Raw genomic sequence first — 97235 nt, forward strand, 5'->3', positions numbered from 1 at the left:
CCCGCCCCCCCCCCGCCCCCCCCCCCCACCCCCCCCCCCCCCCCCCCCCCCCCCCCCCCCCCCCCCCCCCCGGGGGGGGGCCCCCACAGCACGGGGTCTCGACGGGAACCGGGGGTGTCGGCGAGGTAGGGACGGATGCCGCGCTGCCCGCAGGTGTTACGCGGCGACGGCGGCGAGCGTCGAGATCGCGCTCGTGAAGAAGCCCAGACCGTCGACGCCCGAGCGCATGGCTGCCGCGGTGTCGGGGCCGAAGCCCGGTTCGATCGCGTGCTCGGGATGCGGCATGAGGCCGACCACGTTGCCGGCGGCGTTGGTGAGTCCGGCGATGTCGCGCAGCGACCCGTTCGGGTTCACGCCGGCGTAGCGGAAGGCCACCAGACCCTCGCCCTCGAGCCGGTCGAGTGTGTCGTCCGAGGCGATGTATCCGCCCTCGCCGTTCTTCAGCGGGATGACGATCTCCTGGCCGTCTTCGAAGTCGCTCGTCCACGCCGTGGTGTTGTTCGTCACGATCAGCTTCTGGTCGCGGCGCACGAAGTGCTGGTGGTCGTTGCGGATCAGACCGCCGGGCAGCAGGTGCGCCTCGACCAGCATCTGGAAGCCGTTGCAGATTCCGAGTACGGGCATCCCCTTCGCGGCGGCATCCTTCACCTCGGCCATGATCGGCGACAGTGCGGCGATCGCACCCGAGCGGAGGTAGTCGCCGTAACTGAACCCGCCCGGCAGCACGAGGGCGTCCACGCCGTCGAGGTCGTGTGAGCCGTGCCAGAGAGCGACGGGCTCCGCGCCGGCGACCCGCACGGCGCGCTGCGCGTCGCGATCGTCGAGCGAGCCGGGGAAGGTGATGACGCCGATGCGCACGGTCACGGTGCGACCTCGACGCCTACGACGTCTTCGATCACCGAGTTCGACAGCACGTCCTCGGCGAGGCGACGCGCCTCTGCAAGCACCTCGTCGGTGACCTCGCCGTCGACGGTGAGTTCGAAGCGCTTGCCGATGCGCACCTGCGAGAAGCTCTCGACGCCGAGGCGGGCGAAAGCGCCGGACACGGCCTTCCCCTGCGGGTCGAGAAGTTCGGCCTTGGGCATGACGTCGACGACGATGGTGGGCATACCCTCAATTGTAGGCGATCGCGGCGGGGTGACGATGCCCGAACGGAGGGCTCTGGGCCCCCCGAAGCCGCTCCGTTCGGGCGAGTCGAACAGTCCCCACTCTTCGACCACCCGCAACCGGTGCCGCCGGTGCGGGTCTACCCCCTCAGGTACATAGGCACGATAGTGTCGACGGACACAGACCGCACCGTGGAGAGTGCCCGATGACGGCGCTCTCCAATGCGCTGCGGGTCACCTTCGGGGGGAGGGCAGTCGGTGAAGCTGAGCGAACTGGCGACGCAGAGTGGCACGAGCACGACGACGCTGAAGCACTGGATCAGGGTGGGCATCATGCCCGCAGGGGTGCTGAAGAACGCGACGACCGCGATCTACCAGCAGCGGCACGTGGAGCGGGCGCGGCTGATCATCGTGCTGCGCGACGTGTACGGGGCGTCGACGACCGCGATCAGCGCGCTCACCGGGCTGATCGACGCGGGCGCCCCCACGCTCGACGTCATGAACGCGTGTCAGGCCTTCGCGCTCGGTACGCCCGACGATCTGGCATCCGACCCCGCGTACGCGGCATACCGCGAGCGCACCTATGAGCTGATGCGACGTCGCGACTGGCGCGGGTATCCCGGTGCGGCCGAACGCGGCCTCGCGCATGCGCTCGCGCAGGCGGCGGAGGTCGGGCTCGACTACGACGTGGACACGCTGATGGAGTATGCGGATGCTCTCGAGCCGTTCGCCGAGCGCAACGTGGCGGTGCTCGGACCGGACGGCTCGCCTGACGAGGTCGCGCGACGGATGCTGCTCGCTGTCAACGCCAGGGCGCGGCAGCTGGTGGCGATCAGCAGTCTGGCGCACGCGGCGGCGTCGGTGCGCTCGGCTATCGCGCGCGGCGCGGCTCCGCCCGACCTGGCTGCGCCGCCGGCCGCCCCCGGTGCGTGACCCCGCAGAGTTCGCGGCTGGAGCCTGAGCGCAGCCTCAGGCGGAGCGGAACACGGTGTGCAGGTCGCCGGTCAGCTCGCGGCCGCCCAGGCCGTCGATCTCGAACAGCACGCTGATGCCGGCGACGACGCAGCCCAGCTGCTCGACGAGCCGGCGACCGGCTGCGAGCGTGCCGCCGGTGGCGAGCACGTCATCGATCAGCAGTACGCGGGTGCCGGCGGGCAGGTCGTCGTGCATCTCGATCGTGGCCGTGCCGTACTCCAGGGCGTAGTCGACGGATGCCGCCGGCCGGGGCAGCTTGCCCGCCTTGCGGATCGGCACCAGACCGACGCCGGCGGCGATGGCCGCTGCGCCGGCGAGGAGGAATCCGCGCGCCTCGATGCCAGCGACCACGTCGAAGGTGCCGGTGAACGGCTCGAGCAGTGCCGCGGTCGTGACGCGCAGCGCCTCGGCGTCCGCGAGCAGAGGCGTGATGTCGCGGAAGAGGATGCCGGGCTCGGGGTAGTCGGCGATCTCGCGGATCAGAGACTCGGCGCGCGCCAGTTCGGGATTCACCAGTCAAGGGTATCCGACCGCTGATCCGGACCCGTTCCATGGGAGCGCTCCCATGCATCGGGCAAACAGTGCGAGAATAGGGCGCATGACCCGCTTCTTCCCCGAGAACTTCCTCTTCGGCGCAGCAACCGCCGCCTACCAGATCGAGGGCGCCGCCTTCGAGGACGGCCGCACGGCCTCGATCTGGGACGCGTTCGCGCGAGTGCCCGGCGCCACGGTCGGGGCGGAGAACGGCGACGTCGCCTGCGACCACTACCACCGCTATCGTGACGATGTCGCGCTCATGAAGGAGCTCGGGCTGCAGACCTACCGGTTCTCGACCTCATGGTCGCGGGTGCGTCCCGACGGAGGCCCGGTCAATGCGAAGGGCATCGACTTCTACAGTCGACTCGTCGACGAACTGCTCGACGCCGACATCGTGCCCTGGCTGACCCTGCATCACTGGGACATGCCGCAGGCGCTCGAGGAGCGCGGCGGCTGGACGAGCCGCGAGATCACCGACCGTTTCGTCGAGTACGCGCTGAGCGTGCACGACGCGCTCGGTGACCGGGTGCAGCACTGGACGACGATGAACGAGCCGTGGTGCTCGTCGTTCCTCTCGTACACCGCCGGTGTGCATGCGCCCGGTCGCACCAGCATCCGCGACGGACTGCTCGCCTCTCACCACCTGCTGCTCGCGCACGGCCGCGCGGTGCAGGCGCTGCGCGAGCGCGACGCCGACCTCGACCTCGGCATCACCCTGAACCTCACCGTCGCCGACCCCGCCGACACGACCGACCCCCGCGACGTCGACGCTGCACGCCGCATCGACGGACAGTTCAACCGCTGGTTCCTCGACCCGATCTTCCGCGGCAGCTACCCCGCCGACATCGTGCGCGACCTGCGCGACGTCGACTCCGCGGCGGTTGCGGCCTGGCAGGACGCGGTGCACGACGGCGACCTCGACGTCATCTCCGCCCCACTCGACGCCTTCGGCGTGAACTACTACCACGGTGAGCTGCTCTCGGGGCATCCGCAGCCCGGCGCCGAGGGCGACCCGCACAAGACCGAGGGACTCGACCAGCGCGAGACGGCATCGCCCTTCCCCGCAGACGCCGACATCCACTGGGTCGAGCGCGGTCTGCCGCGCACCGCCATGGGCTGGGAGGTGCAGCCCGATGGCCTCACCCGCCTGCTCGTGCGGGTGGCCGAGGAGTACGCGCCCGGTGTGGCCCTGTACGTCACCGAGAACGGCGCCGCGTACGACGACGAGGTGGATGCCGACGGCAGCGTGAACGACGGCGAGCGCGCCGAGTTCGTGCGCACCCATCTGAGCGCGACGCTGGATGCCATCGACCGGGGCGCCGATGTGCGCGGCTTCTTCTACTGGTCGCTGCTGGACAACTACGAGTGGGCGTGGGGCTACGCCAAGCGGTTCGGCATCGTGCGGGTCGACTACGAGACGCAGGAGCGCACCGTGAAGCAGAGCGGACGCGAATACGCTGGCATCATCGCTGCCCGCGCGATCTGAATCCAACCCGGGAAGAACACCATGCCGCGTTCCACGATCGAAGAGGTCGCCGCTCTGGCGGGTGTCTCACGATCCACCGTCTCGCGCGTGGTCAACGGCTCCACCGCGGTGAGCCCTGAGGCGCTCACAGCCGTGCAGCGGGCCATCGCCCAGCTGAACTACGCACCGAACCGCGCCGCGCGCTCGCTCGCGAGTCGCCAGACCCACGCGATCGGGCTGGTCGTGCCCGAAGACACCACGCGGTTCTTCGGCGACCCGTTCCTGGCATCCGTCGTCGCCGGCATCAGCGCGCGCCTGGCCGACTCCGACTACGTGCTCACGCTGCTCATCGCCAGTGAGGACCCCGGCGGCAAGATGACCCGCTTCGTGCGCAACGGCGGCGTGGATGCGGCCATCATCGTCTCGCACCACGCCAGCGACTCGTTCGTCGACACCATTGCCGAGTCGGTGCCGGTCGTGTTCGGCGGTCGCCCGTCGCGCTCCCACGACGGCGACCACATCGTCGACGTCGACAACGTCGCGGCGGCACGCGCGGCGACCGAGCACCTTCTCGCGCTGGGGCGACGCAGGGTCGCGACGATCACGGGGTCGCTGTCGATGCCGGTCAGCGTCGACCGCCGTGACGGCTTCCTCGCCGCGCTCGCCGACGCCGGGCTCGAACCGGCGGGTGTGGTGGATGGTGACTTCAGCGAGCAGGGTGGGTCGGATGCTGCGCAGCAGCTGCTCGCCCAGGATGAGCATCCCGACGCATTGTTCATCGCCAGCGACCTGATGGCGCGCGGTGCCATGGGCGTGCTGCGCTCCGCAGGGCTGCGCGTGCCCGAGGACGTCGCGGTGATCGGATTCGACGACTCCGCGCTGGCGGCGGCCTACGACCTGACCAGCGTGCGGCAGCCGATGTTCGCACAGGGGGAGCTGCTGGCCGGGATCATCATCGACGTGCTCGCCGGGCGGCAGCCCGAGCGTCTGACGCTCTTGCCGACGGAACTCATCGTGCGCGGTTCGGCGCGCGCGGCCGGCTGACCCGAGCTGACCACGGTCGATCCGCGCTGCTACGGCCCCCGGCCCGCGCGATCCGGGCAGACTGGAGCCATGGCATCCATCGATCTGAACTCCGATCTCGGCGAGAACTCCGCCGAGCGCGTCGTGAGCGACGACGACGCCATGCTCGCGATCGTCAGCAGCGCCAACGTGTCATGCGGCGCCCATGCGGGCACGCCGGAAGGCATCCGCGACACGCTCGCCTCTGCAGTCGCCGCCGGCGTCGTGATCGGCGCGCACCCGTCGTACCCCGACCCCGACAACTTCGGCCGCACGCCGATGCAGCCGTCGCCGTCGGAAATGCAGGCGCAGATCGAGCAGCAGCTCGGCTTCCTCTCCGACCTGGCCGCGAGCGTGGGCGCGCGGGTCGCGTACGTCAAACCGCACGGCGCGCTGTACAACACCATCGCCCGCGATGAGCGGCAGGCCGCAGCCGTGGTCGCCGGGATCAAGGCCGTCGACCCGCGACTGGTGATGCTCGGCCTCGCCGGCGGCGTCGCGCTGGATGTCGCTTCGCGGGCCGGCCTGGCGGTGGCATCCGAGGCCTTCGCCGATCGCGCCTACCTGTCCGACGGCGCCCTCGTGCCCCGCACACGCGATGATGCGGTGCTGCACGACGCCCAGGCGGTCGCCGAGCGGATGCTGCGCTTCGCCGAGACCGGACTGATCCGCGCCATCCACGGCACGGACGTGCGCGTCGACGCGCAGTCGATCTGCGTGCACGGCGACAGTCCGGGAGCGGTGGCGATGGCATCCGAGATCCGACGCCGACTCGAGGCGTCCGGCGTGACGATCGCGCCGTTCGCGACACGGGTGGTCTGATGCGCATTCTCACCGCGTCGGATCGCGCGCTGCTGGTCGAGGCGGCCGATCTCGATGAGGCGATGCGACGGGGCGCCGCCTGGGACGGTCTGCCCGGTGTGATCGAGCGCGTGCCCGGCGCGCGCACGGTGCTGGTGCGGTTCGACCCGCTGCAGGTGACGGCGGCGCAGCTCGCCGAGACGCTGCGGAACACGACGTCGGATGCCCGTGCCGCCGCGCCCCTCGACGAGGTGACCATTCCTGTGCACTACGACGGCGATGACCTCGACGAGGTCGCGAGGCTGCTCGGGGTGTCGGCGGATGAGGTCGTGACCCGACATCTCGCCGCGAACTGGCGTGTGGCCTTCGCCGGCTTCGCCCCTGGGTTCGGCTACCTCATCGGCGATGATCCGCTGTTCGACGTGCCCCGTCGCGCATCGCCGCGCACGCGCGTGCCCGCCGGGGCTGTTGCGCTCGCCGGGAGTTACACCGGGGTGTATCCGCGGCAGAGTCCTGGCGGGTGGCAGCTGATCGGCCGCACGGACGCGGTCATGTGGGACGTGCATCGCGACCCGCCGGCTCTGCTCACCCCCGGCGTGTCCGTGCGCTTCGTGCGGGCCGGACGCGAGACCGCCGCGTGGGAGATCTCAGACGGTTCGCACGTCGCGCGGCGTGTCGAGGCGGGACACGCGGATGCGGCAGCGGATGGTCCGGTGTTTCCGACAGCATCCGACGCGGCCGCGGTCGAGGTCGTGCAGCCCGGCCTGCAGCTGCTGGTGCAGGATCTCGGGCGTCCCGGCTTCGCCGCGCTGGGGGTCTCGGCATCCGGCACCGTCGATCGCACGGCGCTGCGCGACGCGAACCGGGCCGTCGGGAACTCGAGTGCGGCGGCCGCGCTCGAGAGCGTCGGCGCGGTGACCCTGCGCTTCCACAGGGAGGGGGTCGGCGTCGTGACCGGAGCGGTCGGCGAGATGATGATGTCGGATGCCCGTGGCGAGCCCCGTGAGGTCGCACACGGCATCCCGTTCGCGACCCATGACGGCGATGAGCTTCGACTCGGATCGCCGATGAGGGGGCTGCGCTACGTGATCGGGGTGCGCGGTGGCATCCACGCTCCCGCTGAACTCGGCAGCCGGTCATCGGACACGCTGGGCGGGCTGGGGCCCGCCCCGCTCACCCAGGGCGACGTCGTGACGATCGGCACGGATGCGGTCTCTGCGGTGGACGTGTTCCCCTGGCCGCGCGCCCTGCCGGCGTCCGGCGATCTCGTCGATCTCGACATCACCCTCGGACCGCGCGACGACTGGTTCACGTCGGCGGCGCTGCGCGCGCTGACCGCACAGGAGTGGACGGTCACCGCCCAGTCGGACCGCGTCGGCATCCGACTGCGCGGCGATGCGCCGCTGGAACGCGCGGTCGCCGGCGAGTTGCCCAGCGAGGGCGTCGTCACGGGCGCGCTGCAGGTGCCGCCGGACGGGCAGCCGGTGCTGTTCCTGGCCGATCACCCGCTCACCGGTGGATACCCGGTCATCGCGGCGCTCACCGACGCCTGTCTCGACTTGGCCGGGCAGCTGCCGCCCGGCGTCAGAGTGCGGTTCCGGGTGGATTCCGCGGCGGCATCCGAACGCGACTGAGGTTCCGGGGGGAGGGAGCTTTGCTCACCTCCACCCGGGTGCCGCGGAATGGTTCCCCCCGATACCGCGGGCACTCATCGCGGTTGACGCCGAAGGCCGCGAGAGCAATTGATTGATCAAACAATCAATAAGAAACGGTAGCATCTGATCCGGCATGATGGGAACCGCGCTCTGGGGGCGCGAGACCGACGACGGTCGCCGACGAGGGGAAGACGATGGCACGCTCACAGGAGCAGAACCGTGATGCGCGCGAGCGCTCGCAGAAGGCCATCCTGGAGGCGGCCTTCTCAGCTTTCGGCGAGAAGGGCTACCACGAGACCAGCCTGGCCGAGGTGGCACGCCGCGCCGGCGTCGCACAGGGGCTCGTGAGCTACTACTTCGGCGGCAAGGAGCAGCTTGTCGGGGCCGTGCTCGATGCGTACTTCGCCAAGATGACGGCGGTGGACCTCGATGACGACAGCGCCGATGACCGCCTCAGGATGTTGATCGACATGGCGTTGATCGCCGCCGATCAGGGGATGCCCCAGCAGCGCATCGTCCTCGGCCTGTCGATGCTGCCGACGACGCATCGCATGTACGCCGATGCCGAGCAGCGCAACCTCGACGGCGTGCTGGCGGCCGGTGCGGTCATGCAGGACCTGTTCCGCGAACGCGGCGCCGCCGATCCGGGTCTGGAAGAGGTGATGCTGCGCAGCGTGATCGAGGGCGTCATCGTCAAGCGCGCGGTGTACGGCCGCACCTATCCGCTGCACGCCGCCCGAGCCTGGCTGCACCGGATGTACGGTCTCGGCGCTCCCTCCGTGCCGCTGCCTTTCGTGGCATCCGACCTGCCGGAGATCGCGCTGCGCGCGAGCGACGCCTACCCCGACAGCTGAGATTCACGGTCGGTGACGTCCGATTCCAGGGCGTGGAAGACGAGCATCCGCACTGCTGCGTCGATCGTCGCATCCAGCACCTGCGCGGGATCACCGTCAAGCGTCAGCAGGCGATGACCGACGCGGGTGCGCGTCGCCCATCCGACGTAGACGGTGCCGGGGGGATGCTCACCCTCCGCATCCGGACCGCCGACGCCCGTCGTCGACACGGTGAGGTCGGCGTCGAAGAGCTCTCTCGTAGCACGAGCCAGCTGCTCCGCACAGGATGCCGAGCACGGATCCGTGCCCGGCTCCAGCCCGAGGACCCGCTCCTTCACGTCGGTGAGGTAGGCGACGATCCCGCCGCCGAACCACTCGCCCGCCCCCTCGGCGGCGCCGATGGTCTCTGCCAGGGTTCCTGACGTGAGCGATTCCGCCACCGCGATCCGAAGGCCCCGCGCACGGGCGAGGTCGCTGAGCTGGGCTGTGTCATGCATGCTTCGCACACTATTGCCCGTGAGGCGCGGAGGAGCGGGGCTTGACACGGCGCGCCCCGCGGTGACCATGGGATCACCGGGGGCGCGCTGTGGAGGCGTGCGGTCAGGCGGTCAGGCCTGCTCGCGCTCGGCGGGGTCGCCGCCGAGCGGCCCGACGGCCTCGAGCGGCTTCGGGTCGTCGGCGCCGGTCTTGCGCAGGCGCGCGACGAGGTTGCCGAGGTGGTAGATCAGGATCGCGCCGACCGTGGCGAGCACGATGCCGCCGAGCTGGAAGCCCGAGTCGGGGTCGATGATCTGGAACCCGCCGACCGCGACGATCAGGCCGACTGCGGCGGTGTACTGGTTGACCGGACGCGAGAAGTCCACCCTGTTGTCAACCCAGATCTTGATGCCGATCACGCCGATCAGGCCGTACAGGGCGGTGGTCACGCCGCCGAGCACACCGACCGGCACCGAGTTGATGACGGCACCGAACTTCGGCGACATGCTCAGCAGGATCGCGGTGATGCCGGCGACCCAGTAGGCGGCGGTGGAGTAGACGCGGGTGGATGCCATGACGCCGATGTTCTCGCCGTACGTCGTGGTGCCCGAACCGCCGAAGAAGCCGGCCAGCGAGGTCGAGATGCCGTCGGCGAGCAGCGCCTTGCCGGTCTGCTTGTTGATCGCCGGATCCTCCACCATGGTCGCGACGCCGCGCACGTGACCGACGTTCTCGGCGATCAGCACCAGCACGACCGGCAGGAACATCGCCATCGCCGACCAGGTGCCCGAGTTGGCGAAATCGGGGAAGTGGAAGGTGGGCAGACCGACCCAGGCCGCTTCGTTCACCGCCGCGAAGTCGAGCTCGCCGCGGAAGCCCGCGAAGATGTAGCCCGCGATCACTCCGAGGAAGATCGAGATGCGGCCCAGGAACCCGCGGAACACGACAGCGAACAGGATCGTGATCGCCAGGGTGAACGTCGCCGTGATCGGCGCCTGCTCGTAGTTTCCGCGGGCGGCACCGGCGAGGTTGAAGCCGATCAGCGCGACGATCGTTCCGGCGAGCACCGGCGGCAGAAAGCGGTCGACCCACTTCACGCCGGCGATGTGCACCACGAGGCCGATGATGGCCAGCAGCACACCGACGGCGACGATGCCAGCCAGCGCCGAGCCCATCCCCGCGGTGGCGGTCGCGGCCGTCACCGGGGCGATGAACGCGAACGACGAGCCTAGGTAACTGGGCAGCTTGTTGCGGGTGACCAGCAGGAACAGGATCGTTCCGACACCGCTGAAGAGCAGCGTGGTCGGCACCGGGAATCCGGTGAGGATCGGCACGAGGAAGGTGGCACCGAACATGGCGATGACGTGCTGCACGCCGATCGCGATGGTGGCGGGCCAGTTGAGGCGTTCCTCGGGTCGGACGACGGCGTCGGGCGCGACGGTGCGACCGTTGCCGTGGATCTTCCACAGCGGCATGATGGCTCCTCGGAGTCGGGGTCGGGTCCCGAGTCAAGCTCAGGGCTGACGAAACACTATCGGTTCGTCAGGTTCCGGCCCAGACCCCTCGTCGCGCGGTGCCGCGTCGCCTCAGCCGCGCAGGCGCTCGATCAGCTCGCGGTAGCGTCCGGCGGTCATCTCGACGATGTCGGCGGGCAGTGCCGGCGGCTCGCCCTGCTGATCCCAGTGGGCAGCCAGCCAGTCGCGCACGATCTGCTTGTCGAAGCTCGCCATCCGCTCTTCGGGCGTCGTGCCGGATTCCCATGCCGCGGTGTCCCAGTAGCGGGACGAGTCACTGGTGAGGGCCTCGTCGGCCAGGCGGAGGACGCCATCGGCATCCACGCCGAACTCGAACTTGGTGTCGGCGAGGATCAGGCCCTTCGCCTCGGCGATCTCGGATGCCCGCCGGTAGATCGCCAGCGACGTGTCGCGCAGCTGCGCCGCGCGCTCGGCGCCCACGATCTCGACGGTCTTCTCGAAGGTGATGTTCTCGTCGTGCTCGCCCATCGGAGCCTTGTACGCCGGGGTGAACAGCGGCTCCGGCAGGCGGTCGCCGTTCTTCAGACCCGCGGGAAGGGGGATGCCGCAGACCGTGCCGCTCGAGACGTACTCGGCCCATCCCGATCCGGTCAGGTACCCGCGCACGACGCACTCGATCGGCAGCATCTCCAGGGCCATCGCCAGCATGGCGCGCCCGGCGACGGCATCCGGGATCTCGCCTTCGGCGATGTGGTTCGGCACGTCCGAGAGCTCACCGAACCACCACATGCTCAGCGAGGTGAGCAGCTCGCCCTTCTGCGGGATGCCGGGCGAGAGCACGAAATCGAACGCGCTCACCCGGTCGGACGCCACCACGAGGATGCGCGTGTCGGCAGGATCCTCAGAGGCGTACAGGTCGCGGACCTTGCCCGAGTAGATGTGCCGCCAGCCGGGGATGCTCTGTGCTTCACTCACCAGGCCATCATGTCATCCCCGGGCGGCGGCACCCTTCCGGGTGTCAGTGGGCGTTCAGCACGGCCCAGGCGATGAGACTGTCGAGGCGCCGCACGTCGACGCCCTTGGCGAGCTTCACCTTGATGTGTCCTGCCTTCGTCCACAGTTCGAGCTCGGAGTTCCAGTCGAGCGTGCCGGCGTTCTCCGACGACCACATCAGGATCGAGCTGTAGGGCAGCGAGTAGACCTCGACCTTCTTGCCGGTGATGCCCTGCGCGTCACGGACGATCAGTCGCTTGGTCGTGAACGTTGCCGAGTCGCGGAACGTCTTGAACGAGGCAACGGCCTGCTCACCCTGCGCGAGCAGGGCCTGCACGTCGGGCGGAACGGGGATCTCCTGCTGCAGGGTCCAGCTGAGGATGGCTCCGGATTCCATGGGTTCTCTTTCGATCGTGTGGGCGGGTCATTCGTTCAGATGCGCGATGGCATAGTCGGCTTCGGCCGCGGTGAACTTCTCGCCGAACTCGCTGGTGAGCTGCTCGTACAGACCCGCCTTGCTCATGTGCATCATGTCGGAGTACGACTGCGCCTTGTTCAGGGCAGACGTGTACTCGACAGGCACGGCCGGTTCCGCCGGCTCTTCCTCGGCGGTTTCTTCGGGCTCGGCGGTGGTCTCCTGCGCGGCGGGTTCGGATGCTGCTGCACCGGGCCTCTCGTCGGTCTGCGGCGCCTCGACGGGAGCGCTGAGTGCAGGCTTCTCATCCGGTGCGGCGGTGGAACCGCCACCGACGGCACCGCTGATCATCCCGATCACCACTATCGCGCCGGTGACGATCCAGGCGATCTTGCGGTGCTGCGCGTAGCCCGCCAGGCGCATCCCGGCCGCGTCACGCGTGGCGCCGGCGAGCACCATCACGATGTCGACGAGCCCCCAGATGCCGATGCCGCCGAACGTGATGAGCTTGAGGATGCCTGTGCCGATCTTGCCGAGATAGAAGCGGTCGACGCCGAAGAACCCGAGCAGCAGGGCGAAGATCCAGGTGAGGATGAACGACTTGTCGCCTTCGCCGGGCGCTGCGGTGCGCGCCGGCGGGTGTGCGGCGACCGGGCTGGGTGGCAGTGGTGCGGGCGCCATCGGCGACGGTGCGCCGGTCGGGGCCGGGGGCGGGGTGGGGATGCTGTTGTCGAAGGTCATGTCGTGTCCTCGGATGCGGTGGTGCGAAGGGGCGGGTGCCGCCGTCGTCCCCTCATCGTCGCGATCGGCCGTGGGTCACAGGATCCGCCGGGCGGCCCGACCGGCCTCCGCCGTTCGGCGGAGCATGCAGTGGCCGATCGGTGGCATCCGACTGTCGCAGCCGCACCATATGCTCAGGGCGTGGCATCCTCGAACGCACCCGTGGTCCCGCGTCGACCACGCTGGGCCGGCCCTCGCGCGGCCGTGCTGTTCGTCGGCGGGATGCTGTTCGACACCCTCGCGCTCGTGAACGTGCCGGGTGCCGTGATCCTCCCGGCGACGGACGCTGATCCGGTCTCGCTGACGGATCTCGGCACCGGCCTGTTCCTGCTGGTGATCACCCTGTGGGTGAGCGTCTTCTGGAGACGTCGGCTTCCGCTGCTCTCGCTGATCGCCGGCGGCGTGCTGGCGCTCATCGGCATCTCGTACCTGCTGCTGCTGATCGGGGCGATCGCGTGCGTGCGGCGGTGGCCGACGCGGATGATGCTCGTCGGCGGATCGGCCGCGGGCGCAGTGGGTCTGTTCGCGCTCCGCGAGGCCACGACGGCGTGGGGTGCGGCACTGCCGTGGCTGTTCGCATCGGATGCCGGCTCTCAATACGAGCCGGTCTGGATCGCAGCATCCTTCATCTGGGCCGCGGTGTCGCTGGCTGCCGCCGCCGGTGTCGTCAGCGTCTCGCGCACCCGTGCGCGCGCCGAGCGCAGCGACCAGCGCGCAGCGAGCGAGCACCGCCGGGCCGATGCGCTCAATGAGCAGATGGTGCGCCAGGCCGAGCGGGAGCGCATCGCGCGGGATATGCACGACGCACTCGCCCACCGGCTCTCGGTCGTCTCGCTGCACGCCGGAGCGCTCGAGACGGCATCCGGCGGCGGCGGTGACACCGCAGAGATGGCCCGCACGGTGCGTGAGCAGGCGCGAGCCGCGCTGCAGGACATGCGCGGTCTTGTAGGCGAACTGCGCAGTGGCCCGGCGCAGCCGGCATCGGCCCCGGCGACGATGCGGGCGATCGGCGCCCTGCTGGCCGACCTGCGCGCCGCGGGGGTGCCTCTGACGACGTATGTCGTCATCGAGTCGGCTGAGCGCGCCTCGGCCATGCTCGACGGGGCCGTGTACCGGATCGTGCAGGAAGCGCTGACCAATGCGATCAAGCACGCACCGAGCGCCCCGCTCGATCTCTTCCTGCACGCGGACCCGGTCAGCGGGGTGCGTATCCGCGTCGTCAACCCGCTCCGGCCGGGCGGCTCGGTCGTTCCCGGCGGCGGCAATGGGCTGCTGGGAATCCGCGAGCGCGCCGGGGCCCTCGACGGAGAGGTGTGGGCCGGCGCGCACGAGGGTTCGTTCATCGTCGATGTGACGCTGCCATGGCAGGAGCGCGGCTGACCCGAACTCATGGTGACTGCAGGTGCCTGGCGTGTCGCCGGTGCTCAGTAGGCTCGGATCGTGACCCTTGCCGATGCGACTTCTGCCGTCCGCGTGCTGCTCGTGGACGATGAGCCGCTGATCCGCAGCGGATTCCAGTTCATCCTCGCGACGGCGGAGGGCATCGAGGTGGTCGGAGAAGCGGCAGACGGTGCCGCGGCCATCGAGTTCGTGCGCGCTCACCGAGCCGATGTGATTCTGATGGATGTGCGGATGCCCGGTGTCGCCGGGCCCGAGGCGACCGCGGCTATTGTCTCGCAGTCCTCGGCGCGGGTGCTGGCGATGACGAGCATCGATACCGAGGATCAGCTGCTGCGGATGCTGGAGGCGGGCGCGAGCGGCTACCTGCTGAAGGACGAGTCCCCGTCGCGGATCATCGATGCGATCCGGCGCACAGCGATCGGCGACACGGTCGTGTCGAGTGCGAGTGCAGCACAGCTTGTGCAGCGGGTGGTCAGTGATCAGGGCGGTGCGTCCCGTCGTGACGCCGCTGCGCGTGTCGCGACGCTGACCGAACGCGAGCTGGACGTCGCGCGCGGCGTGGCGTCCGGCGCCACGAACGAGGAGATCGGCCTCGGACTGCACATCGCAGCCGGCACCGTGAAGACCCACCTCGAGCAGGTGTTCCACAAGCTCGGGGTGCGTCGGCGCGTGCAGGTCGGTGTCATCCTCGAGCGCGCTGGTCTCGGTCCCGACGACGTGTGAGCGTCCGCGCGGCGCCGTGCGCGCCACTTTCTTGCATCCGCGCCATCGATCGATGTGGCAGGTGCAGGAGTCTGTAGCGGTTGTGGTGGGATGGTCGGATGCCGATCACCCTCGCCTCGCCGTCCACCGACCTCTTCGACTCCTGGGCTGCGACCGTGGCCGAGTTCGGCGGTGTGCACATCGACGGCGCGGGCCTCGACCTCGGAACCGTTCCCGACCGTGACGCGTGCGAGGCCTTCGTCGCGAAGGCCGAGCTCTACGGCCGACCCGGCGCCGAGCTGCCCGACGGGCACGTGCCGTGCGACTACTTCTGGATCGTCGATGACGGCGAGGTCGTCGGATTCATCGCCTTCCGCCGCGCGCTGAACGACTGGCTGCGCACCTACGGCGGTCACATCGGGTACTCCGTGCGGCCGTCGCGACGCCGCGAGGGCATCGCCGGCGCCGCGCTCGGCCTCGTCCTCGAACGCGCGCGCGAACAGGGATACGACCGCGTCATGCTCACCTGTGATGACGACAACGTCGGTTCGGCACGCACCATCGAGGGCGCCGGCGGCGAGCACGTCGACACGATCGACGGATCGGATGCCGGACACGGGGCCATGCGCCAGTACTGGATCACGCTCTAGTCGTTCTTCTCACCGCGCCGGATCGGACGCCGAACCGCCGACTGGGGCAGAGTGGAGCCATGACTCTGCTGCGTCTTGCGAGGCGGTATCCGATCCTCACCGGCGGATTGATCGCCACCCTCGCCGTCATCGTGCTCTCGCTGGCCGCTCTGCACGAGCCGGCGCGCTGGGTGGCGACGATCGTCGTCGTCACGGTGATCGTCTGGACCGCGTGGGGGATGCTGAAAGACATCCTGCGCGGGCACTTCGGCCTCGACGTGCTCGCCCTCATCTCCATGATCGCGACTCTGGTGGTCGGCGAGTACATCGCCTCGCTGGTGATCGTGCTGATGCTGTCGGGCGGGGAGGCGCTGGAGGACTACGCCCAGCGACGGGCGGCGCGCGACCTCACGGCGCTGCTGGACCGTTCGCCACAGATCGCGCATGTGCTGGACGCCGAGCAGTCCGATCCGCGAGATGTCCCGGTGGACGAGGTCGAGCCCGGGATGGAGCTGCTGGTGCGGCCCGCCGAGATCGTGCCCGTCGATGGCGTGCTGCTGAGCACCGAGTCGAGCTTCGATGAGTCCTCGCTCACCGGCGAGAGCGTGCCCGTGTCGCGTCAGGCGGGCGAGGAGGTGCTCTCGGGATCGGTGAACGGCTCCAACGCCGTGCGCATCCGCGCGCTGCGCCGCAGCGGTGACAGCCAGTACCAGCAGATCATCGCGCTCGTGCACGAGGCGCAGCAGAGCAAGGCCCCGACCGTGCGCCTGGCCGACCGCTTCGCCATCCCGTTCACCCTCGTCTCGCTCGCGATCGCCGGCGTCGCCTGGGCGATCGCAGGGGACCCGCTGCGCTTCGCCCAGGTGCTGGTGCTCGCCACTCCGTGTCCCCTGCTGATCGCGGCTCCGGTCGCCTTCCTCGGCGGACTCTCCCGCACGGCCAAGGAGGGCGTGATCGTCAAGGGCGGCGCGGTTCTCGAACAGCTCGCCCGCGTGCGCTCGGTGGCCTTCGACAAGACGGGTACGCTCACGCAGGGCCGCCCCGAGCTCATCGAGGTCCGTCCCGCCGGGGGGATGGATGCCGACGAACTGCTGCGACTGGCAGCATCCGCCGAACAGTACTCCAGCCACGTCCTCGCCGAAGGCGTGCGCAGGGCCGCGGCAGAGCGGGGGCTGGCGCTCGCGCCGGCCGAGCACGCCGAGGAGGTCGCGACCAACGGCGTGACCGCCGTCATCGAGCGGCGCACCGTCGTCGTCGGCAAGCCGGCCTACGTCGCTGCGCTCGCCCCCGACACCGTGCGCACCCCGCTGGTCTCGGGCCAGCTCGCGGCCTACGTCGCCGTCGACGGCCGATTCGCCGGTGCGCTCGTGCTCGCCGATGCCGTGCGCCCCGAGGCCGGTGACGTCGTCGCCGGACTGCGCGAGCACGGCGTCCGGCGCATCGCCATGCTCACCGGCGACGCCGAGGCGACGGCATCCGCGATCGCGGCGCCCCTGGGCGTGACCGAGGTGCACGCCGAACTGCTGCCGGCGCAGAAGGTGGCGCTCGCCGCCGACCTGACGCCACGGCCCATGCTCATGGTCGGCGACGGCGTCAACGACGCACCGGTGCTGGCGGCGGCGGACGTCGGCATCGCGATGGGCGCGCGCGGCTCGACGGCCGCGGGTGAGGCGGCGGATGCCGTCGTGCTGAAGGACTCGCTCATGCCGGTGCTGCGCGCAGCCGAGGTCGGGCGGCACACCCTGAACGTCGCCTACGCGGCGATCTGGATCGGCATCGTCCTCAGCGTCGGACTCATGCTGATCGCCACGACCGGGGTGATCCCGGCCGTCGCCGGAGCGTTCATCCAGGAGTTCGTCGACCTCGCGACGATCCTCTACGCGCTGCGCGCCCTCACCGGACCGAAACGCCGGGCTTCCGTCGCGGTCGCCTCGCCACGCCCAGTCACGGCGCCGTAGGAATCCGGGCGTCGGGTTGCTGTTGTGAGGCCCCGGCGTGCGCGCGCGTCACTGAGAACAGGCTCGTTACTGAGAACAGGATGGTTCCCGAGAAAAGAGCCTGTTCTCGATAACCGTCCTGTTCTGGGTGCGGCGCAGGATGAGGGGCGTCGCAGGGGGCGTCGCAGGGGCGGGTGCGGCGCGGGGTCGGATGCTGTCAGCCGGCGACCCGGGCGGCGATGTCGTGCCGGTAGTGGGCGCCGTCGAGCGCGATGCGGCCGATGGCCTCGTAGGCGCGCGCACGGGCATCCGAGAAATCCGACCCCGTCGCGACCACATTCAGCACCCGACCGCCCGTCGCGATCAGCGACCCGCCGGGGGCGTCGGGCGCGCCGGTCGCGGCGTGCACGATCGAGACGCCGTCGACGGCTGCCGCCTCGGCGAGGCCCTCGATCATGCGGCCGGTCTGTGGCGCCTCGGGGTAGCCCTCGCTGGCGAGCACGACGGTGATGGCGACGTCGTCGGAGAACTCCGGCATCGGCTCGTCCTCGAGGTGCCCGGATGCGGCCGACAGCAGCAGTCGTGACAGCGGGGTGCGCAGCCGGGGCAGCACGACCTGCGTCTCGGGGTCGCCGAAGCGGGCGTTGAACTCGATCACGCGCACGCCGGCCGGGGTGAGGATCAGGCCGGCGTAGAGCAGGCCGATGAAGGGCGTGCCCTCTGCGTCGAGCTGGCGGATCACCGGAAGCGCGACCGTCTCGGTCACCTCGGCGACGAACTGCTCGACACCGCCGAAGTCCTCGGCCAGCCACGGCAGCGGCGAGTACGCGCCCATGCCCCCGGTGTTCGGTCCGCCATCGCCATCCAGTGCGCGCTTGAAGTCCTGAGCGGGGCTGAGCGGACGGACGGTGTCGCCGTCGCTGAGGAAGAACAGCGACACCTCGGGGCCGGTGAGGAACTCTTCCACCAGCACAGGCCCGCTCGGCAGGTACTGCTCGGCATGGGCAAGCGCCTCGGCGCGGTCGGCGGTGACGATCACACCCTTGCCCGCGGCAAGGCCATCCGCCTTGACCACGTGCGGGGCGCCGAACTCGTCGAATGCGGCCTCGACCTCGGCGGCGGATGCTGCCCGCACGGCGCGTCCGGTCGGCACGCCTGCGGCATCCATGATCCGCTTCGCGAACGCCTTCGATCCCTCCAGCTGCGCGGCTGCCTTTCCGGGGCCGAACACCGGGATGCCGCGCTCGCGCAGCGCGTCGGCGACACCGGCGACCAGCGGAGCCTCGGGGCCGACGACGACCAGATCGACACCGCGCTCGTTCGCGAACGACGCGACCGCCGCGCCGTCGAGCATGTCGACGTCGACGATGGTCGCATCCTGGGCGATGCCGGCGTTGCCGGGGGCTGCGAAGATCTCGTGCCCGGCCTCTTCCGACCGCAGCGAGAGGATGATCGCGTGCTCGCGCGCGCCGGAACCGAGGACCAGGATCTTCATGCCGCCAGCCTACCGGCGGGTCCGCGGGAGCATCCGCTGTGTTCCGGTCACGCTTTCGTCCGGTGCCCGTCGCCCAGGTCGCAGTGGATGCCGGAATCTCGCGCGCTTAGCGGCAACCATTGCGACCTGAACGTCGGTGGGTGGCCCGGGCGACCTGAACGTGGGTGGGTGGCTCAGCCGCCGACCTCCGCGGGGGAGACGGGGCGCTCGACCGAGACATCCCAGGGCAGTGCCCAGCCGGTCGCTTCGAACAGCGCGTCGAGGATTCCCGCGGTGAAGCCCCACACGATCGTGCCGCCGATGTCGAACGCCGGCCCGCGGTAGGTCTCGCCGCCGCGCGACAGGGTCGAGGTGTACCGGTTGGCCGGGTCGAGCAGCTGCGCCACCGGCACGCGGAACACATCGACGGTCTCGGCGTGATCCACGGCGGCCACGCGCGACGGACGCCGCCACCAGCCGAGCACCGGTGTCACCAGGAAATTGCTCACGGCCAGCGGAATCGGAGGCAGGGCGCCGAGCACCTCGACGCCGTCGGGGTCGAGTCCGGTCTCCTCCTCGGCCTCGCGCAGTGCGGTCGCGACAGCATCCGCGTCATCGTCGTCCTGCCGACCGCCCGGGAACGACACCTGACCCGGGTGTGACGACAGCGTCGCCGCGCGACGCTGCAGCAGCACGTCGAGATCGGCGGGAACGGTCACGTCGTCACTGCGCGCGGGGATGCTGTCGAGCCGGCCGAACAGCACGAGCACCGATGCCGGCAGCGGATCGACGGCGTCCATCGGGAAGGACGGCAGCCAGTCGGCGCGGCGGGTCACAGCGAGCAGGTCCTCCCTGGCGCTGTGGATCGTCTCGGCTGCGGCTGTCATACCCGTCGAGCCTATGCCCGCACGCGCGGGACGTGCTCAGAACTCCGGAGAAACACCCGCCGTGAGGCCCGAAACCCGGTCTGGCAGCCCGCTGGTCCAGATTTCTCCGGAGTTCTGAGCGGCGTAGCCTTGAGCCATGCCCGCCCGCAGAATCGACGTTGCCGAGGGACGCGCGGCGCTCGCCGCCGTCGCGGCCGGCGACGCCTCCCGTCCGGCTACCGCCACGGGCGTGCGGTACCTGCTGCAGCTGCTCGACGAGAAGGCGCCCGGCAACAGCGTGGAGGTGCGCGTGCCGCCCTTCGGTGCGGTGCAGGTCGTGCAGGGCCCGCGGCACACCCGGGGCACACCGCCGAACGTCGTCGAGATGGACGCGCAGACCTGGATCGCCGTCGCCACCGGTGCGCAACAGTGGTCGGATGCCATCGCCGACGGCCACATCGTGGCCTCGGGCACCCGAGCCGACATCTCAGCGCTGCTGCCGCTGCGGCCCTGACGCTAAGGTCGGCGTATGAAGTGGATCTCGGGCTGCGTGCTCGTCGCCTTCGGCGTGCTGATGCTGGCCGGATGCTCGAGTGCGACTGCCACGTCGGCCGAGGTGCAGCAGTGGATGTCCGATCGGTCGGCTGAGTCGGGCGATTCGCTCGCCAGCATGGCCGGTCTCGCCCTCAAGGCGAGCGACGTCGCCGATCGCACCCTGGACGACCTCGGTGACCAGGTGCGCATCGATTTCGGAGAGCCGGTGCGTATCGCCGATGTCGAGTTCACGTGTTTCGGCGCCGAGGTCATGGACGTCAGCGTGTACGCCGAGTCGGGGTCGGGCGTCGTCGGCACCGGTGCGACCGATGTGCGCTGCGACGATGGCATCATCGGCATCGACACCGGCGTCGACGATCGCGTCAGCGCGCTGGCCGTGGTCGGGATCAGCGAGGCCGGTGCCGGTGCGTGGGCAGTCACGGTCCGCTGAGCCGCCGCTGAACCGTCTGCCCACCGGGGTCCGCTCATAGCCACGCCGTGGGAGAATAGGGGCATGTCCCGCAGCACCACACCCCAGACCGTCGAGGCGACGGTGCGCCCGGTTCCGCGCTACGGCGTGTTCATCGGACTCGGAGTCGTGCTCGGCATCCTCGTCGCGGCGATCCTCACCGCGGTCGGCAGCTACGAGCCGTCGAGGGTGCTCGACGTCGTCTACCCTCCCGGGCAGGTGTTCGGCTTCGCGCTGCTGTGGACCGTGCCGATCGGCATCGCCCTCGGTGGCGGCGTCGCGCTGATCCTCGATCGTCTCGCGCGCAAGCGCGCGCGTGTGGTTCGGGTGCAGCACGAGCGCATCGCCGAAGCGGATGTCGACACCGGCACCTCTGCCTAAGCCAGTTCCCCGATCACGGGACGCATGGCCGCATCGAAGGCGACCACGTCGCGGCGCAGCCCGTCGGTGACGGCAACGCTCAGCGATCCGATCCACCAGATTCCGCGCTGGGTGAACGGCAGCACCTGCACATTGAGCTCGAACGAGTGCGCCCGCCGTCCGACTTCGCGTTCGAACTCGGCGATGGCGCTGGCGTACGCGCGGTAGGCGTTGCCGGAGGAGCTGACCGAGTCGACATAGCGGTTGTGGGCGCTCTGCGCGAAGCGCAGTGCGACGTCGGCGTGGGGTGCGATCGCCTCGCGCAGCTCCTCGGCGCCCGTGGTCGGCAGCGCGACCAGGGTGTCGAAGCCGTCGACGAGGTCGAGCGGCACGTCGGAGCGGTGTGCGCGCGGCTCGACGGTCATGTCCCAGTACTCGCGCCACTGGCTCTCGAGCGCGTCGCTGACGTCGGTGGCGTCGGGTGGGCGCACGTCGAGTCCGCGCAGGCTGGGCAGATCGTCGGGAGATCGGATGCCGATCAGCTGGCGCACCGCGAGGGCGACGAGCACTGAGGTGCCCGAGTCCTCGCGGATGAGCCATTGCGGCTTGTCGACCATGGCCCCATCGTAGGGTCCTCGCGTCGGGTTGTGGGGTTGTCGCGTCAGCGGCGCCGCGCGAGGATGCGGCGACGCAGCCGCTCGCGCCGCCGGGACGGCGGATGGGTGGCATCCACCAGCGCCTGGCGCGCTGCCGCGAGAGTCGGGTAGCTGCCGATGCGACGGCTGTGGCTGTCGTGGACGATGTGGATGCTGCGGTCGACGGTCACGAAACCGGCGAACTCGCCCTGATTGGTCGCGACGAAGACGTCGTGGTCGGCCTGCTGCCAGGCCAGCTCCGTGGAGCCGATGGTCGATTCGCTTTCGGTGGGCGCGCCGGGGCGCGCGGAAGTGTCGGTACTGCTCATGTTTCTTGCTCTTCTCGGGCGGCACGCTGCCGCCCTCATGCGGTCGGACGTCTCAGATTCGCGTCGGTGCGGATCCGGTTGTTCGTGCCCTGACCGGGATGTGCGCTGCGCCGGTGAGATTCGGCGGAACTTCGCGCAACCCATAACTTTAGCAGATCGGTCACGCGACCTGAGCGACACGCGCGGGCCGGTAGGCTGTAGGGGTGGCAGAATCCTCCACCAATCCCTATGCCCAGGCCGGTGTCGACACCGCGGCCGGTGACCTCGCCGTCGAACTCATGAAGGCCTCCGTGCGCGCGACGCACGGCCCCGAGGTGCTCGGCGGAGTCGGCGGTTTCGCCGGCATGTTCGACGCCAGCGCGCTGCTCGGCTATCGGCGCCCGCTGCTGGCATCCAGCACAGACGGCGTCGGCACGAAGGTCGCGATCGCACAGGCCATCGACAAGCACGACACGATCGGGCAGGACCTGGTCGGCATGGTCGTCGACGACATCGTCGTGGTGGGCGCGAAGCCGCTGTTCATGACCGACTACATCGCGTGCGGCAGGGTCGTGCCCGAGCGCATCGCCGACATCGTGCGCGGCATCGCCGAGGCGTGCTCGGCGACGGGCACCGCGCTGGTCGGCGGAGAGACCGCCGAGCACCCCGGCCTGCTCGGCCCGCGCGACTACGATGTGGCGGGAGCGGCGACGGGCGTCGTCGAGGCGGATGCTGTGCTCGGGGCGGATCTGGTGCGTGACGGCGATGCCGTGATCGCGCTCGCCTCCAGTGGTCTGCACTCCAACGGCTACTCGCTCGTGCGTCACATCGTCTCGAACGCCGGCATCGGCTACGGCGACAACGCCGCCGACTTCGGCACCACCTGGGGCGAGGCGCTGCTCGAGCCGACGCGACTGTACACGACGCCGCTGCTGACGCTCATCGATCAGCTGCCGGCGGGCAGCATCCACTCGCTCAGCCATGTCACCGGCGGCGGCATCGCCGCCAACCTCGCCCGTGTGCTGCCGCAGGGCAGCTGGGCCGAGGTCGACCGCTCGACCTGGTCGCCGAGCACCGTCTTCCGGGTGCTGGCCGAGATCGCCGGCACCCCTCTCGTCGACACCGAGGGCACATGGAACCTCGGCATCGGCTTCCTCGCCGTCGTCGAGGCCTCGCAGAAGGATGCTGCCATCGCGCAGATCGAGGCGCAGGGCATTTCCGCGTGGCAGGTCGCGACCGTGCGCACCGGAGCCCGTCCGTCGGGCGACTTCGAAGAGGGCGCCAAGGGCGTCGACGGCGGAGCCGTGCGGCTGGTCGGCACCTACGCGGACAGCGCACGCTGACGCGCACCCCCACTGACAGAACGGATGAAGTAGAACCCCATGTGCGGCATCGTCGGAATGGTCGCAGGCGGCCCCGTCAACCAGGACATCTACGACGCCCTGCTGCTGCTGCAGCACCGCGGTCAGGATGCCACCGGCATCGCCACCGTCGAGTCGAGCGGTGTGATGCACATGGCGAAGGCCGAGGGCATGGTGCGCGAGGCGTTCCGCACCCGCGACATGCGCGCGCTGCTGGGCAACGTCGGCCTCGGCCACGTGCGCTACGCCACGAAGGGCACCGCCTCGAACGAGGAGGAGATGCAGCCGTTCTATGTCAACGCGCCCTACGGCATCGTGCTCATCCACAACGGCAACCTCACCAACACCCGTGAGCTGACCGCCGACATGGCGCATCGCGACCGCCGGCACCTGAACTCGTCCAGCGACACCGAGCTGCTGCTGAACGTGCTCGCCGGCGAGCTGCAGACCTCCACGTCGACGGTCGACCTCGATCCCGACCGCATCTTCGACGCCGTCGAGCGCGCGCACTCCCGCATCGAGGGGGCGTACGCGGTGATCGCGATCATCGCCGGGTACGGTCTGCTCGCGTTCCGCGATCCCTTCGGCATCCGTCCGCTGATCCTGGGGCGTCGCAAGGCGGCCGCGCCCGGTGACGCAGATGAGTGGGTCGTCACCAGCGAATCGCTGGTGCTCGAGAACGCCGACTACGAGATCGTGCGCGAGGTCGAGCCCGGTGAGGCGGTGTTCATCACCAACGACGGCGAACTGCACACGCGCCAGTGCGCCGAGACCACGCAGCTGACGCCGTGCGCCTTCGAGTACGTGTATCTCGCACGCCCCGACAGCGTGATGAACGGCGTCTCGGTGTACGAATCGCGTCTGCGGATGGGCGACAGGCTGGCCGACACGATCGCCAAGCACGTGCCGCTCGATGAGATCGACGTGGTCATGCCGATCCCCGACTCGTCGCGACCGTCGGCCATGGAGGTCGCCCGCAAGCTCGGCAAGGAGTACCGCGAGGGCTTCTACAAGAACCGCTACGTCGGCCGCACCTTCATCATGCCCGGCCAGGCGGTGCGCAAGAAGAGCGTGCGGCAGAAGCTGAACGCCATGTCGACGGAGTTCCGCGGCAAGAACGTGCTGCTGATCGACGACTCGATCGTGCGCGGCACGACCAGCAAGCAGATCATCCAGATGGCGCGGGACGCCGGTGCCAAGTCGGTCATCTTCGCGTCGGCTGCGCCGCCCGTGCGCTATCCGCACGTGTACGGCATCAACATGCCGTCCAAGCACGAGCTGATCGCGCACGGACGCACGATCCCCGAGATCGCGGAAGAGCTCGGCGCCGATCGCATGGTCTATCAGGAGGTCGACGACCTCAAGGCCGCGATCATCGAGGGCTCCGAGCTGACCGATCTCGACATGAGCTGCTTCGACGGCCGGTACATCACCGGCACCGTCACCGACGAGTACCTCGACTGGGTCGAGAAGTCGCAGTCGTCATGACCGGTTCGGGCGCGCGGTGGCGGGGTCGCACGCTCGCGCTGCTGGGCATCCTGCTGTGCGCGTTCTCGCTGCGCTCGGCGGTGGCATCCCTCTCGCCGGTCATCGACCTCATCGGCTACGACTTCACGGTCTCCCCGACCGTGCTCGGCGTGATCGGCACGCTGCCGCCGGCATGCTTCGCGCTGTTCGGTCTGCTCACGCCGCTGCTCGAGCGGCAGCTCGGAATCGAGCGGGTGACGGTGCTGGCGCTTCTGGCGATCGCCGTCGGCCTCGTGTGGCGGGGCCTGGCGGGCGAGTCGATCGGACTGCTGCTCGCGTCGACGCTGATCTTCGCAGGCATCGGCATGGGGAACATCCTGCTGCCGCCCCTGGTCAAGAAGTACTTCCCCGATCGCATCGGGCTGATGATGACGCTGTACACCACGGCGATGGCGTTCTCGACGTTCGTGCCGCCGTTGGTCGCCGTGCCGGTGGCGAATGCCGTCGACTGGCGCTTCTCGCTGGCGATGTGGGGAGTGTTCGCGCTCGCCGGTGCGATCCCGTGGATCCTGATCCTGATCCGGCCCGCAGCCTCCCGGTCATTGAGTGAGCGCGGCGAAGCCGAGCGAGACGAAATGCCGGCCACGGGTGCGCCGGCAGCATCCGACGACGACGCGCTCACCGGCCCCATCCCCACCTCTCCCACGACTCGCCGTCTGTTCGCCCGTCTCGCGCGAATCCCGCTCGTGTGGGCGCTGGCGTTCACGTTCGGCACGTCGTCGACGATGGCGTACGTGTCGTTCGCGTGGCTGCCCGCGATCGTGACCGACCTGGTCGGGGTCAACGCCGCGACCGCCGGGTTCATGCTGTCGCTCTTCGCGTTCATCGGCTTGCCAGCCTCGTTGCTGGTGCCGGTGCTGGTCGTACGATTCCAAGCAACTCGTCCGCTGTTCATCGTCGGTTCGGCCGGGGGACTCGTAGGCGTCTTCGGGCTGCTGCTCGCGCCCATCCCGGCCCTGCTGCCGCTGTGGATGGCGCTGTTCGGTGTTGTGGGAGTGCTGTTCCCGCTGTCGCTCGTGCTGATCAGCATCCGATCCCGCACCTCGGAGAGTGCGGTGCTGCTCTCGAGCTTCGTGCAGAGCGTCGGGTACATCTTCGCGGCGGTGTTCCCGCTGCTGGTCGGTGTGCTGCACGACGTGAGCGATGGGTGGACGATTCCGCTGCTGATCGTCGCCGGTGTGCTGATCGTCACGTTCCCGGCCGGGATGGTCGCCGGTCGGCGACGCACCATCGAAGACGAGTGGGAGCACCGGCACGGGAGCTGGTGATCGGACCGTAGGCATGCAATTCCCCCAGTGACTGGTGGAATTGCATGGTAGCTTTAGGTGATGATCACCCGAGCGCAATCGGAGAAGGAGCTCGCCGACGCGATCCGCCGTTCCCCGGTCGTATTGCTCGTGGGCGCTCGCCAGGTCGGCAAGACGACTCTTGCGCGCACGTTCGTGCAGCCGGGAGCCGCAAACTACTTCGATCTCGAAGACCCGATAGATCTCGCTCGTCTGTCCGAGCCGATGCTGGCTCTGCAGCCGCTCCGCGGTGTCGTGGTGATCGACGAGGTTCAACGTCATCCTGATCTGTTCCCGGTACTGCGTGTTCTCGCTGATCGCCCCGGTGATCCTGCGACTTTCCTTGTCCTCGGCAGTGCATCGCCCGATGCGCTGCGGCAATCGGCGGAGTCGCTTGCGGGGCGCGTCGAGGTGATCGAGCTTCCTGGGTTGGGTGCAGCCGACGTCGACGATGTCGACAAGGTGTGGATCCGTGGCGGATATCCGAGATCCACTCTCGCGGCGACCGAAGAAGACTCGATGCGGTGGCGCCGGTCGTACATCCGCACGCTCGCCAGTCGTGATCTGCGCGAATTCGGACTCACATTGCCCGCCGCGAGCATTGAGCGATTCCTTGCGCAGCTCGCTCAGCATCAGTCGAATCTCTGGAACGCAGCCTCGACGGCTCGCGCGCTCGGCATAGGAGAATCAACGGCCAGACGGTACGTCGACGGGCTGAACGATGCGATGTTGGTTCGCACGCTCAAACCGTGGACGGTCAATGCCGGCAAGCGGCTCATCCGCACGCCGAAGGTGTTTCTGCGCGATACCGGATTGCTGCATGCCCTGTGGGGAGTCGATTCGGAAGATGCACTGCGGCGTCATCCGGGGATCGGTGCGTCATGGGAGTCCCTTGCCGTCGATGAGGTGCTCCGTCGCGCAGACGATGCTGCGCTCTACTTCTGGCGCACCAGCAATGGCGCAGAGGTGGATCTGGTCCTCGAGCGATTCGGTTCGCGCAACGGCTTCGAGATGAAACGGACGGATGCTCCGCGGCTGACATCTTCGATGGTGTCGGCACTTGAAGACTCGGCGTTGGCTCTCGAGCACCTATGGGTACTGTATCCCGGCAACCGGCGGTACTCGCTGAACGAGCGTGCGACAGCGTTGCCATTGGGGGACCTGCTCAGCGTCACGTCGATCGACGATCTGTGAACGATCCGCCTCTGAGGCATCTTTAATGCGTCAACGCGATGCTGGACGCACCTCCTGGAATGGGCTACCTTCTTCGGGAAGCGCTGGAGCTTACACGCTTCTTGCGAAGGCTGGCAGTGGTTGCATCCCGTCGGGGTGGGGTGGGGCAAGGGCGCGACGCAGTTCCTAGGAGATCGCCATGAATCGCCTTGCAGTCAAGACCGTTGGCGTCGGCGTGCTCGTGCTGGCGCTCGGAGTTGTGGGTGGTGCAGCAGTGGCCGCGGTCCCCGCCCTCTTCGCACCGGCGAACGTGAGCGGTGGTGACATCGAGACGACCCCCATGCCCGCTCCCACATACGGCGTGAACACTCGCGGCGAGTCCTTCGGTTCGTCGGCAGACGCTCGCACGCCTGCCGAGGAGCCTGACCTGATCCGAGCTGAAGCGCGAAACGGCAAGGTGGGGTATGTGCGAAGGACCGAACTGGAGGCTGCCGATGGCACGGCAGCCATGAAGACGTTCGGGTCGCCCGACGATGCGCTCGCGTGGCAGAGGAAGAACGCTGGTGCGGACGTGAGCATTCCGGTCTATCTAGAGGATGGCGTGACGGTGATCGGCGACTTCCTCGTGACCGCTGATCTGCCAGGGCAATAGCCTGGCGGGAAGCGCAGGACATGGTCTGGTCAGGTTGACCAGACCACGCGAGACTGTACACATGAACGTGACGGTCAATGTGCAGCGGCGATCCCTCTGACCCGCTGGACGCCGCTGGATGAGTCGATACCTGCTGGACACACACTTGTTGCTGTGGCTGGCAACCGATCCGGCACAGGTCCCGAGGCTTGCGTGATGAGCTCGGCGCGACCGACGAGATCTTCCTCGCGGCAGCGAGCGCGTGCGAGATCGCGCAGAAGTCGCGGCTGGGACGACTGCCGCACGGTGAGTGTCTGCTGGCGCGTTGGACGCATCTGCGAGAGGCTCTGCTTGCCACCGAACTTCCTCTGAGCGTCGAGCACATGCGCGAGGCAGACGAGCTCGCGTGGGAGCATCGAGACTCGTTCGATCGGATGCTGGTCGCGCAGGCGCGTCTGGACGGGCTGGTGCTCGTAACGAAGGACGAGCGGATTCTCGCCTTCGAGGAGGTGCCCTGCACGCGCTGGGAGTGACTCCGGTTCGATCTGCGCACGGCATGCGCAGATCGAGGCTCTCGCTGTCGGCTCCAGATGTGACGGGGAACGCCCCGGCCTCAGCCGAAGGTGACCTCGTCGCCGACGCGGATCGTGCCGCCAGCGCCTGAGTCGTCGCCGACGGCGCCGGTGACGCCACCTGCCTGGGACTGGAGCAGCAGCAGGCGCCCGAGGGTCGGCTTGTCCTGCCCGAGCGAGCGGGTGAGGGTGGTGAGCACCTTCGCATCCCGGATGCCCGTGTCGGGATTCGCATGGGTGGCCAGGCACCGCACGATCGGGCCCTCGGCGGTGAAGCGCACATCGCCGATGCGGACCTCGCCCTCCCACGAGAGCTCGTCCCAGGCATCCGCGCCATCGATCACCACGTTCGAACGGAATCGGCGGTCATCGACCTGCTGGCCGAGCGCACCGCTGAGGGCGTCGACGCTCGCCTCACTGTGCACGCTGACGAACCCGCGGGCGCGATCCTGGAACCGTGCGCGCACGCCGTCGCCGACCAGTGCGAGCGGCAGTCGGCCCTCGCGCTGCAGCAGCTTCCACTCGGGGGAGTCGAGCACGAACGCGGTCATGATCTCGGCGAGTTCGGCGCGGCCCTCGGTGTCGAGCGTCGAATCGACCAGCAGGTAATCGTCGTGCATGATCCGCACGCGTCGCGCCTCGCCGTCGTACGACACCCGCAGCGCAGCCAGCGACGGAAACGACTCCAGGGCGAGGCCCTTTGACTTCGGCCAGTAGTCCAGACCGTCGCGGTGCTCGGGCTCGGCGGCCTCCGCGAAGCGGAACGCGAGCACCCGATCTCCGGCGATGCGGCCGTCGGGCTGAACCGTCAGCTCATCGCAGCGCTCGGGGGTGAGCCCCTTGATCGGATGACGGTAGAGCGCGGCGACATGGGGCATCCGCCCATTCTGCCGGGTGCGCCGAGCGACGACGAAACCCTGGTCGACTCAGCGGATGCCGGTCGCCAGGGTGTCTGTCGTGCGAAGAAGAGGATCAGGCCCTTTCGAGCTCATCCTCGTCTTCGTCTTCGTACATGTCGGCCCACTTGTCGACGTACTGATCGTCGGACGACGGATGCCCGAGTTCACTCTCCAGGGCGGAGAAGTTCACATCCGGACTGTACGACTTGAGTTCGCGAGCAATCTTCGTGTGCTTCGCCTTCTGACGGCCACGGCCCATGCGCGAGACCCCCTTTTACGAGTTCAGCAGCGGGCTGTGCAAGGCCCGATGATATTCACGGCACCGGCTCGAGGCCGGTAAGAGTAGCATTCAGGATAGCACGCACGCCAGAGCATCAGGCCGTCCTGCGGCCCCTAGCGGAAGGACCGACATGACGGATTCCACGCCTGCAGCATCCGACGAAGCTGCTCAGAACGCCGCCCTGCAGAAGGCGGTCATCGTCGGCCTTCAGCCGGGACAGCCTGCGCACGTGCTCGAAGAGGCGCTGCGCTATGCGAAGCTGCTCGGCTCGCCCCTCGTCGTGGTGCATGTCGACGTCACCCGGTTCGTCACATACGAGGATCCTGACGGCTACGTGCACTCCGCGCCCATCGATCTGAACCTCGACGCCGGCGTCGCCGAGTTCGAGGACGTGCAGGAGGCTGCCGAGCAGCAGCTGAAGACCACCGACATCGTGTGGACGGCCCGCCAGCTGGTCGGAGATCCCGCCCTGGCGATCAAGCAGCTCGCCGAGAAACTCGACGCGCAGCTGATCGTCGTCGGCACGCGCAAGCGCGGGCTCGGCGAGTCGATCCGCGAGTTCTTCACCGGATCGGTCGCCGCGCGCCTCGCGCACCGTCAGTATCGCTCGGTGCTCGTCGTTCCGCAGGAGGAGCCGGTGCCCGACGAGCAGGAAGACGTCTGGAGCGAGTAGCCCCGACCGGAGTGCTCAGCTGCCATCCCGCACGCTGAGTGCGCGGGTGACCGCGTGGGCCGCGTCGTCCAGCGCCCTCTCGAGGTCGGTGACGACCGATGCCGCGACGGCGCCTCCCCGCGCCACGTGCGTGCGCAGGTCGGTGCGCACCTGCGCCCGGAACGCGTTGATGGCGGCATCCGCCCGCTGCAGCTGCTCGCGGCTGCTCGCCCGCTCGTCGTTCATGCCCTCCGAACGGGCGCGCTGCTTGGCGGCGCGCTTCTCCTCCTGGGCGGCGGTGGCGAGGTCGGCCCGCAGGCTGCGCATCGCCTCCTGCACGCTCTGGCGCACCTCGCTCGCGATCAGACGCACCGAGTCGGCGAGTCCCTCCTCGATGTCCTCCAGCTCGCTCTCGCGCGTCGTGAGCTCTGCGCGCCCTGCATCGGTGATCGCGTAGATGGTGGTGCGGCCGTCGACGGTCTTGGTGACCAGCCCCTCTTCCTCGAGCTTTGCGAGGCGAGGGTAGATCGTGCCCGCGCTGGGGGTGTAGGTGCCGCCCGTGCGGTCGGTGAGCGCCTGGATGATGCCGTAGCCGTGCTGCGGAGCCTCGGCGAGCAGCGAGAGCAGGTAAAGGCGCAGGTCGCCGTGTGAGAAGACCGCGGGGCTCATGATTCCCACTCCGCGTCGTCGGCGACCGAGACCTGGGGCCGGCGCAGCACGGTGATGCCGCCCGAGACCGAGTTGGCGCGCACGTCGACGAAGCTGCCGGCGAGTTCGCCCTTCTGGCCGGTGTAGTTGCTGGGGCCGCCGCTGGAGCGCTGCTCGCCGTCGACGATGAGCTTTCCGCTCATGCTGCGCAGCACGTAGTTGGCCGGGAGGGTCTCGTCGAGGCGGATCTTCGTACCGCCGGAGACGGTGTTGAGGTTCACGGTGTTCATGTCGCCGATGGCGTCGATGAGCACGTCGCCCGAGACGGTGTCGACGGTCGCCTTGCGCATCGTGCCGGTCACGGCCACGTCGCCCGAGACGCTGTTGGCGTTGATCGAGCCGACCAGGCCGCGCACCTGCACGTCACCCGAGACGGAGTTCACGGTGAGGTCGCCGGTGATGCCGTCGGCGATGATGTCGCCCGAGACGGTGTTCAGCTTGGCGTCGTTGCGGATGCCCGAGACGAGTGCGCCGGCGCTGACGACGCCCAGGGTGAGCGCGATGGCGCGCGGGACGGCGATGCTGATCTCGGCCTTGGGCCCGCCGGCGCCGAAGTTGCGGAACACCTCGAGGAAGTTGTCCCAGCCGATCTGGGGGTGGTCGATCTCGACCTGGGTTCCGTCGGACTCGACGCGCAGGTCCTTGATGGTGACGCCGTGCACTTCGATGCGGATGCCCGGTTCGTCGTGTGCCACGACGTCGACCTGTCCGCCCACGAGCCCGACCTTGAGCTTGGATGCGGAGGCGATGTCGATGACGCGTTCCTCGCCGGGGGCGATGAGCCACTTCTCGGTCATGTCGTACTCTCCTTGTTGGCGGCGATATCGAGATATATCGCGTTGAGACCGACCATAACACGATATATCTCGATTGCACCAGTCGTGCTGTCTGGGCATCCACTGAGAAGCGGCACCCCACCGAGAGGTGAGGTGCCGCTTGTGGCCTTGCGTTAGTCGGTCACGGAATGTCGCTGTACACCACTTCGCTGCTGATGAGGTTGTTGCCGGTGTCGGGGTCGTTCACTCCGGCGGGGGCGGCGATGCTGACGGTGAAAGGGCCGAGATCCTCCGCCCACGGCAGCGGGTCGACATCGTCGAACGTGACGGTGAAGGGCACGCCCTCCAGGTATCCGCCGGGCGGGATCGCCGGCAGCGTGTATGTCGAGGTCTGCATGTTGCCTGTCGTGGACGTGCTCGTCGCGGTGAGCACCTCGTCCTGAGGCATGAGGGTGACGACGGGGTTGGGCAGGATGCGGATGTCCGACGAGACGGTCAGAACCGTGCCGGCGGGAACCTCGGCGACCTCGGAGTATGCCTCCCAGCCGGATCCGGCGGTGAGCTGCCACTGGCGGGTGCCCTCCGGGTTGGTCGTACCGACCGAGCCACCCGCTGACGGTGCCAGCATCAGGTCGATGCTCTCACTGGCAGAACTCGCCGGCGCGGCAAGTGCGACGGTGAGAGCAGGAACCGACCACGCGGCGACCTTCAGCGCGCGGCGTCGGGTCAGCCCGGTCGACGTGGTCTCGATCGTCTCAGGCATGAATGAGCAGTCCTCCGGTTCGGGCGCTGTGCAGGTCCACTCTCCCCGCGGACCTCGGCCGAGATCACTCTAGGGGATGGAAGAGCGCGATCTGGCCCGACGGCCAGGAAAACACCTGAAGTGGGGAGAGGTACCCACTTCAGGCGCACTGACACGCCAGGTGCGGTGCTCGTATTCTGGGGCTGTGCCTGAAGAGAGTCAGGAATCTACCGCCGCGCGCCTGCTGCGTGCGAGCTTCGCCACCGAGGAAGCGGTCTACGGCGTCATCCTCGTCGCCGGCATGACCGCCGTCTCGGGCGTGCACGGTGCCACGTCGCTGCAGGTGTTCGCGACGGTGCTGGTGACCGTGCTGGTCTTCTGGCTGGCTCACCTCTACGCGGGGACAGTCGCCGGTCACGGGCTGGAACAGGGGCGCGTCGTGGGACTGCGCACATCGTTCCGGCGGGCGCTGAAGCGCTCGCTCGGGCTGCTGCTGTCGTCACTGATCCCGCTCGCGATCCTGCTGTTCGGAGCCACGCGTCTCATCGAGGATCGAACCGCGATCTGGCTGGCGCTGTGGATGTGCGTGCTGGTGCTGGCGGTGCTCGGGTACATCGCCTTTCACCGTCGCCGCGCACCATGGCCGATCCGCATTCTCGGGTCGCTCACCACTGCCGCGTTCGGCATCGTGATCATCCTTGCGAAGGCGTGGATCCACTGAGCGCCTTGACATTGACGCAACGTCAACTTCTACCGTGGAGATATCGACGGAAGGAGGAATGCCATGGACTGGTCGATCCAGGAGATCGCCCGAATGGCGGGCACGACGAGCAGAACGCTGCGGCACTACGACGACATCGGTCTGCTCCCGCCCACCCGCATCGCCGGCAACGGCTATCGGCACTACGACCAGGCGGCGCTGGTGCGTCTGCAGCGCATCCTGCTGCTGCGCGAGCTCGGGCTCGGCCTGCCGCAGATCGCCGAGGTGCTCGATCCGCCTGACGGGTCCCTGGGTCTGTCGACGGGCCGGACATCCGAGGCGACCGCCCTCGAGACGCACCTCGCCTGGCTGCGCCAGGAGCAGGAGCGGATGCAGCGGCAGATCGCCTCCGTCGAATCAACCATCACCGCACTTCGAGAAGGAGAAGAACTCATGGCAGAGAGCATGTTCGACGGCTTCGACCACACACAGTACAAGGACGAGGTCGAGAGCCGCTGGGGCAAGAAGGCCTACGCCGACAGCGACCGCTGGTGGCGCGGAATGAGCGCAGATGAGCGCACCGCCTGGCAGCAGCGGGTCGCCGACCTGGGCGCCGACTGGATCGCGGCCGCTGAACGCAGTGTCGACCCGGCATCCGACGAGGCGCAGGCGCTGGCCCGCCGCCACGTCGACTGGCTCACCGGGATCCCCGGCACCCCCGCGCACCGGCCGGACGGCGATGTGAAGGGGTACGTGCTGGGCCTCGGCGAGATGTACGTCGCCGACCCGCGCTTCGGCGCCAACTACGCCACGAGCGAGGGCGGCACCGCCGGTGCGGAGTTCGTCCGCGATGCACTGCGGATCTACGCGGAGGGGAACCTCTAGCCCGCTGCGCGGGCACGGCGCCAGGCCCTGTGCCTGCCCTAGGACCTCACCCGTTCCGGAGGAGATCGCACGGATTGAAGGGCGGATTTCAGCATCCGCTCCTCCGTTTCGTGAGATCTCCTCCGTTTCGTGCACGCGCCACCGAGGAAGACGGCGGAAAGTTCGAGCCGGGTAGTCTGGCTTCACGATGAGCATCACTCGCCGATCCCTGCTCGTCGGCGCCGGCACCGGCGCCGTCGCGGTGCTGCTCGCCGCGTGCACCCCCGAGCCCAAGCCCAAGCCGACCCGCACGACCACGCCCGGGCCGAAGCCCTCGGCACCGGCCAACGTGCCGGTGCCTGCGGGATGGGCGCGATCGACCTGGTCGACCGACCCCTACTCGTTCGGGGCCATCAGCTACCTGCCCGCGGGCGCCGACCCGACGCACCGCGACACCCTCGCCACCCCTGTGCTCGACCGGGTCTTCTTCGCCGGCGAGGCCACTGACGCGAACAGCTCGGGCACCGTGCTCGGGGCCATCGACTCGGGGCGCCGTGCGGGCCTGGGAGTGCTCGCGGCAGCATCCGACGCTGAGCGCATCGCCGTGATCGGCGCCGGCGCGGCCGGTGTCGCCGCCGCGCGCATCATCGCCGATGCGGGCCACCCGGTGACGATCTTCGAGGCGCGCGAGCGCACCGGCGGGCGACTGCTCACCCAGAGCGACGACGACTGGCCCGTCCCCGTGCAACTCGGCGCGTGGCTGATCGGCGAAGACGACGTGGCCGCACTCGACAGCCGGCTCATCACCATCAGCGACAAGCGCATCCGCCTCGACACCGCGGTGGGCTGGTCGGCCGAGGGCGCGACCGACTCCATTGACGACACCCCGATCGCCCAGGCCATCGAGCACGCCAGCACTCTGCCGACCGACGTGCCGCTCGCCGGCGCACTCGAAGCCGACGGCGCTGACCCGACCGAGCCCGCACTTGCCGCGGCGCTGGCCTGGCTGGCCGCCACGACGGGCGCCGACCCGACGCGGGCATCCAGCTGGTATCCGCCCGAGTTCTCCCCCGACGCCCTCAACGGCCTGACCGGAGATCTCAGCGCCTTCATCGACGACAACCTCAGCGAGATCGATGTCACCCTCGCCTCGCCGGTGGTGCGGGTCGCGTACGATGACCGCGGCGTCAGCCTGCGGATGGGTACCGGCGAATCGCTGTCGTTCGATCGGGTGATCGTCACCGCTCCGCTGGGAGTGCTGCAGCAGCAGGGCATCGAGTTCGCGCCGGCCCTGCCGTTCGAGCACCGCGGCGCGATCGCCGACCTCGCCGCCGGCTACATCGAGACCGTGTGGATGCGGTTCGACGAGCCGTTCTGGGATGCGGAGGAGACCATCTGGCATGTCGTCGGGGGAGACGGCCCGATCCGCACCTGGCTCAACCTGCAGCCCGTCACCGGTGAGCCGGTGCTCGTCGGGCTGGTCGGGGGCGAACCCGCAGCCGAGTTCGCCGCGCTCAGCTCGCAGGACGCGAAGGTCGTCGCACGGGCGTCACTGACGTTCTTCGCACCGCAGCCGGACGAGCCGGAGAACTGACCGGCGGCGGCGCGACCGTCGTGCGCAGCCGGCTGATCACGACGAGTCCCGCCGCGACGAGCGCGAAGATCGACAGTGCGACGCCGCAGCTGGCGATCATCTCGGGGATGCCCGAGACCTGGCGCGGGTCGAGGAAGTAGTACGGGTACCAGCCGATCACCCCGCCGCGCCAGATCGTGAACACGCCCCAGACGACCGGATACAGCAGCACGAACGGCACCACGCGCCACGACGCGCCGCGCCGTCCGGGCCCGATCGCCCATGCCAGGATCGACCACGCCGGCAGCACGAAGTGCAGCACGACATCCGACCAGGGCACCGTGATCGGGATGCCGCGCACACCGGCCTGCCACACGATCAGGGCGAACGCGAGCCCGGCCGTCACCGTCCAGCTGAGCACCAGCGCCCGAGCCGTCGTCAGCCAGAGCGGGTCCTCGTCGTGGCGCAGGGCGATCAGCCCGGCGATCATCGCGAGCACCGCGAAGGCCGAGTTCGACTGGATCGTCAGATACGCGAAGAAGTTGTCGCCGGCGATCGTCTGCGCGCCCATGCCCCACAGCATCCGATGCGCGAGCGCGACGATGCACACGACCGCAGCGAGCAGACGCGACCATCCGAAGATCCTTCTCGTCAGCACTCGGGCGTCGTCCTCCTTGCGCTGTGCGGTGGTGCGTGCGGGGGTCCGCAGGATCTCCCGAGTCTACGGAATGGTGCCGGATGCCGATCTCAGGCGACCCGCCGATAGAGTGACGCAGGTGAGCACCCCGGCACCTGCACGCACCGTGCTGCGCCGCGCCGCGCTCGCCGCGGCGGGCGGGACGATCGGCACCGCCGCGCGCCTCGCGTTGGCACTGCTGATTCCCGGCGCCGCGCTGAGCGTGCTCGTCGCGAACGTGGTGGGCTCGCTGCTGCTCGGGATGCTGGTCGCGCGCCTGCCGGCTGTCGACCTGCGCATCTTCCTCGGCACCGGGGTGCTGGGCGGCTTCACGACGTACAGTGCGTTCGCGGTCGACGCGGTCGCCCTGTGGACGACCGCTCCCGCCCTCGGCATCGGCTACGTCGTCGCGAGCATCGTGATGGGTCTCGCCGCGGCTGCGCTCGGCCTGAAGATCGGCCGCGGGCGCGGCGGACGGGAGGCGGAAGCGTGAGCCCGCTCGTCTTCGCGCTCGCCGCCGTGTGCGGCGGTCTGGGTGCGGGTGTGCGCTACCTCATCGACACCGGCGTCGCTCGTCTGGTGGGCACTCGATTCCCGTGGGGAGTGATGCTCATCAACATCACCGGCTCGTTCGCGCTGGGGATCGTCGTCGGCGCGCTGCCGGAGGCGGCCTTCGTCGTCGGCGCCGGATTCCTCGGCGGGTATACGACGTTCAGCACCGCGATGGTCGACACCGTGGCGTTGTGGCGGGACGGCGAGCGTCGGGCGGCGCTGCTGAATGCGATCGGGATGCTGGCCGCCGGGGTCCTCGCAGCCCTCGCCGGCCTGGCGCTCGGCGCCGCCCTGTGACGCCGGACGCGATCACGCTCCCAGCCCGCTCCAAGTCCCGAAATGTACAAATGTACAGAAAGGGGAGCGGGGATGACCGAAGCTGCAGTGCGCCGCAGGCGCGATCCGGAGACCCGGCGCCGCGCCATCGTCTCCGCTGCAGCCGAGCTGATCGTCGAGATCGGCGTCGGCGCCGTGACCCATCGTCTCATCGCAGCGCGTGCGGGTGTGCCGCTCGGGGCCACCACTCAGTACTTCGCCACGCTGGATGATCTGCGCGCCGAAGCACTGCGGTTCCTCGTCGCGGAAGTGGATGCCCGCATCGACGGCATCCGATCCGACCTCGACGAACGGGGCACGACGCCCGCCGTGCTCGCCGAGCTGCTCGCGCGGGGCCTCGCCGACGCACACGCGCTCGAGGCCGACCGCGCCGTGGTGACCGCTGCGGTCAACGACCCGCAGCTGCGCGAGCTCGCCCGCCGCTGGTCGCAGCAGATGGCCGGCTTCCTGGTCGCCGACTTCGGACCGCAGCGGGCGACCGCCGCTGCGATCTTCATCGACGGCGTCTTCTGGCACTCCCGCATCAATGACGAGCCGCTCTCGATGGCCTTCCTCGAGTCCGCCCTCGCCGACATCCTCGGCACCACGACCACCTGACCCGCCACGCAACACCGACCCAGAGAAACGCACATGTCGAAACTCTCCGTCCTGAGTCTGCGCAACCGCGCACTCATCGCGCTCATCACGATCGTGGCCGCCGTCTTCGGCGGGCTCGCGCTCACCAACCTCAAGCAGGAGCTGATCCCCTCGCTCGAGCTGCCGGCGCTGGTGGTCATGACCAGCTACCCCGGCGCTTCGCCCGAGGTCGTCGAGAACGACGTGTCGACTCCGATCGAACAGGCCGTGCAGGGGGTGCCGGGGCTGGAGTCGACCACGGCCACGAGCACCACCAATGCCTCGGTCGTGCAGGCGATGTTCACCTACGGCACCAATCTCGCCACTGCCGAGCAGAAGATGCAGCAGGCGATCAACCGCATCGGCCAGCAGCTGCCGGACGACGTCGCCCCGCAGGTGCTCTCAGTGTCGATCGACGACTTCCCCGTGATCCAGGTCGCCGTGACCGGCTTCGATGACGCCGAATCCGCGCAGGCCGACCTCGAGAAGGTCGTGATCCCCGAGATCGAGGATGTCGAGGGAGTCAACGCTGCCGAGATCGTCGGCGGCGTCGGCCAGCGGGTCACCATCACCCCCGACGATGCGAAGCTGGCCGAGCATCAGGCGACCCCGCAGATGATCACGCAGGCGCTGCAGCAGAACGGCGTGCTGTTCCCCGGCGGATCCATCACCGAGGGCGATGACACCTTCACCGTGCAGACCGGGGCGAAGATCTCGTCGGCCGACGAGATCGCACAGCTGCCGCTGGTCGGCACGGATGCCACGATCGGAGAGGTCGCATCGGTTGCGCAGGAGGCCGATCCAGTCACCTCGATCTCACGCGTGGACGGCCAGGACGCCCTGTCGATCGCCGTGACGAAGCTGCCGGCCGCCAACACCGTCGAGGTGTCGACAGGTGTGCTCGCCGCGCTCGACGATCTTCGCGAGTCGTTCCCGGATGCCGAGTTCACGGTCGTCTTCGACCAGGCGCCGTTCATCCAGCAGTCCATCGAGACGCTCGCGGTGGAGGGTCTGCTCGGTCTCGTGTTCGCCGTCGTCGTGATCCTGGTGTTCCTGCTGTCGATCCGATCGACGCTCGTCACCGCGATATCGATCCCGACCTCGGTGCTGATCACCTTCATCGGGCTGCAGGCATTCGGCTACTCGCTGAACGTGCTCACGCTCGGCGCGCTCACGATCGCGATCGGCCGCGTCGTCGACGACTCGATCGTCGTCATCGAGAACATCAAACGACATTACGTCGAGGGGGCCGACAAGGGGGAGGCGATCCGCCTGGCCGTGCGCGAGGTGGCATCCGCCATCACCGCCTCGACGATCACGACGGTCGCGGTCTTCCTGCCGATCGTGTTCGTCGGCGACATGGTCGGCGAACTGTTCCGTCCGTTCGCGATGACCGTCACGATCGCGATGGCGGCCTCGCTGCTCGTGGCACTGACCATCGTGCCGGTGCTGGCGTACTGGTTCCTCAAGCCAGGCAAGCCGCTGATCGACGAGAACGGCAACCGCGTCGACCCCGAGGCGCCGGAGGCGCCCCCGACGCCGCTGCAGCGGATGTACCGTCCGATACTGTCGTGGACCCTGAAGCACTCGCTGACCACGGTGGCGCTCGCCGTCGTCGTGCTGGCCGGGACCCTGGCCTTGGCACCGCTGATGAAGGTGAACTTCCTGAGCGACTCCGGTCAGAACACCATGACCGTCACGCAGGACCTCGGCCCGACGGCCAGCCTGCAGGCGAAGTCCGACGCGGCCGAGAAGGTCGAGGATGCCCTCTCGGACGTCGATGGCATCGAGCACGTGCAGGTGTCGATCGGCTCGAGCGGATCGTCGCTGATGGATGCCTTCTCGGGTGGTGCCGGCGTCACCTACTCGATCATGACCGATTCCGACGTCGACCAGGAGCAGCTGCGGGCCGACGTGCAGGAGGCCGTGGACGGCCTTGACGACGTCGGAGAGATCTCGGTCGCCGGTGCCGCCGGATTCGGTTCGACCGACATCGCCGTGACGGTGACCGCCGCCAACGGCGATGACCTGCAGACGGCGACCGCCGCGCTGGTCGACGAGCTCGAGGGCCGCGACGGCATCGGCCAGGTCACCGACAACCTCGCCGCCTCGCTGCCCTACATCGCCGTGGTCGTCGACCGTGAGGCCGCCGCGGAGCGCGGGCTGAGCGAGGTCGCGGTCGGGTCGATGGTGTCGAACGCCATGCGTCCGCAGCAGCTCGGATCGGTCGAGATCGACGACAGCGCGCTGACCGTGTACCTCGCCGCCGCAGAGCCGCCGACCACGGTCACGGCGCTGCAGGAGCTGGTGATCCCGACCGCGCTCGGCCCGGTCGAGCTGCAGGACGTCGCGACCGTCGAGCAGCGTGAGGGACCCACCTCGATCACCACCCAGCAGGGGACGCGCACGGCCACCGTGACGGTGCCGCCGGCATCCGACGACCTCGCCGTGGCGACCGCCTCGGTGACCGCGGCCATGGAGGCCGTCGAGCTGCCATCCGGCGCCGACGTCGAGATCGGCGGCGTCGCCTCGCAGCAGTCCGACGCGTTCTCGCAGCTCGGCCTCGCGATGCTCGCGGCGATCCTCATCGTGTACGTGGTGATGGTGGCGACGTTCAAGTCGCTGCGTCAGCCGCTGCTGCTGCTCGTGTCGGTGCCGTTCGCGGCGACCGGTGCGATCCTGCTGCAGATCGTCACGGGCGTTCCGCTCGGCGTCGCCTCGCTGATCGGTGTGCTGATGCTGATCGGCATCGTGGTGACCAACGCGATCGTGCTCGTCGACCTGGTGAATCAGTATCGCGAGAAGGGGCTGTCGGCGCACGACGCGGTGATGGCCGGTGGTGAGAAGCGTCTGCGGCCGATCCTGATGACCGCGCTCGCGACGATCTTCGCGCTGACGCCGATGGCGCTGGGCATCACCGGGCACAGCGGGTTCATCTCGCAGCCGCTCGCGATCGTCGTGATCGGCGGCCTCGTGTCGTCGACCGTGCTGACGCTGATCGTGCTGCCGACCCTGTACAACCTCGTCGAGGGTGCCCGTGAGCGTCGCGCCGCGAAGCGCGCCGGTCGTGACGGCGGACCGGATGGCGACGGCCCCGGTTCGGGCGGTGACGGTTCCGACGGCTCCGATGGCGGCGGTCGCGCGGGTGCGGCCGCGGTGCCGAGCGCGGCTGCTGTGCCGGTCGCGGCGGTGCCGGCGGGTGCGGCTGCGGTGAGCGCATCGGATGCTGATGCCGAGCCGGCCGGGAACGCGACGCCGACGGATGCGCCTCGTGCGTCGGATGGCGCTGAGTCTGCTGCCGAACCGGGTGTTGCCGAACAGGGTGCTGCCGAACCTGCCGGCGACGTGGCTGCTGCGCCCGGAGTTTCGGATGCTGCGCCCGCCGGCATTCCGGATGCTGAGCCGGCTGCGCAGCCCGGTGCCGAGCTGGCGACGGCCGAACCGGCAGCCGCGGTGGTCGTGCCGGTGCGCGCCGGCGATCCGATGGTGGCGGCGGCTGCGGCGGCCTCCGCGGCCGCAGCTGCGGCCTCAGCGGCTGCAGCGGCAGCATCCGTCGTTGCGACCGTCGCCGCCGAGAGCGCGGAGCGCCAGCCCACACGGCGCGAACTGCGCTCGCGCGGACTGCCGACGGCCAATCAGGTCGACTGACCCGTCTTCAGGTCGTCGTTTCTCCCGCCGTGCCGCTCGGCAGGCGGGCGAGACGGCGACCGGAGCGACGCCGGGGCCAGATCAGGCGAAGCGGATGCCCCAGCTGAGCGTCCACGACTCGTCGCGCGCGAGACGGCGCAGGCCGCGCCCGGAGTTGAACGCCTCGGCCGGCGCGGTCATCGGCTCGATGGCCACCGTGAGCGACTGGCCGGGGTATCCGGTCGTCGTGTACGCCTGGATGTAGTCGAGTCCTTCACCCTGGTGCAGCGTGACGGTGCGGCCGTCCGGCGCCGTCAGAGTCGTGCGCACCTGGCCGTCGGCGTCGCGGTGCAGACCGGCGAACCCCGTGTCGAGCGCGAGCTCGCCCAGGCGGCGGCCCTCGCGCAGATCCGTGCCGGAGGCCACCGGGGATTCGCCGATCGGCAGCATCCGATCATCGGTCTCGAAGTACGTCTCGGCGGGCAGGCGAAGCACGAGGTCGCGCGGGTCGATGCCGCCGATGGTGAGGAACGGATGCGTTCCCAGCGCCACCGGCGCCGGCTCCGGCGACCGGTTCGTCAGGGTGTGCGTGACGTCGATCCCGGCATCCGACAGCGCGTACGTGACCGTCGTCTCGATGAGGTAGGGGTACCCGGTCTGCGGCACGATCGCCGCGGCGAGCGTGACCGCCTCGTCGGACTGCTCGGCGATGTCGTACGCGGTGAACCGCAGCAGTCCGTGGCTGGCGTTGCGCAGCTTGGGCTCGGTGATCGCCAGCGCGCGGGTGGTGTCGCCGTCCTGCCAGATGCCGTCGCGGATCCGGTTGGGCCACGGGGCGAGCACGACCCCAGAGCAGGACGGGGCCGGTGCATCCTCGGGGTACGGAGGCACGATCTCGACGCCATCGACGACGAGGTGGCGCAGTGAGGCGCCGACCTGCGCGATCTGCGCGGTGACCGCGCCTCGACGGAGGTGAATCTGGATGCCGGTGGGCGAGCTCATGAGGCCATCGTACGGCGGGCACTCTCTCAGGTGCGGCCGGTAGACTTCACCTGTCGGCTTCGGGCAGCCGCGCTCCGTGAGGGGCGCGGGCGTGTGAACGAGTGTGAGCCCAGGGGCCGATGGTTCATAACCATCACATGAATGGCCCCGGCCGACGAATGCCCGGGTATGTCTGCCGTGCGCTGATCTCTGTGCGCCGCCGCGGACGCTGTTCTCGTGTCAGAGACAGTCAGGAAACACCATGCCCAAGAATGGCAAGCCCAAGGGCGGACGCCCATCCCGTAACTTCGAGCCGCGCTATGCGAAAAAGGCCTCGTTCCACGACCGTCACGCCGGTGGTCGTCCGGGTGCTCGCGACGAGCGCTCGTCGGCCGGTCGTGACGACGACCGTCGCTCGTACTCGAGCGATCGTCGCGCCGATACGCGTCCCGGCAGCCGCAGCCCGAAGCACCGCGGCTATCGCGCCGTCGAGTCCGGGGCCGCAGCACCCAAGCGCCGCTGGAGCGACTCCGAGCGCGCCGGTCGTGACGAGTCGCGCTCGATCCGCAACCGCGCCGAGTCCGGGCGTCGCGAGGCACCGCACCACCGCAACGACCGCGACGACCGGGGCCGTGACTTCGGCGGGCGCCGGTTCGAGGGGCGCGGCGGGCGCCGGTTCGAGGAGCGCGGGGAGCGTCGCTTCGACGATCGTCCGCGGCGAGACGATCGCCCGCGTCGCGACGACCGTGGCGGCTACGACCGCAACGACCGCGGCGAGCGCCCGCGCTTCGACCGCGGCGGCAGTGGCCGGCCGCAGTTCGGTGGCGACCGCCCCCGTCATGGCCGTGACGACCGCCAGGGTCGCGATGACCGCCGTGGCTTCGGCGCCGGCGGCGAGCGACCCCGGTTCAACCGTGACGACCGCTCGCGTTTCGACCGCACCGAGCGCCCGCGCTTCGACCGTGACGACCGTGGCCGTGGCGGCTACGAGCGTCGCGATGATCGTCCGCGGTTCGACCGCACCGACCGGCCGGCTCGCGACGAGCGCCCGCGCTACGACCGCGAAGACCGCGACCGTGGCGGCTACACGCGCCGTGACGACCGTCCGCGTCGCGACGACCGTGACTTCTCCCGCCCGAACCGTGACGACAAGCCGCGGCACGGCCGTGACGACAAGCCGCGTCACGAGCGCACCGAGCGCCCGCGGTACGACCGCGACGAGCGTCCGGCGCGTCCCGCCCGCGAGAACCGCGATGATCGTCCCAGCCGCAGCGACTGGAACCGGACCGAGAGCGTCAAGAAGCACGAAGAGCACGTCGATGTCGTGCACGAGCGGCTCGAGGCCGAGGCCGTGCAGGCGACGGAGGTCGCCGATGTGACGTTCGCCGACCTCGGGCTGGGGTCGAACATCGCCGAGACGCTGCGCAATATGGGTGCCGAGACGCCGTTCCCGATCCAGGCGGCGACGATCCCGTCAATCCTCGAGGGACGCGACGTGCTGGGTCGCGGCCGTACCGGCTCGGGCAAGACCATCGCGTTCGGTGCACCGCTGGTGGAGAGCATCCTGAAATCGCAGGCCGGCAAGCGACGCGAGATCGGTCGCAAGCCGCGCGCGATCATCCTCGCGCCGACCCGTGAGCTGGCGCTGCAGATCGACCGCACGGTGCAGCCGATCGCCCGCAGCGTGGGGCTGTTCACCACGCAGATCTACGGCGGAGTGCCACAGGCTCGCCAGGTCGGTGCGCTGAAGAAGGGTGTCGACATCGTCATCGGCACCCCGGGACGCATCGAGGATCTCATCGAGCAGGGCAAGCTCGACCTGTCCGACGTGCGCATCGCTGTGCTCGACGAGGCCGACCACATGTGCGAGCTCGGGTTCGTCGAGCCCGTGCAGCGCATCCTGCGCAAGACCGCCGACGACAGCCAGAAGCTGCTGTTCTCGGCGACGCTCGACCGCGAGGTCGCCTCGCTGGTCGATGAGTTCCTCGACGAACCGGCTGTCTACGAGGTCGCCGGTGAGGATCAGGACTCGGGCACGATCGACCACCGCGTGCTGGTGATCGAGCACCGTGACAAGGCCGACGTGCTCACGTCGCTTGTCGACCGCGATGGTCAGACACTCGTCTTCGCGCGCACCCGCGCGTACGCCGAGATGCTCGCCGAGCAGTTCGAGGATGCCGGGGTCGCTGCGGTCTCGCTGCACGGCGATCTGAATCAGGCCAAGCGCACCCGCAACCTGCAGAAGCTCACCTCGGGCAAGGTGCAGGTGCTGGTCGCCACGGACGTCGCCGCCCGCGGCATCCACGTCGACGACATCGATCTGGTCGTGCAGGCCGATGCCCCTGACGAGTACAAGACGTACCTGCACCGGTCAGGCCGCACCGGGCGCGCAGGTCGTTCTGGCCGCGTCGTGACGCTGATCACGCGTCACCGTCGCCGCCGCATGGAGGACATGCTCGACCGTGCCGAGATCGAGGCCCCGTTCGACCAGGCTCAGCCGGGTGACGAGGTCATCGAGGAGATCGCGGGTCGCGTTCCCACTGCGGCCGAGCTGACCGCCTGACCCGGTCCCCGACTCAGGTCGTTCACAACTCCGGAGAAACCGCCGGTTTCGGGGCTCCACAGCCCGGAAACCGGCGGTTTCCGTGTGTTCTTCCGGAGTTCTGTACACCGCGGGGTGCCGGGCGGGGCGCGGGAACTCCGCGGGGTGCGGGGCGCGTGCGGTGGGTGCTCAGAACAGCATGTCGGCGGCCGATGCGGTTGTCTTCACCGGCTCGTGTCGCGCGGCCGGGCGGGAGAGCTGTCGGATGCCCTCCGTGCTGCGCGCCTCCAGCCCGTGCATCCGGATCATCGGGCGCATCCGCTTCGCCAGCCACTGTCGGTATCCCTTCGGTGCCTCGGAGGAGACACCGGGGTACAGCCCGCGATAGGACGACAGCAGTTCGGGATGCTCGCGCTCGAGCCACTGGAAGAACCAGGGCTTCACTCCGGGGCGCAGGTGCAGGGCACCGTAGATGACGTGATCGGCGCCGCTGTCCTTGGTGCGGCGCAGCGCCGCGTCGATCGCGGCGACGGAGTCGGTGAGATGCGGCAGCACCGGCATCAGGAAGACGCCGACGCGGAAGCCGGCGTCGGTGAGCGCCCGCACGGTGTCGAGTCTCGCCTGTGTGGACGGGGTTCCCGGTTCGATCGAGCGCTGCAGGTCGTCGTCGTACATCGCGATCGACATCTGCACGTCGATCGGCACCCGCTCCGCGGCCTCGATGAGCAGGGGGATGTCACGACGGATCAGCGTCCCCTTCGTCAGTATCGAGAACGGGGTGCCCGAATCGGCCAGGGCCCGGATGATCCCCGGCATGAGCCGATAGCGACCTTCCGCGCGCTGATACGGGTCGGTGTTGGTTCCCAGTGCGACAGTCTCGTGCTTCCACGACCCGCGCCGCAGCTCGCGCTCGAGAACCTCGACCACGTTCGTCTTCACCACGATCTGCGAGTCGAAGTCGCCACCGCCGTCGAGGTCGAGGTACTCGTGGGTTCCGCGAGCGAAGCAATAAACGCAGGCATGACTGCATCCGCGGTACGGGTTTATCGTCCAGCTGAACGGCATCTTCGACGGTCCGGGCACGGAGTTCAGGGCCGACTTCGCCAAGACTTCGTGAAAGGTCATCCCGGCGAACTCGGGCGTCGTCACCGAACGCACGATGCCGCTGCGGTTCTCCAGCCCGGGCAGCGCGTCAGTATCCACCTCGTCGAGCGTCTGTCCCTGCCATCGCATCTGATCATTCGAACAAAACAACGATCAAAAGTCAAGAAGAAGCTAGAACATGCGTTCGCAATGCAATGCGGCATCGACTGAGCAAGAATGTCGGGGTGAGCGCTGTGCATTCCCGACATGCGGCGCGTGAACCGATCGCCGTGCGCCTGGCCGTGCCCATCGGCGTGCTGTTCACCGCGCTGGCATCGTTGGCGACCGTGCTCGGCGTCGCCGCAGACGGGCCGGGCGGGCCGATCGCAGCGACCGAGATGCCGGCGCCGGCCGCCGCGATGGCACTGCCGACCGTCGAGGTCGTCGCCGTACCCGCCGCGGATCCCTGCGGCGATGATCAGGTGATCGCCGCGCTCGCCGCCGGTGATGATGCGGCGACCGTGCGCGCGTTCGGTGGGGGAGCCGAGTTCCGTGCCGCGGTCGTCGGCGGCAGTGCTCCGTGCGTCTCGCTCGACGATCCGGGTCGGGTCTGGGTCGTCGTCAACAAGCACCGTCCTCTGCAGCCCGAGAGCTTCGCCCCGGCATCCCTCTCCGACATCGATCTGCAGGCGACGTCGCGGTCGAACGAGCTTCGCCCTGAGGCGACCGCCGCGCTCGAAGCCATGGCGGCCGCCTCGCGCGATGCCGGCGCCGGGGTGCTCGGCATCAACAACGGCTACCGCTCCTACGACGTGCAGACGCGCACCTACGGTTCGCACGTGCGCAGCAAGGGTCAGGCCGGGGCGGATGCCATCTCCGCGCGCCCCGGGTTCAGTGAGCATCAGAGCGGGCTCGCCTTCGACCTGATCGCCTGCTCCTCGCGCTGCGGAACCCATGAGGACTTCGGCGAGACACCCCAGGGGGAGTGGGTCGCCGAGAACGCGTGGCGGCACGGGTTCATCGTGCGGTACGAGCAGGGCGAGACGGGCACGACCGGGTATCTGCCCGAGCCCTGGCACATCCGCTACATCGGTGAGGAACTGGCGGCGGCGTACCATCACGGCGGGTTTCACACGCTGGAGGAGTTCTTCGGGCTGCCGCCCGCACCCGACTACGAGCACTGACGCGCTGTCGGCGCGGAGCGCGTCTTGCGGCATTCCACAAATGCGAGACGCAGTGTCATGGCTCGTGAGACGCATTCCCACAACGGACTGTTTCGCGACGCCGCGCCGACCGTAGACTCGCGGTGCGAAGACGCACCTTCCGCCACGACGTTCAGGAGGACGACATGGAACGCGACATCTATGAAGAGGACCACGACGCCTTCCGCGATCTGGTCAAGGACTTCGTCAAGCGCCACGTCTCGAACGAGACCATCGAGAAGTGGGACGCCGCCGGCGAGATCGACCGCGAGACCATGCTCGCCGCGGGCGAGGCCGGCCTGATCGGACTGTCGGTGCCCGAGGAGTTCGGTGGCGCCGGCATGCTGCAGGACTACCGCTTCCGCACCATCGTGATGGAAGAGGTCATCGCGGCGGGCGCCGGTTCTCTGGCTGGTGCCTTCGGCATCCAGGACGACCTGGCCGTGCCCTACCTCGTGCACATGGGCACGCAGGAGCAGAAGGAGAAGTGGCTGCCCCGCATGGCCACCGGCGAGGTGCTCGGCGCGCTCGCCATGACCGACCCGGGTGCCGGATCCGACCTTCGCGGCATCAAGACCAACGCGAAGAAGGTCGACGGCGGCTACATCGTCAACGGCGCGAAGACGTTCATCTCGTCGGGCACCACCGCCGACATCGTCGTCACGTTCGTGAAGACCGGCGAGGGCAACCGCCCCGACGCGTTCAGCCTGCTCATCCTCGAGAAGGGCATGGAGGGCTTCGACCAGGGCAAGAAGCTCAGCAAGATGGGCTTCCACGGCTGGGACACCGCCGAGCTCAGCTTCACCGACGTGTTCGTCCCCGACGAGAATCTGATCAGCGGCAAGGAGGGTCAGGGCTTCATCCAGCTGATGATGAACCTGCCGCTCGAGCGCCTGTCGATCGGCGTCGCCGCCGCAGCCGCCGCTCAGGCCGCCACCGACTGGACGATCGCCTACACCAAGGAGCGAGAGGCGTTCGGCGAGCGCATCGCCGATTTCCAGAACACCCGCTTCCAGCTCGCCGACATGGTCACCACGACCGAGGTGATGTGGGCCTACGTCGACCGCGCGCTGCACGCGTACAAGGCCGGCAAGCTGTCGGCTGAGGATGCCGCGAAGGTCAAGTACTGGGCCACCGAGCGCGAGTGGGAGGTGCTCGACACGGGCGTGCAGCTGCACGGCGGCTACGGCTACATCATGGAGTACCCGATCGCCCGCGCGTTCACCGACGCCCGCGTGCACCGCATCTACGGCGGCACCAACGAGATCATGCGCGACCTCGTCGGCCGCCAGATCGCCGGCAAGCGCTGAGCAGACCCGCCGTCACGGAGCGCGCGTCCCTTCGGGGGCGCGCGCTCTGCGTTTCCCCGGCACGCGCCCGTGCGCCTCAGCGCCGATCGCGCGGCGGGCGTTTGGCAACGCTGTCGAAGACGCCGTTGAGACCGAAGAGGAACATGCCGAGGAAGATCACGGGCGCGACGACGAACAGCATCACGCCCCACAGGATCCACAGCATCGCGTCCTCCTCGTCCTCGCCCCCGGTCGTATCGTCACCGTATCGCGGGCCACCGACATCGGGGTCGGGGGTCAGAGACCCTGACCGGTCAGCGGCGGCCGACGCCCGCGGCCCGCAGCTTGTCGGCGATGAGGATGCCCAGGGCCGTGGCACCGAGGCAGCTGGCGAGCGTCACGACGAAGAACAGGATCTGCGACCACAGCGGCTGCGCACCCATGTCGAAGAACGCCCACGCGAAGAACGGGTACACCACGCCCAGCAGTGCGGCGCCGGCGTAGTGCTGCCAGGTGTGCCAGTACCGCCACAGCACCACGAGGAACGGCAACTCGGCGAACAGCGACCAGGATGCGTTGGTCACCACGCTCATGAACCCGTAGCCGGAGAACGGCACGATGACGAGCCCGGCGATGACCCCCACGAGGATCCCGACGAGCGGCTTCTGCAGCAGTCGCAGCGCGATCACCGACGGCAGCACCCACAGTCCCGTGATCGCGACCGACAGCACCGGGTTGCCGAGGGTCAGGAGCACGGTGGAGAGCCAGTTGGCCGGGGCGAGCAGCAGTCCCCCGGCGACGCCGAGGGCGGCGCAGGTGAGCAGCAGGGTCGTGGAGGTGCGGGCGCGGGTCGCCTTCTTCGGGGAGGTCGTGCTGTTGTTCGAGGTCGCCATCACGGCCTTCCGGTCAGGGATGCCAGGGGAACGTGATCACGAGGATCGCCGCGGACACCGCGAGGAACGCGGCGATGAACACGATGTCGCGGGTGCGGAACGGCACGAGGTGGCGCTCCGTGCGCGTCGGATGCGCGCCGAACGCGCGGGCGTCCATCGCCAGGGCGACGCGCTCGGCATGGCGGATGGCGCCGGCCAGCAGCGGCACGATGTACCCCCATCCGCGGGCGAGGCGCGCGAAGGGACCGCGGCCTCCCCACATCCCGCCGGTGCCGTGCCCGCGCACGCGGTGCGCCGCACGGATCACACTTAGCTCGTACCCGAACCGCGGCACGAAGCGGTAGGCGGCAAGCGCCGTGTACCCGATCCGATATGGCACATGCAGCTGCTGGATGCTCGCGCGCACGAGGTCGGGGCCGGTGGTCGTCAGTCCGCCGATCAGGGCGAGGGCGAGGATCGCGGCCAGGCGCAGCGCCGTGGCGAACCCGACCTGCAGGGCGCCGGTGAACAGAGTCCATCCGCCGATCTGCAGGAACGGCGCGGTGTGTTCGACGCCGGCCGCATCCACCCATAGGGAGAACCCGAGCCCGATGGCGAGCATGCCGAGCGGAACGGCGAGGAAGAGCAGCACGGCGGTGCGCGTACGGATCCGTGCGCCCACGAGGATCAGCGCGTACGACAGCACGATGAAGCACAGCGGCGTCACGAGGTCGCGCACGAAGATCAGCATGATCATCGCCGGCAGCACCGCGGCCACCTTCGACAGCGGGTTCAGCCGATGCAGGAACCGGATACCGGATGCGGTGGCGTCGGACGCGTACGGGTCCACCACGGCGACGGAACCGGTGACGGCGGGGGCGGCGGTCATCGGGCGGCCTCCGCGAGGTAGCCGCGCAGCGCCGGGTCGAGCGCGCGGTGCATGGCGGGCAGGCGCAGGCCTGCGGATTCGAACAGCCCCTCCGCGGCGAACAGCTGCGCGGTGGGGCCGGCGGCGTGCAGGCGACCGTCGGTGAGGATCACGGTGTGCGTGGTGCGGTCGGCGACGAGCTGGAGGTCGTGCGTGACGATGACGATGGTCGTCCCCTCGTCCCGGAGCCCTTCGAGTAATCCGAGCAGCTCGTCGGCGCGGGCGCGGTCCTGGCCGAACGTCGGCTCGTCGAGCGCGAGCACATCCGGCCGAGTGATCAGCGCGGTGCCGACCGACAGCCGCCGCTTCTCGCCGCCGGAGAGGAGGAACGGATGCACATCCGCCTTCTCCTCGAGCCCGAACCGCACGAGCATCCCCTGCACGCGCTCGGCGATCTCGGCATCCGGGGTGCCGCGCAGGCGCAACCCGTGCGCGAGCTCGTCGAAGACGGTGTGCGCGATGAACTGATGCTCCGGGTTCTGGAACACGAAGCCGATGCGCGCGGTGAGGTCCCGCGGGGCGGCGCGGCCAGGGTCGATCCCGCCGACCGAGACGCGGCCCTTCGGCGGCGGCACGACCCCGGCGAGCGCCTGGATGAGCGTGGTCTTGCCGGCGCCGTTCGTGCCGACGATCGCGGTGAGCGATCCGCGCGGGATGTCGAGGTCGATCCCGTGCAGGATCTCGGTGCGGCCGCGGGAGACGATGAGGTTCCGGGCGCGCACCGCGACGTCGGATCCGTCGGCGGGCTCCTCGGCGACCGCCGAATCCACAACACGCGTCGGCAGCTCCGCCGCAGGAACAGCGGCCACTGCCGCGGCCAGCTCCTCCGGTGTCAACGGCAGCGGAAGAGTAGCCGGAAGGATGCCCCGCTCGCGCAGGGCATGCGCGGCGAGGGTCGCGGCGGGGAGCCATACGCCCATCGCGAGCAGCTCCTCGGTGTGCTCGCGCAGCACGCGGTCGACCGGGCCGTCGAAGGCGAGCCGCCCCTGCTGGTCGAGCACGATGCAGCGGCCGGCGAAGCGCATCGCGGCGTCGAGGTTGTGCTCCACGAGCACGATCGCGCGCTCGCCGGAGGCGATGAGGTCGCCCAGCGCCCCGTAGACGTCGTCGATGCCCTGGGGATCGAGGTTGGCGGTCGGCTCGTCGAGCACGATCACCGGCGAGCCCATGGCGATGGCGCAGGCGATCGCGAGCCGCTGGCGTCCGCCGCCGGAGAGGAGGTCGGGGTTCTCGTGCCGACGCTTCCACAGGCCCACCCGGCGCAGCGCGGCCTCCGCGCGGGAGACCACCTCGGGCGCCGGCACGAGCATGTTCTCCAGGGCGAAGGCGACCTCGTCGAGCACGCTGCCGGTGACCAGCTGCGCATCCGGATCCTGGAACACCATCGCGACGTCCGAGCTGAGCGCGGCCACGGGCGTCTCCATGGTGCTGCGGCCGGAGACGTCGACGGTGCCGTCGAGCTCGGCGGGTACCGACTGCGGCAGCAGGCCGTTCAGCGCCAGGGTGAGCGTGGACTTGCCCGAACCACTTGGGCCCAGCACCAGCACGACCTCGCCAGGGTGCACCTCGAAGTTCAGGCCCTCCGGCGCGGGGCGTTCGCCCCCCGGGTACGTGATCGTCAGATCGCGTACGCGCAGCAGTGGGGCGGAAGGAGGCACGCCCTCCAGATTAGCTGAGGCTTACCTGCATCGCCTATGCGCGGGTGACGACGCCCGCCCGGCGCAGGGCGATGCCGATACGGGCCCCGATGATCGTCCAGATGACCGGTCCGATGATGAACATCGCCAGGTACAGGATGCGTGCCCACAGCTCGAAGCGGTCGAGGTCGACGGCGAAGGCGATGGGCACGCCGAGGATGACGCCGACGATCACGGCCGAGATCAGGAAGCGGCCGAGCCCCCAGTGGCGGTAGCGCCCGAGTGCGGTGATGCCCTCCTGGATGCCGCCGATGAGCAGCGCCGTGCCGAGGTAGCGGAGCACCCACGCCGGGGCGAAGGCGCTGGAGACGAGCGCGGCGAGCACGTGGGTGATCAGCGCCACTCCGGGCACGCGCAGCAGCGACTGCGCGACGATGCCCGGCAGCACGTGCGAGCCGAGGACGAGGCCGTAGAGCACCGGGAGCGCGGCCGACACGGGGACACTGATGTAGCCGGCGCCCGCCGAGACGAGTCCCGTGGCGACGCCGACGGCCGCGCAGATCAACAGCACGCGGGTCGTCAGCACGGGGTTCTTCGCCACCCGCTCATCCTACTGGCGCGCGGGGAACGACAGCACGGCGAGAGCCGGAGAAACGCGGGCGCCGGCCCGCATCCGCTCAGGCCGCGCGGCGTCGTCGGGGCTTGAAGTGCACCGCCGGCATAGGCGGAGCCGGGATGCGCTCGTCGCCGTGGCCGACGACGTGCCCGAAGCGGCCGGACTGCGACTCCCAGTCCTCGCGGGCAGCGGCGACGTCTTCGTGGTTGCGGCCGGCGAAGTTCCACCACATCACGAGGTCCTCTTCGAAGACGGCACCGCCCAGGAGGAACAGCAGCGCGCCCTCCTCGGTGTACAGCTCGACGCGGTCGCGGGAATCACCGAGGAAGAGCATCGACCCGACCGGCACCTCCTTCGCCGCCACGTGCGCGTCGCCGTCGACGACGAGCACGGCGTGCTCGAAGCCGATGTGCAACGGGATCGAGAGCCGGGTCTCCGCCTCGAGGCGGATCTCGGCACCCACGGTCGGATGGTGGACGGTGGCGGGAGAGGTGACCCCGGCGAGCTCGCCCATGACGACGACGGCTTCGCCCGCCGGTCCGTCATCGGAGGGGAGGGCGACGGGCGGCAGATCGCTGTGCTGCTCGAAGGTCCCGGTGCCCGTGCATGAGGCCTCGGGCAGGGCGATCCAGAACTGCAGCGCATCGAGCGTCACCGGGCCGTCGCCCACCGAGTACTCGGAGTGCGAGACGCCGCCGCCCGAGGTCATGAGGTTCATCTGTCCGCGCTCGGCAACGACGTCGCTGTTCACGGAGTCGCGGTGATGGATGCCGCCCACAAGCGGCCAGGTGAGGATCTGCAGGCCCGTGTGCGGGTGCGGGAAGAGTCGCATCTGCACGTCGTTGGGCCCGAACCGGTCGAGGAAGCACCAGGGCCCGATCGTGGGCAGCTCGCGGTCGGGGAGGATGCGCTTGACGTCCATGTCGCGCACCCCGCCCAGCGGGACCTTCCGCGGCTCCAGCAGGATGGAGCGTGGGCCGTGCATGGTCATTCCGAGGCCTGCGGATCGTCGGGCTGCTGCGCGGGGCGCGTCTCCGGGGCGGGCAGGATGCGGGCGCCGGGGATCTCGTGCTTCTCCACATAGCCGGCGATGTACGGGCAGATCGGGACGATGCCGAGGCCGCGCTCCGCGGCATCGGCGAGCGCCTCCGCGGCCAGGCGTCCGGCCAGGCCCTTGCCCTGGAACGCCGGGTCCACCTCGGTGTGGATGAAGCGGATCTGCTCCGGCGCATCCCCCACCGGGCGCAGGTCGTACTCGGCGAAACCCGCGAGGGTTCCGTCGTGATGGATCTCGTAACGCGAGGCGTCGTCGTTGCGGGTCACGGCGATGTCGGTCATGCGTCCTCCTTGAAGCGCGTCCTGCCCCCAACCTACGCCCGGCGGGGCGCTCTGGGGCCGGGTCGCGCCGGGGATACGGCGGGCGGATGGGATTCGTGTTGACATTCCCAGGGGGAGCCCTTAGATTGGGCAACTGGACAGACCAGTTCCCCAATTCTGTTCCCAGTGTTCGTCAGATCCTTGCCACTGAATCGAGGGAGATTCGAAATGCACCGCACCCGTTCCACGACCCGCGGTCTCGGCATCGCGCTCGTCCTCGGCCTCGCGACGGCGGGCATGGCCGCCTGCTCCACGGGAGGCTCCGACTCGTCCGGTTCCGAGGGCGGCGAGCTCAACGTGCTCTTCCCGCAGACCCATGCCGGCGCCTCCGAGATGCTCAAAGAGGACTTCGAGGCCGCCAACCCCGGAGTGACCGTCAACGTCACGCTCGTCCCCTACGACGAGCTCCAGCAGAAGGCGACCCTGGACGTGCAGTCCGGTGCGGCCGAGTTCGACGTCTTCGACTCCTGGTACACCGAGATCGGCGCGCTCGCCGACGGCGGCGTCATCGTCCCGGTCGACGACCTCCTGGAGGACGCCGACTCCGACGACTTCATCCCGTCGATCTTCGACGCATACTCGCTCGTCGACGGCACGCGCTACGCGATCCCCTTCGACGGCGACACCGAGGTGCTCTTCTACAACCAGGAGATCCTCGACCGCAACGGCATCGCGCCGCCCACGACGTGGGACGAGTACGCTGACGCGGTCGCCGCGATCACCGCGGCTGAGAAGGCGAACGGCGTCTACGGCGCGGCCGTGATGGGCCAGCAGACCCCGATCATCCTGATGTCGACCTACGCCAACCGTCTCGCCGGGTTCGGTGGTTCCTTCCTCGACGACGACGGCAAGCCGACCCTCGACACCGAGGCCGCCATCGGCGCGGCCGCCGCGCTCAAGGAGGTCTCGGCCGACGCGATGCCCACGCCCCTGGAGACCGGTTTCGACCAGGCGCTGCAGGCGTTCCTCTCGGGCAAGGTCGCGTTCATGGAGTTCTGGACCGACCTGGGCACCTTCGCGCAGGACGAGTCGCAGTCGCAGATCGTCGGCAAGTGGGGCGTCATGCAGCTTCCCGTGGGCGGCGACGCGGAGCAGAGCCTCGCGGCGCTGGACGCCGGATTCGCCATGACGATCTCGTCCTCGGCGAACAACCCCGACCTCGCCCGCGAGTTCGTCTTGTTCGCGACGAGCCACGACACCAACCTGAAGCTCATCACCACCGCCGGCACCGGAATCGACCCGAACCGCCTGTCCACCCTCGACGCCGAGGAGTATAAGGAGTTCAACCCGCAGGTGCAGGAGGCCGCTTCCGCCTCGCTGAACGGCGTGCTGACCTGGCCGACCATCAAGGAGGCGCCGGAGCTGTTCCAGGCGCTCACCGATGAGCTGGCGACGATGATCTCCACGGACGGTGACCCCGCGGAGACCATGAAGAAGGCGCAGGAGGAGTGGGAGAAGATCCTTGGCTGATCCCGTCTCCACGGTGGGGAGGGCCAACCGTCGCCTCGGTTGGCTCTTCTCCAGCCCCGCACTGATCGCCGGGCTGATCGTCACGGTCTACCCGCTCGTCTACCTCGTCGCGTCGAGCCTGTCGCGCTCGACGCTGGGCAAGCCGTTCCAGGAGTTCGTCGGAGGAGACAACTTCTCCGCGGCGATGGCCGACGGGACCTTCACGGGCGGACTCATGCGCACCACGGTGTTTGCGATCGCCACGGCGCTGTTCCAGCTCGTGCTCGGCCTCGGGATCGCGCTGCTCATGCGCCAGCTGACGCGCGGGCAGAACGTGATCCGCACGATCATCCTGCTCCCGCTGCTCACCCCGCCGGTGATGGCGGCCGTGGTGTGGAAGCTCGTGCTGGCGCCCAACGGAGGCATCCTGAACGCCATCCTGCTGCAGACCGGGATCACGAGTGAGCCGATCTCGCTGCTGGGCTCGCCGGTCTGGGCGATCGTGATGGTCGCGCTCGCGGACTCCTGGCAGTGGACCCCGTTCGTCGCCCTGATCATTTACGCGGGTCTGCTCGCCCTTCCCGGCACGGTCTACGAGGCCGTGCAGATCGACGGCGCCGGCCCGTGGCAGACGTTCCGCCACATCACACTGCCGATGATCATGCCGACGCTCACCGCGGTGCTGCTGATCAAGCTGATCATCTCCTTCAAGATCTTCGATCTCGTGTACGTGCTCACCTCCGGTGGTCCGGCGGATGCCTCGATGCTCTCCGGCTTCCTCATCTTCCGGACGGGCCTGCGCGAGTTCAACGTCGGGTACGCGGCGGCGCAGACGCTGCTGTTCGTGATCGTCGTCACGATCGTCACGATCCCGGTGACCATCCTGCGCAAGCGGACGAGGTGGGAATGATGAGCCAGACACTGCAACCCCAGTCGGCGCGCACAGCGTCGGTGACGACGACGGCGCTGATCACGACGGCCGGGCGCGGCCCGCTTCCCCGGAAGCGCTCCGCAGGCCGGAAGGCCCGCCGAGGCGGTGCGGCGATCGGTCACGGTGCGCTGTGGGCGGCCGTGCTCGTGGGCATCCTGCTGCCGATCGTGTACCTGCTCGTGCTCTCGTTCACGCCGCAGTCGCAGATCGCCACCGGTGGGATCATCCCCACCGAGCTCACGCTGAACAACTGGACGGCGATGTGGGATCGGATGCCGATCGCCCTGTACGCGCTGAACTCGATCGTGGCGGCGGTGCTCGGATGCATCCTGTCGCTCGCGATCGCCGTGTTCGTCTCGTTCGCCATCGTGCGCTTCCGCACCGGCGGCGGATTCCTCCCGCTGTACGTGCTGGCCAGCTTCGTCGCCCCGCCGGTCGTCGCGATCATCCCGCTCTTCTTCCTCCTGCGCAGCATGGGGCTGATCAACAGCTCGATCGGCCTCGCGCTCATCTACGGCCTCGTGAACGTGGCCGTGGCGACGGCGCTGCTGGAGCCCTTCGTCGAGCGCATCCCGGCCGAGCTGGAGGAGGCCGCGCAGCTGGACGGCGCGGGCCCCATGCGGATGATGCGCAGCGTGGTGATCCCGCTGCTCGTGCCCGGCCTCATCGCCACGGGCATCATCATCCTCATCCTCAACTACAACGAGCTGCTGTTCGCCCTCACGGTGCTGCAGAAGAACGATGCGCAGACGCTGCCGGTCGCGATCTCGCTGTTCCAGGGCGATCGCGGCGTGCAGTTCGGGCAGATGGCGGCGGCGTCGATGGCCGCGATCCTCCCCGTCTACCTCGCCGCCGTGTTCATGCAGCGCTACCTCGTGGGCGGCCTGACGAGTGGAGCGATCAAGTGAGTGCAGGAGCGGAAGTGAACACCATCTCGAGCGTCGAGTTCATCGGGCTGCGCACGCCGCTGCCCTCACCCGCGGTCTTCTCCTGGGGCACCGCGAACGAGCGCAACGTCGGTCTGGTCCGCGTGCGCCTCGCCGACGGCACGGAAGGCTGGGGCGAGACGAGCGTCACCTTCCCGTTGTGGTCGATGGAGGAGCGGGCCGCGACGGTGGCCGGCATCGCGCCGATCGCCGAAGGGCAGCGTCTGGAAGCCGCCGCCGACATCGCCGCGGTCGTCGCGGTGCTGCGGCAGCGCACCGACCGGTTGCGGCTGCTCTGGTCGCATACGGCGATCAGCGCAGCCATCGGCGCCGTCGAGATGGCGCTGTGGGATGCCTGGGGGCGTATGCAGGACGCGCCCGTCTGGCAGCTCCTTGGCGGCACCGACGCGGTGATCCCGATGTATGCGGTGGGCTTCGGCGGCTCGCCCGCCCAGGTCGCCGACACCGCCACGGGTCTTCTGGAGGAGGGGTACGCCGCGGTGAAGGTGCGCGTCGGCTTCGACCCCGACGACGACGTCGCCCTCGTCGAGGCGGTCTCGGCCGTCGCCGGCGATCGGCTCTACGCGGACGTCAACATGGGCTGGACCCGCGACGAGGCCCGCACCATGGTGGAGCGGTTGAATCCCTACGGCCTCGGCTGGCTCGAGGAGCCGCTGTCCCGCGACGACCGCGAGGGCCTCGCGGCCCTGCGCGAAATCGCCACGATGCCGCTGGCCGCCGGCGAGAACTGCTACAGCGCGGAAGAGCTCGTCTCTCTCGCGGAGAGCGGCCTCGTCGAGGTACTCATGCCCGACCTCGCCCGCGTTGGCGGGCTGGAGGCGGGGATCGCCGGGGCGCGGGTCGCCCGCGAGCGCGGCCTGGGCTACAGCACGCACCACTACGCCTCCGACATCGGCTTCGCCGCGATGGCCACCCTGTGCGCCGTCGTCGGCGCACCGCGACCGATCCTCCGCGATGTGAGCCCATGGCCGATCCGCGACGGACTCCTCTCGGAGCCGCTGGTCATCGAGAACGGGACCGCGCGTCCCTTCGCCGGCCCCGGGCTCGCCCCGACCCCGGTCCTGGCCGTTGTAGAGGAGTATCGGGTGCTATGACCGAGAACACGAGCCCCTACTCGCCGCTGTCGCCGAAGCCCTTGTGGACGGCGGCCGTGGAGCAGATCCGCGAGCTCATCGAGAGCGGGGAGATCCCCGTCGGCGCGCGACTTCCCGCCGAGCGCGACCTGTGCCGGCAGCTCGGCATCAGCCGCATCTCCCTGCGCGAGTCGCTGCGCGTGCTGCAGTCCACCGGGTACGTGGAGACCCGCCCGGGCTCGGGCACGTACGCGCGCCTGCCCGAGCCGGTGCACGATGCGCCGATCTCCGACTGGATCGCCAAGGACCTGCACATCCTCGAGCTGTTCGAGCTGCGCCGGGCCGTGGAACCGGGCATCGCCGGGCTGGCGGCGCTGCGGCGCGACGAGGAGCATCTCAGCGCCATGGAGGCCACACTCGTGGAGATGACCGAGGGCGACGACTTCGACCATCCCAAGGCCGTGGCCGCCGATGCCGAGTTCCACCGGTTGCTCGGCTACTGCATCGACAACACCGCGATCACGACGCTCGTCGATCAGATCCAGGACGTGGCCGGGGTGGAGCGGCGCCTCTCCCTCTCCGTCCCCGGTCAGCGCCGCCGCGCCGTCGACGACCACCGGCGCATCCTCGAGGCGGTGCGCCGCGGCGACGAGGCCGCTGCCACCTCCGCCATGCGCGACCACCTGGACGCCGCGGTCGGCTGGATCATCACCTATTCGCAGAACGAGACCTCCGAGGGCGCATCCGCGCCGAAGGACACGACAAAGGAGAAGCAATGACGCAGGCAATCACCACCACCGAGAAGCACAATGCCGCCGGAGAGCGCGTCGTCATCAGCCCCGACGAGTTCGGGTCGGGAGCCCCGATGGAGGTCGGCCGCACCGGCGTGCGCGACAAGAAGCTGATCTACCCCGAGATGGGCTTCGACGCGGCCACCCTGTGCCTGGGCGTGGTCGAGATCGACCCCGGCCACCACTCGCCGCTGCACCGCCACAACTGCGAAGAGGTGTACCTCGTGATCGAGGGCACCGGATACGTCGAGCAGGAGGGCGAGACCTTCCCGCTGAACACCGGCGACGCGGTGCTCAACCGCGTCAACGTCGACCACCGCGTCTTCAACACCGGCGACACCACGATGCGCCTGGCCGTCGTGGGCGGCATCATGCTCGTCCCGCTGCTGCCGACCTGGCCGACCGACAGCCCGTACGAGATCCTGGAGCCCGCCGGTGAGAACTGACGACCTCGCCTCGGCGATCGACGCAGTCGCCGACACGATGATCCCGCCGTCCGGCGACTGGCCGGCGCCCTCCGCGCTGCAGCTGGGCGCCGACCTCCTCCCGCGACTCCGTGAGGACGAGCGGGAGAAGGTCGCCGGGACGATCGCGCGGCTCGACGCGGCCGATGGCTTCGCCCAGGCGTCGCCGGCCGAGCGCATCTCCGCGCTCACCGAGCTCTCCGAAGCGGACCCGGTCGCTTTCGAGCTGCTGCGCCGCTGCGTGTACTACGCCTACTACGCCCAGCCGCCCGTCATCCGCGTGATGCGGGCGAAGGGCTACGACATCAACGAGGCGCCGCAGCCGGGGGGCTACCGGATGGATCCGATCACGTCGGAGGACCTTTCCCGGATTGACCGCTCGCGCATCGTCTGGATCCCCGCCGACAAGGTCGGCATGCCTCTGAGGACTGCATCATGAACGACGTCACACCCACTGTGCTCCCCTCCGTCGAGGTGCTCGTGATCGGCGCCGGCATGGCCGGCGGCGCGATCAGCTGCACGCTCGGCGAGGCCGGGGTGCAGGTGGTCTGCCTTGAGCAGGGCCGCTGGATGCCCGGCGCGGCACGACCCCACGGCGACCGCTACTACGAGCTCGAGCGCCAGTACCGCTGGAGCACCTCGCCGAACACGCGCGCGTGGCGCGAGGACTACCCCATCGGCACCGACGCCGTGCAGCCGCTGATGTTCAACGAGGTCGGCGGGTCGACGGCGATCTACACGGCCGCGTGGCCCCGGTTCCGGCCGACCGACTTCGTGAAGAAGCAGGAGCACGGCCGCAGCGAGGACTGGCCGTACTCGTACGACGACCTCTCGCCCTACTACGCGGAGAACGACCGCTCGATGGGTGTGTCGGGGCTCGATGGCGACCCCGCCTTCCCGCCGCACGACCCGTACCCGAACCCGCCGCTGCCGATCGGCAAGCGCGGGAGCGCCTTCGGCCGCGCGTGCGACGACCTCGGCTGGCACTGGTGGCCCTTCCCCATGGCGGTGAACTCCCGCGAGTACCGCGGCCGCGCCGCGTGCAACTACTGCGGCGACTGCCAGAGCGGATGCTCGATCGAGGCGCTCGCCGGCTCGCACAACACCTACTGGCCGCGCGCGCTCGCCGCGGGCGTCGAGCTGCGCACCGGTGCGCGCGTCGTCCGGATCGAGAGCGACGACGCGGGCCGGGTCACCGGGGCGATCTACGTCGACGCCACCAGCGGAGAACGGTTCTTCCAGCCCGCCGAGCGCACCGTCGTGTGCGGCAACGGCATCGGCACGCCGCGACTCCTGCTGGCGTCGGCATCCGACTCGCACCCGAACGGGCTCGCGAACAGCTCGGACCAGGTGGGGCGCAACCTCATGTTCCACGGCCTGGCGATCGTCGAGGCCTGGACCGATGAGATGCTCGACCCGCACAAGGGCGTGATCTGCGCCGCCGCCTACACGGCGGAGTTCGCCGAGACGGACCCGGAGCGGGGCTTCGTCAACGGCTTCACCCTGCTGTGCAGCGGCATGAACGGCCCCGGCTTCCAGGCGAACGGCTCGCACTCGGGCAACGTCGCGCCGTGGGGCGAGGGCCACCACGAGTGGATGGAGAAGCACCTCAACCGCGGCTTCGCGATCCTCGTGCAGACCGAGGACCTCCCCATCGAGTCCAACCGGGTGACGCTGGATCCCGAACTCGTCGACGCCGATGGCGTCCCCGCGCCGTTCGTGCACTACCGGCTCGACGAGAACGACGACCGGCTCCTCGAGTACGCGTGTGGCAAGGCGGTCGAGATCGCCGAGGCCGCGGGCGCGCACGAGGTCAAGGTCAACCGGTTTTTCGGGCCCTCCGGCGACTACATGCCCCCAGCCTGGCACCTCATGGGCACGGCCCGGATGGGCGACGACCCGGCGACGTCGGTCACCGACGGCGAGCACCGCGCCTGGGACGCCCCGGGCCTGTACATCTGCGACGGATCGTCGCTGCCCACCGGCGGCGCCGTCAACCCCACGAGCACGATCGGCGCGGTCGCCCTGCGCTGCGCCGCCAAGATGCTCGAGCACATCGGCAAGGAGGCCCCGGAATGGGCAGCATGACGACGGCGACGGAACCGGTCCGGTCGATCGATCCGCGCACCGGCGAGGTCGTGGAGACCGTGGCGGAGCAGACGGATGCGGAGACGGTCGCGCGACTGTGCGCGGCGGCCGTCGAGGCGACCGCCCGGCTCGCGGCGATGAGCTTCGCCGACCGGGCGGAGATGCTGGAGGCGATGGCGGCCGCGCTCGAGGGCGACCGCGAGCGCCTGGTGGACATCGCCGACCGCGAGTCCGCCCTCGGCCGCCCGCGGCTCGACGGCGAGGTGACCCGCACCGCCACTCAGCTCCGGCTGTTCGCGGCCGTGCTGCGCGACGGCGCCTTCGCGGAGGCGACGATCGATCACGCCACCGACGCCTCGCCGGACCTGCGGCGAATGCTCATCGGGCTGGGTCCGGTGTCGGTGTTCGGCGCCTCGAACTTCCCGTTCGCCTTCTCGGCCGCGGGCGGCGACACCGCCTCGGCGCTCGCCGCAGGATGCGCGGTGATCGTCAAGGCGCACGGCGCGCATCCGGCGCTGGACGCGGCCGTCGTCGCGCTGTTGCGCGATGCCGCCGGGCGTACCGCCGCCGGCGAGGACGCCGTCTCGGTCGTCTACGGCCGCGAGGCTGGGACGGCCGTCGTCGCGGATGCGCGCATCCGTGCCGTCGGCTTCACCGGCAGCGAGCGGGCCGGGCGCATGCTCATGGACCTCGCCGCCGCGCGCCCCGAGCCCATCCCGGTGTACGCGGAGATGGGATCGCTGAACCCGCTCGTGGTCACACCGGGGTCCGCGGAGCGCGGCGCGGAGATCGCCGCGACCATCGCGGACTCCGTGCTGCTGGGCGGTGGGCAGTTCTGCACCAAGCCCGGACTCGTCTTCCTCCCCGAAGGCGCGGCCGGGGATGCCGTGGTGAGCGCCCTCGTCGAGCGCATCGGCGCCTCCGACGCCATCCATCTGCTCTCGATCGACATCCGCGACACGTTCATGAAGGGGGCCGCGGCCGTGGCCGCGTCCGCCGACGCCGCCGCGCTCGTCACGCCGAGCGCGGGCACGGGATCGGCCGCGACCCCGGCGCTGAACGAGGTCGCCGTGGCGTCGCTGTTCGGCGCCGACGAGCTCATCGCGGAGTGCTTCGGGCCGGCCGCCCTGGTCGTGCGCTACGGCACGATCGCTCAGGTCGTCGACGTGATCGACCGCCTCCCCGCATCCCTCACGCTCTCGGTCTTCGCCGAGGATGCGGAGTCGGATGCCGTGGCGGCTATCGCCGCCGCGGCGACGGAGCGGGTCGGCCGTATCATCCTCAACGGCGTCTCCACCGGCGTCGCGGTGAACTGGGCCCAGCAGCACGGCGGTCCGTACCCGGCGGCCTCCAGCGCGATGCACACCTCGGTGGGCGCCACCGCGATCCGACGGTTCCTCCGGCCGGTCGCCTACCAGTCCTTCACCGATGCCCTGCTCCCGCCGGCGCTGCAGGAGTCGAACCCGCTGGGGATCCCCCGTCGCGTCGACGGACGCCTCGAGGTGAACGGATAGGCATGAGCACGAGGACGGGCCGCACAGCCTCCCACTGGGGGAGCTACGAGGTCGACACGCGCGACGACGAGGTCGTCGACGTCCGACCCGTGCCCGAAGACGCGGATCCGTCCCCCATCGGGCAGAACTACCGCGGGATCCTGCGCGGGCGCAGCCGCATCCTCCGCCCCGCGGTGCGCCGCGGCTGGCTGGAGGGGCGGCGCACCGGGCGCGGCGCCGAGGAGTTCGTCGAGGTCTCGCAGGAGGAGGCCGTGGAGCTCATCGCCGCCGAGCTCGACCGCGTGCGCCGCGACCACGGCAACGAGGCGATCTATGGGGGCTCCTACGGCTGGGGCAGCGCGGGGCGGTTCCATCACGCGCAGTCCCAGGTGCACCGCTTCCTCAACGCGATCGGCGGCTACACGCGCTCCTACAATACGTATTCGCACGCCGCCGACGAGATCGTCCTGCCTCATCTCGTCGGCGACCGCGAATGGTTCCTGCGCTCCGTGCCCTCCTGGGAGGAGATCGTTGAGCACACCGAGGAGTTCATCGCCTTCGGCGGGCTGCCGCGCCGCAGTCCGCAGATCAACCCCGGCGGCGTGGGCTCGCACCTGACGGTGCTCCGGCAGGTCGAGGCGGCGCGCAACGGCGTGCACTTCACGATCGTCACCCCGATCCGCTCGGACACCAATGACGAGCTGGGCGCCGACTGGCTGCCGCTGCGCCCCAACACCGACGTGGCGCTGATGCTCGGCCTCGCGCACACGATCCTCGACAGCGGCCGGGCCGACGTCGACTTCCTCGAACGGTGCTGCGTCGGCTGGGACGTCGTGCAGAAGGAGCTCCGCGGCGAGCTCGACGGCGTCGTCAAGGACGCGGAATGGGCCAGCGGGATCACGGGCGTCCCCGTCGAGCGGATCCTCGCGCTCGCCGAGCGCATCGCCACCCGGCGCACGCTCATCGGCGTGACGTGGTCGCTGCAGCGGCAGCACCACGGCGAGCAGAGCTACTGGGCGGCGATGACCCTGGCGGCCATGAGCGGCTCGATGGGTCGACCCGGCGGCGGGATCGGCACGGGCTACTCCTCCATGCACAATGCGCACCACGGCGACCGGCGCTCACCCGCCGCGGCGCTTCCGCAGGGGCGCAACGCCGTGGCCACGCACATCCCCGTCGCGCGCATCAGCGACCTGCTGCTCAACCCGGGTCGCGCCTTCGACTACAACGGCAGCCGGTTGATCTATCCCGATATCCGCCTCGTGTACTGGATCGGGGGCAACCCCTTCCACCACCACCAGGATCTGAACCGGATGCGTCGCGCCTGGGAGAAGCCCGACACGATCATCGTGCACGAGCCGTTCTGGAACGCGCACGCGAAGCACGCCGACATCGTGATGCCGGTGGCCACCTCGCTCGAGCGCAACGACTTCGCCATCGGCATGGCCGACGGCTGGCTGAGCTGGATGGACCGCGTCGCTGAGCCCCCGGAGGGCGTCGTCACCGACTATGAGGTGTTCTCCGCCGTCACCGAGAAGCTCGGGTGCGCCGAGGAGTTCACCGAGGGCAGGGACGCCTGGGAATGGGTCGTCGAGCTGTGGGGGCGCTCCCGCACGAAGGCGGCCGGATTCGGCATCGACCTGCCCACGATGGCCGAGCTGCGCGAACGCGGCAGCATCCCGCTCGAGATCCCGCGCACCCTGCCCACGGCGTTCAGCGAGCTGCGGGCCGATCCCGAGGCGCATCCGCTGCGCACACCCTCGGGCCGGTTGGAGCTGTACTCGGAGACCGTCGCGGGGTTCGGCTACGCCGACTGCCCGGGCTGGGCGAGATGGATGGAGCCCGCCGAGTGGCTGGGCTCCCCGCTGGCACGGCGGCATCCGCTGCACCTCGTCTCGCCGCAGCCCGACGGCAAGCTGCACAGCCAGCTCGATCACGGTCAGGAGAGCCGCCGGCACAAGCGCGAGGACCGCGCCGTGCTGCGCATGAACCCCGCCGATGCGAGCGCCCGCGGCATCCGCGACGGCGACCTCGTGCGGGTGTTCAACGACCGCGGCGCCACGATCGCGTGCGCCACGATCGACGACACGCTCCTGGAGCGCGTCGTGGCGCTGCCCACCGGCGCCTGGTACGACCCGGTGGACCCCGCCGACCCCGCCCCGCTGGACAAGCACGGCAACCCGAACGTCCTCACCCTCGACATCGGCACCTCCGCGCTCGCTCAGGGCCCGTCCTCGCACACGTGCCTCGTCGATGTCGAGACGTTCGCCGGGGAGGCGCCGCCCGTCACCGCTTTCGAACCCCCGAGGCTCATCCCGGCCTCGGACACCGACCGACCCCTCAGGAGAGAAGAGACAGATGAGTGAATTCCCCCGTCGCGATGTGACGCAGAACTACATCGACGGCCGCTGGGCGTCGCCCTCCACGACCGCCGTCGCCGAGGTGTTCGACTCCAACACGGGCGCTGTGATCGGCTCCGCGCCGCTCAGCGGGCGCTCGGACGTCGAGGACGCCGTCGCCGCAGCCTCCCGCGCCCAGCAGGGCTGGTGGCGGATGGGAGCGGCCGCGCGCGCCGAGCACCTCCGCGCCGTGGCCCGCGAGCTCGAGGCCCGGCACGAGGAGCTCTCCGAGCTCGTCATGCGCGAGGTCGGTGCGAACCAGGAGATCTCCTACGGCTCGCAGACGATGACCCCCGTGATGAGCTTCAACACCGCGGCTGACATCCTGGAGAGCTACGAGTTCATCGAGCAGGTGGGCCAGAACAAGGTCGCGCGCGAGCCCTTCGGCGTCATCGGCGCGATCACGGCGTGGAACTTCCCGCTGCACCTGGTCACGGTCAAGGCGGCGTTCGCGATCGCGGCGGGCAACACCGTCGTCGTCAAGCCCAGCGAGATCGCCCCGCTCACCGCCGCCGTCTTCGCGGAGGCGCTGGATGCGGCCGGCCTGCCCGCCGGCGTCATCAACATCGTCTTCGGTAACGGCCTCGAGGTCGGCGAGGCGATCGTAGAGCACCCCGACGTGCGGATGCTGACCTTCACTGGATCGACCAGGGCGGGGCGCCGCATCGGCGAGCTGGCCGCGCAGAAGGTGGCAAAGGTCGCCCTCGAGCTCGGCGGGAAGAGCCCGTTGGTGATCCTGCCCGACGCCCCGCTCGAGGAGGCGGTGCGCTTCGGCGTCCAGGACCTGCTACTCAACAATGGCCAGCGCTGCGACGGGCTCACGCGCATGGTCGTCCCCGCCGAACTCCTGCCCGAGGTGGAGCGGGTCGCCGCCGACGTCATGGGCGGGGTGAAGGTCGGACCCTCCACCGACTCCTCCGTCGTCGTGGGACCCCTGGCGTCGCAGACGCAGCAGGAACGGGTGCGCGAGTACATCCGCAAGGGCATCGACCAGGGCGCGAAACTCGTGGTCGGCGGTCTCGAGGAGCCGGAGGTTCCGGCCGAGAACGCCGGCGGCTACTACGTCCGCCCCTCGGTGTTCTCCGGTGTGACGGGGGACATGGCGATCGCCAAGGAGGAGATCTTCGGCCCGGTGCTGTCCATCCAGTCCTACGACGACCTGGAGCAGGCGATCGAGATCGCCAACGACACCGAGTACGGCCTGCACGCGGCCGTGTACGGCGGAGACCTCGACGAGGCGCTCGAGGTCGCGGGCCGGCTGGAGGCGGGCATGGTCACCGTCAACGGCGGCGGCATGGATCTCCTCGCCCCCTTCGGCGGGTACAAGCAGTCCGGCATCGGCCGGGAGTTCGGCCTTTACGGCTTCGAGGAGTTCCTCGAGGTCAAGGCGATCCGCGTGCCGACCGACGGCCCCGCCGCCGTCGTCTGAGGCGATCGGGCGCTCCGTCGGCGCGCATCCCCCGATCGGTCCGAGCGGCGGCCGGACGTTCCCGGCCATGGCTACGCTGGAGGCATGCCACCGCAGGATCCGAGCGACCCGTACGCCGACCTGCCCCTGCCCGAACCGCCCGACGAGTACGACGACCCGTATGGCGACGTCCCGTGGGATGACGCCCCGCCTCCGGAGGAGGGCGAGTGGGCGGGAGACCCCGGGGCGATGCCGACGAGCACGTTCGCCCCGCCCGCGCAGGCGGCGCCGTCCCGCTTCGCCACGCCCGCCGAGGCGCTGCGCACGGTCTTCGGCTACGACGCGTTCCGCGGCGATCAGGCCGCCATCGTCGAGCACGTAATCGCGGGTGGGGATGCCGTCGTGCTGATGCCCACCGGCGGCGGCAAATCGATCACCTACCAGGTGCCCGCGCTGGTGCGCGAGGGCACTGGGCTCGTGATCAGCCCGCTGATCGCGCTCATGCACGACCAGGTCGACGCGCTGCGCGCCAACGGCGTGCGGGCGGCCTATCTCAACTCCACGCAGTCGATCGACGAGCGGCGCGAGGTCGAGCGGGCGTACGTCGCGGGCGAGCTCGACCTCATCTACGTCGCGCCCGAGCGGCTGTCGTCGCCGCAGACCACGCAGCTGCTGCAGCGTGGCGTGCTCAGCGTGATCGCGATCGACGAGGCGCACTGCGTATCGCAGTGGGGCCACGACTTCCGCCCCGACTACCTCGCGCTCGGCGACCTGGCCGAGCGGTTCCCCGGGGTGCCGCGCATGGCGCTCACCGCCACCGCGACCCGCGCCACGCACAAGGAGCTCACCGAGCGTCTGCACCTCGACGGTGCTGGTGGAAGAGCGCGGGCCGAGCACTTCGTGGCGAGCTTCGACCGGCCGAACATCCAGTACCGCATCGTGCCGAAGGTCGATCCGCGCTCGCAGCTGGTCGAGTTCATCCGCTCGCAGCCCGACGGCGCGGCCGGCATCGTCTACGCCCTCAGCCGCAAGTCCGTCGAGCAGACCGCCGCGTATCTGGCATCCAAGGGTCTCGACGCACTGCCGTACCACGCCGGTCTCCCCGCCGAGGTGCGCGCAGCCAATCAGGCGCGCTTCCTGCGCGAAGACGGGGTCGTCATGGTCGCGACCATCGCGTTCGGGATGGGCATCGACAAGCCAGACGTCCGTTTCGTCGCCCACATCGACTTGCCCAAATCCGTGGAGGGCTACTACCAGGAGACCGGTCGCGCCGGTCGAGACGGCGAGCCGTCGGTCGCCTGGATGGCGTACGGCCTGGGCGATGTCGTGCAGCAGCGTCGACTGATCGATCAGAGCCCGGGCGACCGCACGTTCAAGATGCGGATGGGTCAGCACCTCGACGCCATGCTGGCGCTGTGTGAGACGGTGCAGTGCCGGCGGCAGAACCTGCTCGGCTACTTCGGGCAGGAGTCCGGCGCGTGCGGCAACTGCGACACCTGCCTGCAGCCGCCCGAGACGTACCACGGGCTGATCCCCGCGCAGAAGCTGCTGTCGACGATCGTGCGTCTGAAGCGCGAGCGCAATCAGGCCTTCGGCGCCGGACACCTGGTCGACATCCTGCGCGGGGCCTCGACCGACCGCATCCGCAAGATGGGGCACGAGCAGCTCGCGACCTACGGCATCGGTGCCGACCTGACCGATCAGGACTGGCGCAGCGTCGTGCGGCAGCTGCTCGCCCGCGGCATCCTCGTCGCGCAGGGCGACTACGGCACACTCGCGCCGGGTGACGCTGCTGCGGGAGTGCTGCGCGGCGAGACGCCCGTGCCGCTGCGGCGTGACACGATCGGGCGGGTCACGGCGAGCCGCGCCCGCAAGACGAGTGCGTCGGATGCCCTCGCCGAGGGCGACCGGAATCTGTTCGAGGCGCTGCGCGCCTGGCGGGCCGAGACCGCGCGCGAGATCGGCAAGCCGGCGTACATCGTGTTCGGCGACGCGACGCTGCGCGCGCTGGCAGAGCATCGCCCCGCCTCGATCTCGCAGCTCGACGGCATCAGCGGCGTCGGGGCGAAGAAGAAGGAAGCCTACGGCGAGGCCGTGCTCGCCGTGATCGCCGCGCACTGAGCCCAGCGCAGCCGCCCATCCGCGCCAGTTTCCTGCATCCGCTGCATCGATCGATGGCGCAGACGCGGAAAACTGTGGCGGATGCTGTCGCCGAGCCCCCCAGGCCAGCCGAGCCCCCCAGGCCAGCCGAGCCACCCAGGCCAGCCGAGCCACCCGGCTCAGGCGGCCGCGTACTCCTCGGTGTGCACGCGCGCGGTCGCCGCGCCGGCGAGCAGCTTCGAGACGGGGCAGCGGGCGTCGGCCGCCGCGAGCAGCTCGGCGGTCTCCTCGGGGGAGCCGCCCTCGAGCGACAGGTACGCGTCGACCTCGAACTCGTATCCGACCCCGCTCTCCACCGAGTGCAGCTCGACCTCGACCCGCACTGCGGTGCGCCGCCGGCGCTTCAGGAGCGCCTGCGCTGTGGAGTTCAGACACGTCGCCCACGACAGAGCGAGCAGCTGCTCGGGATTCGTGGCGTCGGGGTCGGGGTTCGACCCGAGCGGGGAGGAGACCGAGACCTCCATGCCGTCGATCACCCGGCTGGTCGCGTCTCCGCCGCCGCTGTTGGTCGCTTCGGTCCGGTACTTCAGAGCCATGCCCTCACCCTAGTTGAACCGTATAATTGGATCGCGTACAGAAAGGGCTGTCGGCCCGCTGCGGGCCTCGGCGCCCCACTCTCCCTCACGAAAGTCAGACCCATCCCGATGGCACCTGCCAATACCGCGCTCGTGGAGTTCCGCGGCGTCACGAAGCGGTTCGGCGACGGCGCCGACGGCACGCCGGCGCTCGAGGACGTGACTCTCAGCATCCACCGCGGTGAGATCCTCGGCATCGTCGGCGAGAGCGGCGCGGGCAAGTCGACCCTGCTCGAACTGGTGAACGGTCTGCAGCATCCGACGCATGGCACGGTGACCGTCGACGGCACCGACGTCGCCACGCTCGATCGCGCGGGACTGCGCGCCCTGCGGCGCGACATCGGCGTGGTCTTCCAGGGGGTGCACCTGCTCAGCAACAGCACGGTGCGCGACAACGTGCGGCTGCCGCTGCGCCTCGACCGGCGTGACGGAGGGCAGGCTCGCAGCCGGAAGCAGCAGCGGGATGCCGTCGATGAGATCCTCTCGTTCGTCGGCCTCTCGCACCGCGCCGATCACTTCCCCGCGCAGCTCAGCGGCGGCGAGCGGCAGCGGGTGGGACTCGCCCGCGCACTGGTATCGCGCCCGGCGCTGCTGCTGTGCGACGAGCCGACCTCCTCTCTGGACGCGTCGACCACGGGCGACGTGCTGCGGGTGCTGTCGGATGCCCGCGAGAAGCTCGGCGCCACGGTCGCGGTCATCACCCACGACCTCGACGTCGTGAAGGCCATCTGCGACCGCGCCGCCCTGCTCGAGAAGGGCCGGCTGCGCGAGGTGTTCCCGGTGGCGTCCACCGGCACGCGCTCGCTGCCGACCTACTACGAGCAGGTCAAGCGGGAGCTGATGTCATGACCTGGCTCACCGAACTGCTCGCCGAGTACGGCGAGGACATCGCCACGTCGCTGGCTGAGACCGGGTACATGATGCTCGTCTCGCTGCTGGCGGCCGTGCTCCTCGGCCTGCCGCTGGGCACGATCGTGTATCTCACGACCCGCGGTGGGATCGCAGAGAACCGGATCGTCTACACGATCGCCGATCTGTACATCAACATCGTGCGCTCGTTCCCGTTCCTGCTGCTGGCGGTGTTCCTCATCCCGTTCACGCGCCTGGTGATGGGCACGAGCTTCGGCACCCAGGCGGCGACGCTGCCGCTGTGCGTCGTGGCGGTGGCGATCTACGCACGGCTGACCGAGCAGATCCTGCGCGAGATCCCCCGCGGCATCACCCGCGTCGCGCAGGCGTCCGGGGCGACGGTGCCGCAGACGGTGTTCCTGATGCTGCTGCCCGAGGCGCGTTCCGGGCTCGTCTACGCGCTCACCTCGGCGGCGATCAGCCTGCTGTCCTACTCGACCGTGCTCGGGGTGGTGGGAGGCGGCGGCATCGGCGACTTCGCCATGCGCTACGGCTACCAGGAGTACAACGACGGACTGATGTACTTCACGATCGTCATCATCATCGTGTGCGTGCTCGCCATCCAGGCGGTCGGTCACCGCACGTCCGTGCGGCTCGACCGCCGCTGAACCGCGTCACAGCCGCGGAAGTCCCCAACCGAGGAGAAGAAGAGAAGATGAAGAAGTCACGCGCCGGTCTGCTGGCGGCAGTGCTCGCAGCGACCCTGGTCGCCACCGGCTGCGCCGGAGGCGCGGACGAGTCGTCGGATGCTGCCGCAGGTGCCCCGCAGACGCTCAAGGTCGCAGCCGTGATGTCGCCGATGACGGACGTCGTCGAGGCGGCCGGTGAGGCGATCGAGGACGGCTACGAGATCGAGCTCGTCGAGGTCGGCGACTACATCACCGCGAACACCATCCTCAACAGCGGCGACGTGTACGCGAACTTCTCGCAGCACATCCCGTACATGGAGACGTTCAACGAGGCCAACGACGGCACGCTCACGGGCGTGCAGCCGGTGTACAACTTCGTCATCGCGTTCTACTCGAAGACCCTCGACGACATCGCCGATCTGCCCGAGGGTGCGACCGTCGCGATCCCCGACGACCCGTCGAACACCGGTCGTGCGCTGAAGCTGCTCGCCGAGAACGACGTGATCGCGCTCGACCCCGAGGTCGACCCGTATGCGTCGACGGTGAAGGACATCGTCGAGAACCCGAAGGACGTCGAGTTCCTGCAGGTGCCGATCGCCTCGCTGAACGCGGCGTATGAAGAGGCCGATCTGGTGTTCCAGTGGCCGTCGCACATCAAGGCGCTCGGTCTCACGCCCGCTGAGGACGGACTGATCACGGAGCTCGACCCGACCCACGCGCTGAACGTGGTCGTGCAGCAGAAGGATGCCGACTCGGCGGCGACCGAGGCGCTGAAGAAGGCGTTCACCAGTGACCAGGTGCGCGAGGTCATCGAGTCCAACGGCACGATTGAGACGGCCTGGTGATCGTTTCTGTCGTGAGGTGACAAGCGCGGACGGCGGCGGCGACGGATGGTGTTGTGTGAGGTCTACACGAAGCTTCGCCGCTCCTTGTCGGAGATCTACCGTTGAGGCATCCCCATCGTCAACCGAGAGGAACCGTCATGGTCGACGCCGCCGTCCGTCCCGCAGCCACCTCGAGCGAGCCCGAGCCGGCCATCGACGTGCAGCGCGTCAACGATCTGCTGCTCGGCACGTGGGCTGACATCCGTCGCCAGTCGCGGGCGCTGATCAAGGACTCCGCGTTCTGGCGCGACGACAGCCTGGGCAAGGACGCGCACCGCGAGCGCGTGCTCTCGCAGCTGCACCTGCTGGTGCAGAACGGGGCCGTGCACCGGGCTTTCCCGAAGGCGTTCGGCGGCGAAGAGGACAACGGCGGCAACGTCGCCGGGTTCGAGGAGATGGTGGCCGCCGACCCGAGCCTGCAGATCAAGGCGGGTGTGCAGTGGGGGCTGTTCGGTTCGGCGGTGCTGCAGCTGGGCACGGCCGAGCACCACGAGAGATGGCTGCCGGGCATCATGAACCTCGACATTCCCGGGGCGTTCGCGATGACCGAGATCGGGCACGGCTCCGACGTCGCCGCGCTCGGCACCACCGCCACCTACGACCCGGATGCCCAGGAGTTCGTCATCCACACGCCGTTCCGCGCCGCGACCAAGGAGTATCTCGGCAACGCCGCACTGCACGGCATCGCGGCCACGGTCTTCGCGCAGCTGATCACCAATGGCGTGAATCACGGCGTGCACTGCTTCTACGTGCCGCTGCGCGGCGAGGACGGCAACGACCTGCCGGGCATCACCCGAGAGGATGACGGGCTCAAGGGCGGACTGAACGGCATCGACAACGGCCGTCTCGCCTTCGACCAGGTGCGCATCCCGCGCACCAATCTGCTCAACAAGTACGGTGATGTCGCTGCGGACGGCACGTACACCAGTTCGATCGACAGCCCCGGCCGCCGGTTCTTCACGATGCTCGGCACTCTGGTGCAGGGACGCGTCTCACTCGACGGCGCCTCGAGCTGGGCATCCGCCCTCGGTCTGCACATCGCGATCACCTACGGCACCCAGCGCCGTCAGTTCGACGGCGCTGACGGGCAGGAGAAGGTGCTTCTCGACTACGGCAAGCACCAGCGCCGCCTGCTGCCGCGCCTGGCCACGACCTATGCGCAGCTGTTCGCGCACGATGAGTTCCTGCAGAAGTTCGACGGTGTGTTCTCGGGGCGCACCGACACCCCAGAAGACCGTGAGGACCTCGAGACCCTTGCGGCGGCCCTCAAGCCGCTGTCGACCTGGCACGCGCTCGATACTCTGCAGGAGGCACGCGAGGCGTGCGGCGGCGCCGGCTTCATGTTCGAGAACCGTCTCGTCGGGATGCGGCAGGACCTCGACATCTACGTCACGTTCGAGGGCGACAACAACGTGCTGCTGCAGCTGGTCGGCAAGCGCCTGCTCACCGACTTCGCCGCGCAGTTCAAGGACAAGGATGCCGCGGCCCTCGCACGCTATGCCGCCCTGCAGACCGCCGGCAAGGTCTTCCACGGTGCGGGCCTGCGGCAGTTCGGTCAGGCGGTCGCCGACCTCGGCTCGACGGCCCGTTCGGTCGAGTACGGGCTGCGCGAGGAGCAGCAGCACGAGCTGCTGGCCGACCGCGTGGAGCAGATGGTCGCCGACATCGCGGGGCGTCTGCGTCCCGCCGGCAAGGACAAGGTGCTCGGCGAGCAGCTGTTCAACGAGAATCAGGCCGAGCTGATCGAGGCCGCCCGTGCGCACGGTGAGCTGCTGCAGTGGGAGGCGTTCACCGATGCCGTGAACACCGTCGAGCACGAGGGGACGAAGCAGGTGCTCACCTGGCTTCGCGACCTGTTCGGTCTGCACCTGATCGAGAAGCACCTCGCCTGGTACCTGATCAACGGTCGCCTGTCGGCTCAGCGCGCGGCATCCGTCTCCCGCTACATCGACCGCCTCTGCCAGCGACTGCGTCCGCACGCACTCGACCTGGTGGCCGCCTTCGGCTGGGAGCCCGAGCACGTGCGCGCACCCATCGCGAGCGGCGCCGAGCAGCAGCGTCAGGACGAGGCGCGCGCATACTACGCCGACCTCGAGGCATCGGGCCAGGCGCCCGTGTCGGAACGCCGTCCTGAGCGAGCGAAGCGAGACGAAGGGAAGGCGCTGCGCGAGAAGAAGAAGCGCGCCTGACGCCGAGGCCCCCTTCTGTCGTCGGCGCCCCCTCGTAGCCGCGTCGCTGCGGAGGGGCGCCGACGCTGCGAGGGGGCGTCGGCGCTGCGGAGGGGCGCCGGCGCTGCGGAGGGGCGCCGACGCTGCGAGGGGGCGTCGGCGGGTCGCGCTACCGTGAAGCCATGACCTCGCTGCGCACCGGACCCGACGAACTGACGCGCTGCGCATGGGTCGGCGACGACGGCGAGTACCGCCGTTACCACGACGAGGAGTGGGGCGTGCCGCTGCGCGGCGACCGTGCACTGTTCGAGAAGATGGCGCTCGAGGGCTTCCAAGCCGGGCTGAGCTGGATCACGATCCTGCGCAAGCGCCCGCGCTTCCGCGAGGTGTTCGCCGGCTTCGATCCCGCGATCGTCGCCGCGTTCGGCGCCGACGACGTCGAACGGCTGATGTCGGATGCCGGGATCATCCGCAACCGCGCGAAGATCGAGGCCACCATCTCGAACGCCGCGCTGGTCCACGCGATGGCCGACGGCGAGCTGGACGGGCTGATGTGGTCGTTCGCGCCGGGGTCGGCCGGGGCACGGGCATCCGATCGCCCTCGCCCACGGGAGCTGGGCGACGTCCCCGCGGTCACGGCGGAGTCGACCGCCCTGAGCAAGGCGCTGCGCGAGCGCGGTTTCCGCTTCGTCGGGCCGACGACGATGTACGCCCTCATGCAGTCGACCGGAATGGTCGACGATCATTTGGCGGGATGCTGGCGGGCTCGCGTCGACGGCTGAGCGCAGCATGGGCACCTCTCCCCATGCTGCGGACAGGACCCGGTATACCAACGCAGGTAGTATTACCCCGGCGAGTCGTGCATGCGCGACCCGGGGGGAACCGGTAAGGAGCATTCGACGACGTCGCCTTCTTGCGCAAACTGCACTGACGACGACTGCCGGAGGAGATCACGCATGCGAGCGATGACCTGGATGCGCAGGCACCCCAAGACGCTCGGATCCGCTGCCGGAGTCGTGATCGGTGCCGTGGCGCTCACGGGCATGGCCGTGGCCTACGACGGGCTGCCGACGACGAAGGTCGACCTCAACGACGCCGGCGTCTGGCTGACGAAGTCGTCGAGCCTGCTGGTGGGGCACTTCAACAACGCGTCGACGGTGATCGACGGCGGTCTGCGCACCAGCGGCGAGGACTTCGACATCCAGCAGGACGAGGCGAACGTGCTGGTCGTCGACGGCGGCAACGACACGGTGACGGCGGTCGATCCCGCGACGGTCACGATGACGGACTCGGCACCGATCCCCGGTGACGCGAAGGTGACGCTGGGCGGCACCACCACGGCGATCCTCGATCGCGCCTCCGGATTCCTGTGGATGACCCCGGTCAGCGAGCTGTCGGGTTTCGATCCGAAGGCGACGGACGTGCTTGCCAAGCTCGGCAAGAACGCGGATGCCACGGTCGGGCGCGACGGCACGGTGTACGCCGTGTCGGCCGAGCGCAGCGAGGTGCTCACCGCGCGGTTCGATGCCCAGGGCGAGATCAGCACGTCGGAGTCGTCGCTGGAGGAGCTCGGCAAGGGTGCCGAGCCGACGATCACGGCCGTGGGGGAGACCCCGGTCGTGCTGGACCCGGCGAGCGGTGTCGTGCAGACCCCGGGTGGGTTCCGCACCGAGATCGCCGATGCCCAGTCGGCGGTGCTGCAGTACCCGTCGGCACAGGCGGATGCTGTCACGCTGGCCACCACCTCGCACCTCGTGCACGTGCCGCTCGACGGCGGTGAGGTGCAGGAGGTCACGACCAACGGCCAGGGCAACCCGGCGACGCCGGTTTCGCTGCGCGGCTGCACCTACGGGGCGTGGGCCGGATCGGCGCGCTTCGTGCGCGATTGCGCCGGTGAGTCCGCCGACGTCAACGAGCAGATCCCGGGTGCGGAGAACGCCCAGCAGCTGACGTTCCGCGTGAACCGCGACGTGATCGTGCTGAACGACGTGCTCACGGGAGCCGCCTGGATGGCCGATGAGAGCCTGAAGCAGGTCGACGACTGGAGCGTGCTGACGCCGCCCGAGGGCAACGAGGAGGACGAGGAGAACACCTCCGAGGAGACGGTCGAGACGACCCTGCCCGAGCGCACCGAGAAGAACACCCCGCCGACGGCCGAGGACGACCGCTTCGGCGTGCGCCCCGGCGGCACCACCATGCTGCCCGCGGTCGACAACGACAACGACCCCGACGGCGACGTGCTGGTCGCTGCGCTGGCGGACCGCCAGCCCAAGGTGGGCGACGTGCAGCCCGTCCTCAACGGGGGCGCGCTGCAGATCATGACCGAGGAGGATGCCAAGGGATCGGCGACCTTCCGGTACGAGGTCGACGACGGCCGTGGCGGCTCCGACACGGCGGAGATCACGGTCGACGTGCACGACTGGGACACCAATAGCGCTCCGAAGCCCAAGCGTGTGACGAAGCTGGCCGTGGAGTCGGGCGGCACGGTGTCGTACAACATCCTGCCCGACTGGATCGATCCCGATGGTGACGACATCTACCTGCAGTCGGTGACCCCGGCGGCCGGCGACGAGGTCGATTTCACCACCGACGGGCAGATCACCTACCGCGCGGTGGCCAGCCTGCAGGGACGGAAGAAGATCGAATTGGTGGTCGCGGACTCGCTCGGCGAGGTGGCGACCAGCTCCATCTACATCACGGTCAAGCCGCAGGGCTCGATGGATCCCCGCACCAACGCCGATCACGTGGTCACGCGGGTGAACGAGCCCGTGACCGTGTCACCGCTCGCCAACGACTCCACCGCGGGGCGCGAGCAGCTGCGGTTGACCAACGTCGACGCTGTCGAGGGCGCGGAGCTGACCCCCGACTATCCGAACAAGCAGTTCACCTTCCAGGCTGCCTCGTCGGGCGTGTACTACGTGCAGTATCTCGCCTCGGCCGGCGCGAAGAGCGCGATCGGCATCGTGCGCGTGGACGTGCTCGACGAGACCCAGACCGACCAGCCCCCGGTCGCCGTGCGCGATGTGGCCCTGCTGCCCAGCGGCAAGGAGGCACTGGTCGGCGTGCTCGCCAACGACAGCGACCCGGCGGGCGGCGTGCTGGTGGTGCAATCCGTCACAGTGCCGCCGCACAGCGGCATCTCGGTGTCGGTGCTCAACCACGAGACGCTGCGCATCACCGATCAGGGCGCTCTGGACGCGCAGGTGCGCATCCGCTACCGGATCTCGAACGGCACGCACAGCGCCGAGGGCGATGTGATCGTGGTGCCCATCCCGGCAGCATCCAAGCTCCTTCCTCCGGTCGCGAACGATGACGAGGCGGTCGTCCGCGTCGGTGACGTCGTGACCATCCCCGTGCTCGACAACGACACGCACCCGAACGACGACGCCATGCGCGTCGCCCCAGACCTCATCGAGCCGCTCGTCGACCCCGAGGTCGGTGAGGCGTTCGTGTCGCAGGACACCGTGCGGTTCCGCGCCGGATCGGAACCGGGCACCGCGTACATCACGTACGAGGTCGTCGACTCGCTGGGGCAGAAGGACGCCGGGTACGTCACGGTGCAGATCCTGCCGATCGATAAGGATCGCAACGCCGCGCCGAACCCCCGTGATCTCACGGCGCGCGCCGTGAGCGGCACCTCCGCCAACATCGCGATCCCGCTCCACGGCATCGACGCCGACGGAGACTCGGTCGAGCTGCTGGGACTGGCGACCGCGCCCTCGAAGGGACGCGTCGCGGAGATCGCTCAGGACTACCTCGTGTACGAGGCGTTCGACGACGCCACCGGGGTCGACGCGTTCACCTACAAGGTGCGCGACCGTCTCGGCAAGGAGGGCACGGCGTCGATCCGCGTCGGCATCGCCCCGCCCGAGACGGCCAATCAGTCACCGTACGCCGTGAAGGATGCCGTGGTGGTCCGCCCCGGCCGCTCGGTCGCCGTTCCGGTGCTCGCCAACGACTCCGATCCGGACGGTGACGAGATCGCTCTGGTGACGGAGGGGATCGAGCGCCCCGACGTCGACGGGCTCGACGCCGAAGTCTCCGGCGATCGCGTCGTCATCGAGGTTCCCGACCGCGAGCTGGAGTCCTCGCTGCAGTACACCATCCGCGACGCTCGCGGTGCAGAGGCGACAGCACCGGTGCTGGTGACCGTCGACGAGGACGTGCCCCTGCTGACGCCGATCGCCCGCGACGACCGGGTGCTGGTGTCGGACATCAAGGACACGCTGAGCGTCGACCTCGACATCATCGCGAACGACGAGGACCCCGATGGGACCACCGAGGGACTCACCATCGACGTCGAGGATGGGGCGACGCTGCTCGCCGACGGCAAGGCTCGGGTGACCGTCGGCGAGAAGCGGCAGCTGATCCGCTACACGGTCACCGATCAGGACGGACTCACCTCGTCGGCATTCATCTTCGTGCCCGCTGTGAAGGAACTGAGCCCGATGCTGCGCACGACGAAGCCGGTGCGGGTCAAGAGCGGCGAGACGAAGGAGCTGCCGCTCTCGGAGTACGTGACGGTGGCCGGCGGTGGCGAGGTGCGCATCACCGAGGCGGCGAAGGTGAGTGCCGTCCACGCAAACGGCGCGGATCTGATCAAGGATGCGCAGACGCTGGTCTACACCTCGGAGGATCGCTACTTCGGACCGGATGCGCTGACCTTCGAGGTGACCGACGGCACGGGGCCCGACGACCCGGAGGGACGCAAGTCGACGCTGACGATACCGATCGAGGTGCTGCCTCCCGAGAATCAGCCCCCGGCATTCGTCGACGGGCAGATGGACGTCGCGCCCGGTGAGGACGCCACGTCGCTCGATCTCGCGGCGCTGACCACGGATCCCGATCCGGAGGACGCCGACAACATCCGGTTCACCATCACGGGTGAGCCGGGCAAGGGCGTATCGGCGCGCATCGAGGGCACGACGCTTCTGGTCGAGGCCGAATCGAACGCGCGCAAGGGCGACAGCACCATGGTCGACCTGCGCATCGAGGACGGCACGACCGACCCCGTGCAGGGACGCGTCACGGTCACGGTGACGGCGTCGACGCGCAGTCTTCCGGTCGCCAGCCCCGACACCGTCGAGCAGGCCGATCAGGGCGAGACCATCACGGTTCCCGTGCTCGACAACGACATCAACCCGTTCCCTGAGACGCCGCTGGAACTCGTGTCGGTCATGCGCGACAGCGGTGAGGGTGAGGTGACGCGATCCGGCGACATGGTCGAGATCACCCCGGCCGCGGACTTCGTCGGCGTGATGGTTGTGCGCTACCGCATCCAGGACGCCACCGAGGATCCCGATCGCCAGGTCGACGGCCGCGTGACGGTGATGGTGCAGGGCGTGCCGGATGCCCCGGGCCAGCCGACCGTCTCGAGCATCCAGGATCGCACCGTCGTGCTGTCGTGGTCTCCGCCCGCGAACAACGGCGCCGAGATCACCGAGTACACGGTGAACTCGGTGGGCGGCAGTCAGTACACGAAGACCTGCACGTCGACCACGTGCACGCTCGACGGCCTGACGAACAACGTCGAGTACACCTTCCAGGTGACCGCGACCAACCGCGTGGGCGAGGGTCCGGCATCGCCGGCGTCGAACCCGCCGGCGCGCCCGGATGTGCGTCCTGACACGCCTGCCGCACCGACGCTGGTGTTCGGCGACAAGTCGCTCGACGTGTCGTGGACCACACCGAACTCGAACGGATCGCCCGTGGAGTCGTACACCCTGCAGATCTCGCCGGCTCCGCCGGCGGGGTCGGCCGAGAAGACGGGTGTGACCGGCAACTCGCTGGTGTGGGAGGGCCTCGAGAACGGCACGAACTACACCGTGCGCGTGCAGGCGCACAACCGCGCCCCTGACCCCTCGAGCTTCAGCCAGTGGTCGATGGCCGAGATCCCGGCCGGCCCGCCCCTCGCGCCCCCCGCACCGACGACCAAGGAGCTGTCGCCGGTCGACAAGCAGGCGCAGATGGAGGTCACCTGGCAGCAGCCGAACACCAACGGCGACCCGATCCGCGGCTACCAGATCCAGGTGCTCCGTGGCGGTTCGCTGGTGGACACGATCTCAGCCGGGCCGAGCGCCCGCTCGCAGGCCGTCGTCGTGAGCACCAGCGAGACCGGCTACACCTTCAAGGTGCGCGCCGAGAACAAGGCCGGGTGGGGCGATTGGAGCGACGCATCGGCGCCCCGTCGTGGTGTCGTCGCCCCCGAGCCGCCGACCGCGGTGACGGCCACGCCGAAGGATCGTGAGATCCAGGTCGGGTACACGCAGGGTGCGCGCAACGGCGCCAAGACCGGCGAGATCAGCATCCAGTACAGCCTCAACGGCGGCGGCTGGCAGAGCAACTGGGACGGCCGCACGATCACCGGCCTGACCAACGGAACCAACTACTCGGTCAGGCTGCGCGCGGTCGCGACGGTCGACGGCTCGACGTACGCCGGCGCGGCGTCCGCCGCGGCGAGCGCGAACCCGTACGGCACGCCGCGCGCACCCAGCGTGTCGGCGACGAAGGTGAGTGGCGGCGACACGATCAGGCTCGCCTGGGACGGCCGCAATTCAGACAACGGCCGCGACGTCCAGGTACAGGTCAGCATCGATGGCGGCGGCTGGCAGAACGTCGGCCTGAACAGCAGCACCGACCGCGCGGGCGGGTACAGCAAGACCCACTCGATCAAGGCGCGCGCCGTTGCCAAGCCACAGGCGCAGGGCGGCATCTCGCCGGAATCGCCGACTCGCTCGGCGACGACCGATCCGAAGCCGGTGGATACGACTCCCAAGGCGTGGCTGGAACCCGGGCCGGTGGTGTCCGGATGCTCGGCTGTCGGCGGTGGCGCATGCCATCGCATGAAGATCGTGACCAACCAGTACTTCAAGGCGGGCAGCTACAACATCGAGTGCTACGCGGGAGGCGACTACACGGGCAACAACGCCGGGTACCCGGTGCAGATCCCGTCCGGCGGCAGCGTTCAGCTCCAGTGCTACAACGGGTTCAGCCCCGACAAGCGCGTCAAGATCATCGGCGGCAACCCGGGCAACGCGTACGGAACGTTCAAATAGCCGACTCGAGATCGCTTCGCGCTCCCGCCCTCTCACGACACGAAAATGAAGGAACAACACGCATGAGCATGACCCCCGAACAGGCGACCTGGTTCCAGGGAACCTTCAACCGCCTCGTGGAGAACGTCGACAACGCGCTGCAGGGCAAGAGCGAGGTGGTGGCGCTGGTGGTCTCGGCCATGCTGGCCGAGGGCCACGTGCTGCTCGAGGACGCACCCGGCACCGGCAAGACCAGCCTCGCCAAGGCGCTCGCGGCCACCGTGCAGGGCACCAGCTCGCGCATCCAGTTCACGCCCGACCTGCTGCCCTCCGACGTCACCGGTGTGACGATCTACGACCAGCAGGCGCACCGCTTCGAGTTCCACAAGGGACCGATCTTCGCATCGATCGTGCTGGCGGATGAGATCAACCGCGCGTCGCCGAAGACTCAGTCGGCGCTGCTGGAGGTCATGGAGGAGTCGCGGGTGACCGTCGACGGTGTCACGCACGAGGCGGGTCGCCCGTTCCTCGTCATCGCGACGCAGAACCCCGTCGAGCAGGCCGGCACCTACAAGCTGCCCGAGGCGCAGCTCGACCGCTTCCTGATCAAGACGTCGATCGGGTACCCCGACCTTGCCGTCGCGGAGCGCATCCTCGCCGGTGCCTCGCAGCGCAACCCCTCCGCAGCGCTGTCGGCGGTCATCACGACCGGTGCGGTCGCCGACATGGCCGACCTCGCGGCGACCGTCCACGTCGAGTCCGCCGTGCTGCGCTACGCGGCCGAGCTCGCCGAGGCCACCCGCAACGACCCGGCGATCCGGCTGGGCGTCTCGGTGCGCGGTGCCATCGCGATGGTGCGCATCGCGAAGGTGTGGGCCGCGGCGCACGGTCGTCACTACGTGCTGCCCGACGACATCAAGGCCCTGGCCGCTCCGGTGTGGCAGCACCGTCTGCTGCTCGACCCCGAGGCGGAGTTCGCCGGCACCACGGCCGACACCGTCATCGGCCGGGTGCTGGAGGGTGTCGCCGCTCCGCAGGCGCGCACGGCGGCCTGATGTCGCAGGGGACGATCGCCGCACCGGGGGTGGGGGAGCAGCAGGCGGGCTGGCGCGATGTCGCGGCCCTCATCGGCGCACGTGCGCTGCACCGGCTGAAGCTCATCGCCTCGGTAGTGCGCCCGCTGGGGTGGACGCTGCTCGCGCTCACCGTGCTGTTCTGGATCACCGGAGCGCTGCTCGGATGGCGCGAGCTGATCATGGCGGCATGGATGCTGGGCCTGGTGCTGCTGATCTGCGCGGCGTTCCTGATCGGACGCACGACCTACGACGTGTCGCTGGATCTGGCCCGCACCCGCGTGGTGGTCGGCGAGCGAGCGATCGGTGCCCTGACGTTGACGAACCGCAACTCGCGGCCGATCCTGCCCTCGCGCGTCGTGCTGCCGGTCGGCTCGGGCCGTGGCGACTTCTCGGTGAAGCGACTCGCCGCCGGCGAGGAGGCCGAAGAGCTGTTCGCGATCCCCACCCAACGCCGCGGTGTCGTGAAGGTCGGCCCTGTCAGCATCGTGCGCGGCGATCCGCTCGGCGTGTTCGAGCGCGCCCACCGGCGCGATGACCCCGTCGACCTGTTCGTGCACCCGAAGACCGTGCTGTTCGGCGGTCAGTCGCTCGGCTTCCTGCGTGACCTCGAGGGCCTGCCTGCTGCCGACCTCTCGCGCGACGACGTCTCGTTCCATGCCCTGCTGGAGTATCAGCCGGGCGATGACCTGCGGCACGTTCACTGGCGCTCCACGGCGCGCACCGGCGTGATGATGGTGCGCCAGTTCGAGGAGACCCGCCGCTCGCACTTCGTGATCGGACTCTCCCGCTCGCGTGCCGATTACCGCACGGAAGAGGAATTCGAACTGGCCATCTCGGTCGCCGGTTCCATCGGCCTGCGCGCGCTGCGCGACTCCCAGCGGGTCGATGTGCGCGTGCAGGGCCGCGAACTGGCATCCGGCACCGGCAAGCGCCTGCTCGACGCGCTGTCGATGGTCGAGCAGTCCAAGCCGCGCGAGGGCGGCATCGCCGACCTCGCCGGCGTGCTCGCGGCGACCATGCCGCTGGCGAGCGTCGTCGTGCTGGTGTGCGGCTCGAGCACGCGTGCCGAGGATCTGCGACAGGCGTGTTCGCGGCTGCCGTTCGGGGCGAAGGCGCTGGCCGTCGTCGTGCAGTCCGGGCTGGAGCAGCCCGCTCTGCGCCGCATCGCCGAGGCCGACGTCGTCACGGTCGGCGCACTCGACCAGCTTCCGCTCGCTCTTCAGAAGGTTCTCGCATGACCGCGGTATCCCCCTCCGAGCGGCCGATCCGGCGCTGGGTGCTCGACGTCGTCGCCGTCGGCCTGCTGCTGCTCGTCGCGCTGATCGGCTTCTGGTCGACCTTCGCCGGCCCGGTCTTCCTCATCTCGGTCGTCGGAGGTCTGCTGCTCGGCATCGCGATCGCCCTGGTCTGTGCGTGGCTGCGCTGGGGCATCCTCATCACCGCCGGTCTGACGATCGCCGCCTACTTCGTCTTCGGCGGCGCGCTCGCGCTGCCGTACACGACGATCGCCGGAGTCGTCCCGACGCTCGACACGCTGCGTGGTCTCGCCCTCGGCGCCGTGACCTCGTGGAAGCAGCTGCTCACCACGGTCGCGCCGGTGTCGGTGCAGGACGGTCACCTGCTGGTGACGTTCCTGATCAGTCTGGTCGCGTCGGTCACCGCGGCATCGCTCGCCCTGCGACTTCAGCGCGCGGTGTGGGCGCTGATCCCGATCGTCGGCGCGCTCGTGCTGGTGATCGCCCTCGGTGTGCCGCAGCCCGCGTTCCCGATCGTGCAGGGTCTCGTGCTCGCCGCCGTCACCGTCATCTGGCTCTCGCTGCGGGCCTGGTGGGCACCGCAGCGGAACGCCGTCGACGTGTCGGAGGCCGACCCGAGCCGCGCGAGGCACATGCGCACCCGCCGGCTCATCGGCGGGGTCGCGATCATCGCCATCGCCGCCGGGGCCGGCGTCGGGCTCAGCGCCGCGACCGCACCCGCGCAGCCGCGACACGTGTTCCGCGACGCGATCATCCCGCCGTTCGACATCCGCGACTACGCCAGTCCGCTGCAGTCGTTCCGCAAGAACGTGCGCGACGACAAGACCAATACGCTGTTCACCGTCGAAGGACTGCCCAAGGGCGCTCGTGTGCGCATCGGCGCCATGGACGAGTGGGACGGCATGGTCTACAACGTCACCGACGGAGGGCCCGGTTCGTCGAGTGCCTTCACGCCGCTGCGCTCCGACATGGCGCCAGAGGCCGAGGGCGTGCCGACCACGCTGCGCTTCACGATCGAGGACTACGCGGGTGTCTGGGTGCCGGGCGTGCCGACCCTCGACGAGATCACCTACACCGGCTCGCGGGGAGAGCAGCTGCGTCGCAGCACCTACGTGAACAACACCACCGACACCACCGTCGCGACCGCCGCGCTCGAGAAGGGCGACACGTACACCGTCGAGGCGATCGTGCCCGTGGCGCCGAGCGACGCGCAGCTGAAGGACGCCGAGTTCGCGAACGTCAAGCCGCATACCGCGACGTACGCTCCCGAGGACCTCGCGAACATCGCGGCCGAGGTGGTGACCGACGCCGAGACCCCGATCGAGCAGGTGCGCGCACTGGAGGCGCACTTCTCGAAGGACGGGTTCTTCAGCCACGGGCTCGAGGGCGAGGTGCTCTCGAGGGCCGGTCATACGGCCGAGCGCATCAGCACGCTGCTGGGCGGCGACCAGATGGTCGGCGACGACGAGCAGTACGCCGTGGTGATGGCGCTCGCCGCCGGCGAGGTCGGCATCCCCGCGCGGGTCGTGATGGGGTACTACCCCGACGAGAAGGACGCCGGGGGTGCCTTCGAGGCCACCGGCGACGATGTGCACGCCTGGGTCGAGGTGCCCTTCGAGGGCATCGGCTGGGTGGCGTTCGATCCGACGCCGCCCGAGGACCAGGTGCCGAAGAACCAGAACACCAAGCCGCGGGTCGACCCGAAGCCGCAGGTGCTGCAGCCCCCGCCCCCGCCGCAGGAGCCCGTCGACCTTCCGCCGACGGTGCCCGACGATCGTGAGCCGCAGGACGACAGCCCGAACATCCTGGGGATCATCGGGATGATCCTGGCGATCGCGGGCATCTCGCTGGGCACCCTGCTGCTGCTGCTCTCGCCGTTCATCGTGATCGGCGTGTGGAAGGCGGCCAAGCGTCGTTCCCGCCGCAACGCGGCCACTCCATCGGACCGCATCAGCGGCGGGTGGGACGAGCTGACCGACCGTGCCATCGATCACGGCGCCCGTCTGACGCCGGGGGCGACCCGCGGCGAGGAGGCGTCCATGGTGGCGTCCGCGGTCGCCGTCCCCGCCGCGACCGCCCTTGCCGACCGCGCCGACAGTCAGGTCTTCGGACCGGGCGAGCCGACGGCTGAGGATGTCGAGGCGTTCTGGCGGGAGGTCGACGACGCTGTGGGCGGTATGCGCAGCAGCGCCGGATTCTGGACCCGCGTGAGGGCGCGTCTCAGCATCCGATCCCTCTCCGGCGGCAGCCGGCTGACGGCACGGCTGCAAGAGGTGCGTGCGGCCGCAGCCGCGCGCGTGCGCCGCGAACCTGGCAACATCGACTCGAAGAGCACGAAACCCGAGAGTGAGACCCGATGACGACACTTCCCTTCGGCGAGGTCGCTCCCATCCAACGCCGGGTGGTGGCGTACATCCTCGACGCGCTCATCGCGAGCGTCATCCCGATCGTGGGCACGGTGGTGACGATCATCCTGCTGACTGGCGCCGCCGCATCGCCGGATCCGCTCGCCGGGATGGCGGCGGTGATGGTGCTGATGCCGATCATCGCGCTGCTCGAGATCGCCTGGCTGGTGGTGTACACGCTGATGCAGTCGGGTGCCGGTTCGATCGGCATGCGCGCACAGGGACTGCGTCTGGTGTCGGTGAAGGACGGCTCGGGCATCGGATTCTGGCGCGCGCTGCTGCGCAACGTGGTTTTCGGCCTGGCCGGCAGCATCGTCGTCGGATACTTCTCGCCGCTGTTCGACGGCTCGGGTCGCTTCCAGGGCTGGCATGACAAGGCGTCGGATGCTGTGATGCTGGATGCCCGGATCTCGGCGCCTTCGGCGCCGACGACCGCGGTGCCCGTGGCAGTGCCCGGTGCGTCGTTCCCGCAGCCGGCACCGGCGGCGCCGATCTACCCCGCCGGGGCGCCCTCGCTGGTCGTTCCGCCGAGGCCGCCGATGCCTCCGGCGATGCCCCCGCGTCCAGCGCCGCCGGCACCCGCGGGTCAGCCCGCGCCGGCCACGCCCGCCGCACCGGAGGTGCCCGCCGATCTGCCGGACCAGACCGTCATCTCTCCGCGGCGCACCGACGCTCTGCCCGATGACCCGCTGATCTCGTTCGTACCCGGTGTGACGCAGCAGCCTCCGGCGCCGAGTGCGCCGCCGGCACCGGCCGCTCCCGAGCCGACGTCCGCGCCCGAGGCAGCCGCACCGGCCGCACCGGCTCCGCCCGCACCGGCTAAGCCCGCACCGGCTACGCCCGCGGCGCCATCGGCCCCGCTCACATCGGCGCCCGCGGGAGGCGACGATGACATCGAGTCGACGCGCATCAGCATCCCTGGGCACCGCCTGGTCTTCACCTGGGACGATGGGCAGCGCTCGTCGGTGTCGGGACGCACCGTGTTCGGCCGCAACCCCGACCCCGAGGCGGGGGCGGTCATCATCGCCGTGCGCGACGAGACCCTGTCGCTGTCGAAGACCCATTTCGAGGCCGGCGCCGAGCCGACCGGCGGCTGGGTGATGGACCGTCAGTCGACCAACGGCACGGTCGTCGTGCGCGACGGCGTGCGCATCGCCTGCCCTCCGGGGCAGCGCATCCCGGTGCGTCTCGGCGACGCCATCGAGATCGGCGACCGGATCGTGACGATCGGCGGCTTCGCGTGAGTGCACCGCTGCTGGCCAGCTCCGGGGCGGACACGCACACCGGCCGACGACGCAGCCTGAACGAGGACGCGCATCTCGCCGCGGCGCCGGTGTTCCTGGTCGCCGACGGCATGGGAGGGCACGAGGCCGGCGAGCGCGCCAGCGCGGCGGTCATCGCCGAGTTCACCGAGCTGATCGGCCGCGAGTCACTGGCCCTCGACGACGTGCGGCAGGCGCTCGCGCGGGCCCGCCTCGCGGTCGAGCAGCTCGAGACGATCAATGCCTCGCGGGCGGGGACGACGCTGAGCGGGGTGGTGATCTCGTCTGTCGACGGACTGGGGTACTGGCTGGCGATGAACATCGGCGACTCGCGCACGTACCGCTTCGCGGACGGCGAGCTCGAGCAGATCACCGTCGACCACTCGGTGATCCAGGAGCTGATCGATCTCGGCGAGCTCACGCCCGAGACCGCCATGACCGATTCGCGTCGCAACATCATCACGCGGGCGATCGGCGGCGGCAGCAGCGGCGACGCCGACTTCTGGCTGTTCCCCGCCGAGATCGGCGATCGGATGCTGGTGTGCTCCGACGGCCTCACCTCGGAGGTGCCCGATGCGCGCATCCGCGAGGTTCTGGCGCACGAGTCCGATCCGCAGCGTGCGGCCGCGGTGCTCACCGCCGATGCCGTGGAGGCGGGCGGGCGCGACAACATCACCGTCATCGTGGTCGACGCGACCGCGGTGGCGTCGAGGCCGGGTGCGGTCGTCCTCTCGGATGAGGTCGACGATGCAACCCGCCCTCGTGAGGCATTGAATGGAGGGGCTCGATGAATCAGTTCTCGTACCGACCCGGCAGCTGGCAGGTCGTGGTCGAAGACGGCGGTGTCGTGGCCGTCCCCGGTGATGTCGCCGCCGACCGGCTCGTGCGCCTGACGCAGATGCTGCGGCAGGGCACGCCGGCGCTGACCGATGTGATCGACGTGCTCGCCGCCGGCTCGATCGCGACGCTGGGCTCGTTCGCCGTGGCGCTCACGCCCGGTGGGGCGGTGCGCTTCGCCGTGCGCGGACCGGTGACCGTGCGCATCGACGCCGAGTCGGGTGCCGAGTCGGTCTCCGGTGCTGACGTCAGCACCTGGAGCGAACGCTACGTGGTCGATCCGCAGGACTTCGAACTCGTGCTCGAGGAGCCCTCCGGCGACGCCGCGCTGCCGATCCGCTCGGGGGTCGTGCTGGCGGGATCGCTGCGCACGGGTGAAGTGCCGTCGGGCGAAGCGCCCTCGGACGCGTCCGTGTCGGCGGCTGCGCCGACAACACCCGTCGAGGCGCCGCCGGCGCCGGTCGACGAGACGCCCGCGGAGCTGTCCGACTCCTCGCCCGCGCTGCACACGCTGATCCCGAGTGACCTCACGCTGGCATCTGCGCCCGACGCCGCCGATCAGTTCGGCTCCGAGGAATCGGATGCTGACGCGCAGCCGCCGGTCGACGCGCAGCCGCCGGTCGACGCGACCGGCCCCGAGGATGAGCCGGCTGCCCCACAGCCCGAGTCCGACCTGCACGAATCCGCGCTCGAGCACACCGTGCACAAGCCGTCTTCAGCATCCGCGTTCCCCCCTCCGCCGCCGGCGCCGCCGGTCGTCCCGCCTCTGCCGCCGGCACCGCCGGTGCCGCCGCTGGGCGACCATGACGGCGCGACCATCTCGCTCGCCGAGGTGCGCAGGCTGCGCGCCGAGGCCGGTGCGCCGGCGCCGGCCGCGCCGGACGCGCCGACCGAGCTGATCCCCACGACCGACGCGCCGCAGTCCACGCATGGCGTGGTGCGCCTGTCGACCGGTCAGGTCATCGAACTCGACCGCACGGTCATCATCGGCCGTCGACCGCGTTCGACGCGCGCCAGCGGCGAGTCGATGCCGCACCTGGTCGCCGTCGACAGTCCCCAGCAGGACATCTCGCGCAGTCACCTCGAGATCCGCCCGGAGGGCGACTCGGTCGTGGTGATCGATCTGCGCACGACCAACGGCTCCACGCTGCTGCGCCCCGGTGCGGACCCGGTGCGCCTGCACCCCGGCGAGCACACCCTCGTGCTCACCGGCGACGTCGTGGATCTCGGTGACAGTGTGACCGTCGCCTTCGAGGGGCTCGCGTGAGCAGGCCCCCGTCATCACCACCCCAGCTGCCGGGCTTCTCCTACCTGCAGCCGCTGGGCGCGGGCGGCTTCGCCGATGTGTTCCTGTACGAGCAGGAGATGCCGCGACGCAGGGTGGCGGTGAAGGTGCTGCTCGCCGATCGCATCACCACCGGAGCCGCGCAGGAGTTCACCGACGAGGCGAACGTGATGGCGATGCTGTCGACCCATCCCGCCATCGTCACCATCTACCAGGCCGGCGTGGCCGGCGACGGACGCCCGTATCTGGTGATGGAGTACTGCCCGCGTCCCAACCTGCAGGCGCGCGCCCGCAAGGAGTCGTTCTCGGTCGCCGAGGCGCTGCGCGTGGGCATCCAGGTCGCGGGTGCGGTCGAGACCGCGCACCGCGCCGGTGTGCTGCACCGTGACATCAAGCCGGCGAACATCCTCGTCACCGAGTACAACCGTCCGGCGCTCACCGACTTCGGCATCGCCTCGACGACCGGAGCGGTCACCGAATCTGCCGGCATGTCGATCCCGTGGTCGCCGCCGGAGTCGTTCGCCGAACCGCCGCGCAGCGGCCCCCGCACCGACGTGTACGCGCTCGGCGCGACGGTCTACACGCTGCTCGCCGGACGCTCTCCGTTCGAACGCCCCGGTGAGCGCAACAGCAGTGCCGACCTCATCGAGCGCATCGAGCGCATGGCGGTGCCGACACTCGGTCGTCCCGACTCGCCGGCCAGCCTGCAGACCGTGCTCGCCCGCGCGATGGCGAAGAACCCCGACGACCGCTACCCCAGCGCAGTGGCCTTCGCCCGCGCGCTGCAGAAGGTGCAGATCGAGCTGGCGCACTCGGTGACGCCCATCGACATCGTCGACGAGCATCCGTCCCCCGAAGAGCGCGGCGACGACGACGACGGCCTCACGCGGGTGCGCGAGGTCACCTCGATCGCCCCCGAGGGCGCGACGCGACCCTCGGCGCTGACCGAGCCTCGTCGCCCCGAGCACACGCCCGGTGACATGCCGCGCTTCGATCCAGCGGCGTCGTCGGTGCAGGACCGCACCCAGGTGCGGCCCAAGACCGTCACCCCGGTCGCGCCCGTCGATGACGAGCGCACCGTGCTGCGCCCGCCCGCCGTGGTCTCGCCCGCGCAGCCCGCACCTGCCGCACCTGCCGCACCCGTGCACTCGGCGCCGCCTGCGGAGCACGACGGTCGAGCGACGCCGCGCGGCCGGGGATGGATCGGCTGGGTGATCGGCGCAGCCGCCGCGGTCGTGCTGCTCGTGGGCGTGTTCGTCTTCGGCGACGACATCACCGACGCCCTCGTGCCTCAGGCGGAGCCGACCGCGAGCGAGTCGGCCCTGCCGCAGGATCCGGTCGCGGCGATCGTCCCGTCGGTCGGCGACCTGACCGGCACGCGCGACGGCGAGACGGTGAGCTTCTCGTGGAGCAACCCCGACGAGGCCGAGGGCGATTCGTACATCTGGAATCAGGTGACCCTCGACGGCCCCGGTCAGGCGCACCAGACGGAGCAGACCGAGATCACACTCCCGGGGGCGCACCCCGAGCGGACGTGCGTGGAGGTCGTGCTCAAGCGTGCAGACGGACGCTCGTCGCAGTCGGTGAGGGAGTGCGTGTGACGGGCATGATCTGGGAGATCGACGACGGCAAGCAGAAGGAGGTCGAGGGACTCGACGCCGCCGGCCGTCCCGATCCCGCCTATGCCGCCGCGCTCGGGCTGCTGTCCGCCCCGCTGGGCCGACGCGCGCTCGCCATGACCATCGACATGGCGGTGCTGCTGGCGCTGCAGCTGCCGTTCTGGCTGGGTGCTGTGGCGCTGCTGCTGAAGTTCGGCACCGGCACGATCTCGGTGTACGGGCTCGTCAACCACCCCGGATTCGTGCTCGCGATCGTCACGACGGCCGTGACGCTGGTGCTCACGCTCGTCTACAGCATCGTGCAGTGGATCCTGCACGGCCGGCGCGGAGTCACGCTCGGCAAGAACATCACCGGCATCCGCACCGTGAACGTGCGCACACTCGAGCGCCCGAAGGTCGGCGCGGTGCTGCTGCGCTTCCTGATCGTGGGCGCATCGGGAATCGTCCCGCTGATCGGACCCGTGCTGTTCCTGAGCTCACCCGCCTTCGACCCGGCAAGGCGGCGGCGCGGCTGGCACGACCTCGCCACCGGCACCTGGCTCGTCGACGTCAAGCAGGGACTGAACCCCTTCGATGAGAAGCGGATGCGGGTCGCCCGCAAGATGGTCGTCGCCGAGCCCGTCGCCGAGCGTGCCGAACTGCCGTCGCTCGCGACACCCGTTGGTCCGGGCGCCCAGCCGTCGTACCGACCCGGCAACCGCGTCAGCGCCGGCGTGCTCGGGGTGGCGCGCCCCCACGACGGGCGTCGCCGTGCGGAATCCGATCGGCCGGAGCCGATGATGCCGGCGCGGGGCCTGCCGAGCGAGGCCGGGAAGCCCGTGCTGGGCGGCTACCGCAGCCTCGCCACCGACGCGAATGCCCCGGCGCCCGCACCTGCGCCGCCAGCCATGCCGTCCGCGCCGCAGCACGCGCCGCAGGCGACTCCGCCGGCTCCGGCATCCGAGCCGCTCTCGGTGGCCGTCCCGCCGAAGGCACCGGAACAGACCCCGGAACCGCCGTCGGTGGCGGTGCACGTGGAGGAGCCCCGCACTCCAGCATCCGCCCCGCCCGCATCCGCACCCTCGGCATCCGCGCCCTCCGCCGCGGCGCCCGCTTCGGCGGCGGCGTCCGCCGCTCTCGTGCTGGTGCTCGACAGCGGCGAGCGCATCCCGGTGAGCGCACCGGTGCTGCTGGGACGCAACCCCGACGCGAGCGCGCACGCCGGCGCACGTCCCGTGCCGATGGCCGATGACACCCGGTCGCTGTCGAAGACCCACATGCTGGTGCGCCCGGTGCCGGGCGGGCTCGAGATCACCGACTGCCGCTCGACCAACGGCTCCGGGCTGGTCCGCGCCGGTGTGGAGTACAGCGTGGCCGCCGACGTGCCCGTGATCACCATCGAGGGCGACCGGATCCGACTCGGAGACCGGGTCGCCACCGTGATGCGCGGATGACAGTGCCCGCACGCCACACCGCAGCCATCGCTGCGCCGAGCACGAACTCACGCCTGCAACGAACTGAGGAAGACGCATGAGGCTGAAGCTGACCCTGCATCGCCCGGCCGGTGACCCCGTCGACATCGCGATCACGACCGACTCGACGGCCACCGCCGGCGACGTCGCCCGTCACGTCGCCGAATCCGACCCGACACGGTCCATCCCGGTCGCCGAGGGCGACGTGCTGACCCTCGCCGTCGCCCCGCCCACCGGGGAGCGTCTCGTTCCGCTGCGCCCCGACGTGCCGATCGGCGAGGCCGCGATCGGATCGGGCTTCGCCGCTTCCATCGTCAACTACGGTCCCGGCTACTCCGCCGAGGGGCGCAGCGAGGTGGTCGGCGTGCTGCGTGCGACCGCAGGCCCCGCGGCGGGCCAGGAGTTCCCCATCTCCGCCGGACACGTGTTCCTCGGGCGCGATGCCGACAACGACGTCGTGCTGACCGATCCCATGGTGTCGAAGCGGCACGCGCGCCTCGAGGTCGGCACGCACATCGAGGTCGTCGACCTGAACTCGGCCAACGGCGTGCTCGTCGACGGTGTCGCGGTGCAGCGCGTCCGCGTCGAGGAGGGTGAGCCGTTCGTGATCGGCGGCACCACGCTCGAACTGCGACTGGCGCGCTCGTTCGACGGCTCCGCCTCAGAGGACCCGATCATCGAGCGCGGCGGCGGGCTGATGTTCAACCGCGGGCCGCGGGTGGAGGTGCGCTACCCGGGAACCCGGTTCAAGATGCCTCGCCTGCCCACCGAGAAGATCGGCAAGATGTTCCCGTGGCCGATCCTGGTGGCGCCGATCCTGATGGGAGCGGCGCTTTACGCGATGAACGGCAACCCGCGCTCGCTGCTGATGATCGTGATGACGCCGCTGATGGCGTTCGGGAACATCATCAACCAGTCGGTGCAGGAGAAGAAGAGCACGAATCACGAGTTCGTGCTCTTCGAGCGGCAGTACGAGCAGCTCGAAGAGGACTTCTTTCACGGCAAGCCCGCTGAGGAGCAGGCGCGCAATGAGGAGTCGCCGCCGGTCGCCGAGGTCTTCGATCACGCGATGCGGCTCGGCCCCATGCTGTGGACCAGGCGGCCCGAGCACTGGAACTTCCTCGGCGTGCGTCTTGGCACCTGCCGGCTCACCGCCCGCAACACGATCGAGGATGAGGAGACGCCCGAAGGGCTGCCGGAGTTCATCGACCGCGTCGACCGGCTGCGTGAGCGCTACGAGTTCGTCGACGACGTGCCGGTGTTCGACCTGCTGGCCGATGCCGGCTCCATCGGCATCGCGGGCCAGCAGGGGCCGGTCGCCGACGCGATGCGCGGCATCGCCGTGCAGCTGTTCGGCCTGCACGCACCCAACGACGTCGTCACCGTCGCGTTCTCGGACGCGGCGTGGACGCCCGAGCTGGACTGGCTCAAGTGGATGCCGCACGCGTCGAGCGAGCGCAGCCCGTTCCGCGATGTGGCGCTCGCCGACTCGGCGCCGACCTCGGCGGGGCTGCTCAGCATGCTCGAGGACTACGTGCAGCGCGCGGCCGCCGGTGGCGGCGGCGAGCCCAGGGGCCCCTTCAAGGAGGACTGGAACCCGCTGCTGTACGGCACCGACGTCGCGCGCGCCGCGACCGAGCACCAGAAGACTCCGACGGTGTCGGTGATCGTGTTCGTCACCGGCGACGCACCGGTCGATCGCGGACGGCTCACCGATGTGCTCGAGCGCGGCGCCGACCACGGTGTGCACGCGGTGTTCGTCTCGCCGACCGTGGAGTCGCTGCCCGCCGCGTGCCGCAGCTACATCGACGTCACCGGCGGTCTCGACGACGCCGAGGTCGGACTGGTGCGCAACGGGGAGCGCTACGAGCACGTGCGGGTGGAGGGCGTCTCGAACGCGTACATGCAGATGCTCGCGCGCCGCCTCGCCCCCGTGGTGGATGCCAGCACCGTGGTGCACGACGCATCCGACATCCCGAACTCGGTGAACTTCCTGCAGCTCGTCGACCCGGCCATCGCTGAGGACCCCCAGGTCGTCATCGAGCGGTGGCGGCAGAACAACACGATCGTCGACCGGTCGAGCAATCCGCGTCCGCGGTTGAAGAAGGCGGGCACCCTGCGCGCCATCATCGGTCAGGGCGCCAGTGACGCGATGGCGCTCGACCTGCGCACGCACGGCCCGCACGCCCTGGTCGGCGGCACCACGGGTGCCGGAAAATCGGAGTTCCTGCAGGCCTGGGTGCTCGGCATGGCCGCGGCGCACAGCCCCGACCGGGTCACCTTCCTGTTCGTCGACTACAAGGGCGGGTCGGCCTTCGCCGACTGCGTCGAGCTGCCGCACTGCGTGGGACTGGTCACCGACCTGAGCCCGCACCTGGTGCGCAGAGCGCTGACGAGCCTGCGCGCCGAGCTGCAGTACCGCGAGCACCTGCTCAACCGCAAGAAGGCGAAGGATCTGCTCGAGCTCGAGAAGCGGCAGGATCCGGAGTGCCCGCCGGCACTGGTGCTCGTCATCGACGAGTTCGCGGCACTGGCATCCGAGATGCCGGACTTCGTCGACGGGGTCGTCGACATCGCCCAGCGCGGCCGGTCCCTCGGCATCCACCTGATCATGGCGACCCAGCGTCCCGCCGGCGTCATCAAGGACAACCTGCGCGCGAACACCAACCTGCGCATCGCGCTGCGGATGGCCGACGAGGCCGACTCCCGCGACGTCGTCGATGACGAGATCGCCGCGACCTTCCCCGCGTCGATCCCCGGCCGGGCGATCGCGAAGACCGGTCCGGGGCGCCTCGTGCCGTTCCAATCGGCGTACGCCGGCGGCTGGACGAGCGACGACGAGACCGCGGTGGCGGAGGTGCGCGTCTCGGAGCTGCGCTTCGGAGCCACCCGAGAGTGGGAGTCGGACCGCCCCGCCGAGTCGGAGACGCACGAGGAGGACCTCGGGCCGAACGACCAGAAGCGCATCGTCACGAACCTCATCCGCGCGGCCGACGTCGCCCGGCTGCAGCTGCCCCGACGGCCCTGGCTGGACGACCTGCCGACCGTCGTCGACCTGCGGCACCTCACCAACGACGGCGACACCCGCATCCCGCTGGCGCTGCTGGACGTGCCCGAGAAGCAGCTGCAGGAGACGGCGGTGTTCTCGCCGGACCGCGACGGCTCGCTGGTCGTGTACGGCACGTCCGGATCGGGTAAGTCGACCCTGCTCAAGACGATCGCCACGGCGGCCGGGATGCGACCCGAGCTCGGCCGCGTGCAGGTGTACTGCCTCGACTTCGCATCGGGTGCGCTGGGTGTGCTCGCCGGTCTGCCGCACGTGGGGTCGGTGGTCGACAGCGCCGACACCGATCGCATCCAGCGTCTGCTGCGCACGCTCGACCGCGAGATGGATCGCCGGGCGGCGGCCTTCTCGGCCGCGAGTGCCGCATCGGTGCAGGAGTACCGTGACCTCGCCGACCCGGCCATGCCGCGCATCCTGCTGCTGATCGACAACTACCCCGAGTTCAAGAAGGACTGGGAGATGGCTCCGGGACGCGGGCCGTTCTACCGCATCTTCATGCGCATCCTCGGTGAGGGGCGCACCCTCGGTCTGCACACCGTGATCACCGCCGACCGAGGCAACGCGGTGCCCAGCGCCGTGGCGTCGAACATCTCGCGACGCGTCGTGCTGCGCATGGGCGATCCGAGCCAGTACATGCTGCTCAACGCCCCGCGCGACATCCTCGACGAGCAGTCCGGACCAGGACGCGCGGTCATCGACGGGCACGAAGCCCAGATCGGTGTGCTCGGCGGCAGCACGAACGTGGTCGAGCAGACCAAGGCGCTCACCGTGCTCGGCGAGCGCCTGCGCGCGCAGGGCGTGCGCGACCTGCCCGAGATCGGCGCGCTGCCGACGATGGTGCCGGTCGCCGACATGCCGGCGCAGGTTGACGGGATGCCCGTGTTCGGCGTGGCCGACGACACCCTGGCCCCGCACGGGTTCGAGCCGATCGGCTCGTTCGTCATCTCGGGTCCGCCGTCGTCGGGCCGCACGAACGCCCTGCGGGCGCTGATCGTCGCCATGGAGCGCTTCGATCCCAGCATCCGCATGTACCACTTCGGCAACCGCCGGGCCGAGCTGCGCGACTTCCGTCCGTGGACCGGCAGCGCGGCTCGCCCTGAAGAGGCGAAGGACCTGGCGGCGGAGCTCGCCGAGCTCGTCGTCAGCGACGCCCCGGCCGGGCGGATCATGATCGTGATCGAAGACATGACCCATCTCGCTGACGGCCCCGCCGACCGCCCGATGCGCGCGCTGCTGCAGGCGATGAACAACAGCGACCACCTGCTGATCGCCGACGCCGAGATCAGCCGCGCCAGCGGAAGCATCGGCGTGCTCGGCGAATGGAAGTCGGGGCGCCAGGGAATCGTGCTCAAGCCCGACACCTACGACGGCGAGGGCATCTTCAAGACGCCCTTCGGCCGCGTCAAGCGGTCGGACTTCCCGGTGGGTCGAGGCATCTTCGTGCAGGCCGGCCGTGCCATCACGATGCAGATGCCGTACGTGCCCGAGGGCCCCGCGGCGCCGTGACGCCGCTGCGATGAGGGTGGTCGACGGCCTGCGGAACCACATGGGTAGCGCTCCCCATTTGGCCGCGTGCGCAGCTCGACTACTCTCGTCGTAGAGGTCCGAAGGG

85 protein-coding genes are annotated in these 97235 nt (G+C 69.8%); 57 read left to right on the forward strand and 28 right to left on the reverse strand.

Going from position 1 to position 97235, the window contains the following annotated elements:
* Window positions 1–156: 156 nt before the first annotated feature.
* The gene (purQ, locus tag WDU99_RS14150) at window positions 157–864 is read right to left on the reverse strand and encodes a phosphoribosylformylglycinamidine synthase subunit PurQ (RefSeq protein WP_337333103.1); all 708 of its coding nucleotides are present in this window, start codon (window positions 862–864) and stop codon (window positions 157–159) included.
* Window positions 861–1109, reverse strand: a complete 249-nt coding sequence (gene purS / locus WDU99_RS14155; RefSeq protein ID WP_337333104.1) for a phosphoribosylformylglycinamidine synthase subunit PurS — start codon at window positions 1107–1109, stop codon at window positions 861–863. Before purS ends, purQ begins: the two co-directional genes overlap by 4 nt.
* A 255-nt stretch (window positions 1110–1364) precedes the next feature.
* Between purS and WDU99_RS14160 the strand changes: the two genes are divergently transcribed.
* Window positions 1365–2039 carry a MerR family transcriptional regulator gene (locus WDU99_RS14160; protein ID WP_337333105.1) on the forward strand — a complete coding sequence of 225 codons (675 nt, stop codon included), beginning with the start codon at window positions 1365–1367 and terminating at the stop codon, window positions 2037–2039.
* Window positions 2040–2075: 36 nt separating this feature from the next.
* On the opposite strand, the gene WDU99_RS14165 is transcribed toward WDU99_RS14160, so the two are convergent.
* Window positions 2076–2597 (reverse strand): adenine phosphoribosyltransferase, encoded by a 522-nt coding sequence (locus WDU99_RS14165; RefSeq protein ID WP_337333185.1) that lies wholly within the window; start codon window positions 2595–2597, stop codon window positions 2076–2078.
* Window positions 2598–2679: 82 nt separating this feature from the next.
* Between WDU99_RS14165 and WDU99_RS14170 the strand changes: the two genes are divergently transcribed.
* The 5 genes from WDU99_RS14170 to WDU99_RS14190 all read left to right on the forward strand — a co-directional run bounded on the left by WDU99_RS14170 (window position 2680) and on the right by WDU99_RS14190 (window position 8455).
* On the forward strand, window positions 2680–4104 hold the full coding sequence (locus WDU99_RS14170; RefSeq protein ID WP_337333106.1) for a glycoside hydrolase family 1 protein: 1425 nt from the start codon (window positions 2680–2682) through the stop codon (window positions 4102–4104).
* 21 nt (window positions 4105–4125) lie between these two features.
* Complete coding sequence (locus WDU99_RS14175) at window positions 4126–5127, forward strand: LacI family DNA-binding transcriptional regulator (protein ID WP_337333107.1); 1002 nt, start codon at window positions 4126–4128, stop codon at window positions 5125–5127.
* Window positions 5128–5196: 69 nt separating this feature from the next.
* The gene (locus tag WDU99_RS14180) at window positions 5197–5967 is read left to right on the forward strand and encodes a LamB/YcsF family protein (RefSeq protein WP_337333108.1); all 771 of its coding nucleotides are present in this window, start codon (window positions 5197–5199) and stop codon (window positions 5965–5967) included.
* The gene (locus tag WDU99_RS14185; protein WP_337333109.1) at window positions 5967–7580 is read left to right on the forward strand and encodes a 5-oxoprolinase subunit B/C family protein; all 1614 of its coding nucleotides are present in this window, start codon (window positions 5967–5969) and stop codon (window positions 7578–7580) included. Before WDU99_RS14180 ends, WDU99_RS14185 begins: the two co-directional genes overlap by 1 nt.
* A 215-nt stretch (window positions 7581–7795) precedes the next feature.
* Window positions 7796–8455, forward strand: coding sequence for a TetR/AcrR family transcriptional regulator (locus WDU99_RS14190; RefSeq protein WP_337333110.1), 660 nt, complete (start codon window positions 7796–7798; stop codon window positions 8453–8455).
* On the opposite strand, the gene WDU99_RS14195 is transcribed toward WDU99_RS14190, so the two are convergent.
* The 5 genes from WDU99_RS14195 to WDU99_RS14215 form a co-directional block, all read right to left on the reverse strand.
* Window positions 8440–8931, reverse strand: coding sequence for a CinA family protein (locus WDU99_RS14195; protein ID WP_337333111.1), 492 nt, complete (start codon window positions 8929–8931; stop codon window positions 8440–8442). The two genes, WDU99_RS14190 and WDU99_RS14195, sit on opposite strands and share 16 nt — an antisense overlap.
* A 111-nt stretch (window positions 8932–9042) precedes the next feature.
* Window positions 9043–10386 (reverse strand): uracil-xanthine permease family protein, encoded by a 1344-nt coding sequence (locus tag WDU99_RS14200; RefSeq protein ID WP_337333112.1) that lies wholly within the window; start codon window positions 10384–10386, stop codon window positions 9043–9045.
* A gap of 111 nt (window positions 10387–10497) precedes the next feature.
* Window positions 10498–11361 (reverse strand): phosphoribosylaminoimidazolesuccinocarboxamide synthase, encoded by an 864-nt coding sequence (locus WDU99_RS14205; RefSeq protein ID WP_420064016.1) that lies wholly within the window; start codon window positions 11359–11361, stop codon window positions 10498–10500.
* Window positions 11362–11404: 43 nt separating this feature from the next.
* Window positions 11405–11776, reverse strand: coding sequence for a PH domain-containing protein (locus WDU99_RS14210; protein ID WP_337333113.1), 372 nt, complete (start codon window positions 11774–11776; stop codon window positions 11405–11407).
* Between the two features lie 27 nt (window positions 11777–11803).
* Window positions 11804–12535: an Ltp family lipoprotein gene (locus WDU99_RS14215; RefSeq protein ID WP_337333114.1), complete on the reverse strand. Its 732-nt coding sequence runs from the start codon at window positions 12533–12535 to the stop codon at window positions 11804–11806.
* Window positions 12536–12715: 180 nt separating this feature from the next.
* On the opposite strand from WDU99_RS14215, the gene WDU99_RS14220 reads away from it, so the two are divergent.
* The 4 genes from WDU99_RS14220 (at window position 12716) to WDU99_RS14235 (ending at window position 17264) form a co-directional block, all read left to right on the forward strand.
* Window positions 12716–13954: a sensor histidine kinase gene (locus WDU99_RS14220; RefSeq protein WP_337333115.1), complete on the forward strand. Its 1239-nt coding sequence runs from the start codon at window positions 12716–12718 to the stop codon at window positions 13952–13954.
* Between the two features lie 60 nt (window positions 13955–14014).
* On the forward strand, window positions 14015–14698 hold the full coding sequence (locus tag WDU99_RS14225) for a response regulator transcription factor (protein WP_337333116.1): 684 nt from the start codon (window positions 14015–14017) through the stop codon (window positions 14696–14698).
* A 98-nt stretch (window positions 14699–14796) separates the two neighbouring features.
* Window positions 14797–15327, forward strand: a complete 531-nt coding sequence (locus WDU99_RS14230) for a GNAT family N-acetyltransferase (protein WP_337333117.1) — start codon at window positions 14797–14799, stop codon at window positions 15325–15327.
* A gap of 59 nt (window positions 15328–15386) precedes the next feature.
* Window positions 15387–17264: a heavy metal translocating P-type ATPase gene (locus WDU99_RS14235; RefSeq protein ID WP_337333118.1), complete on the forward strand. Its 1878-nt coding sequence runs from the start codon at window positions 15387–15389 to the stop codon at window positions 17262–17264.
* A gap of 196 nt (window positions 17265–17460) precedes the next feature.
* On the opposite strand, the gene purD is transcribed toward WDU99_RS14235, so the two are convergent.
* Both purD and WDU99_RS14245 read right to left on the reverse strand, forming a co-directional pair.
* Window positions 17461–18738, reverse strand: a complete 1278-nt coding sequence (purD, locus tag WDU99_RS14240) for a phosphoribosylamine--glycine ligase (protein WP_337333119.1) — start codon at window positions 18736–18738, stop codon at window positions 17461–17463.
* Window positions 18739–18911: 173 nt separating this feature from the next.
* The gene (locus WDU99_RS14245) at window positions 18912–19604 is read right to left on the reverse strand and encodes an NUDIX hydrolase (protein ID WP_337333120.1); all 693 of its coding nucleotides are present in this window, start codon (window positions 19602–19604) and stop codon (window positions 18912–18914) included.
* A gap of 136 nt (window positions 19605–19740) precedes the next feature.
* Between WDU99_RS14245 and WDU99_RS14250 the strand changes: the two genes are divergently transcribed.
* The 3 genes from WDU99_RS14250 (at window position 19741) to WDU99_RS14260 (ending at window position 20967) form a co-directional block, all read left to right on the forward strand.
* Window positions 19741–20097, forward strand: coding sequence for a sterol carrier family protein (locus WDU99_RS14250; RefSeq protein ID WP_337333121.1), 357 nt, complete (start codon window positions 19741–19743; stop codon window positions 20095–20097).
* 15 nt (window positions 20098–20112) lie between these two features.
* Window positions 20113–20568: a hypothetical protein gene (locus WDU99_RS14255; RefSeq protein WP_337333122.1), complete on the forward strand. Its 456-nt coding sequence runs from the start codon at window positions 20113–20115 to the stop codon at window positions 20566–20568.
* Window positions 20569–20631: 63 nt separating this feature from the next.
* Window positions 20632–20967, forward strand: a complete 336-nt coding sequence (locus WDU99_RS14260) for a potassium transporter Trk (RefSeq protein WP_337333123.1) — start codon at window positions 20632–20634, stop codon at window positions 20965–20967.
* Here the strand turns inward: WDU99_RS14260 and WDU99_RS14265 are convergent.
* Window positions 20964–21563, reverse strand: coding sequence for a zinc-binding alcohol dehydrogenase (locus WDU99_RS14265; RefSeq protein ID WP_337333124.1), 600 nt, complete (start codon window positions 21561–21563; stop codon window positions 20964–20966). The genes WDU99_RS14260 and WDU99_RS14265 overlap by 4 nt on opposite strands.
* A gap of 44 nt (window positions 21564–21607) precedes the next feature.
* Window positions 21608–21910: a hypothetical protein gene (locus WDU99_RS14270; RefSeq protein ID WP_337333125.1), complete on the reverse strand. Its 303-nt coding sequence runs from the start codon at window positions 21908–21910 to the stop codon at window positions 21608–21610.
* A gap of 203 nt (window positions 21911–22113) precedes the next feature.
* On the opposite strand from WDU99_RS14270, the gene purM reads away from it, so the two are divergent.
* From purM to WDU99_RS14300, 6 genes are all read left to right on the forward strand, one after another.
* The gene (gene purM, locus WDU99_RS14275; RefSeq protein ID WP_337333126.1) at window positions 22114–23232 is read left to right on the forward strand and encodes a phosphoribosylformylglycinamidine cyclo-ligase; all 1119 of its coding nucleotides are present in this window, start codon (window positions 22114–22116) and stop codon (window positions 23230–23232) included.
* Window positions 23233–23271: 39 nt separating this feature from the next.
* Window positions 23272–24738: an amidophosphoribosyltransferase gene (purF, locus tag WDU99_RS14280; RefSeq protein ID WP_337333127.1), complete on the forward strand. Its 1467-nt coding sequence runs from the start codon at window positions 23272–23274 to the stop codon at window positions 24736–24738.
* Window positions 24735–26045: an MFS transporter gene (locus WDU99_RS14285; RefSeq protein ID WP_337333128.1), complete on the forward strand. Its 1311-nt coding sequence runs from the start codon at window positions 24735–24737 to the stop codon at window positions 26043–26045. The genes purF and WDU99_RS14285 overlap by 4 nt, the downstream gene beginning before the upstream one ends.
* A 60-nt stretch (window positions 26046–26105) precedes the next feature.
* Window positions 26106–27257 carry an ATP-binding protein gene (locus tag WDU99_RS14290; protein ID WP_337333129.1) on the forward strand — a complete coding sequence of 384 codons (1152 nt, stop codon included), beginning with the start codon at window positions 26106–26108 and terminating at the stop codon, window positions 27255–27257.
* 178 nt (window positions 27258–27435) lie between these two features.
* A complete protein-coding gene (locus WDU99_RS14295; RefSeq protein WP_337333130.1) occupies window positions 27436–27888 on the forward strand; it encodes a hypothetical protein in 453 nt (150 codons plus the stop codon).
* 188 nt (window positions 27889–28076) lie between these two features.
* Window positions 28077–28400 (forward strand): type II toxin-antitoxin system VapC family toxin, encoded by a 324-nt coding sequence (locus tag WDU99_RS14300; RefSeq protein WP_337333131.1) that lies wholly within the window; start codon window positions 28077–28079, stop codon window positions 28398–28400.
* A gap of 80 nt (window positions 28401–28480) precedes the next feature.
* Here the strand turns inward: WDU99_RS14300 and WDU99_RS14305 are convergent, their stop codons facing one another.
* On the reverse strand, window positions 28481–29317 hold the full coding sequence (locus tag WDU99_RS14305; protein ID WP_337333132.1) for an MOSC domain-containing protein: 837 nt from the start codon (window positions 29315–29317) through the stop codon (window positions 28481–28483).
* Between the two features lie 94 nt (window positions 29318–29411).
* Window positions 29412–29597, reverse strand: coding sequence for a DUF3073 domain-containing protein (locus tag WDU99_RS14310; protein WP_337333133.1), 186 nt, complete (start codon window positions 29595–29597; stop codon window positions 29412–29414).
* 151 nt (window positions 29598–29748) lie between these two features.
* Between WDU99_RS14310 and WDU99_RS14315 the strand changes: the two genes are divergently transcribed.
* Complete coding sequence (locus WDU99_RS14315; RefSeq protein ID WP_337333134.1) at window positions 29749–30291, forward strand: universal stress protein; 543 nt, start codon at window positions 29749–29751, stop codon at window positions 30289–30291.
* A 15-nt stretch (window positions 30292–30306) separates the two neighbouring features.
* On the opposite strand, the gene WDU99_RS14320 is transcribed toward WDU99_RS14315, so the two are convergent.
* The 3 genes from WDU99_RS14320 to WDU99_RS14330 form a co-directional block, all read right to left on the reverse strand.
* Entirely contained in the window at window positions 30307–30939 is a 633-nt protein-coding gene (locus WDU99_RS14320; RefSeq protein WP_337333135.1) for a PadR family transcriptional regulator, read from the reverse strand.
* A complete protein-coding gene (locus tag WDU99_RS14325) occupies window positions 30936–31775 on the reverse strand; it encodes a DUF4097 family beta strand repeat-containing protein (protein ID WP_337333136.1) in 840 nt (279 codons plus the stop codon). The genes WDU99_RS14320 and WDU99_RS14325 overlap by 4 nt, the downstream gene beginning before the upstream one ends.
* Before the next feature lie 160 nt (window positions 31776–31935).
* Window positions 31936–32517, reverse strand: a complete 582-nt coding sequence (locus WDU99_RS14330; protein ID WP_337333137.1) for a hypothetical protein — start codon at window positions 32515–32517, stop codon at window positions 31936–31938.
* Window positions 32518–32701: 184 nt separating this feature from the next.
* Between WDU99_RS14330 and WDU99_RS14335 the strand changes: the two genes are divergently transcribed.
* The 3 genes from WDU99_RS14335 to WDU99_RS14345 all read left to right on the forward strand — a co-directional run bounded on the left by WDU99_RS14335 (window position 32702) and on the right by WDU99_RS14345 (window position 35654).
* Window positions 32702–33217 carry a hypothetical protein gene (locus WDU99_RS14335; RefSeq protein ID WP_337333138.1) on the forward strand — a complete coding sequence of 172 codons (516 nt, stop codon included), beginning with the start codon at window positions 32702–32704 and terminating at the stop codon, window positions 33215–33217.
* A gap of 63 nt (window positions 33218–33280) precedes the next feature.
* Window positions 33281–34081 (forward strand): MerR family transcriptional regulator, encoded by an 801-nt coding sequence (locus tag WDU99_RS14340; RefSeq protein ID WP_337333139.1) that lies wholly within the window; start codon window positions 33281–33283, stop codon window positions 34079–34081.
* Between the two features lie 187 nt (window positions 34082–34268).
* Window positions 34269–35654 (forward strand): flavin monoamine oxidase family protein, encoded by a 1386-nt coding sequence (locus WDU99_RS14345; protein ID WP_337333140.1) that lies wholly within the window; start codon window positions 34269–34271, stop codon window positions 35652–35654.
* Here WDU99_RS14345 and WDU99_RS14350 read toward each other — a convergent pair.
* On the reverse strand, window positions 35575–36291 hold the full coding sequence (locus WDU99_RS14350; protein WP_337333141.1) for a Pr6Pr family membrane protein: 717 nt from the start codon (window positions 36289–36291) through the stop codon (window positions 35575–35577). The two genes, WDU99_RS14345 and WDU99_RS14350, sit on opposite strands and share 80 nt — an antisense overlap.
* Before the next feature lie 118 nt (window positions 36292–36409).
* Between WDU99_RS14350 and WDU99_RS14355 the strand changes: the two genes are divergently transcribed.
* The 4 genes from WDU99_RS14355 to WDU99_RS14370 all read left to right on the forward strand — a co-directional run bounded on the left by WDU99_RS14355 (window position 36410) and on the right by WDU99_RS14370 (window position 41460).
* A complete protein-coding gene (locus WDU99_RS14355; RefSeq protein ID WP_337333142.1) occupies window positions 36410–36802 on the forward strand; it encodes a fluoride efflux transporter FluC in 393 nt (130 codons plus the stop codon).
* On the forward strand, window positions 36799–37158 hold the full coding sequence (locus WDU99_RS14360; protein WP_337333143.1) for a fluoride efflux transporter FluC: 360 nt from the start codon (window positions 36799–36801) through the stop codon (window positions 37156–37158). Before WDU99_RS14355 ends, WDU99_RS14360 begins: the two co-directional genes overlap by 4 nt.
* A 72-nt stretch (window positions 37159–37230) precedes the next feature.
* A complete protein-coding gene (locus WDU99_RS14365) occupies window positions 37231–37794 on the forward strand; it encodes a TetR/AcrR family transcriptional regulator (RefSeq protein WP_337333144.1) in 564 nt (187 codons plus the stop codon).
* A 33-nt stretch (window positions 37795–37827) separates the two neighbouring features.
* Window positions 37828–41460, forward strand: coding sequence for an efflux RND transporter permease subunit (locus WDU99_RS14370; protein WP_337333145.1), 3633 nt, complete (start codon window positions 37828–37830; stop codon window positions 41458–41460).
* A gap of 81 nt (window positions 41461–41541) precedes the next feature.
* Here the strand turns inward: WDU99_RS14370 and WDU99_RS14375 are convergent, their stop codons facing one another.
* Window positions 41542–42441 (reverse strand): aldose 1-epimerase family protein, encoded by a 900-nt coding sequence (locus WDU99_RS14375; protein ID WP_337333146.1) that lies wholly within the window; start codon window positions 42439–42441, stop codon window positions 41542–41544.
* 241 nt (window positions 42442–42682) lie between these two features.
* Between WDU99_RS14375 and WDU99_RS14380 the strand changes: the two genes are divergently transcribed.
* Window positions 42683–44983, forward strand: a complete 2301-nt coding sequence (locus tag WDU99_RS14380) for a DEAD/DEAH box helicase (protein ID WP_337333147.1) — start codon at window positions 42683–42685, stop codon at window positions 44981–44983.
* Between the two features lie 168 nt (window positions 44984–45151).
* Here WDU99_RS14380 and WDU99_RS14385 read toward each other — a convergent pair whose 3' ends face one another.
* Complete coding sequence (locus WDU99_RS14385) at window positions 45152–46195, reverse strand: Rv2578c family radical SAM protein (protein WP_337333148.1); 1044 nt, start codon at window positions 46193–46195, stop codon at window positions 45152–45154.
* Window positions 46196–46290: 95 nt separating this feature from the next.
* Here WDU99_RS14385 and WDU99_RS14390 point away from each other — a divergent pair, with 95 nt between their 5' ends.
* Window positions 46291–47229: a M15 family metallopeptidase gene (locus WDU99_RS14390; protein WP_337333149.1), complete on the forward strand. Its 939-nt coding sequence runs from the start codon at window positions 46291–46293 to the stop codon at window positions 47227–47229.
* A gap of 164 nt (window positions 47230–47393) precedes the next feature.
* Entirely contained in the window at window positions 47394–48557 is a 1164-nt protein-coding gene (locus tag WDU99_RS14395) for an acyl-CoA dehydrogenase family protein (RefSeq protein ID WP_337333150.1), read from the forward strand.
* Between the two features lie 76 nt (window positions 48558–48633).
* Here the strand turns inward: WDU99_RS14395 and WDU99_RS14400 are convergent, their stop codons facing one another.
* From WDU99_RS14400 to WDU99_RS14430, 7 genes are all read right to left on the reverse strand, one after another.
* On the reverse strand, window positions 48634–48762 hold the full coding sequence (locus WDU99_RS14400; protein WP_337333151.1) for a hypothetical protein: 129 nt from the start codon (window positions 48760–48762) through the stop codon (window positions 48634–48636).
* An 88-nt stretch (window positions 48763–48850) separates the two neighbouring features.
* Entirely contained in the window at window positions 48851–49429 is a 579-nt protein-coding gene (locus tag WDU99_RS14405) for an ECF transporter S component (RefSeq protein WP_337333152.1), read from the reverse strand.
* A gap of 13 nt (window positions 49430–49442) precedes the next feature.
* On the reverse strand, window positions 49443–50297 hold the full coding sequence (locus tag WDU99_RS14410) for an energy-coupling factor transporter transmembrane component T family protein (RefSeq protein ID WP_337333153.1): 855 nt from the start codon (window positions 50295–50297) through the stop codon (window positions 49443–49445).
* Complete coding sequence (locus tag WDU99_RS14415; protein ID WP_337333154.1) at window positions 50294–51994, reverse strand: ABC transporter ATP-binding protein; 1701 nt, start codon at window positions 51992–51994, stop codon at window positions 50294–50296. Before WDU99_RS14415 ends, WDU99_RS14410 begins: the two co-directional genes overlap by 4 nt.
* Before the next feature lie 34 nt (window positions 51995–52028).
* Window positions 52029–52574 carry an ECF transporter S component gene (locus WDU99_RS14420; RefSeq protein ID WP_337333155.1) on the reverse strand — a complete coding sequence of 182 codons (546 nt, stop codon included), beginning with the start codon at window positions 52572–52574 and terminating at the stop codon, window positions 52029–52031.
* Between the two features lie 76 nt (window positions 52575–52650).
* Entirely contained in the window at window positions 52651–53574 is a 924-nt protein-coding gene (locus WDU99_RS14425; RefSeq protein WP_337333156.1) for a pirin family protein, read from the reverse strand.
* Between the two features lie 2 nt (window positions 53575–53576).
* Entirely contained in the window at window positions 53577–53927 is a 351-nt protein-coding gene (locus tag WDU99_RS14430) for a GNAT family N-acetyltransferase (protein WP_337333157.1), read from the reverse strand.
* Between the two features lie 207 nt (window positions 53928–54134).
* Here WDU99_RS14430 and WDU99_RS14435 point away from each other — a divergent pair, with 207 nt between their 5' ends.
* The 12 genes from WDU99_RS14435 (at window position 54135) to recQ (ending at window position 69130) form a co-directional block, all read left to right on the forward strand.
* Window positions 54135–55436, forward strand: coding sequence for an ABC transporter substrate-binding protein (locus WDU99_RS14435; RefSeq protein ID WP_337333158.1), 1302 nt, complete (start codon window positions 54135–54137; stop codon window positions 55434–55436).
* Window positions 55429–56325 (forward strand): carbohydrate ABC transporter permease, encoded by an 897-nt coding sequence (locus tag WDU99_RS14440; protein WP_337333159.1) that lies wholly within the window; start codon window positions 55429–55431, stop codon window positions 56323–56325. Before WDU99_RS14435 ends, WDU99_RS14440 begins: the two co-directional genes overlap by 8 nt.
* On the forward strand, window positions 56325–57254 hold the full coding sequence (locus WDU99_RS14445; protein WP_337333160.1) for a carbohydrate ABC transporter permease: 930 nt from the start codon (window positions 56325–56327) through the stop codon (window positions 57252–57254). Before WDU99_RS14440 ends, WDU99_RS14445 begins: the two co-directional genes overlap by 1 nt.
* Before the next feature lie 14 nt (window positions 57255–57268).
* Entirely contained in the window at window positions 57269–58387 is a 1119-nt protein-coding gene (locus WDU99_RS14450; RefSeq protein WP_337333161.1) for a mandelate racemase/muconate lactonizing enzyme family protein, read from the forward strand.
* Window positions 58384–59145, forward strand: coding sequence for a FadR/GntR family transcriptional regulator (locus WDU99_RS14455; protein WP_337333162.1), 762 nt, complete (start codon window positions 58384–58386; stop codon window positions 59143–59145). Before WDU99_RS14450 ends, WDU99_RS14455 begins: the two co-directional genes overlap by 4 nt.
* Window positions 59142–59603, forward strand: coding sequence for a cupin domain-containing protein (locus tag WDU99_RS14460; RefSeq protein ID WP_337333163.1), 462 nt, complete (start codon window positions 59142–59144; stop codon window positions 59601–59603). The genes WDU99_RS14455 and WDU99_RS14460 overlap by 4 nt, the downstream gene beginning before the upstream one ends.
* On the forward strand, window positions 59593–60060 hold the full coding sequence (locus WDU99_RS14465) for a gluconate 2-dehydrogenase subunit 3 family protein (RefSeq protein WP_337333164.1): 468 nt from the start codon (window positions 59593–59595) through the stop codon (window positions 60058–60060). The genes WDU99_RS14460 and WDU99_RS14465 overlap by 11 nt, the downstream gene beginning before the upstream one ends.
* The gene (locus WDU99_RS14470) at window positions 60057–61709 is read left to right on the forward strand and encodes a GMC family oxidoreductase (RefSeq protein ID WP_337333165.1); all 1653 of its coding nucleotides are present in this window, start codon (window positions 60057–60059) and stop codon (window positions 61707–61709) included. The genes WDU99_RS14465 and WDU99_RS14470 overlap by 4 nt, the downstream gene beginning before the upstream one ends.
* On the forward strand, window positions 61697–63223 hold the full coding sequence (locus WDU99_RS14475; protein ID WP_337333166.1) for an aldehyde dehydrogenase family protein: 1527 nt from the start codon (window positions 61697–61699) through the stop codon (window positions 63221–63223). Before WDU99_RS14470 ends, WDU99_RS14475 begins: the two co-directional genes overlap by 13 nt.
* Window positions 63224–63225: 2 nt before the next feature.
* Window positions 63226–65568, forward strand: a complete 2343-nt coding sequence (locus tag WDU99_RS14480; RefSeq protein ID WP_337333167.1) for a molybdopterin-dependent oxidoreductase — start codon at window positions 63226–63228, stop codon at window positions 65566–65568.
* Window positions 65561–67030, forward strand: a complete 1470-nt coding sequence (locus WDU99_RS14485) for an aldehyde dehydrogenase family protein (RefSeq protein ID WP_337333168.1) — start codon at window positions 65561–65563, stop codon at window positions 67028–67030. Before WDU99_RS14480 ends, WDU99_RS14485 begins: the two co-directional genes overlap by 8 nt.
* Window positions 67031–67114: 84 nt before the next feature.
* Complete coding sequence (gene recQ, locus WDU99_RS14490; RefSeq protein ID WP_337333169.1) at window positions 67115–69130, forward strand: DNA helicase RecQ; 2016 nt, start codon at window positions 67115–67117, stop codon at window positions 69128–69130.
* A gap of 158 nt (window positions 69131–69288) precedes the next feature.
* Here the strand turns inward: recQ and WDU99_RS14495 are convergent, their stop codons facing one another.
* A complete protein-coding gene (locus tag WDU99_RS14495; protein WP_337333170.1) occupies window positions 69289–69705 on the reverse strand; it encodes an OsmC family protein in 417 nt (138 codons plus the stop codon).
* A 108-nt stretch (window positions 69706–69813) separates the two neighbouring features.
* Here WDU99_RS14495 and WDU99_RS14500 point away from each other — a divergent pair, with 108 nt between their 5' ends.
* The 15 genes from WDU99_RS14500 (at window position 69814) to WDU99_RS14570 (ending at window position 97129) form a co-directional block, all read left to right on the forward strand.
* Window positions 69814–70593 carry a methionine ABC transporter ATP-binding protein gene (locus WDU99_RS14500; RefSeq protein WP_337333171.1) on the forward strand — a complete coding sequence of 260 codons (780 nt, stop codon included), beginning with the start codon at window positions 69814–69816 and terminating at the stop codon, window positions 70591–70593.
* On the forward strand, window positions 70590–71261 hold the full coding sequence (locus tag WDU99_RS14505; RefSeq protein ID WP_337333172.1) for a methionine ABC transporter permease: 672 nt from the start codon (window positions 70590–70592) through the stop codon (window positions 71259–71261). The genes WDU99_RS14500 and WDU99_RS14505 overlap by 4 nt, the downstream gene beginning before the upstream one ends.
* A gap of 47 nt (window positions 71262–71308) precedes the next feature.
* A complete protein-coding gene (locus WDU99_RS14510) occupies window positions 71309–72127 on the forward strand; it encodes a MetQ/NlpA family ABC transporter substrate-binding protein (RefSeq protein ID WP_337333173.1) in 819 nt (272 codons plus the stop codon).
* 137 nt (window positions 72128–72264) lie between these two features.
* Window positions 72265–74355, forward strand: coding sequence for an acyl-CoA dehydrogenase family protein (locus tag WDU99_RS14515; protein WP_337333174.1), 2091 nt, complete (start codon window positions 72265–72267; stop codon window positions 74353–74355).
* 161 nt (window positions 74356–74516) lie between these two features.
* Window positions 74517–75116, forward strand: a complete 600-nt coding sequence (locus WDU99_RS14520; RefSeq protein WP_337333175.1) for a DNA-3-methyladenine glycosylase I — start codon at window positions 74517–74519, stop codon at window positions 75114–75116.
* Between the two features lie 174 nt (window positions 75117–75290).
* Window positions 75291–81389 (forward strand): Ig-like domain-containing protein, encoded by a 6099-nt coding sequence (locus tag WDU99_RS14525; RefSeq protein WP_337333176.1) that lies wholly within the window; start codon window positions 75291–75293, stop codon window positions 81387–81389.
* 62 nt (window positions 81390–81451) lie between these two features.
* The gene (locus WDU99_RS14530; protein WP_337333177.1) at window positions 81452–82423 is read left to right on the forward strand and encodes an AAA family ATPase; all 972 of its coding nucleotides are present in this window, start codon (window positions 81452–81454) and stop codon (window positions 82421–82423) included.
* Complete coding sequence (locus WDU99_RS14535) at window positions 82423–83682, forward strand: DUF58 domain-containing protein (protein ID WP_337333178.1); 1260 nt, start codon at window positions 82423–82425, stop codon at window positions 83680–83682. Before WDU99_RS14530 ends, WDU99_RS14535 begins: the two co-directional genes overlap by 1 nt.
* A complete protein-coding gene (locus tag WDU99_RS14540) occupies window positions 83679–86060 on the forward strand; it encodes a transglutaminaseTgpA domain-containing protein (protein ID WP_337333179.1) in 2382 nt (793 codons plus the stop codon). Before WDU99_RS14535 ends, WDU99_RS14540 begins: the two co-directional genes overlap by 4 nt.
* Window positions 86057–87349, forward strand: coding sequence for an RDD family protein (locus WDU99_RS14545; RefSeq protein WP_337333180.1), 1293 nt, complete (start codon window positions 86057–86059; stop codon window positions 87347–87349). Before WDU99_RS14540 ends, WDU99_RS14545 begins: the two co-directional genes overlap by 4 nt.
* Window positions 87346–88158, forward strand: coding sequence for a PP2C family protein-serine/threonine phosphatase (locus tag WDU99_RS14550; protein ID WP_337333181.1), 813 nt, complete (start codon window positions 87346–87348; stop codon window positions 88156–88158). Before WDU99_RS14545 ends, WDU99_RS14550 begins: the two co-directional genes overlap by 4 nt.
* Window positions 88155–89471, forward strand: coding sequence for an FHA domain-containing protein (locus WDU99_RS14555; RefSeq protein WP_337333182.1), 1317 nt, complete (start codon window positions 88155–88157; stop codon window positions 89469–89471). The genes WDU99_RS14550 and WDU99_RS14555 overlap by 4 nt, the downstream gene beginning before the upstream one ends.
* Window positions 89468–91090, forward strand: a complete 1623-nt coding sequence (locus tag WDU99_RS14560; protein ID WP_337333183.1) for a serine/threonine-protein kinase — start codon at window positions 89468–89470, stop codon at window positions 91088–91090. The genes WDU99_RS14555 and WDU99_RS14560 overlap by 4 nt, the downstream gene beginning before the upstream one ends.
* Window positions 91091–91095: 5 nt before the next feature.
* Window positions 91096–92541 (forward strand): RDD family protein, encoded by a 1446-nt coding sequence (locus WDU99_RS14565; protein ID WP_337333187.1) that lies wholly within the window; start codon window positions 91096–91098, stop codon window positions 92539–92541.
* Between the two features lie 76 nt (window positions 92542–92617).
* A complete protein-coding gene (locus WDU99_RS14570) occupies window positions 92618–97129 on the forward strand; it encodes an FtsK/SpoIIIE domain-containing protein (protein WP_337333184.1) in 4512 nt (1503 codons plus the stop codon).
* Window positions 97130–97235 lie beyond the last annotated feature (106 nt).

The sequence above is a fragment of the Microbacterium bandirmense genome (genome assembly GCF_037204185.1).
Taxonomy (GTDB): domain Bacteria; phylum Actinomycetota; class Actinomycetes; order Actinomycetales; family Microbacteriaceae; genus Microbacterium; species Microbacterium bandirmense.

Coding starts and splice junctions, on each gene's coding strand:
- purS (WP_337333104.1), bottom strand. CDS start 1,109: ATGCCCACCATCGTCGTCGACGTCATGCCCAAGGCCGAACTTCTCGAC.
- WDU99_RS14170 (WP_337333106.1), top strand. CDS start 2,680: ATGACCCGCTTCTTCCCCGAGAACTTCCTCTTCGGCGCAGCAACCGCC.
- WDU99_RS14175 (WP_337333107.1), top strand. CDS start 4,126: ATGCCGCGTTCCACGATCGAAGAGGTCGCCGCTCTGGCGGGTGTCTCA.
- WDU99_RS14180 (WP_337333108.1), top strand. CDS start 5,197: ATGGCATCCATCGATCTGAACTCCGATCTCGGCGAGAACTCCGCCGAG.
- WDU99_RS14185 (WP_337333109.1), top strand. CDS start 5,967: ATGCGCATTCTCACCGCGTCGGATCGCGCGCTGCTGGTCGAGGCGGCC.
- WDU99_RS14190 (WP_337333110.1), top strand. CDS start 7,796: ATGGCACGCTCACAGGAGCAGAACCGTGATGCGCGCGAGCGCTCGCAG.
- WDU99_RS14195 (WP_337333111.1), bottom strand. CDS start 8,931: ATGCATGACACAGCCCAGCTCAGCGACCTCGCCCGTGCGCGGGGCCTT.
- WDU99_RS14200 (WP_337333112.1), bottom strand. CDS start 10,386: ATGCCGCTGTGGAAGATCCACGGCAACGGTCGCACCGTCGCGCCCGAC.
- WDU99_RS14210 (WP_337333113.1), bottom strand. CDS start 11,776: ATGGAATCCGGAGCCATCCTCAGCTGGACCCTGCAGCAGGAGATCCCC.
- WDU99_RS14215 (WP_337333114.1), bottom strand. CDS start 12,535: ATGACCTTCGACAACAGCATCCCCACCCCGCCCCCGGCCCCGACCGGC.
- WDU99_RS14230 (WP_337333117.1), top strand. CDS start 14,797: ATGCCGATCACCCTCGCCTCGCCGTCCACCGACCTCTTCGACTCCTGG.
- WDU99_RS14235 (WP_337333118.1), top strand. CDS start 15,387: ATGACTCTGCTGCGTCTTGCGAGGCGGTATCCGATCCTCACCGGCGGA.
- purD (WP_337333119.1), bottom strand. CDS start 18,738: ATGAAGATCCTGGTCCTCGGTTCCGGCGCGCGCGAGCACGCGATCATC.
- WDU99_RS14245 (WP_337333120.1), bottom strand. CDS start 19,604: ATGACAGCCGCAGCCGAGACGATCCACAGCGCCAGGGAGGACCTGCTC.
- WDU99_RS14250 (WP_337333121.1), top strand. CDS start 19,741: ATGCCCGCCCGCAGAATCGACGTTGCCGAGGGACGCGCGGCGCTCGCC.
- WDU99_RS14255 (WP_337333122.1), top strand. CDS start 20,113: ATGAAGTGGATCTCGGGCTGCGTGCTCGTCGCCTTCGGCGTGCTGATG.
- WDU99_RS14260 (WP_337333123.1), top strand. CDS start 20,632: ATGTCCCGCAGCACCACACCCCAGACCGTCGAGGCGACGGTGCGCCCG.
- WDU99_RS14265 (WP_337333124.1), bottom strand. CDS start 21,563: ATGGTCGACAAGCCGCAATGGCTCATCCGCGAGGACTCGGGCACCTCA.
- WDU99_RS14270 (WP_337333125.1), bottom strand. CDS start 21,910: ATGAGCAGTACCGACACTTCCGCGCGCCCCGGCGCGCCCACCGAAAGC.
- purF (WP_337333127.1), top strand. CDS start 23,272: ATGTGCGGCATCGTCGGAATGGTCGCAGGCGGCCCCGTCAACCAGGAC.
- WDU99_RS14285 (WP_337333128.1), top strand. CDS start 24,735: ATGACCGGTTCGGGCGCGCGGTGGCGGGGTCGCACGCTCGCGCTGCTG.
- WDU99_RS14290 (WP_337333129.1), top strand. CDS start 26,106: ATGATCACCCGAGCGCAATCGGAGAAGGAGCTCGCCGACGCGATCCGC.
- WDU99_RS14295 (WP_337333130.1), top strand. CDS start 27,436: ATGAATCGCCTTGCAGTCAAGACCGTTGGCGTCGGCGTGCTCGTGCTG.
- WDU99_RS14305 (WP_337333132.1), bottom strand. CDS start 29,317: ATGCCCCATGTCGCCGCGCTCTACCGTCATCCGATCAAGGGGCTCACC.
- WDU99_RS14310 (WP_337333133.1), bottom strand. CDS start 29,597: ATGGGCCGTGGCCGTCAGAAGGCGAAGCACACGAAGATTGCTCGCGAA.
- WDU99_RS14315 (WP_337333134.1), top strand. CDS start 29,749: ATGACGGATTCCACGCCTGCAGCATCCGACGAAGCTGCTCAGAACGCC.
- WDU99_RS14320 (WP_337333135.1), bottom strand. CDS start 30,939: ATGAGCCCCGCGGTCTTCTCACACGGCGACCTGCGCCTTTACCTGCTC.
- WDU99_RS14325 (WP_337333136.1), bottom strand. CDS start 31,775: ATGACCGAGAAGTGGCTCATCGCCCCCGGCGAGGAACGCGTCATCGAC.
- WDU99_RS14330 (WP_337333137.1), bottom strand. CDS start 32,517: ATGCCTGAGACGATCGAGACCACGTCGACCGGGCTGACCCGACGCCGC.
- WDU99_RS14340 (WP_337333139.1), top strand. CDS start 33,281: ATGGACTGGTCGATCCAGGAGATCGCCCGAATGGCGGGCACGACGAGC.
- WDU99_RS14345 (WP_337333140.1), top strand. CDS start 34,269: ATGAGCATCACTCGCCGATCCCTGCTCGTCGGCGCCGGCACCGGCGCC.
- WDU99_RS14365 (WP_337333144.1), top strand. CDS start 37,231: ATGACCGAAGCTGCAGTGCGCCGCAGGCGCGATCCGGAGACCCGGCGC.
- WDU99_RS14370 (WP_337333145.1), top strand. CDS start 37,828: ATGTCGAAACTCTCCGTCCTGAGTCTGCGCAACCGCGCACTCATCGCG.
- WDU99_RS14375 (WP_337333146.1), bottom strand. CDS start 42,441: ATGAGCTCGCCCACCGGCATCCAGATTCACCTCCGTCGAGGCGCGGTC.
- WDU99_RS14380 (WP_337333147.1), top strand. CDS start 42,683: ATGCCCAAGAATGGCAAGCCCAAGGGCGGACGCCCATCCCGTAACTTC.
- WDU99_RS14385 (WP_337333148.1), bottom strand. CDS start 46,195: ATGCGATGGCAGGGACAGACGCTCGACGAGGTGGATACTGACGCGCTG.
- WDU99_RS14395 (WP_337333150.1), top strand. CDS start 47,394: ATGGAACGCGACATCTATGAAGAGGACCACGACGCCTTCCGCGATCTG.
- WDU99_RS14400 (WP_337333151.1), bottom strand. CDS start 48,762: ATGCTGTGGATCCTGTGGGGCGTGATGCTGTTCGTCGTCGCGCCCGTG.
- WDU99_RS14405 (WP_337333152.1), bottom strand. CDS start 49,429: ATGGCGACCTCGAACAACAGCACGACCTCCCCGAAGAAGGCGACCCGC.
- WDU99_RS14410 (WP_337333153.1), bottom strand. CDS start 50,297: ATGACCGCCGCCCCCGCCGTCACCGGTTCCGTCGCCGTGGTGGACCCG.
- WDU99_RS14425 (WP_337333156.1), bottom strand. CDS start 53,574: ATGCACGGCCCACGCTCCATCCTGCTGGAGCCGCGGAAGGTCCCGCTG.
- WDU99_RS14430 (WP_337333157.1), bottom strand. CDS start 53,927: ATGACCGACATCGCCGTGACCCGCAACGACGACGCCTCGCGTTACGAG.
- WDU99_RS14435 (WP_337333158.1), top strand. CDS start 54,135: ATGCACCGCACCCGTTCCACGACCCGCGGTCTCGGCATCGCGCTCGTC.
- WDU99_RS14445 (WP_337333160.1), top strand. CDS start 56,325: ATGAGCCAGACACTGCAACCCCAGTCGGCGCGCACAGCGTCGGTGACG.
- WDU99_RS14455 (WP_337333162.1), top strand. CDS start 58,384: ATGACCGAGAACACGAGCCCCTACTCGCCGCTGTCGCCGAAGCCCTTG.
- WDU99_RS14460 (WP_337333163.1), top strand. CDS start 59,142: ATGACGCAGGCAATCACCACCACCGAGAAGCACAATGCCGCCGGAGAG.
- WDU99_RS14470 (WP_337333165.1), top strand. CDS start 60,057: ATGAACGACGTCACACCCACTGTGCTCCCCTCCGTCGAGGTGCTCGTG.
- WDU99_RS14475 (WP_337333166.1), top strand. CDS start 61,697: ATGGGCAGCATGACGACGGCGACGGAACCGGTCCGGTCGATCGATCCG.
- WDU99_RS14480 (WP_337333167.1), top strand. CDS start 63,226: ATGAGCACGAGGACGGGCCGCACAGCCTCCCACTGGGGGAGCTACGAG.
- WDU99_RS14485 (WP_337333168.1), top strand. CDS start 65,561: ATGAGTGAATTCCCCCGTCGCGATGTGACGCAGAACTACATCGACGGC.
- recQ (WP_337333169.1), top strand. CDS start 67,115: ATGCCACCGCAGGATCCGAGCGACCCGTACGCCGACCTGCCCCTGCCC.
- WDU99_RS14495 (WP_337333170.1), bottom strand. CDS start 69,705: ATGGCTCTGAAGTACCGGACCGAAGCGACCAACAGCGGCGGCGGAGAC.
- WDU99_RS14500 (WP_337333171.1), top strand. CDS start 69,814: ATGGCACCTGCCAATACCGCGCTCGTGGAGTTCCGCGGCGTCACGAAG.
- WDU99_RS14505 (WP_337333172.1), top strand. CDS start 70,590: ATGACCTGGCTCACCGAACTGCTCGCCGAGTACGGCGAGGACATCGCC.
- WDU99_RS14510 (WP_337333173.1), top strand. CDS start 71,309: ATGAAGAAGTCACGCGCCGGTCTGCTGGCGGCAGTGCTCGCAGCGACC.
- WDU99_RS14515 (WP_337333174.1), top strand. CDS start 72,265: ATGGTCGACGCCGCCGTCCGTCCCGCAGCCACCTCGAGCGAGCCCGAG.
- WDU99_RS14520 (WP_337333175.1), top strand. CDS start 74,517: ATGACCTCGCTGCGCACCGGACCCGACGAACTGACGCGCTGCGCATGG.
- WDU99_RS14525 (WP_337333176.1), top strand. CDS start 75,291: ATGCGAGCGATGACCTGGATGCGCAGGCACCCCAAGACGCTCGGATCC.
- WDU99_RS14530 (WP_337333177.1), top strand. CDS start 81,452: ATGAGCATGACCCCCGAACAGGCGACCTGGTTCCAGGGAACCTTCAAC.
- WDU99_RS14535 (WP_337333178.1), top strand. CDS start 82,423: ATGTCGCAGGGGACGATCGCCGCACCGGGGGTGGGGGAGCAGCAGGCG.
- WDU99_RS14540 (WP_337333179.1), top strand. CDS start 83,679: ATGACCGCGGTATCCCCCTCCGAGCGGCCGATCCGGCGCTGGGTGCTC.
- WDU99_RS14545 (WP_337333180.1), top strand. CDS start 86,057: ATGACGACACTTCCCTTCGGCGAGGTCGCTCCCATCCAACGCCGGGTG.
- WDU99_RS14555 (WP_337333182.1), top strand. CDS start 88,155: ATGAATCAGTTCTCGTACCGACCCGGCAGCTGGCAGGTCGTGGTCGAA.
- WDU99_RS14565 (WP_337333187.1), top strand. CDS start 91,096: ATGATCTGGGAGATCGACGACGGCAAGCAGAAGGAGGTCGAGGGACTC.
- WDU99_RS14570 (WP_337333184.1), top strand. CDS start 92,618: ATGAGGCTGAAGCTGACCCTGCATCGCCCGGCCGGTGACCCCGTCGAC.